The 115,343-nt window shown below is 57.6% G+C and carries 105 protein-coding genes (2 of these 105 cut by a window edge); 59 read left to right on the top strand and 46 right to left on the bottom strand.

What is annotated here, in order from left to right:
- From M0G74_RS01010 to M0G74_RS00995, 4 genes are all read left to right on the top strand, one after another.
- Positions 1-315, top strand: partial view of a pilin gene (locus M0G74_RS01010; RefSeq protein ID WP_282449886.1) — the 3' portion only. The gene continues 141 nt to the left of window position 1, outside the view; the window shows 315 of its 456 coding nt (coding positions 142-456); its start codon lies off the left edge, out of view; it ends in the stop codon at positions 313-315.
- A 158-nt stretch (positions 316-473) separates the two neighbouring features.
- A complete protein-coding gene (locus M0G74_RS01005) occupies positions 474-1,895 on the top strand; it encodes a hypothetical protein (RefSeq protein ID WP_248213544.1) in 1,422 nt (473 codons plus the stop codon).
- Between the two features lie 241 nt (positions 1,896-2,136).
- The gene (locus tag M0G74_RS01000; protein WP_248213542.1) at positions 2,137-2,808 is read left to right on the top strand and encodes a hypothetical protein; all 672 of its coding nucleotides are present in this window, start codon (positions 2,137-2,139) and stop codon (positions 2,806-2,808) included.
- Between the two features lie 181 nt (positions 2,809-2,989).
- A complete protein-coding gene (locus M0G74_RS00995; RefSeq protein WP_248213540.1) occupies positions 2,990-3,262 on the top strand; it encodes a YdcH family protein in 273 nt (90 codons plus the stop codon).
- A gap of 66 nt (positions 3,263-3,328) precedes the next feature.
- Here M0G74_RS00995 and M0G74_RS00990 read toward each other — a convergent pair whose 3' ends face one another.
- Positions 3,329-3,715 carry a DUF2750 domain-containing protein gene (locus tag M0G74_RS00990; protein WP_248213538.1) on the bottom strand — a complete coding sequence of 129 codons (387 nt, stop codon included), beginning with the start codon at positions 3,713-3,715 and terminating at the stop codon, positions 3,329-3,331.
- A 212-nt stretch (positions 3,716-3,927) separates the two neighbouring features.
- Between M0G74_RS00990 and M0G74_RS00985 the strand changes: the two genes are divergently transcribed.
- Both M0G74_RS00985 and M0G74_RS00980 read left to right on the top strand, forming a co-directional pair.
- Positions 3,928-5,754 carry a sodium:proton antiporter gene (locus M0G74_RS00985; protein ID WP_248213537.1) on the top strand — a complete coding sequence of 609 codons (1,827 nt, stop codon included), beginning with the start codon at positions 3,928-3,930 and terminating at the stop codon, positions 5,752-5,754.
- A gap of 200 nt (positions 5,755-5,954) precedes the next feature.
- Positions 5,955-7,139, top strand: a complete 1,185-nt coding sequence (locus M0G74_RS00980; protein ID WP_248213535.1) for a PilT/PilU family type 4a pilus ATPase — start codon at positions 5,955-5,957, stop codon at positions 7,137-7,139.
- A 38-nt stretch (positions 7,140-7,177) separates the two neighbouring features.
- On the opposite strand, the gene M0G74_RS00975 is transcribed toward M0G74_RS00980, so the two are convergent.
- Entirely contained in the window at positions 7,178-8,047 is an 870-nt protein-coding gene (locus tag M0G74_RS00975; protein WP_248213533.1) for a LysR family transcriptional regulator, read from the bottom strand.
- A 106-nt stretch (positions 8,048-8,153) separates the two neighbouring features.
- On the opposite strand from M0G74_RS00975, the gene glyA reads away from it, so the two are divergent.
- The 5 genes from glyA (at position 8,154) to gcvP (ending at position 15,382) form a co-directional block, all read left to right on the top strand.
- Positions 8,154-9,446 carry a serine hydroxymethyltransferase gene (gene glyA / locus M0G74_RS00970; RefSeq protein ID WP_248213531.1) on the top strand — a complete coding sequence of 431 codons (1,293 nt, stop codon included), beginning with the start codon at positions 8,154-8,156 and terminating at the stop codon, positions 9,444-9,446.
- 2 nt (positions 9,447-9,448) lie between these two features.
- A complete protein-coding gene (locus tag M0G74_RS00965; RefSeq protein WP_248213530.1) occupies positions 9,449-10,849 on the top strand; it encodes an L-serine ammonia-lyase in 1,401 nt (466 codons plus the stop codon).
- A gap of 45 nt (positions 10,850-10,894) precedes the next feature.
- Positions 10,895-12,010, top strand: coding sequence for a glycine cleavage system aminomethyltransferase GcvT (gene gcvT / locus M0G74_RS00960; protein ID WP_248213528.1), 1,116 nt, complete (start codon positions 10,895-10,897; stop codon positions 12,008-12,010).
- A gap of 62 nt (positions 12,011-12,072) precedes the next feature.
- Complete coding sequence (gcvH, locus tag M0G74_RS00955; RefSeq protein ID WP_160152903.1) at positions 12,073-12,447, top strand: glycine cleavage system protein GcvH; 375 nt, start codon at positions 12,073-12,075, stop codon at positions 12,445-12,447.
- 25 nt (positions 12,448-12,472) lie between these two features.
- Positions 12,473-15,382 carry an aminomethyl-transferring glycine dehydrogenase gene (gcvP, locus tag M0G74_RS00950; RefSeq protein WP_248213527.1) on the top strand — a complete coding sequence of 970 codons (2,910 nt, stop codon included), beginning with the start codon at positions 12,473-12,475 and terminating at the stop codon, positions 15,380-15,382.
- Positions 15,383-15,447: 65 nt separating this feature from the next.
- On the opposite strand, the gene ccoG is transcribed toward gcvP, so the two are convergent.
- Complete coding sequence (ccoG, locus tag M0G74_RS00945) at positions 15,448-16,857, bottom strand: cytochrome c oxidase accessory protein CcoG (protein WP_248213526.1); 1,410 nt, start codon at positions 16,855-16,857, stop codon at positions 15,448-15,450.
- A gap of 115 nt (positions 16,858-16,972) precedes the next feature.
- Here ccoG and M0G74_RS00940 point away from each other — a divergent pair, with 115 nt between their 5' ends.
- Positions 16,973-18,379, top strand: a complete 1,407-nt coding sequence (locus M0G74_RS00940) for a PLP-dependent aminotransferase family protein (RefSeq protein ID WP_248213525.1) — start codon at positions 16,973-16,975, stop codon at positions 18,377-18,379.
- A 69-nt stretch (positions 18,380-18,448) separates the two neighbouring features.
- On the opposite strand, the gene M0G74_RS00935 is transcribed toward M0G74_RS00940, so the two are convergent.
- Entirely contained in the window at positions 18,449-19,408 is a 960-nt protein-coding gene (locus tag M0G74_RS00935; RefSeq protein ID WP_248213524.1) for a glutathione S-transferase family protein, read from the bottom strand.
- A gap of 97 nt (positions 19,409-19,505) precedes the next feature.
- Entirely contained in the window at positions 19,506-19,997 is a 492-nt protein-coding gene (locus M0G74_RS00930; RefSeq protein WP_248213523.1) for a DoxX family protein, read from the bottom strand.
- Between the two features lie 146 nt (positions 19,998-20,143).
- Here M0G74_RS00930 and M0G74_RS00925 point away from each other — a divergent pair, with 146 nt between their 5' ends.
- The gene (locus M0G74_RS00925; RefSeq protein ID WP_248213522.1) at positions 20,144-21,052 is read left to right on the top strand and encodes a LysR family transcriptional regulator; all 909 of its coding nucleotides are present in this window, start codon (positions 20,144-20,146) and stop codon (positions 21,050-21,052) included.
- Positions 21,053-21,074: 22 nt separating this feature from the next.
- Here M0G74_RS00925 and M0G74_RS00920 read toward each other — a convergent pair whose 3' ends face one another.
- Positions 21,075-21,779, bottom strand: coding sequence for a tetratricopeptide repeat protein (locus tag M0G74_RS00920; RefSeq protein WP_248213521.1), 705 nt, complete (start codon positions 21,777-21,779; stop codon positions 21,075-21,077).
- A 219-nt stretch (positions 21,780-21,998) separates the two neighbouring features.
- On the opposite strand from M0G74_RS00920, the gene M0G74_RS00915 reads away from it, so the two are divergent.
- Positions 21,999-22,928: an SGNH/GDSL hydrolase family protein gene (locus M0G74_RS00915; protein WP_248213516.1), complete on the top strand. Its 930-nt coding sequence runs from the start codon at positions 21,999-22,001 to the stop codon at positions 22,926-22,928.
- Between the two features lie 72 nt (positions 22,929-23,000).
- Here M0G74_RS00915 and M0G74_RS00910 read toward each other — a convergent pair whose 3' ends face one another.
- Positions 23,001-24,641 carry a thioredoxin domain-containing protein gene (locus tag M0G74_RS00910; protein ID WP_248213515.1) on the bottom strand — a complete coding sequence of 547 codons (1,641 nt, stop codon included), beginning with the start codon at positions 24,639-24,641 and terminating at the stop codon, positions 23,001-23,003.
- Positions 24,642-25,266: 625 nt separating this feature from the next.
- Here M0G74_RS00910 and M0G74_RS00905 point away from each other — a divergent pair.
- Positions 25,267-27,540, top strand: a complete 2,274-nt coding sequence (locus tag M0G74_RS00905; RefSeq protein WP_248213512.1) for a hypothetical protein — start codon at positions 25,267-25,269, stop codon at positions 27,538-27,540.
- Between the two features lie 115 nt (positions 27,541-27,655).
- Here the strand turns inward: M0G74_RS00905 and M0G74_RS00900 are convergent, their stop codons facing one another.
- From M0G74_RS00900 to ftrA, 4 genes are all read right to left on the bottom strand, one after another.
- A complete protein-coding gene (locus M0G74_RS00900) occupies positions 27,656-28,129 on the bottom strand; it encodes a YcxB family protein (protein WP_248213511.1) in 474 nt (157 codons plus the stop codon).
- Positions 28,130-28,235: 106 nt separating this feature from the next.
- On the bottom strand, positions 28,236-28,676 hold the full coding sequence (locus M0G74_RS00895) for a GFA family protein (RefSeq protein WP_248213509.1): 441 nt from the start codon (positions 28,674-28,676) through the stop codon (positions 28,236-28,238).
- A gap of 72 nt (positions 28,677-28,748) precedes the next feature.
- A complete protein-coding gene (locus M0G74_RS00890; RefSeq protein WP_248213507.1) occupies positions 28,749-29,429 on the bottom strand; it encodes a zinc metallopeptidase in 681 nt (226 codons plus the stop codon).
- Between the two features lie 51 nt (positions 29,430-29,480).
- Positions 29,481-30,434 (bottom strand): transcriptional regulator FtrA, encoded by a 954-nt coding sequence (gene ftrA / locus M0G74_RS00885; RefSeq protein WP_248213505.1) that lies wholly within the window; start codon positions 30,432-30,434, stop codon positions 29,481-29,483.
- Between the two features lie 126 nt (positions 30,435-30,560).
- On the opposite strand from ftrA, the gene M0G74_RS00880 reads away from it, so the two are divergent.
- Positions 30,561-31,022 carry a rhodanese-like domain-containing protein gene (locus M0G74_RS00880; RefSeq protein ID WP_248213503.1) on the top strand — a complete coding sequence of 154 codons (462 nt, stop codon included), beginning with the start codon at positions 30,561-30,563 and terminating at the stop codon, positions 31,020-31,022.
- Here the strand turns inward: M0G74_RS00880 and M0G74_RS00875 are convergent.
- From M0G74_RS00875 to M0G74_RS00820, 12 genes are all read right to left on the bottom strand, one after another.
- Positions 30,974-31,537, bottom strand: a complete 564-nt coding sequence (locus tag M0G74_RS00875; RefSeq protein WP_248213500.1) for an NlpC/P60 family protein — start codon at positions 31,535-31,537, stop codon at positions 30,974-30,976. The two genes, M0G74_RS00880 and M0G74_RS00875, sit on opposite strands and share 49 nt — an antisense overlap.
- A 433-nt stretch (positions 31,538-31,970) precedes the next feature.
- Positions 31,971-32,774: an HNH endonuclease gene (locus tag M0G74_RS00870; protein ID WP_248213499.1), complete on the bottom strand. Its 804-nt coding sequence runs from the start codon at positions 32,772-32,774 to the stop codon at positions 31,971-31,973.
- A gap of 236 nt (positions 32,775-33,010) precedes the next feature.
- Positions 33,011-33,550 (bottom strand): isoprenylcysteine carboxylmethyltransferase family protein, encoded by a 540-nt coding sequence (locus M0G74_RS00865; RefSeq protein WP_248213498.1) that lies wholly within the window; start codon positions 33,548-33,550, stop codon positions 33,011-33,013.
- A 374-nt stretch (positions 33,551-33,924) separates the two neighbouring features.
- Positions 33,925-34,512 carry a class I SAM-dependent methyltransferase gene (locus tag M0G74_RS00860; RefSeq protein ID WP_248213497.1) on the bottom strand — a complete coding sequence of 196 codons (588 nt, stop codon included), beginning with the start codon at positions 34,510-34,512 and terminating at the stop codon, positions 33,925-33,927.
- A 151-nt stretch (positions 34,513-34,663) separates the two neighbouring features.
- Positions 34,664-35,704: a DUF3800 domain-containing protein gene (locus M0G74_RS00855; RefSeq protein ID WP_248213496.1), complete on the bottom strand. Its 1,041-nt coding sequence runs from the start codon at positions 35,702-35,704 to the stop codon at positions 34,664-34,666.
- 179 nt (positions 35,705-35,883) lie between these two features.
- A complete protein-coding gene (locus M0G74_RS00850; RefSeq protein WP_248213495.1) occupies positions 35,884-36,168 on the bottom strand; it encodes a hypothetical protein in 285 nt (94 codons plus the stop codon).
- Between the two features lie 75 nt (positions 36,169-36,243).
- Positions 36,244-36,537 carry a hypothetical protein gene (locus tag M0G74_RS00845; protein WP_248213494.1) on the bottom strand — a complete coding sequence of 98 codons (294 nt, stop codon included), beginning with the start codon at positions 36,535-36,537 and terminating at the stop codon, positions 36,244-36,246.
- Positions 36,534-36,905: a hypothetical protein gene (locus M0G74_RS00840; protein WP_248213493.1), complete on the bottom strand. Its 372-nt coding sequence runs from the start codon at positions 36,903-36,905 to the stop codon at positions 36,534-36,536. The genes M0G74_RS00845 and M0G74_RS00840 overlap by 4 nt, the downstream gene beginning before the upstream one ends.
- Before the next feature lie 257 nt (positions 36,906-37,162).
- A complete protein-coding gene (locus M0G74_RS00835) occupies positions 37,163-38,446 on the bottom strand; it encodes a ribonucleotide-diphosphate reductase subunit beta (RefSeq protein WP_248213492.1) in 1,284 nt (427 codons plus the stop codon).
- Positions 38,447-38,662: 216 nt separating this feature from the next.
- The gene (locus tag M0G74_RS00830) at positions 38,663-41,602 is read right to left on the bottom strand and encodes a ribonucleoside-diphosphate reductase subunit alpha (protein ID WP_248213483.1); all 2,940 of its coding nucleotides are present in this window, start codon (positions 41,600-41,602) and stop codon (positions 38,663-38,665) included.
- 982 nt (positions 41,603-42,584) lie between these two features.
- Complete coding sequence (gene argF / locus M0G74_RS00825; protein WP_160152926.1) at positions 42,585-43,499, bottom strand: ornithine carbamoyltransferase; 915 nt, start codon at positions 43,497-43,499, stop codon at positions 42,585-42,587.
- 16 nt (positions 43,500-43,515) lie between these two features.
- On the bottom strand, positions 43,516-44,703 hold the full coding sequence (locus M0G74_RS00820) for an aspartate aminotransferase family protein (RefSeq protein ID WP_248213471.1): 1,188 nt from the start codon (positions 44,701-44,703) through the stop codon (positions 43,516-43,518).
- Between the two features lie 236 nt (positions 44,704-44,939).
- Between M0G74_RS00820 and grxD the strand changes: the two genes are divergently transcribed.
- A complete protein-coding gene (gene grxD, locus M0G74_RS00815; protein WP_160152927.1) occupies positions 44,940-45,272 on the top strand; it encodes a Grx4 family monothiol glutaredoxin in 333 nt (110 codons plus the stop codon).
- Positions 45,273-45,349: 77 nt separating this feature from the next.
- Here grxD and bfr read toward each other — a convergent pair whose 3' ends face one another.
- The 3 genes from bfr to M0G74_RS00800 all read right to left on the bottom strand — a co-directional run bounded on the left by bfr (position 45,350) and on the right by M0G74_RS00800 (position 47,917).
- A complete protein-coding gene (bfr, locus tag M0G74_RS00810) occupies positions 45,350-45,832 on the bottom strand; it encodes a bacterioferritin (protein ID WP_248213469.1) in 483 nt (160 codons plus the stop codon).
- Positions 45,833-46,198: 366 nt separating this feature from the next.
- Positions 46,199-47,518: a DUF2254 domain-containing protein gene (locus M0G74_RS00805; RefSeq protein WP_248213468.1), complete on the bottom strand. Its 1,320-nt coding sequence runs from the start codon at positions 47,516-47,518 to the stop codon at positions 46,199-46,201.
- Between the two features lie 186 nt (positions 47,519-47,704).
- A complete protein-coding gene (locus M0G74_RS00800) occupies positions 47,705-47,917 on the bottom strand; it encodes a bacterioferritin-associated ferredoxin (RefSeq protein ID WP_105101504.1) in 213 nt (70 codons plus the stop codon).
- Between the two features lie 439 nt (positions 47,918-48,356).
- Between M0G74_RS00800 and M0G74_RS00795 the strand changes: the two genes are divergently transcribed.
- The 8 genes from M0G74_RS00795 (at position 48,357) to M0G74_RS00760 (ending at position 56,580) form a co-directional block, all read left to right on the top strand.
- Positions 48,357-48,959: a peroxiredoxin C gene (locus M0G74_RS00795; protein WP_160152930.1), complete on the top strand. Its 603-nt coding sequence runs from the start codon at positions 48,357-48,359 to the stop codon at positions 48,957-48,959.
- Positions 48,960-49,273: 314 nt separating this feature from the next.
- Positions 49,274-50,554, top strand: a complete 1,281-nt coding sequence (locus M0G74_RS00790) for a serine hydrolase domain-containing protein (RefSeq protein ID WP_248213467.1) — start codon at positions 49,274-49,276, stop codon at positions 50,552-50,554.
- Between the two features lie 218 nt (positions 50,555-50,772).
- Positions 50,773-52,686 (top strand): molecular chaperone HtpG, encoded by a 1,914-nt coding sequence (gene htpG / locus M0G74_RS00785; protein WP_248213466.1) that lies wholly within the window; start codon positions 50,773-50,775, stop codon positions 52,684-52,686.
- A 323-nt stretch (positions 52,687-53,009) separates the two neighbouring features.
- Entirely contained in the window at positions 53,010-54,089 is a 1,080-nt protein-coding gene (locus M0G74_RS00780; protein WP_160152934.1) for an NAD(P)H-dependent glycerol-3-phosphate dehydrogenase, read from the top strand.
- An 11-nt stretch (positions 54,090-54,100) separates the two neighbouring features.
- On the top strand, positions 54,101-54,379 hold the full coding sequence (locus M0G74_RS00775; RefSeq protein WP_160152935.1) for a DUF4389 domain-containing protein: 279 nt from the start codon (positions 54,101-54,103) through the stop codon (positions 54,377-54,379).
- A 116-nt stretch (positions 54,380-54,495) separates the two neighbouring features.
- Positions 54,496-55,104 (top strand): DUF4389 domain-containing protein, encoded by a 609-nt coding sequence (locus M0G74_RS00770; RefSeq protein WP_248213464.1) that lies wholly within the window; start codon positions 54,496-54,498, stop codon positions 55,102-55,104.
- 29 nt (positions 55,105-55,133) lie between these two features.
- On the top strand, positions 55,134-55,592 hold the full coding sequence (gene sixA, locus M0G74_RS00765; protein WP_248213462.1) for a phosphohistidine phosphatase SixA: 459 nt from the start codon (positions 55,134-55,136) through the stop codon (positions 55,590-55,592).
- Positions 55,593-55,692: 100 nt separating this feature from the next.
- Positions 55,693-56,580: an alpha/beta hydrolase gene (locus M0G74_RS00760; protein ID WP_248213455.1), complete on the top strand. Its 888-nt coding sequence runs from the start codon at positions 55,693-55,695 to the stop codon at positions 56,578-56,580.
- Positions 56,581-56,639: 59 nt separating this feature from the next.
- Here the strand turns inward: M0G74_RS00760 and M0G74_RS00755 are convergent, their stop codons facing one another.
- Positions 56,640-56,996 carry a 5-carboxymethyl-2-hydroxymuconate Delta-isomerase gene (locus M0G74_RS00755; RefSeq protein ID WP_160152939.1) on the bottom strand — a complete coding sequence of 119 codons (357 nt, stop codon included), beginning with the start codon at positions 56,994-56,996 and terminating at the stop codon, positions 56,640-56,642.
- 39 nt (positions 56,997-57,035) lie between these two features.
- A complete protein-coding gene (gene folE / locus M0G74_RS00750; protein ID WP_160152940.1) occupies positions 57,036-57,575 on the bottom strand; it encodes a GTP cyclohydrolase I FolE in 540 nt (179 codons plus the stop codon).
- Between the two features lie 139 nt (positions 57,576-57,714).
- Here folE and prmB point away from each other — a divergent pair, with 139 nt between their 5' ends.
- On the top strand, positions 57,715-58,647 hold the full coding sequence (gene prmB, locus M0G74_RS00745) for a 50S ribosomal protein L3 N(5)-glutamine methyltransferase (protein WP_248213454.1): 933 nt from the start codon (positions 57,715-57,717) through the stop codon (positions 58,645-58,647).
- 97 nt (positions 58,648-58,744) lie between these two features.
- Positions 58,745-59,845 carry a chorismate synthase gene (gene aroC / locus M0G74_RS00740; RefSeq protein WP_248213452.1) on the top strand — a complete coding sequence of 367 codons (1,101 nt, stop codon included), beginning with the start codon at positions 58,745-58,747 and terminating at the stop codon, positions 59,843-59,845.
- Positions 59,846-59,921: 76 nt separating this feature from the next.
- Here aroC and M0G74_RS00735 read toward each other — a convergent pair whose 3' ends face one another.
- The gene (locus tag M0G74_RS00735) at positions 59,922-60,596 is read right to left on the bottom strand and encodes a TIGR04219 family outer membrane beta-barrel protein (RefSeq protein WP_248213450.1); all 675 of its coding nucleotides are present in this window, start codon (positions 60,594-60,596) and stop codon (positions 59,922-59,924) included.
- Positions 60,597-60,731: 135 nt separating this feature from the next.
- On the bottom strand, positions 60,732-61,610 hold the full coding sequence (locus M0G74_RS00730; protein WP_248213448.1) for a LysR family transcriptional regulator: 879 nt from the start codon (positions 61,608-61,610) through the stop codon (positions 60,732-60,734).
- 126 nt (positions 61,611-61,736) lie between these two features.
- Here M0G74_RS00730 and leuC point away from each other — a divergent pair, with 126 nt between their 5' ends.
- From leuC to M0G74_RS00620, 22 genes are all read left to right on the top strand, one after another.
- Positions 61,737-63,185, top strand: a complete 1,449-nt coding sequence (gene leuC / locus M0G74_RS00725; RefSeq protein WP_248213445.1) for a 3-isopropylmalate dehydratase large subunit — start codon at positions 61,737-61,739, stop codon at positions 63,183-63,185.
- Positions 63,185-63,832 (top strand): 3-isopropylmalate dehydratase small subunit, encoded by a 648-nt coding sequence (leuD, locus tag M0G74_RS00720; protein WP_248213444.1) that lies wholly within the window; start codon positions 63,185-63,187, stop codon positions 63,830-63,832. Before leuC ends, leuD begins: the two co-directional genes overlap by 1 nt.
- A gap of 45 nt (positions 63,833-63,877) precedes the next feature.
- Positions 63,878-64,951, top strand: coding sequence for a 3-isopropylmalate dehydrogenase (gene leuB, locus M0G74_RS00715; RefSeq protein WP_160152947.1), 1,074 nt, complete (start codon positions 63,878-63,880; stop codon positions 64,949-64,951).
- Between the two features lie 84 nt (positions 64,952-65,035).
- Complete coding sequence (gene asd, locus M0G74_RS00710; protein WP_248213443.1) at positions 65,036-66,151, top strand: aspartate-semialdehyde dehydrogenase; 1,116 nt, start codon at positions 65,036-65,038, stop codon at positions 66,149-66,151.
- 180 nt (positions 66,152-66,331) lie between these two features.
- Complete coding sequence (locus M0G74_RS00705) at positions 66,332-67,327, top strand: Asd/ArgC dimerization domain-containing protein (RefSeq protein WP_248213442.1); 996 nt, start codon at positions 66,332-66,334, stop codon at positions 67,325-67,327.
- 309 nt (positions 67,328-67,636) lie between these two features.
- The gene (locus M0G74_RS00700; protein WP_248213441.1) at positions 67,637-70,867 is read left to right on the top strand and encodes a FimV/HubP family polar landmark protein; all 3,231 of its coding nucleotides are present in this window, start codon (positions 67,637-67,639) and stop codon (positions 70,865-70,867) included.
- 123 nt (positions 70,868-70,990) lie between these two features.
- Positions 70,991-71,875: a tRNA pseudouridine(38-40) synthase TruA gene (gene truA / locus M0G74_RS00695; RefSeq protein ID WP_248213440.1), complete on the top strand. Its 885-nt coding sequence runs from the start codon at positions 70,991-70,993 to the stop codon at positions 71,873-71,875.
- A 194-nt stretch (positions 71,876-72,069) separates the two neighbouring features.
- Positions 72,070-72,717, top strand: coding sequence for a phosphoribosylanthranilate isomerase (locus M0G74_RS00690; protein WP_248213438.1), 648 nt, complete (start codon positions 72,070-72,072; stop codon positions 72,715-72,717).
- Positions 72,714-73,934 (top strand): tryptophan synthase subunit beta, encoded by a 1,221-nt coding sequence (gene trpB, locus M0G74_RS00685; RefSeq protein ID WP_160152953.1) that lies wholly within the window; start codon positions 72,714-72,716, stop codon positions 73,932-73,934. The genes M0G74_RS00690 and trpB overlap by 4 nt, the downstream gene beginning before the upstream one ends.
- Before the next feature lie 8 nt (positions 73,935-73,942).
- A complete protein-coding gene (gene trpA / locus M0G74_RS00680) occupies positions 73,943-74,758 on the top strand; it encodes a tryptophan synthase subunit alpha (RefSeq protein WP_248213436.1) in 816 nt (271 codons plus the stop codon).
- A gap of 220 nt (positions 74,759-74,978) precedes the next feature.
- Positions 74,979-75,833, top strand: a complete 855-nt coding sequence (gene accD, locus M0G74_RS00675; RefSeq protein ID WP_160152955.1) for an acetyl-CoA carboxylase, carboxyltransferase subunit beta — start codon at positions 74,979-74,981, stop codon at positions 75,831-75,833.
- Positions 75,834-75,934: 101 nt separating this feature from the next.
- A complete protein-coding gene (gene folC / locus M0G74_RS00670; protein WP_248213434.1) occupies positions 75,935-77,188 on the top strand; it encodes a bifunctional tetrahydrofolate synthase/dihydrofolate synthase in 1,254 nt (417 codons plus the stop codon).
- 23 nt (positions 77,189-77,211) lie between these two features.
- Entirely contained in the window at positions 77,212-78,066 is an 855-nt protein-coding gene (locus tag M0G74_RS00665; RefSeq protein ID WP_248213430.1) for an SPOR domain-containing protein, read from the top strand.
- A 236-nt stretch (positions 78,067-78,302) separates the two neighbouring features.
- Positions 78,303-78,800, top strand: coding sequence for a CvpA family protein (locus tag M0G74_RS00660; protein ID WP_160152958.1), 498 nt, complete (start codon positions 78,303-78,305; stop codon positions 78,798-78,800).
- 122 nt (positions 78,801-78,922) lie between these two features.
- On the top strand, positions 78,923-80,410 hold the full coding sequence (purF, locus tag M0G74_RS00655; protein ID WP_248213428.1) for an amidophosphoribosyltransferase: 1,488 nt from the start codon (positions 78,923-78,925) through the stop codon (positions 80,408-80,410).
- Between the two features lie 146 nt (positions 80,411-80,556).
- Positions 80,557-81,741 carry an O-succinylhomoserine sulfhydrylase gene (locus tag M0G74_RS00650; protein WP_248213426.1) on the top strand — a complete coding sequence of 395 codons (1,185 nt, stop codon included), beginning with the start codon at positions 80,557-80,559 and terminating at the stop codon, positions 81,739-81,741.
- 297 nt (positions 81,742-82,038) lie between these two features.
- Positions 82,039-82,950, top strand: a complete 912-nt coding sequence (locus tag M0G74_RS00645) for an AAA family ATPase (protein ID WP_248213420.1) — start codon at positions 82,039-82,041, stop codon at positions 82,948-82,950.
- Positions 82,951-82,963: 13 nt separating this feature from the next.
- Positions 82,964-83,977, top strand: coding sequence for a DUF58 domain-containing protein (locus M0G74_RS00640; RefSeq protein WP_248213418.1), 1,014 nt, complete (start codon positions 82,964-82,966; stop codon positions 83,975-83,977).
- Complete coding sequence (locus M0G74_RS00635) at positions 83,974-85,995, top strand: DUF3488 and transglutaminase-like domain-containing protein (RefSeq protein WP_248213411.1); 2,022 nt, start codon at positions 83,974-83,976, stop codon at positions 85,993-85,995. Before M0G74_RS00640 ends, M0G74_RS00635 begins: the two co-directional genes overlap by 4 nt.
- A gap of 194 nt (positions 85,996-86,189) precedes the next feature.
- Positions 86,190-87,449 carry an MFS transporter gene (locus M0G74_RS00630; RefSeq protein WP_248213409.1) on the top strand — a complete coding sequence of 420 codons (1,260 nt, stop codon included), beginning with the start codon at positions 86,190-86,192 and terminating at the stop codon, positions 87,447-87,449.
- Positions 87,450-87,501: 52 nt separating this feature from the next.
- Positions 87,502-88,719, top strand: coding sequence for an MFS transporter (locus M0G74_RS00625; protein WP_248213407.1), 1,218 nt, complete (start codon positions 87,502-87,504; stop codon positions 88,717-88,719).
- Positions 88,716-89,717 carry an HPP family protein gene (locus tag M0G74_RS00620; protein ID WP_248213399.1) on the top strand — a complete coding sequence of 334 codons (1,002 nt, stop codon included), beginning with the start codon at positions 88,716-88,718 and terminating at the stop codon, positions 89,715-89,717. The genes M0G74_RS00625 and M0G74_RS00620 overlap by 4 nt, the downstream gene beginning before the upstream one ends.
- 29 nt (positions 89,718-89,746) lie before the next feature.
- Here the strand turns inward: M0G74_RS00620 and M0G74_RS00615 are convergent, their stop codons facing one another.
- From M0G74_RS00615 to arsC, 7 genes are all read right to left on the bottom strand, one after another.
- Positions 89,747-91,501: an alpha-amylase family glycosyl hydrolase gene (locus M0G74_RS00615; protein ID WP_248213397.1), complete on the bottom strand. Its 1,755-nt coding sequence runs from the start codon at positions 91,499-91,501 to the stop codon at positions 89,747-89,749.
- A gap of 46 nt (positions 91,502-91,547) precedes the next feature.
- A complete protein-coding gene (locus tag M0G74_RS00610) occupies positions 91,548-92,771 on the bottom strand; it encodes a glycosyl transferase (RefSeq protein ID WP_248213395.1) in 1,224 nt (407 codons plus the stop codon).
- Positions 92,772-92,792: 21 nt separating this feature from the next.
- Positions 92,793-93,650: an HAD-IIB family hydrolase gene (locus M0G74_RS00605; RefSeq protein ID WP_248213392.1), complete on the bottom strand. Its 858-nt coding sequence runs from the start codon at positions 93,648-93,650 to the stop codon at positions 92,793-92,795.
- A 323-nt stretch (positions 93,651-93,973) separates the two neighbouring features.
- Positions 93,974-95,842, bottom strand: a complete 1,869-nt coding sequence (sppA, locus tag M0G74_RS00600) for a signal peptide peptidase SppA (protein WP_248213390.1) — start codon at positions 95,840-95,842, stop codon at positions 93,974-93,976.
- A 57-nt stretch (positions 95,843-95,899) separates the two neighbouring features.
- Positions 95,900-96,286 carry a DUF2069 domain-containing protein gene (locus M0G74_RS00595; RefSeq protein ID WP_160152971.1) on the bottom strand — a complete coding sequence of 129 codons (387 nt, stop codon included), beginning with the start codon at positions 96,284-96,286 and terminating at the stop codon, positions 95,900-95,902.
- Positions 96,287-96,288: 2 nt separating this feature from the next.
- A complete protein-coding gene (wrbA, locus tag M0G74_RS00590) occupies positions 96,289-96,897 on the bottom strand; it encodes an NAD(P)H:quinone oxidoreductase (RefSeq protein WP_248213388.1) in 609 nt (202 codons plus the stop codon).
- Entirely contained in the window at positions 96,897-97,241 is a 345-nt protein-coding gene (gene arsC / locus M0G74_RS00585; RefSeq protein ID WP_248213387.1) for an arsenate reductase (glutaredoxin), read from the bottom strand. Before arsC ends, wrbA begins: the two co-directional genes overlap by 1 nt.
- Before the next feature lie 183 nt (positions 97,242-97,424).
- Between arsC and M0G74_RS00580 the strand changes: the two genes are divergently transcribed.
- The 9 genes from M0G74_RS00580 (at position 97,425) to M0G74_RS00540 (ending at position 106,754) form a co-directional block, all read left to right on the top strand.
- Complete coding sequence (locus M0G74_RS00580) at positions 97,425-98,810, top strand: YihY family inner membrane protein (RefSeq protein WP_248213385.1); 1,386 nt, start codon at positions 97,425-97,427, stop codon at positions 98,808-98,810.
- Complete coding sequence (locus tag M0G74_RS00575) at positions 98,770-99,267, top strand: TlpA disulfide reductase family protein (RefSeq protein WP_248213384.1); 498 nt, start codon at positions 98,770-98,772, stop codon at positions 99,265-99,267. The genes M0G74_RS00580 and M0G74_RS00575 overlap by 41 nt, the downstream gene beginning before the upstream one ends.
- A gap of 120 nt (positions 99,268-99,387) precedes the next feature.
- Positions 99,388-100,776 carry a cation:dicarboxylase symporter family transporter gene (locus M0G74_RS00570; RefSeq protein ID WP_248213382.1) on the top strand — a complete coding sequence of 463 codons (1,389 nt, stop codon included), beginning with the start codon at positions 99,388-99,390 and terminating at the stop codon, positions 100,774-100,776.
- A gap of 219 nt (positions 100,777-100,995) precedes the next feature.
- Positions 100,996-101,580, top strand: coding sequence for a hypothetical protein (locus tag M0G74_RS00565; protein WP_248213381.1), 585 nt, complete (start codon positions 100,996-100,998; stop codon positions 101,578-101,580).
- 41 nt (positions 101,581-101,621) lie between these two features.
- Entirely contained in the window at positions 101,622-102,005 is a 384-nt protein-coding gene (locus tag M0G74_RS00560; protein WP_248213380.1) for a PepSY domain-containing protein, read from the top strand.
- A 35-nt stretch (positions 102,006-102,040) separates the two neighbouring features.
- Complete coding sequence (locus M0G74_RS00555; protein WP_160152979.1) at positions 102,041-102,718, top strand: response regulator transcription factor; 678 nt, start codon at positions 102,041-102,043, stop codon at positions 102,716-102,718.
- Positions 102,719-102,860: 142 nt separating this feature from the next.
- A complete protein-coding gene (locus M0G74_RS00550) occupies positions 102,861-104,210 on the top strand; it encodes an ATP-binding protein (RefSeq protein ID WP_248213378.1) in 1,350 nt (449 codons plus the stop codon).
- Between the two features lie 123 nt (positions 104,211-104,333).
- Entirely contained in the window at positions 104,334-105,146 is an 813-nt protein-coding gene (locus M0G74_RS00545) for a polysaccharide deacetylase family protein (protein WP_248213376.1), read from the top strand.
- 78 nt (positions 105,147-105,224) lie between these two features.
- Positions 105,225-106,754, top strand: a complete 1,530-nt coding sequence (locus M0G74_RS00540; protein ID WP_248213370.1) for a dipeptidase — start codon at positions 105,225-105,227, stop codon at positions 106,752-106,754.
- Positions 106,755-106,846: 92 nt separating this feature from the next.
- Here M0G74_RS00540 and M0G74_RS00535 read toward each other — a convergent pair whose 3' ends face one another.
- From M0G74_RS00535 to M0G74_RS00495, 9 genes are all read right to left on the bottom strand, one after another.
- Positions 106,847-108,679, bottom strand: a complete 1,833-nt coding sequence (locus M0G74_RS00535; protein WP_248213368.1) for an acyl-CoA dehydrogenase — start codon at positions 108,677-108,679, stop codon at positions 106,847-106,849.
- A 219-nt stretch (positions 108,680-108,898) separates the two neighbouring features.
- Positions 108,899-110,041 carry an MJ1255/VC2487 family glycosyltransferase gene (locus tag M0G74_RS00530; protein WP_248213367.1) on the bottom strand — a complete coding sequence of 381 codons (1,143 nt, stop codon included), beginning with the start codon at positions 110,039-110,041 and terminating at the stop codon, positions 108,899-108,901.
- Between the two features lie 54 nt (positions 110,042-110,095).
- Complete coding sequence (locus M0G74_RS00525; RefSeq protein WP_248213363.1) at positions 110,096-110,623, bottom strand: phosphatase PAP2 family protein; 528 nt, start codon at positions 110,621-110,623, stop codon at positions 110,096-110,098.
- A 106-nt stretch (positions 110,624-110,729) separates the two neighbouring features.
- A complete protein-coding gene (locus M0G74_RS00520; protein WP_248213358.1) occupies positions 110,730-111,797 on the bottom strand; it encodes a saccharopine dehydrogenase NADP-binding domain-containing protein in 1,068 nt (355 codons plus the stop codon).
- A gap of 75 nt (positions 111,798-111,872) precedes the next feature.
- Positions 111,873-112,094 (bottom strand): DUF1653 domain-containing protein, encoded by a 222-nt coding sequence (locus tag M0G74_RS00515; RefSeq protein WP_160152987.1) that lies wholly within the window; start codon positions 112,092-112,094, stop codon positions 111,873-111,875.
- Between the two features lie 11 nt (positions 112,095-112,105).
- A complete protein-coding gene (locus M0G74_RS00510) occupies positions 112,106-112,426 on the bottom strand; it encodes a DUF3301 domain-containing protein (protein ID WP_248213356.1) in 321 nt (106 codons plus the stop codon).
- A 157-nt stretch (positions 112,427-112,583) separates the two neighbouring features.
- Entirely contained in the window at positions 112,584-113,357 is a 774-nt protein-coding gene (locus M0G74_RS00505; protein WP_248213354.1) for a TSUP family transporter, read from the bottom strand.
- A 33-nt stretch (positions 113,358-113,390) separates the two neighbouring features.
- Positions 113,391-113,681 carry a GIY-YIG nuclease family protein gene (locus tag M0G74_RS00500; RefSeq protein WP_248213348.1) on the bottom strand — a complete coding sequence of 97 codons (291 nt, stop codon included), beginning with the start codon at positions 113,679-113,681 and terminating at the stop codon, positions 113,391-113,393.
- 14 nt (positions 113,682-113,695) lie between these two features.
- Positions 113,696-114,784, bottom strand: coding sequence for a PA0069 family radical SAM protein (locus M0G74_RS00495; RefSeq protein WP_248213346.1), 1,089 nt, complete (start codon positions 114,782-114,784; stop codon positions 113,696-113,698).
- A gap of 140 nt (positions 114,785-114,924) precedes the next feature.
- Between M0G74_RS00495 and M0G74_RS00490 the strand changes: the two genes are divergently transcribed.
- Positions 114,925-115,343: the 5' end (the start) of an FMN-binding glutamate synthase family protein gene (locus M0G74_RS00490; protein WP_248213344.1), read on the top strand. Its footprint extends 1,126 nt past the window's final position; the window shows 419 of its 1,545 coding nt (coding positions 1-419); its start codon is at positions 114,925-114,927; its stop codon lies beyond the right edge, outside the window.

The following is a 115,343-nucleotide window of genomic DNA, read 5'->3' as shown; positions in this document are numbered from 1 at the left end:
GGTCTGAAAACTCCGGTTACCGAAGCTCTTGGTGCTACCGGTGCTTGCCCGGCTAACACTGCTGCAGCAGTAGGTGAAATTGATGTGAGCACCAACATCAAGGGACAGTATGTTGTGTCTGTAGCAACTGCTGGTACTGCTCCTGATTGTACTATCACTGCAAAATTCGCAAGCGCTGGTGTTCACAAGGACCTGCAGGGCAAATCTATTCGTTTGACTGGTACTAAAACTGGTCTTAACGGTATTGCCTGGAAGTGCACCAACGTTGACGTTACCAATCTTTCCGTTCTGCCTAGCTCCTGTCGTGGGACCTAAGGTTTTAATACTAACGTAGCATGTAAGAATTTCATGACTTGTTAGTTTGAAAATCCCCGCTTATTCGCGGGGATTTTTATTTGGATGAAATGAAATAAGTTTAGTAAGGGGAATCTAATAGGTTTGAGAGCGTTTAGTTGTTTGGGGGAGGGGTACAGGTGAGCAAAATTATCTCAGGCGATCTCAAGTTATATCTAAGTGAAGGTAGCTTATCAGGTTGGTTTTTTCTGATTCTCTTGTGTATATGGTTTTTTATCTCTGTGGTGCCTGTAAATATTCCTAATACTGGAGACCTCTATAATTTTAAACGCCTACTTCAGGTTGCGCTTGTTTGTTTGATATGTGTCTATGCATACTGTTTGATGGTAGTCGCACCCCCTGTAATTGCACCCGCTGTAGATGCTTACTACTATTCCCTCGCACTCTTATTTTTAGCGTTTGTGTTTCTTCTATTCGCTGGGAGTTTTTTTTCTACTCATCCCATCCAGTCAGCGATGGAGGCCAGCCATTTTGTCCTTTTGTTTTCCGTTTTTTTATCTGGGGTGTATCTATCTCGCGCAAACCTATCTCAGAAGTTGCTGTTGTTTTTCATGTTTTGCTATCTCAGTTTGATACTGAGGGCGCTAATATACTTGTACCTAGAGATTGTTGAGTCTGGTGTTATCCGTCCAAGCGTTTTTTATCCGACAGTGACCTCCGTACGGTTTTTTAATCAAATTCAGGTTTTCTTTATTCCTTTACTTGCTGCTTTTCTTTGTCATCGGCGATTCTCATTGGGTGCGGCAGGGCTTTTATTTGTAAGTCTGTTTCTAGCTATATCTGGAGGGGCGCGGGGGCTGCTGGTTTCTATAGTTGCAGCCGGATTACTTTCTTTTATATTACTCCCAGCGATGCGCCAGACGTTGGCACGCTCCGCCATAGTTCTTGTTTTTGCCTTTCTGTGTTATGAGCTTGTGACATGGAATATTGTTGTCGGGGATGATCCAGGCGAAACATCTCCTTTTCGGATGCACACGTCGGGCCGAAGTGCGATTTGGTTGGAGCTGACCGCAGCCATAACTCCTATGCATTCGCTGTTAGGTGCTGGTACTGGGGCGTATGCATTTACGGAATTTTCGCGAGTCGAAGGTCACCCTCACAATAGCTTGCTGCAGTTTTTATTTGAGTGGGGGGGGCTCGCAACGGCGATTTTTATAGGTTTGCTTTGGTTTATTTTCTATAGAGGAGTGAAGTACATAAAATGCTCTCAGCTTCGAGGTCAAAATATCGAATATGAAGCAGCACTTCTAATTACTATACTATCTTCGGCGATATATTCGTTATTTAGCGGAATATTTGTTATGCCAATCCCGCAAACTCTGTTTTTTTTATACCTTGGTTTGTTGTGGGCTAAGATTTCTCCGATATCACAGCTGGATTACGGAAAATTCGCGCTATTTTTTAAGGGCTTAGTTGGCCTTTTCCTTTTGATTGTCTTAGTTTATTACGCGTGGGTGGTCGCGGATTTTTATCAGCAGCAAAGTACTATTACTGGGTTTCGTGGGCCAAGGTTTTGGGGGAATGGTGCTCCTCTAGAGTGAGCGAGAACTTAGAATTTTGGGGCAGTCTGGGATATAGCAGTAGCCTGGGCCGCTTTTGAACGTAAGATGGGGGGCAAAAGAGTTGACCACTACAGGCCTGCTACCGGGACGCGTACATGACGGTAACCTCCCTTTGTCGCCATTGAAAATGAAATACCCGCCTTTTAACTGAATCCTCACCGTCTTCACACAAAGTACACATATAATCCCCGGCATTTCTAACATAAAAGGAATTTGTGCTATGTCCGGCGGTGCCAACAAATCATTTTTAAGCAACCCTATCAGCTTTTTGAGAAATAACGTCCTGACCATCGACGTGCAGTCAATGGTGACCACCCCCTCGCAAAATGGAGGTTTGGCCAACTACTCCGCGAAGCACAATCAGGGTGGGCTGGTTACCGTCAATATCGCCAAAGACCCTGTTAATAAGGGGCTGAAGAGCACTGGTTCCGCTGCGGTTGCTTATAAAGTGTCCGAGGCCAGTGGGGCTCCTTCTAAGTATTCCCACCAGTTCTCTGCTTACTACCTGCCGTTTATGAACAACGATTTCCGGGTAATGAATCTCGGCAATGCAGCGGACTTCTTTTTTACCGATACGATGAACGGCTGCTCTTTTGCCTGCGGTGCGGGTAATCCGCCAAAGATTGGGCACTTTAATCGCGTATCCGGGCCGAACGACATGATCGACCAGAATGCGATCGATGGGGATATTTCCGGCCAGTTCCCGGGCGGCGTGCTGAAGTCCCTGAAAAAGACGGACTACAAAAATGATGTTGGCGAGGCGGCGTCTTTGGTGGGGGTCCGGACGAATGGTACTTGGGCGTTTTACTACCAAGTGTATTCCGTCGCCGGGGTGACCAAGACTGGCAAGGTTTATCAGATCGCCGATGGTATGCCTGCGACCGTTCGCTAGTGTCAGCCGGTTAAATTTCCAACTTTTTTCGTTGCTTACCCTCACTGTACTTGTGAGGGTGGCACTTTGTCGGCGCTATATGGCCTACCGATAGCGCTAACCTAGGGGTTCCGTGACCGACTGGACAGCTTGGCCTTGTCTACCGAGAATTCATTTCGCGCCAATCGAGACTAGACTTGAGGTGTTAACCAACGCTGACGAGGAGTCCCAGTCGATGGCCATGCGCACCCTGGAAACCGAATTTCCCGATCTCGCCGACAGTATCCGCCACCTGATTCAAGACAGTATTCAGTTCAAGACCGACAGAGACAATTACCACAAGCTGGATAAGGCCATCCGCGGTCTGGAAGAGCGTGGTGTGGCCACGGATGATAGCCACTTCAATGAGCTGAAGATCCAGCGGGCCCACCTCAAGGATCAGTTGTATCGACAGGCCAAAAACCACCAGCACTAAGAACCACCAGCACTAAGATTGGGTTTTGGGCTCGCCGCCTCGTTCCCTGTGGACCGGGGCGGTCGCTCAGAAGCGGGCTAGTTCGTCACGCAGGTCCTGTTCGAGATCCTTAGGCTCGGTAATCCAGACACTTTCATCCGATCCCGGAAAAACACCCACTTCGATTCCGTCCTTTTTCAGGCCCGGCAGCCAGCGGTTGAGGAACTGGGGCAGGGGAATACTTCTGGGGCTCAGGTCCGCGTCGCTACCGGCATGCGCCTCGGCAAACTCGATGCTGGGCCATACTGGCAAATAGTCAAAGCCGCCATCTTCGTCCGAGTGCAGCTTCAGGAAGTGCTCGTCGCTATTGATCAATATCCACACTTCCCGCTCTTCACCGACCAGATCCAGAAAGTACTCGTAGCGTTCTTCACAACTGAGGTCGAGAACGGCTTGGAGGTCATTGTTACTCATTTTGGGACCTGTGTTTTCAATTGGATTTGGGGGGAGCCTACAGGGGATTGATCGACGGGTGAAGCCGGATTGTCGAGGAGCCGTGCAGTTATAGTGTGGCTTTGGTACGAACCGTCGATGCCAATGCCGTCGACACCGATGGATTTTCCGCGATTACGTGCACAATGATACTCTCGCTCTCAAACATTCCCTGAATTCGGCAGGCAAATATTATGGAAGATATCCTCGCAAACCCCATGGCGCTGTTGGTGATGGTGGGGATTGTCTCGATTGCCTGTCAGTACCTTGCCTATATGCTCAAGTTGCCGGCGATTTTGCCACTGCTGCTTGCAGGGTTAGTGCTGGGGCCGGTGACGGGCATTCTCGATCCGGACGCTCTGTTTGGTGACCTGCTTTTCCCGATCGTATCGCTGGCGGTTGCCATCATCCTGTTCGAGGGGGCGCTTACCCTTAAGTTTTCTGACCTCGCCGGGCATGGCACCATGGTGCGCAATTTGTGTACTCTGGGTGCCCTTGTGACCTTTCTGGTTGCGACGCCTGCTGCGCACTATTTTCTCGGCATGCCGATGCAAATGGCCGCCTTGTTCGGCGCCATTGTCACGGTTACCGGGCCCACGGTGATTGTGCCCATGTTACGCACGGTGCGTCCGAATACCCGCATTTCAAATATTTTGCGCTGGGAGGGGATTGTTATTGATCCCATCGGCGCACTGCTTGCGGTGTTGGTCTACGAGTACATCGTTGCGTTGCACGGTGCGCTGGAACATACCCTGATCACCTTCCTCAAAGTCGTGGTCATCGGTTTTGGCGTTGGTTCCTTGATGGGGTATTTCGTGGGTTCTCTGCTGCGAAATAACTGGGTACCACACTATCTGCGCAATACGGCGGTACTGACACTGATGCTCGGCGCCTATGCTGCCTCCAACCTGATGACCCATGAATCCGGCCTCCTGACGGTGACGGTGATGGGCATCTGGATGGCGAATATGAAAAACCTGGATGTCGATGACATTCTGGAGTTCAAGGAAACCCTCAGCGTACTGCTGATTTCGGCACTGTTCATCCTGCTTGCCGCGCGCCTGGAATTTTTCACGCTGACACAGCTGGGTTGGGGCGCGCTGCTGGTACTGGTGGCGATCATGTTTGTTGCCCGCCCGCTTTCGGTATTTCTGTCCTCTCCCGGTTCCGGTTTGAGCTGGCGTGAGCTGGCGCTGCTCAGTTGGATAGCGCCACGGGGGATTGTGGCTGCGGCAGTCTCCGCACTCTTTGCCCTGAAGCTGGATAGTATTGGGCTGCCCAAGTCCGAATTGCTGGTGCCGATGGTGTTTCTGGTGATTATCGCCACCGTTGTGCTGCAGAGCCTCACATCCAAAACGGTTGCCAAGCTGCTGGGCGTGCGCGCGCCCTATCCCAATGGGTACCTGTTGTTTGGCGGTGGCAAGTTTGCGCGCTTGCTGGCGAAAGACCTGATGGAGAAGGGTGTTCCGGTGCGGATTGCGGATACCAACTGGGACGCAATCCGCGAAGCGCGCATGGAAAATATCCCCACCTATTACGGTAACCCAATCTCCGAGCACGCAAGCCTGACTATGGACTTATCCACAGTGGGCAAGGTGCTGGTATTGTCGGCCTACAAACAGCTCAATCCCTTGGTGACTTACCACTTCGAGCACATACTCGGTGATGGCTCGGTACTGGGATTAAGTAACGGTGCCCAGGAAGGGAGGGCCAGCCACAAGGTGTCGGAGGAGTACGCGAAAAAGCTGGAGCTCTTCTCTGACAGTGCAAGCTACAGCCGTCTTGCCAGCCTGGTGGCAAAAGGGGCAACGATCAAAACCACCCGCCTCACGGAAGCCTTTACCATTGAGGATTACCGGGAAACCTATGGCAACCGCGCCACGCAGCTGTATGCGGTAGACCCACAGGGGAAAATCCATATCAATACGATTTCCCACGAGTTTGAGCTAAAGCCGGACTGGCAGATTGTCAGTCTGATCGCGCCAGAGGAAGGCGGCGAGAAATTGGTAGAAAAAGAGTAGCGGCTCTGCCCCCCGAAAAAGGGAAAATGTTTATCGATGGTTTTTATCGGCTGCGCGCATAGTCCTGTCAGCTTTCGATAGTTGGTGTTCAATTATTGAACCGCAAAAACGAGACTCTTGTCTCGTTTTTTATTTGCGATGCATCACGGTTTTGGTAGTCTCTGCGCTCGACGATTTTCGCGCCAGCAGGAACTGAATCAATGGATTTCACCGGTTATCTCCGTGTACTTGCCAAAAACGATGGCTCTGACCTTTACCTCAGTACCGGAGCACCGCCCTGTGCCAAGTTCCAGGGCGTGCTGAAGCCTCTGGGCAAGGAGCCACTTGCACCCGGGGAGATCGAGAAGATCGCCACAGAGATCATGGACGAGGAGCAGCGCGAGGAGTTCAAGCGCGAGCTGGAAATGAACCTGGCGATGACCATCCCCCATGTGGGGCGTTTCCGGATCAATATCTTCTGGCAGCGCAACCAGGTTTCCATTGTTGCGCGAAATATCGTCACCGAAATTCCGAAATTTGATGATCTGAAGTTACCGCCTATCCTCAAGGATGTGGTGATGGCCAAGCGTGGCCTGGTGCTGTTTGTCGGTGGTACCGGTTCCGGAAAATCCACCTCTCTGGCAGCGCTGATCGACCATCGCAACACCAACAGTGGTGGACACATCATCACCATTGAGGATCCGGTAGAGTATGTGCACCGACACAAGAAGAGTGTGATCAACCAGCGGGAAGTCGGTGTCGATACCCGCAGCTTCCACGCCGCCCTGAAAAATACCCTGCGCCAGGCGCCGGATGTCATTCTGATTGGCGAGATCCGCGATCGCGAAACCATGGAGCACGCCATCGCCTTTGCCGAGACCGGACACCTGGCGATCTCCACGCTGCACGCCAACAACGCCAACCAGGCCCTCGATCGTATTGTTAACTTCTTCCCGGAAGAGCGCCGCCCACAGCTGCTGATGTCCCTGTCGCAGAATATCCGCGCTTTTGTTTCCCAGCGTCTGGTACCAACGGTCGATGGCAAGCGCTGTGCCGCGGTGGAAATCCTGCTGGGCACCCAGACGATTAACGAACTGATTCTCAAAGGTGAATTCCACAACATCAAGGAAATGATGGAGAAGTCGGAAAACCTTGGTATGCAGACGTTTGACGGCGCGCTGTTCAAACTCTACGTGGAAGGGCGGATCAGCCACGAGGAGGCGATCAAGAACGCGGACTCTGCCAATAACCTGCGTTTGCGTATCAAAATGTATGAAGAGGGGAAAAAACCTAAAGTCGTGCCCGAGGAAGGAGAGGAGAAAAGCGAAAACACCGGTGCTACTGGAGGCTTTTCATTATCACTCGAAACCCTGGAGGACGAAGAGGAAGAGGCGCTGTACTTTTGATGTTTCTTTCGTTTGTCGTGTAACGGCGGCGCGGGCGGTCACTGCGCATTCAATCCACTCTGCAAATGCTCCGCCAAACGCATCGCCGCTTCCGTCGGCCGGCGGTTTTTGAAGTGCAATCCGATGGAAATCTCCCCAAGTTTCGGCAGGCTGCGGGAGGGTCTGAGTACCCGTAGGGACTCCGGGACGGTACTGCGGCAGAGGGCGGTAATGCCAAGGCCCGCTTCCAGTGCGGACTGGATGCCATTGAGGTCGGGGATGGTGAAGACGTTGCGCGAGGCGATGCCCGCGGACTGCAATACGGATTCGGCGCGCTTGCGATAGATGCAGCCATCCGGTGCCAGTACCAGGGGTAGTGGCTTCAACAGGTGTGCGGAATGCTTGTGGCTGGCGACCCACACTAAATCATCGCGAATGACCAGCTGTCCTTCGGCGGTATCCGGTTTCTCCTGCAGCGCCAGAATCAGATCAAACCTGTCCCTGTTGCCTTTTGCCAGCAGGTTTCGGCTGAGGTCGCTGGTGACCTGCAGCGAGACCTCGGGGTAGCTCTGCGAGAATTGCCCGATAATCCGCGGTAGCAATACCGAGGCGAATTCGCTGGGAATCCCCAGGTGCAGTTTCCCGGTTACCGATGCGCCACTGAATTCGAATACCAGCTCGTCGTTGAGGGCGAGGATTCTCTTGGCCTGGTCGTAGACCCGCAGGCCACTCTCAGTCAGGTTCAGGGTGCGCCCCGACCGCAATAGCAATTGCCTTCCTAGCCGCTCTTCCAGCTCCTTTATCTGTCGACTGATCGCCGGCTGCGTGCGCGCCAGCAGCTCACCGGCCTGGCTGAATCCACCGTTGTCGACCACAGTAACCAGCGTCCGTAGCCACTCGGTGGGAAGATTCTTGTGGGTAAGTCGCATAAGAAAATCTTATAGAAGAATAAGAAGTATAAATTTAACAGATTCTATCGGCGGGGCTAGCATCGCTCAATACATAAGAATCCGAACAAGGAATCAGGAGCGAGATATGGTCCACCCAGATGCCCACCCAGATACCCACCTGCAGGTCGCCGATGGCGAAATATTTGCGGCCATCCAGGCCGAAGCCGAACGTCAGGAGGCGCATATCGAGCTGATTGCTTCCGAGAACTACACCAGTCAGGCGGTGATTGCGGCACAGGGCTCGGTACTCACCAATAAATACGCCGAGGGCTATCCGGCCAAGCGCTATTACGGTGGCTGTGAGCATGTGGACGTGGTGGAGCAGTTGGCGATTGACCGCGCCCGGAAACTGTTCGGTGCCGAATACGCCAATGTGCAGCCGCACTCCGGTTCCCAGGCCAATGCGGCCGTTTACATGGCGTTGTTGCAGCCAGGTGACACTTTCCTCGGACTTTCCCTGGATCACGGTGGTCACCTGACCCACGGTGCCAAACCGAACTTCTCCGGCCGCCTGTACAACGCGATCCAGTACGGACTTAACCCGGAAGCCGGCGAGGTGGACTACGATGAGGTCGAGCGGCTGGCGCTGGAGCACAAGCCGAAAATGATCGTGGCCGGTTTCTCCGCCTATTCCCAGGTGATGGACTGGACCCGCTTCCGCGCGATTGCCGACAAGGTTGGTGCCTACCTGTTTGTGGATATGGCGCATGTGGCGGGTTTGGTCGCCGCGGGGCTGTATCCCAACCCGGTGCCGGTCGCCGATGTGGTGACTACTACCACCCACAAGACCCTGCGTGGCCCACGTGGTGGTTTGATTCTGTCGCGCGATGCCGAGGGTCTCGGCAAGAAATTCAATTCGCTGATCTTTCCCGGTATCCAGGGCGGCCCGTTGATGCATGTGATTGCCGCCAAGGCGGTGGCGTTCAAGGAAGCGCTGGCTCCAGAGTTTGTCACTTACCAGCAGCGGGTGATCGACAATGCCAAAGCGATGGCCGCGGTATTTATGGGCCGTGGATTCGATATCGTTTCCGGCGGTACCGAGAACCACCTGTTGCTGATCGATCTCAGCAAGCGCGGTGTGACCGGCAAGGCGGCTGATGCCGCACTGGGCAGGGCACATATCACCGTCAACAAAAACACGGTACCCAATGATCCACAGTCGCCGTTCGTTACCAGCGGTGTGCGTATCGGTACGCCCGCGATCACTACCCGCGGTATGGGTACCGCTGAGGCGGAGCAACTGGCGAGCTGGATGTGTGACATCCTGGAACAGCTTGAGCAGCCAGAGGCTCTGGCAGACACGCAGCAGCGGGTGCGCAGTGAAGTGGCAGCACTGTGTGCGCGCTTCCCGGTATACCGGGCGCACGGAGCGGGCTGAAGATGTCACTGAGTGTTTTTGATCTGTTCAAGATCGGTATTGGTCCTTCCAGCTCCCATACCGTTGGACCGATGAAGGCCGCCGGCCTGTTTCTGCAATTGATGCGCGACAACGGCTGCTTTAACCAAGTGGTCAGGGTATCTGCACATATGTTCGGTTCCCTCGGTGCCACTGGTGTCGGCCACGGCACCACCAAGGCGGTGATGCTGGGGCTCGAAGGTGAGCAGCCGGAGCTGGTGGATACCGATACCGTCGACGAGCGTGTGGCCGCCGTCGAACAATGCCGCAGCCTGAACCTCGATGGCGAGCGGATGATTGCCTTTGACCCGGAGCAGGACCTGCTGTTGATCGGTGAAGAGGAATTGCCGCTGCACGCCAACGGCATGCGCTTTACTGCCCTCGATGACCGCGGACGGGTAATGGCGGAAGAGGTGTACTACTCCATCGGTGGCGGCTTTGTGGTGACAGAGGCCGAGGCCGAGTCGGACAACGCCCTGGAGCAGGCGCGTGCGGTGCGCTACGAATTCAACACGGCAGAAGAGCTGTTGGCAATCTGCACCCGTGAAAAGCTCAAGATCAGCGATGTGATGCTAGCCAACGAAGCGTCCTGGCGCAGCGAAGCGGAAACCCGCGCTGGCCTGATGAAAATCTGGCAGGTCATGCAGGACTGTGTGACCAATGGCATGCACAACGAAGGCATTCTGCCCGGCGGCCTCAAGGTGAAGCGCCGCGCGTCCAACCTCTACCAGCAACTGCGCAGCCGCCCCGAAGCCTGCCTGTCCGACCCGCTGTCGGCACTGGACTGGGTGACCCTGTATGCGCTGGCCGTGAATGAAGAAAACGCGGCCGGCGGTCGCATTGTTACCGCGCCCACCAACGGCGCCGCGGGCATTATCCCGGCAGTGCTGCACTACTTTATGCGCTTCTCCAGAAACCCCACGGAAGAAGACGTTATCCGTTTCCTGCTTACCGCGGCCGCGGTGGGCATCCTGTTCAAGAAAAATGCCTCCATCAGCGGTGCTGAAGTCGGGTGTCAGGGTGAAGTTGGTTCTGCCTGCTCCATGGCTGCTGCGGGCCTCGCGGAAGTACTCGATGGCACGCCGCAGCAGGTGGAAAACGCCGCGGAAATTGCCATGGAACACAACCTCGGGCTCACCTGCGATCCGGTGGGTGGCCTGGTGCAGGTGCCCTGTATCGAACGCAATGCCATGGCCTCGGTAAAAGCGATCAGTGCCGCACGCATGGCGTTGCGCGGCGATGGTGAGCACTTTATCTCCCTCGACAAAGTCATCCGCACCATGCGCGATACCGGTCGCGACATGCAGGACAAATACAAAGAAACCGCCCGCGGCGGACTGGCGGTAAACGCGATCGATCTGCCGGTCAGCGTTGTTGAATGCTAAGTACAAGCCAACCAAGAAGAACAAGCTAATAAAGAAGAACAGGCCATGAAAAACGAATCCCAAAAAACACCGCTGTACGACCTGCATGTAGAACTCGGGGGCAAGATGGTGCCATTTGCCGGCTACGCCATGCCGGTGCAGTACCGCGCCGGTATCGTGCAGGAGCACCTGCACACCCGCGAAGCGGTGGGTGTATTCGACGTTTCCCATATGGGGCAACTGGTGGTGCGCGGTGATAACGCGGCATCTGCGCTGGAAAAGCTGCTGCCGATCGATGTACAGGCGCTGCAAATCCATCAGCAGTGCTATGCGGTCATGACCTCGGAAGCGGGCGGTATTCTCGATGACCTGATCATCACCCGCTGGGCCGAAGACGAATTTTTCCTGGTGGTGAATGCGGCCACTGCGGCGGCCGATATTGCGCACCTGCAACAGCACCTGCGCGGTTGTGATATCCGGGTTCTCGGCCAGCAGGCGCTGCTGGCGGTTCAGGGCCCCATGGCCGGCGAATTGATCGGCGAACTGGCACCGGCGACGCGTGCGCTGACCTTTATGCATGGCACCCGCACCGAGATTTTCGGCGAGGACTGTTATGTAACGCGCTCCGGTTATACCGGTGAAGACGGATTTGAAATTTCCATCGCCGCCAGCGCAGTGGAGTCGTTTGCGCGCAAGCTGCTGGACGACGGCCGTGTACAGATGATTGGGCTCGGTGCCCGCGACACCCTGCGCCTAGAAGCGGGACTCTGCCTGTATGGCAATGACATGGACAGCAACACCACCCCGGTGGAAGCGAGTCTGCTGTGGAGCATCGCCAAACCGCGCCGCGCAGACGGCGCCAAGGCCGGTGGCTTCCTCGGTGCCGATATCGTACTGGGGCAAATCGCAGAAGGCGTCTCCCGCAAGCGCGTCGGTTTCTCCGTACAGGGCAAGATCCCGGTGCGCGCGGGTGCCGACATTATCGATGAAGCCGGCAATGTGGTCGGCAAGGTCACCAGTGGCGGTTACGGTCCCACCCTCGGTGCCGCCATCGCTATGGGCTATGTAGATCGCGGCTATGAACAAACCGGCACCGGCCTGCAGGCCCTGGTGCGCGGTAAGGCGATACCGATCGTCGTCGCCAAAACCCCGTTTGTACCCCAGCGCTACTACCGCGGTTGAGCCGTGCCTGACTCACATTCGAGTCACACCAGAATCACACATTTAAATTCAGGGAAAAACACATGAGCAACGTGAAATACAGCGAGAGCCACGAGTGGTTTGCCGTCGAGGGTGACGAGGTCATCGTGGGTATTACCGAATTTGCCCAATCCCAGCTGGGAGACGTGGTATTTGTCGAACTGCCGGAAGAGGGCGCCGAGCTGGCGGCCGGGGATGAGGTCGCGGTGATCGAATCCGTAAAAGCGGCTGGCGATATTTCGCTGCCGTTCGCTGCCACTGTGGTCGCGGTCAACGGCGCACTGCCGGATGAACCGGAACTGGTAAACAGCGACCCGATGGGCGATGGCTGGTTCATGCGCGTGCGCCCGGAAAATGCTGCGGATCTGGAAAACCTGCTGAGCGCCGATGCCTATGCGGCGCTGATTGATGGCGAGTAACACGTAACCGCGAAGGAGAATGTTCATGCTGCAAGCCAAGCAAACCCTGCGCGACCTCGAAGGGCGCGACGAATTTACCCGGCGTCATATCGGCCCGTCGAGCGAAGACCTGGCGCGTATGCTGGAGACCCTGGGGCACTCCAGTATCGACGACTTCATCGGTGAAGTGGTGCCGGGGGGAATCCGCATGCCGGCACCGCTGGCACTGCCGGAGAGTATGCCCGAGCACGAGGCCCTCGCGGAGCTGCGTACGCTGGCGAATCAGAACAAAACGTTCCGCACTTTTATCGGCCAGGGCTACTACGGCACCCGCACACCCAATGTGGTGCTGCGCAATATTCTCGAAAACCCCGCCTGGTACACCGCCTATACCCCCTACCAGCCGGAAATTTCCCAGGGCCGCCTGGAAGCGTTGTTCAACTTCCAGACCATGGTCAGTGACCTCACCGGGTTGGACCTGGCCAATGCGTCCATGCTGGACGAGGCCACCGCAGCGGCCGAGGCCATGACCCTGTGCCAGCGTATGGCCAAGTCCAAAGCGCAGGCATTTTTTGTGGATCGCGACTGCCTGCCGCAAACCATCGAGGTGTTGCAAACCCGCGCGGAGCCGCTGGGTATCGAAGTAATCATTGGTGATCCGCTGGCGGAGCTGGACGCGAGCAAGGTATTTGGCGTGCTGCTGCAATACCCCGGTGCCAGCGGTGCGGTGCGCGATTACCGCCAGGTGATCGAGGATGTGCATGGGCAACGCGGTCTGGTGGTGATGGCGGCGGATATTCTCAGTCTGGTGATGCTGACCTCGCCGGGCGAGCTGGGCGCGGATGTAGCCGTAGGTTCCACCCAGCGTTTTGGTGTGCCCATGGGTTTTGGCGGACCACACGCCGCTTATATGGCAACCCGTGAATCCTACAAACGCTCATTGCCGGGGCGCCTCGTCGGCCAGTCTGTCGACAGCAACGGCAAGCCCGCCTACCGTCTCGCGTTGCAAACCCGCGAGCAACATATCCGCCGGGAAAAGGCCACGTCCAACATCTGTACTGCACAGGTTCTGCTGGCGGTGATGGCTTCCATGTACGCGGTGTATCACGGCCCACAGGGATTGCGCACTATCGCCAACCGGGTACATCACCTGACCAGCGTCCTCGCGCTCGGTCTGCAGGAACTGGGTGCCGGGATTGAAAACGACTGCTGGTTTGACACCATCACCGTGCGTGCCAATGGTGATGCCGCAGAACTGCACCGGGCCGCGAATGCCAAGGGTTTGAACCTGCGAATGATCGACGGCGAGCGTGTAGGGATTTCCCTGGACGAAACCGCCACGCGCGCAGATGTTGAAGCGCTCTGGTCGCTCTTTATTAGTGCTGATAGTAGTGCTGACAATTTGTTGAGTTTTGAGGACATCGAATCCCGCGAGGCACCGGTTCTCCCCGGCAACCTGCTGCGCACCGGTGCGCTGCTCAGCCATGAGGTGTTCAACCGCTACCACTCCGAGACCGAAATACTGCGCTACCTGCGCGCGCTGGCAGACCGGGACATTGCCCTCGATCGCTCGATGATCCCGCTGGGTTCCTGCACCATGAAGCTGAACGCGACCGCGGAAATGCTGCCGGTGACCTGGCCGGAATTTGCCAATGTGCATCCGCTGGCACCGGCCGAGCAGGTAGCTGGTTACAGTGCCTTGATCGAAGGCCTGGAATCCATGCTGTGCGAGATCACCGGTTACGATGCGGTTTCCCTGCAGCCCAATGCCGGCTCCCAGGGCGAGTACGCGGGCCTGCTGGCCATTCGCGCCTATCACGCCAGCCGCGGTGAAGCGGGACGCGATATCTGCCTGATTCCGAGCTCCGCTCACGGCACCAACCCCGCGTCGGCACAGATGTGTGGTATGCGCGTGGTCGTCGTGAAGTGCGACGATAACGGCAATGTCAGCCTGGAAGACCTGCGCGCGAAAGCCAGTGAGCACGCCGAGCGACTGGCCGCCATTATGGTGACCTATCCCTCCACCCACGGCGTGTTCGAGGAAGGTATCCGCGAGATCGCCGATATCGTGCACCGCCATGGTGGCCAGGTATACATCGACGGTGCCAACCTCAATGCCATGGTGGGCCTGTGCCAGCCGGGCAAATTTGGCGGCGACGTGTCGCACCTGAACCTGCACAAAACCTTCTGTATTCCCCATGGGGGTGGTGGTCCTGGCGTTGGTCCCGTGGCCGTGGGTGCGCATCTGGCAGAGTTTCTGCCCGGGGCGGTGTCTGCCGGCAGCCAGGGTATGGCGCCGGGCAATCGCAGCGGTGCGCCGGTATCCGCGGCAACCGCGGGCAGCGCGAGTATTCTGCCGATTACCTGGATGTATATCCGCATGATGGGCCGCGACGGACTGCGCAAGGCGACCGAGCTGGCCATCGTCAATGCCAACTACATTGCCGCGCGTCTTCAAGCGCACTATCCGATCCTGTATCGCGGTGCCAATGGACGGGTGGCGCACGAGTGCATCGTCGACCTGCGGCCGATCAAGGAGAGCAGCGGAATTTCCGTCGACGACGTGGCCAAGCGCCTGATCGACTACGGTTTCCACGCGCCGACCATGTCCTTTCCGGTAGCCGGTACGCTGATGATCGAGCCCACGGAAAGTGAATCCCTGGCAGAGCTGGATCGCTTCTGCGATGCGATGATCCAGATCCGTGAAGAGATTGCGAAAGTGGAGCGCGGTGACTGGCCGTTGGACAGCAACCCGCTGGTCAATGCCCCGCATACCGCCGATGTGCTGGCGGTAGAACGCTGGGAACATGCCTACAGTCGCGCCGAAGCGGTATTCCCGCTGCAGTCCCTGCGCCAGGCAAAATACTGGCCGCCGGTGGGACGTGTGGATAATGTCTACGGAGACAAGAACTTAATATGCTCCTGTCCGCCGCTCGAGTCTTATCTGGATGACTAAGAAAAAAACGCAGCTTTCGGGCTGCGTTTTTTTTGCGTTACGTATTCACCGCGACATGCACCGGATCAAAATACTCTGGTTAAAAATGTTGTTTGCCTGGAAGCGGACAGCGCCTCTCCTTTGAAGTGGAAAATCAATTCTGCCTTCGACAATGCCAGGTCGCGTGCGCAGACGCGGTAGGGCAGCCAGTAGGCGTTCTCTTCCGACAGGTCGATTGTTCGTTGGCCAAACAGGCTGAATTCGCCTTCCCCGGTAATGGATACATCGACAAAGCGTTGGGTCTCGCTATATCCCTCCACTTTGATCTGATACACGTTACACACCGTCTGCGCATTCACCTGCCGGAACATTGCGCCGCGGTCGCGCCTGATTTCCACCAGTAACTGGGTAGTTTGGGTGAAACCGTAAAGTACCGCGGAAAAAGCGACGAGCATTACCGCGGCGTACCCGGCCAGCCGGGGGCGAAAGAAATGCGTTTTTTCGCCTTGCAACTGTGCTTCTGAGGTGAAGCGGATGAGCCCGGCGGGGCGCTCGAGTTTCGACATCACCCGGTCGCAGGCATCGATGCACGCAGCGCAGTCAATACACGCGGCTTGCAGGCCATCGCGAATATCGATTCCCGCAGGGCACACCTGCACACAGAGTCCGCAATCGACGCAATCACCACTGTTGCCACTCCCCTTGCGCCGGTTAGCGCGGGGTTCGCCGCGGCGCGCATCGTAACTGACCGTCCGCGTATGGTCGTCGAACATCACGCCCTGGAAGCGGGAATAAGGGCAGGCGTGCAGGCAGATTTGCTCGCGCACCAGCCCGGCGTTCAGGTAGGTGATGCCGGCCATGATCAGGATCCAGCCGGAAACCGTTGCCGATAACTCAAGCTGTATGGCGGCAGATAGAATCTCGCGCACCGGCACGAAATAGCCGGTGAAGGTAATTGCGGTCGCGAGTGCGAGCAGTATCCACAGCAGGTGTTTGATGAGGCGACGGATCAGGGTATGGAATGTCAGCGGCGCAGCGGCCTGCCGGGTCCGTTTGTCTGCCCGGCCCTCGGTGAAATCTTCAATACGAATGAACAGCCAGGTCCAGATACTCTGCGGACACGCGAAGCCACACCAGATACGGCCCCAGGCAACAGCGAGAAAAAACAGCAGGGCGGCGCTGGCGATCAGCAGCCCCGCCAGCAGCGACAGGTCGCGCCATGACAGCGCCTGGCCGAAGAGAATGATTTTGTGCTGCTCAAACGAAAACAGAAACCAGGGCTGGCCGTCGAACTGCACCCAAACCAGTCCGAAGTAGAGTGCGAGCAGCGGCCAGCTGACCAGGCGCCGCAGATTCTGGAAGCGGCCTTCCGTCAGCCGCACATGGAATTTGCCATCGCGGCCTGATGTTGGCGAGTGTGGTAGGGTGTGTGGTGGTAAGTGTGGTGGGGCAAGATCCTGGGCAACCGGTTCCTGAACAACGGGAATTTTTTCCATGGCAACTCATCCGCGCAGATATAGACGGCGGCAGACTACGTGGACCCACCTGATAGGTGCAGGCCTAAAAAAATTAAATACAATGGGTACAGATTGAGAGTCTGGAGTCGGGTCAGTGACGCAAGAGTTTCGCTACCAGCAGTTGGAAGCGTGGTTGTTACAGGGTATCGAGGAGCAGCGCTGGCGGCCGGGAGAGCGGCTGCCTTCAATTCGGACCCTGTGTCGGGAACTCACTTTGTCCAAGGCCACCGTACAGCACGCGCTGCAGCGGCTGGAGGCGCAGGGCCTGGTCGAGGCGCGGCCCAAGGCGGGCTATTTCGTCTCCCTGCAATCGCCTGCGGTAAACCGGCCCGTCGGCCGCGCCCGCATCGAGGCGCCGCGGCCGGTAACGGTCAGTGAACTGCTACAGGACATCATGCGCCGCAGTGCGGCTTTCGACTTGCTGCCACAAGAATCCCCCGGTGAACTGCCCCCCGCCATCGTCGCCCTCAACCGCGCTATCGGGCGCTCGCTACGGCGGCAAAGCGCCCAGGATTTTCAGTACTACGACGAACCTGCCGGCAACTTCGCGCTGCGTGAGCAACTCGCGCTTCACATGGCGCGGCGGGGATGGCGGTGCGAGGCGGATGCGCTGTGTATTACCTCGGGCTGTCAGCATGCGCTGTTCCTCGCTCTGATGGCCTGTTGCAATCGCGGCGATGTCGTCGCGGTAGAGTCGCCGGGGTTTTACGGCGTGATGCAGATCATTGAGCAGCTGGGGTTGCAACTGGTCGAAGTACCGACCTCGCTGGAAACCGGGATGGATATCGATGCGTTGGAAGATGTATTGCAGCGCTGGGAAGTGCGGGCGTGCATCGTGTCTCCCGCCTTCGCCACCCCCGGTGGCGCATTGATGCCGGAATCGTCCAAGCGTCGGCTGCTGGGACTGGCGGAGACCTATGACCTGGCCGTTATCGAGGACGATATCTATGCGGATACCGCATTGGGGGCCGTCCCCGATCCGCTGAAAGCGCTGGATACTGATCAGCGGGTGATCCTCTGCAGTTCCTTTTCGAAATGCCTCTCCCGGGATCTGCGGCTTGGATGGATTTCCGGCGCGCGCTGGCACGGGCGTATCCTGCACCTGAAACTGGTAACGCAGTTATCCAGCAGTCAGTTTGTGCAGCGCGGCCTGGCGGAGTTCATGGCCGATGGCAGCTTCACCGGACACTTGCGTCGGCTGCGGACAGAGCTGCGCACTCGGCGCGATCGCCTGCTGCAGCTGCTGAACGAGTGGCCGGGAAATATCCGGGTAAGTAAACCGGAAGGTGGCCTGGCGGTTTGGGTGGAACTGCCCGATGGAGAAGACACGCTCGCGCTCTATGGCAAAGCGTTACAGCAGCAGGTAATGATCACCCCCGGCCCGCTGTTTTCGGCATCGGGACAATTCCGGAATTGTTTGCGCATCAGTTTTGCGCACCCTTGGGATACCGCACGCGAGCGAGCGCTCGGTCTGCTGCCCGCGCTGTTGGCGGCTAAATAGTGAGCCATGAAATATCCGAGCGTTGGCGTTTCACTCGAAAAAACACTGAACTACCAGGCGAACTGCAGTTTAAATATTTTCTGGCCCCTCGGGCACAATTCCGGTGGGGTTGAGGGCTTTGATGGAGTAGTAACCCGCCTTGATATGCTGAAGGTTTACGGTTTCCTCAACGCCCTCCATTTTGAGAATCCGCCGCATATAGCGGTGCAGGTTCGGCATTTCCCTGAGCGCATTGCGATTGCATTTGAACAGGCCGTAATAGGCTGCATCAAACCGCACCAGGGTGACGAACAGGCGGATGTCCGATTCGGTGAGCCGATCCCCGAACAGGAAGGCCCGGCCATCGGCAAGTCGGGACTCCATTTCATCCAGCGCGGCAAACACTCGGTTATACGCCTCTTTGTAGGCGAATTGCGTGGTGGCAAAGCCGGCCTGATAGACGCCGTTGTTCAGGTTGTCGTAGAGGTAGCTGTTCAACGCATCGATGTCCGCCTGCAGCGCTCTGGGGTACAGGTCGAGCGCTTTGTTGGACTCACCGCGGCCGAGATGGGAGAAAGCGCTATTGAGCATACGCACAATATCCGCGGACTCGTTGTTGACGATGGTCCCGGTGTGTTTGTCCCACAGCACCGGCACCGTGGCGCGCCCGGTAAAGTTCGGGTCGGCGCGGGTGTACAGCTCGTGCATATAGCGAGCGCCATTCAATGAATCTTCGTCGCTGCCGGTAAAGCCGCCAAACGCCCAGCCCTGATCGGTGAGCACCGGGTTGGCCACCGACACGCTGATCACATCTGCAAGCCCCTTCAATTGGCGCGCCATCAGGGCGCGGCTCGCCCAGGGGCAGATATAGGCCACGTACAAGTGGTAGCGGCCGGCCTCTGCCTTGAAGCCTCCGCGTCCCGTCACACCGGCCGATCCGTCTTCCGTTACCCAGTTGCGGAAGGACGAGGTCTGCCGGATAAAACGGCCGTCCTCGTCTTCCTGTTGCACCGGTTGCCAATTTTCCTGCCAGACACCATTCACCAACATGCTTTCACCACTGTGTTAACGGAATTCGCCCCCGACAAGGGGGGCGAATGGAAAATGAAAAGGAAAAGGGAAAAAGAGAAGTCGCATATCGCTACGATCAGGCGGTGCGCCCTGTGGCTTGTGCCAGTTCGTTATCGCGGTCGTCTGCCAGAACCTGGCTCAGGCCGTTATCCACCGCCAGGGTGCCGCCACCCTGAATAGCCAGCGCCAAAGTCGCCCCGAACAGCGCGAGCGCGTATTCGTAGCCGTTGTTGGTCAGGAAGAAGCCGTTGCTGATATGGGCACTGAAGATGGCTACCAGCATGGTGACCGCACTCACGGCAGCGGCCGGGCGGGTCAGCAGGCCGAGCACCAATGCCAGCCCGCCAAAGAACTCCGCGCTGCCCGCCAGCATGGCCATCAAGTATCCCGGCTCCAGGCCAATACTTGCCATCCACTGGCCGGTGCCTTCCAGGCCGTAGCCGCCAAACCAGCCAAACAGCTTCTGTGCGCCGTGGGCGGCGAGGATGATGCCCACCGGTACCCGCAGGGCGAGGGCGCCCAGTCCGGCGTTAGAGTTCAAAACCTTGTTGATCATTTGCTTGTTCATAACCGTTCTCCGAGTTGTTGGGTTTGGGCTTGGTGTACAAACCTCACCAGCTTGGAAATCAGTCTAATTACAATGAATTGAACTATAAACGTGCATTATGTTGTTCTACTATCAACAAATTGTTGGTAATCGGGAAGGGGTTCCCCATGGACCGGATTAGCGCCTTGACCGCCTTTGTGGCGGTCGCCGACGAAGGCGGCTTCAAAAAGGCCGCGGACAAGCTGAATCTGTCGAACCAGCTGGTCAGCAAGTATGTGTCACAGCTGGAAGAGCACCTCAAGGTGCGTCTGTTTAACCGCACCACAAGGCGCGTGCACCTGACGGAGGAGGGCGAGCAGTGCTACCAGTTTGCGCAGCAGATACTGGAAAGCCTGACGGATATGGAGAGCCAGCTGGGTGAAATGCAAAGCGAAGCCCAGGGGCTGCTGCGCATCAGCGCTCCGGTCACCTTTGCCACCCGGCATCTGGCGCCGCTGATCAGCAAATTCAAAAAAGCGCACCCGGCTGTGGGCATTGAACTGCAATTGAACGACCGCAAGGTGGATGTGGTGGAAGAGGGCTTTGACCTGGCGCTGCGCATCGGCAAGCTGAAAAGCTCCTCGCTGATCGCCAAGCGACTGGTACCTGTGCGACTGGTGGTGTGTGCCTCCCCCGATTACCTGAAGCGCGAGGGTGTGCCGGAAACCCCGGAAGACCTGAAGCCCGAACACTACCTGCGTTACAGCTATCTTGAGTCCAACCCGGGGGAGTCCCGGTTGATGACAGCCCTGAAAAGAAGTCAGTCCGCGGCCGCGGGCATTGCATGCAACAACGGGGAAATCCTGATGCAGGCCGCTATCGCCGGAGAAGGGTATGTATTGCAGCCCACCTTTATCGCCGGGGAAGCAATCAAGGCCGGCCAGCTGAAAATCATTTTGCAGGAATTTGAGCCGGAACCACTGGCGCTCTACGCGGTGTATCCCCACCGGAAATTACTGGCCACCAAGCTCCGGGTGTTTATCGATTTTATCAGCAGCTATTTTGGTGATCCGCCGTACTGGGATGCGTTTGACTGATCACCGTTTGTAAAACGGGTAGTTAATGGAGCAGGGTGCCGCTGCGCATTTGTTCAACAAACACCGGGGCCAGATCCTTTAGCCACTCCGTTTCCGCAGCGCGCTCGGCGAGCTGTATTGCCCGAGTAACATTCTTTACAACTCCGTCGCCTTTATAGAGCAGGAAGGCCAGGTCCAGCAGGCAGTGACCATGATTGGCTTTTGCTCCAGCTTCAAACCAGGACGCGGCCACTTCGGGGTTTCTGCTAACGCCAATGCCGCGATTGTAAATTTTGCCGAGCCTGTAGCAGGCATGATCCGCAAAAGAAGAGCCGTATGTTAGCGATTGCAAATACGCGATGGCATCGTGAATTTTCTCCGGCATGTGCTCGCAGTAAAGGTCCGCGAGCTTGTGCATTCCGGTTTCATCGCCGGCGCTGGCGGCAATCTGCCAGTAGTGCTCCACTTTACCGAAGTCCTGCTTCACACCATTCCCGAAATAATACAAATCACCCAGCTCCACAGCGGCCTCCATGGAACCGTACTGCAAGGCTTCCAGCCAGTACTTTCGTGCCCTGGAGTAACTTTGGCGCCCGCCGCCCGCACTACTGTCTGCACAGTTATAAATGTCGCCGAGGAGAAAGAGCGCTTCCGCCGAGGTGGCCAGCTCGGCAACGTCAAGGGTATCGATCGCTTTGCGATCTTCGCCCAGTCTCCAGTATTTCCTGGCTTTCTCGATAGGGGACATCTTTTATTTCCCTGTTTACAGCGCTTGCTCGGCAGAGGCTACAGGCGCCATTCGTTGCGTCAGTGAGAAACACTTTGCGCGACAGGACTGAGAGTTGTATCGCAGACTGGATATGTCGGCATTTAACCCGTCCGCGCATAAGAGCGTGACCAACTAACCTGTCTTCGTTCACCGCATTAAAAAAATAACGTCATAAATTCGATGATCGGAGATAACACAATGCATAAAGCCAGTCTTTTTGTTTCCCTCGCCATTACCTCTGCGCTGTGGTCCATCAATACCCTGGGCGCGCCTGCCAAAGGCACGGCAGCTGGTGACAGTATCACCATGGGGTTCGCGGCCGATTGTACCGGCAATACCTTCTTTACTGGCGGGTTTTTCTGCCTGTTGGGCGGGGATCAGCCGGAACACAGTTGGTTCGATGGCTGGGACAGTAGCGTCAACAGTGTCCACGACAAGTACAAAGCCATAGACCCGAATGTTGCCGCCAATAAGAATGCCGCCCGTTCCGGTTCCGAGATGCGCGGCGGCAGCGATAATTTCAGTGTGCAGGCGGACCGGATTCTTTCCCAGACACTGGTTGCGGATCACGTGGAGGTGGTGCTCGGCGGCAATGATATCTGCAATCGCGACTGCGTCGACCCGGCCAATTGCTCAGACCCGCTATTGACCGAAAGCGAATGGCGCGGTGCGGTGAAAGCCGGGCTCGACAAACTGGTGGGTGGCTTGCCCAGCGGCTCCACGGTGGTACTGGGGTCGGTGCCCCGGGTACAGGATCTGCGCGCGGCGGGCGTGGCCAAACAGAGCGGCAACTGGCGGGTAAACTGCGAAAGTGTCTGGTCCACCTTTGGTATCTGCCGGATAGCCACCAACGGGGGCACCATGAACGGTGAATCCTTTGCCACACGCTACGCCGGAATCAATACCGCACAGCGTGTCTACAACGAAGTCCTGCAGCAGGAGGCCGCGACTTACAACGGTACCAATGGTGTGGAGGTGGTTGCGGAATATTCCGGGGCGAGCCAGACCAATGTGGGCACCTTTACCTTCGGCAAAGACGATATTGATGGTGGGGACTGCTTCCATCCCAGCGTTCGCGGCCAGAACACGGTGGCGAACCTGATGTGGAACGGTAATACGGACAAATAAATCACGAGCGGTGAACAGGGCTCCTTGCGGAGCCCTTATCTCGCATTCGCGTAACTACAGTTCAACCGTCGTTCACTCGTCGTCACCAGTATCGCTCTTGCTGCTTTTTTCACTGCTCTCTTCGCTGCTCTCTTCGCTGCTCTCTTCGCTGCTCTGCTTGCCGCTGCCCTGCTGCTCGAAATAGCTTTCCTCTTCCACCACGTATTGCACCCGCTCGGGCAGCCCGTTGCGCATATAGGTCACATCCACCACCTCGCCGCTGGTCAGTGCATCCCACAGCTGGTTCTGGCCACTGTGCACCCAGCTATCGTTTACCCGCACCACCACATCGCCCTCCTCGAAGCCCAGGGCGGTGAAGAACTCGCTGTCTGCGATGCCCTCGAGGCGCAGTAAATTGTGCCCGTCGACCACATGCTCGGCGGGGACGAATTTCTTTTCCAGCTCGGCGCGATTCTGCAGTTGTTGTTCCAGCCACGCCTGACCCAGGGTCAGAACGCCGGAAGGCGGGATCAGTTTGCGGGATTCGCCGTCCGGCTGCTCGATGCGCCGCATGGTGGCCTCATCCCGCTGGGTGGTGGTGGTCATTGGCACCCGCACGTAATCGCCGTCCTCCCCGCGCAGGGTCAAGCGCTCCAGATGATCATTGACCTGCAGGGTGACATGGCGCTCGTGTACCCGCTTGAGGGTGACACCGTCCATTATTTTATCCCCAGGGGAGAATTGCTCTGCCGCGGCCTTGCGGACGCGAAGGAGCGCGGTGGACTGTTCCGGCTGCGAGGAGACACTGGTACCGCTCAGTTGCAGGGGCAGATCGGTCTCGAAGATCTGGTCGCCGGACTGCCGCCAGCGGGCGGCATCCACATGGGCACTCGCCGGATCGTGTCCCAGGCGCTGCAACTCCTGGTCAATCCACAGCGCGTAGTGTTCGAGGGTGCGGGGGCCTTTCACATAGAGCCCGTTCACAAACACCACTGGCACGCTCTGCAGGCCGAGAGATAGGCCCAGGGCGGTATCCGCGGCAACCTGATCGCTACGGCCGGATTCTTCCAGGCATTGGTTGAACAAGTCCTGTGCCAGCCCCTGCTGTATGGCGAGTTGGCTGAATGCCTTTTCATCCATTGATTTTGCCTGGGTGTAGAGACCATCCGCGTAGGCCCAGGGTGTGCCCTGCTCACTGGCGCAGTGCACCGCCGCTGCGGCCTGTACCCCCTGCCGGTGGTAGTGCATGGGAAAATCGAACGGTACCACCGCAATCCAGCCGGCATAGCGGTCGAGTAATTCACGCAACACCAGATTGGTGGTCGCACAGTGCACGGACTGGTAGGAGCAGAACACCGCGAGGGTCACCGGAGCCTCGGGGTTGCCGCGCAGGGGGCGATCGCCGGTGTCGATGTTCAGTCTGGGTGGTTGGGGGTGGGGCAGTAGCCAGTCCACGTAGGACGCGTCGCCGCCGGAGGCCGTCGACGGGTGCTGTGCTTCCACCATGGATTTGAGCGTATTGAAGCGCAGCTGGTATTCGGCCAGTGCCAGGTCGTGGCGTTCGAGGCGGATTTTTTCATCCACCTGTTGCAGGGTGATAGTGCTGCTACCGATGCGCGCGACTATTTGTTGTCGATCCTCCTGTTGCCGACCTTGCGGATCTCTACCGTTTTCCGTGTCGGAGGTTTGCTGCGTATCGCCGCTACAGGCGCTGAGCATTGCTGCCACGAACATTGGCAACAGCCGGAGGGTAGGGCGGTGAGGTCGGTTATACAGTTCGTCCATGGTGTTAGATCCACTCGTTATTATTCTGTAAGTAGTTCTAGCACATGGCCAACACAGACTCTACCAACCCCATAGCGCGCCGCGCATTGTGGCGGCAAAGATAACATTGCCGCGTTACTGGTACCTTTACTCGCACCTTTGCTGGCTTCTTTGATAAGGCACTGGGCAGCATGTTAAATAGATCCGTTCACCGCAACTAAATGCCCATTTCATCTTGCTTACCAGGGTCCCTTTTTTTACGTCGGGTCAAAAAACTATCTCGACGGTCTTGTCTCACCACTATGGTGATTGGTACTGAAATACCAGTTCGTCATTTTATCGTGAACTCTGTTGCAATAATTTACCGACAAAATTCAATATTTTTTTAAAACAAAAAATATTTTTCTGATCGCTAATTTATAGCGCCGCATTTACTGCCAATATTTTCTCTGGTCGATAGAGGATGTAACCCACGTGGTCTATAAAAAGGGCTCGCATTTGCATTTTTCGACTTTTCAAATTTCCAACTTTTCACCTACGGAATCAAAACCAAAACTGACTTCTGCTGTAAGGCCGAGTCACCGGAGGGACGACAATGAATAAACACCTGGAAAATGTCACACCACACATTCGTAATACATCCGTAATTTTTCTTTTCTTTTTTATCGCAATCGCTTTGTTCTCGCCCAACACGAAGGCACTGGACATCAATCTGATATTCGACCCCAATGGCTCTGGCGCGGTTGATCCCTGTGATGATGACCTGGCCGGATGCGGGCATACGGAAGAGCTTACTCAAATCATGGAGTCGGTAGCGGATCATTTTGAGAGCATTATTCAAGACGATCACGAGATGACAATCAGCTTCTGGTGGCTGGACCCCGCCCTGGGTGCGCCGGATGCGTTGATTATTGAAAGAGATGAAGACGGCAAGCCGATCGAAGCGAGAATCCGGATTTCGGCGAACCTCAATTACTATTACGACACTTTTCCAGACTTCGACTCTGAATTCGTAATGCGCCCCAAGCTCGCCAGGACGGTACCGGACTTCGAGGCGGCGGAAGCCTTTTCCGGCACGGCGCCGGAAATTTATGAAGTTGCCTATAACGGTAAGGAGATAGATCCGATAGGTGGTCTGGATCTGGTGACCGTGGTATTGCACGAAATGGCACATGCCCTCGGCATCAGTGCGGACGTCAGTACCGCCTGCAACGAGGCCGACAATCCCCCGTCTTATTTCGTCGATCCGGAGTTTGATGGCAGCGCCTCACTGGGCGTCAAAGCCTATGAGTTTGTTAACGAGGGAGCAGCAGATTTCGACTGTGCACACCTGGCACTCGGCGGCCTGAACATGTGCAAGCCGGAAGACCAGCAGGATCAATCAGTCGGTGAATTATTCGACGAACCCAGCACTATTGAGGGCCTGACGGTGGGACAGTGCGCTTCCCACCAGGCGTTGAACTGGTTTGCGTTCTACCCGAAATCGCGCGCCCGGCCTTCCATCAATGGCATTCTCGTGATGCAACAGGGGGGAAATTGGGAGCAGATCAATCTACCGCGGCTATACAGTCTCACCGGGGGCGACTGGTCAAACGCGTCTAATTGGCTGGGCAACCAAGTGCCCAACGAAACGGACGAAGTGTTTATCGTCAATCAACTGCCCCTGTTCTTCGTCACCGAGATCGAAGTCACGGACAGCCGCAATGCCAAGAGCCTGTATATCTCCGATGAAAACAAACTGACCATTCAAGGCAGTTCGCAATTGGCCGTCGCCGGTCCCGTTACCGCTGCCGGCCCCAACTCCACCACAGGCCCGCTGAGGCCCATTATCCCGCCGATGGATGGCGAGCCACCCATTGGCACCGAGGGTCCATTCACCACGGTAGAGGTGGAAGCTACGGGGGTGCTGAACGCATTCGACCTGAAGATAGAGCCCGAGGCCAGGTTCCTGGTAAATACCAGCAGCGAAACCAACCTCGGCAACCTGGAAAATTTCGGCCTGATACGCGGAGCCGGGATCATCAACGTCTATGTCCTCGATAGTGCCAGAAGGATTTCTGCGGATGCCGGTACGCTGGTCTTCGCCATCCCGGAAGGCGATCCCGACGACACCGTCGTTGTCGGGCCTCCGCGGCTGGACCTTGATGGCCCCAGTATTGTTGGCGATGCCGATGCTGCTCTGTCAGCCATAGACGGCGACCTGATTTTCGATGGCGCCATTGCCGACAGCGTACAGGCGGCAATTACCGTTGGCGCGGGGCACTTTATCGACTTTGTGGAAGGCTGGGATCAGGGCTTTTCCGGAAATGGGTTTCCCAAGCATGCTCTGGTGCTGGATGGCGGCCCCAGCGGCGCCGAGATACGCGGTGAAACCACGCTCAGTGGGCGTGTAGAGGTTAACGGCCTGGGGTCGTTCACCGATGATGCGTCATTCGAGTTTCTTTCAGAAACCGATCTGGATATCGGCGGGTTGGTGCCGGGGCTCGAGCACGACCAGCTCAATATGCAGAATGTGCAGTTTAACGGCACGCTCAACGTCGCGTTTAGCGATGGCTTCGCGCCCAGCTTTCAGGACAGCTTTGCGCTGATCACCTATGCGAGCCACCTGGGCGAGTTCAGCAGCATTGAGGGGATCGATCTGGATATGCCGCTGGAAGGCGGGCTCAAGTTGTTCCTGGAATACGGCAATACCGAGCTGACGTTGTTTGTCGGTCTCGATGGTGGAACACCCGGCGCACCCAACTGCTCCGGCCAGAGCATTTCCACCCAGGCGGGCATACACGGCGGCATAGCCGCGGCAGCCGCTTTCCATGGCTTCGACAGCGTCAAGGCATTTAAAGACGCGATCAAGGACTTTTGCGAAATGTAGGTGACCCAGCCGATGTTCGTCGGCCTGGCAGATAGCCAATGCGCAGATCGATCTTTCGCGGTGATCTGCGCAGGTTTTCTGCCAGGGACCGCCGGTGCGTTAATGGAGTGAGGATCTATTGCGCTCTTGCAGCAATCTCGCGCACCAGCTCGGCAGTGAACAGGGATTTCGACAAGTACTGCTGGCCCCCAGATTTTGTGACCAGAATCAGCCCCAACTCGGTTTCAATAACCCGCTCGATATCGGACCACGAGAGCGTTGTTTTTGAGTGGTCGCTCTCGGTTGTTATCCCACCTTCATCAACCGTCAAGGTCACTTCGGAATTGGCACTTTTGCTCATCGTCTGCCGTGCCAGCCACCACGCCCGCCGGAATCGAATATGCAGTAGCTCCAGAATACCCAGGGCCACCAGCAGGTAGCCCAGGACTTTGGGTTGCTCGGTAAACATCAGTGTCCCGGAACCCGCCGCAAGTAATAACACCGGAAACAGGTAATTGGGCTTGGCACCTTTGCCATAAGGCTGAGACTGATCAAAACACTCGGCAAGGTAATCCCGAGATAGGGTGAATTGTGTCTTGAAAGGTTGCATAGACGTCGCTTGTTGAGGGTGTAGTTATATGTCTGGGGGCTCCGTTGCCCTTTTCGGATCACTTTATCCAATACGAATTTACTGCAAGGCTACCCTAGCCCGGGTGTTACTCCCCGTGACTGGTTTCCCTTACTTTCTCGTGAGAGCCCGGGAATTCGTCGTACTGGGGCAGGTCATCGGGTATCTCGTACCAGGGGGATTTCGAGCCGACAAAGAAATGCCCTTCCACCTTGTTGCTCGGCGCTTGATCCAGGCCCCCCAGTGGGATGCCGATCTTGTCCGGGCTTTCGTCATAGGTGCTGATCAGGCTGGAGCCGCAAATCGAGCAGAAGGTTTTCACCGTATTCTCGGATGAGTGGTAGCCGGATAAATGCTCCTCTCCCTTGAGCCATTTGAACTGACTGGATTTGATGGTTGCCCTGGTCCTGAACGCAGCACCGTGCCAGCGGCGGCATTTTGAGCAGTGGCAATTGAATATGGGGCCAAGTTCACCGGTGATCTCATATTCGATCGCCTCGCACAGGCAGCGGCCCGTTAATTTCTGCATGGATTCTTCCTTGATGATCAATGGGGAGACAGATTTCGTACTCTCTCACCGGAACATGTCTTCTGATACTGCCTATCGAATAAATCGTATCCAGCGCCACAGCCTCAGTACATCCAGCAGGGCGCCTGCCACGTAGGTGAGGGCGCAGGCCTTCAGCACACTGTGTGCCTTGCTCAACAGGTGCTCGGGCAGGTAGCCCTCCCTGAGTATCGGCAGGGCCTTGTTGAAGCTTGCATCGTACTCTTCCGGCAGTATCGCCACGTACATGAGCGCGGAAGCGAGCATGGTGATCACCGCAATAACGCCAATCCACAGGAAGATCACCGGCGACTTGATCAGCAGGGTGAGAATGGGGGCTGCGAGCAGGATGAAACCACCGATTTTCTGGATCTGGCCGGCCCTGCCCAGGTACTTGTCCCGCAGCCTTGAGATCGGCTCCTCGCGGCAGAACTGGATCGCGTGGCCCACTTCATGGGCGGCTACCGCCACCGCGGTCACCGACTTGCCATGGTAGACCTCCGGGCTCAGTGCCACGATTTTCTCCGCCGGCGAATAGTAGTTTTCATCCTTGCCCGCCTTCACCACCTTTACCCCTTCGAGCTCATAGCGCTCGATCAGGTGCTCGGCCAGCTCGGCGCCCGATCCCGGCATATCACTGATTTCTTTGGAGTGCCGCCACAGCACAAAGCGGACCCACAGCTGGGGGCCGATGATCAGCGCGGCGATAAGCAGGGTAACAAGTGCGTAAATCATATTCTCGGCACAGGCAGTGGTTGTTCGGAATCTTGTGGATTATTGCGCGGATCAGTCAGATTCCGCAAAGCGGCGCCGGTAAGCCGCGGGCGAGGTTTGCAGCTGCTCGCGAAAATGGTGGCGCAGATTTTCTGCCGAGCGGAAGCCGGATTCGGTTGCGATCCGGTCGATGGACTGACTGCCGGATTCCAGCAAGTTGCGCGCGCGGTTGATGCGCTCACGCAGAATCCACTGCTTGGGTGCACAGCCGACAGTATCGTGAAAGCGACGGATCAGCGTGCGCGTGCTCATGTTTGCGCGCTCGGCAATGGTTTCGATGGTGAGTTCCCGATGGAGGTTGCGGCGAATCCAGTCGAATAGCGCGGAGATCTCGGCGCGCTTCTGCGGTAGAGGCGCTTCGACAAACTGCGCCTGGCCGCCGTCGCGGTGCGGCGGTATCACCAGCCGGCGCGCTACCTGATTGGCAATCCGCGCACCAAAATCCCGCCGTACGATATGCAGGCAGAGATCCAGGCCGGCCGCGCTGCCGGCGGAGGTCAGTAGATCCCCCTCATCCACATAGAGCACATCCGGCTGCACGCGGATGTCCGGGTAGGTCTCGGCCAGTTGCTGTGCATAGCGCCAGTGGGTGGTGGCGCTGCGTCCGTTCAGCAGCCCGGTGGCTGCGAGCACGAACACGCCGGAGCAGATGGAGACCAGTCGCGCGCCCGCAGCGTGGGCATCGAGCAACGCCTGCCGTAATTCCCCGGGCACCGGTACACCGGCACCTTTCCAGCCGGGCACCACGATGGTGCTCGCGCGCTTCAGATCGTCCAGACCGCCATCCGCCAGTACCTGAATCGCACCGGTGGCCCTGAGCGGGCCCGGTTCTATGGCACAGACCTGAAAGTCGTACCACGCACGCATTTCCGGACGCGGCAGCCCGAAGACTTCCACGGCAACGCCGAATTCAAAGGTGCACAGGCCATCGTAGGCGAGCAGGGCGACAGTGTGGTTGGCAGGCATCGGCAGCTTCGTTCGGCAGTTCGACAGATTGGCAGAAAGTATACGAACCCTGTCAAAAATGCCACTTACCGGCTTTGGCAGTGCCGCCGACAATAGCGGCACACCCATCGATACAAGGACTTTGCCATGACTGAATCCGTTATCCGCCTGCCGGCAACTGCCGTCAGTAAAACCCCGGCGGCCAAGGCCAACGAGGCCGCCGTACACTTCGCAGGAAAGCTGACCTTTGAGACCGACTGCGCCGATGTCTGGTATGCGATGAATCAGCAGCAGCCAGACTTTGTACTGGTGGACGTGCGCACGGAGACCTTATTCGCCGCCGGCCACCTTCCTGGCGCCGTCAATATCCCCACACGCAGGCTCACCCGGGCGCGCCTCGCAGAATTCCCCGAGGACACGCTGTTTGTCGTCTACTGCGCGGGGCCGCACTGCAACGGTTCCACCAAGGCGGCGTTGAAGCTGGCACAGCTGGGGCGTCCGGTGAAGGAGATGATCGGTGGGGTTAACGGCTGGCTGGATGAAGGCTTTGAACTGGTGAATCAGGACTTACCGCCGGATTCGAGTTCCAGCCTGCGCGCCCGCCAGTAGCGGCTTTTCCAGTAGTAATCCGCCATGTGCGAGATGGTGACGCCCTTGGACACCGAGGCGTGCAGAAACTTGCCATCCTCGATGTAGATCCCCACGTGCCGGCCGCGGCGGCCGGTCCTGAAAAACACCAGATCCCCCGGGCGCAGCTGGCCCCGCTTGATCGCCTTGCCAGCCACCGCCTGGTACTGGGTGGTGCGGGGCAGCTGAATCCCCATCTCGTCGCGATAGATCAGGTACACCAGTGCCGAGCAGTCGATGCCGCGCCTGCTCATACCCCCCAGCCGATAGGGGATACCCTTCCACTCCTGATGCTGCTGGTACAGGCTCGCCTTGAGCAATTCAGAGGGGGAGGGGGTCGGCTTGGGTTTGGGTGGTTTCGCCGCCTGCGGGCGTTCTTTGGCGGGGCTGTCTGCGGCTTTGGTCGTGTCTTCCGGCGATTGCTGATACGGGGCCATGCTGCAACCAGCCGTGGTGAGCATCGCGAAGCAATAGGGCAGCAGCAGTCTTCTTTTCATGGGGGTACATCGGTGCCATCACAGCAAACCGCGTCCGCGAGGCGACGGCCGGGTTTGGTTTTGAGGATGGCACTATGGTACCGGTGCTAGCTGAATATGGGCTGAACCGTATAGCCTGATGGATATCTGAGGGTGCGTAGTTCCACCTTGGCACTTGACCTTTTTGCTCGTTTTTTGAACTTATGGTCCGGTGGTGTGGTGTCAAAGCACAATGCCCCCCGAAGTTGTGAGCCGACGATAACTGGATCATGCATTTGCATTTATCGAGTTCAGAAGGTGGTCGGTTTAGGTCTCAAGACTTTGCTCTGACCTCAATTATTAAAAAGGGAAATTTTCTGCTTGATTTCGTTCATTTTTCATTCATAGCCGTATGGGCTAGGGTGAAAATTCGCGTTAAGTTTTTATTTTGATCCCAATATTTTTCGATCTGAACCTAATTGTTTTGTACCAACTTATTTTCTCTGTGCCAAGCTAAGTATTTTTTCTGTTCTGGAGCTAGCTTTATTTTTTCTGACCCAGTCAGTGCATAGGCTTTTTTTTCTGCTTCTGATAAGCGCGATATTATGATAGTGCCGTCATCTTTAAAGCTTATGATGCCATCTTCAAAAAGGCCATCATAATTGGGAGATAAACATAGCCCGTTATCGATATCGACTTTTTCATTGGTGATGGCTTCTGACCAAGGCTTGATATGTGAGGCTATTAGATTTCTTTTGATTTCAGGGTTGATTAGGCATGCATTACCAGCTCGCTCTTTTACTTTTTTGGCAAAGGAGCTATGTCCTATTCTCTGTTTGGTTAATTCTTGCTTTTCATAATTGAGTAGATTTTTATCGTTTGATATGGAATCTATCGCACTAATTAATTCAAGATCTGAATCATAAGATTGCACGCCATCTATCATGAGTTTGACAGTGGAATAGAATTCATCGCTATCTATACGCCACTTGAGGTATTCTTTTTTTATTTTCTTGTCGAAATATCGGTAATACGGCTTTCCCCAATGAAACACTGCATTGTCAAAGTGTGTTTTGATCGCATTACCTTCAATGTTTACAATGACGGTGTTATTTTTAGATGGGCAGAAATATATCGAATTTCTTGGGGTTATCGAAATTCTTATCCACTGTTTGCCTGCGCTCACTTCATAGTAGTCCTCGCCAATGGATTTAATTGCCTTGAGTGCGGGTGTATTAAATCTGTTTGGCATTTGGGGGGTAAGAGTGAGCTTGGTCATATTTTCTTTCTGCTGATAATTATGGCTATTAATGCGAGTCAGTGGTGTCTCTGGAGTGGGTTGCAGCGGAGCGCGATGTGGGCCTTTTCGGCTATACTTTTTTTAGTTTTCTCGGTTCCCGGTATGGTCTATTGAGTATCGCTCTTATTGAGTCTTTGTTGTTCTTCAAAGAGTCTGAATTTCTAGCGTAAAAGTCACAAAACTATGATCTGCCCCCTTTTATTTTCTCAGATCTCTCAGTATATCCAGGGGATTAACCGATAGGGCACGCGCCGTGCATAGTCCCGGTAGCCGGGCAATTCTTCCTGTAGCGTCTGGTCTTCAAGTGCGGTTCTAATCACCGTGATGATTGTTGCCAGCGCTGCAGGAATCAGTGCCCACACCGAGCCCAGCGCAAGAACAATACCGAGCAGCGGAAAAATATTTCCAGCATAACCCGGGTGCCTCACAAACCGGTACGGGCCACTGTCACACACCACGTGCCCTCGATCCGCCCGAATGCACACCACGCTGAAGAAAAAGCGGTTCTCTGCCAGAGCCCATACCGCGAACGCGTATCCGAGCAAGATCAAGGTGAAGCCGATCACACTGAGCCATAGCGGGAATTCGGGGGACCAGTGATAGCGGTGGTCCAGCCCCGCCACTATAACCATAGGGAACACGAGGCTCACCGCCATCAGCGGAGCAAGTACTTTGTCCCAGATTTTTGCGTTGTGGAAATTTTCAATATTTTGCCGTTCGGCTATCAATCCGGGGTGTCGCTGTTCCGCCCACATGCGCCCACCTATACCGGCGGCAAAGATCAGTAGGGAATAGAGCCACGCCTGCCAACAGCCGAGATCCCCACCGCATATCAGTAAAACCAGCGGGATAAGGAGGTACACCACAACCAATCTGATCCACTGGCGAGGGGATACTGTTTGCGCTGGCTCTTCATTCACTGTCTTCTGTGACATGTCATTCCCCAAAACTAAACGTGGGTAAGTCTTTCACCTAACGCCCATAGTAGGAGCAGCCGAGGCACAGTGCAGGCTGTCTCGCGGAGGTCGCGCTATTTTGCGGTCTGAGCGCCATAAATGGGGAGCAATCTTTGCGGGATGTTTGTTCTGGTTAGTTCACCGGAAAATTCCTGCTCAGAGCCTACACAGTCTTATTGATAGGTCCCCGTGCCCATTACAACGTCCATCCGGTTTTCACCTGTTCCCATGGAGAAGGGTAGGGTTACCTGGATGTCGGACAGGCCTGCCTCCCTGAAAGCGGCTGCGATGTCCTCGCGGGTAAATCCGGTATCTTCGTTACCATCCTCCCTCAGCCAATCCCACTGAACCAGGCGGCCATTGCTATTCAGTAGCTCAGCCAGCAGTCGTACTGTGTCCGTGTAGTTCGGGACAAAAGCGAGTGCGGAGGAAGCGACGATCAGGTCGAACCTGTCCTGCAGTTGCCTGTTCTTGTCGATCAGCTCCCGGGTCAGGCTGGATTGTATGGTAGTAACATTGCCCAGTTGCTTGGCCTCCAGTACGGCAAGCATTTTCCCCGATGGATCGAGGGCGACGACGCTGCTTGCCAGTGGAGCGAGACGTTCAGTCAGCAGGCCCGTGCCGCAGCCGAAATCCAGGATTCGGGCGCCTTCGCAGTTCAGGGTATCGGTAAGGGACCGGAAGGCGCGCTCCGAATAGCTGATGACGTCGCTATTACTGTCCCATCCTTCGGCATAACTATCCCAGCTGTTGTCGGTCATTGCGGGTTACTTCTCCAGTGATCAGTGCGAGCTCAGGGTCGTCGGTAGTCGGCCAAGTGTGGTTAGGTGAAGCTATTGGTACATCTTTGTATTGGGTGGTTCGATGCCAAAAGGTTGATCTGACCCCATTTATTGCGACAACATGTGTTTGTTAGCTGAAATGACGTGAAAAGTAGTCAATCACTTCGCTCCCTTGGGTTCCTTTTCTAAACCTCTTTTGCTCCTCAAAGTCCATGCTAGGCAATAGATGGATTAATTGATTATCTTTGTAAAGATCTACAATACACTTATTGTAGTCGTTTACTTTTTTTCCAGTGATAGCCTTCGAAGAATCAATGATGCCGCCAACAAGAACATCTGCGAGTTGAACCCCAGGAGAATCCTTTGAATCTATTTGAGAAACACCTTTAAGCTTCAAGGGAAATTTGATAGTGGTTATTTCTGTTTCTTTGAAAGACACCTTTTCACTATGATTGATCATCTTGTCTAATGTGATGTCATATTGTTCCAAATTCTTTGAACGATCATGAATTATCTCATAATTTTTACTAAGCACGGCTTCCAGTCTACTTATTAGAGAAAGCAAAACCACATATGCTCCATCTGTGGATACGTCTTTATGCATGATGGCCTCTATACATGATGGGCTTTCATGAGCTAACGGGCCAAGCGCTTCTGGCAGCTCATGCCAAGGTGAGGCTTTGACCTTTTCTATGAGAGCCACCACGGAAACTTCTGATTTTGACTTCATCGCGTGCTGGAAAAGAAGTAAAATCTCTCGGAAATTATCGCCTTTCAGTAAGGTGTCACCCGTATAGTAAAGCAATGAAGCTAAAGAATAGTTTCCACCATCCTCGTAAAGATTTATGCCTTTATCGTAGTAAAAAGGCTCTATTGCATAATCTATAAATTGCAGTATAAGCAAAAACCTTTTATCACATATATAACTAACACATTCGTAGTTGTTCAATAAATCTGATTGGAGAGCAAGAAGCGCATTCCAGTTTTTTTGTCTTCTAGAAAGGTCTCGATACTTCAACTCTTCTGACTTTATTTTAGGGAAGTGCTTTGCAATTAGGCTCTTAGCATCGGAATCTGAAAGATATAGTGCTGAGGCGGCTTGAAAGGGCTGATCTTGATTTAATAGATCAGCGCCCGTATATCCACTTTCATCAATAAAAACAGATTTCATTTTAAATGCTCGATGGCTCCATCAACAATGCATAACGCCGTCGGCAGGGGCGGTTTACCTTGTGCGCGTTTTGCGTAAAAATGGGAGCGAAGCGACCTACACAAAGTGTGCACAGGATAAGCTGTCCCGCGGAGGGCCGCAGGCCCGGAGTAAATTGCCCAGCCATGTTAGGTCTGAGGTTAACTTGGAGGATTATTCTCAAGCCACTTGTTTGTCCCACCTTTAGCATTGGAATACCAATTTTCATTGCGGTGAACGACTGAAACCCATAACCGATCGTCTTTGTCTACGAAACTCTTAAGGTGATCAACTACTTCCTTTGGTGAATTGTCAAGGTTTACCAACCAAAGTGAATCCTGAGTTCGGTGTGCATTAAGACGCTCAAGCTCGTCCCATAATTCTTGGTAATCGGCTGAACTTCCGTTCTCGTTAACTAAGTCATATCCCAGTATAAAAATGGCCATGCTATCGTCCTATCTATTGTTTCCAACTTGTAGCGGCCTAACGCCCAGCGTTGGCTGTCGCTCCGCCGCTGCTTGTTATTTTTTTTGGGGTTTGTGGGACTTGTGTGTAAGTAAATACCATGTGTCAGACAACATCAATCCTTGCCTATTACTACTCGCCTCAACAAACATGAACTTACCTTTCTTGCCGTTAAACTCGATAAACTCTTCATATAGCTCTTCAGCCGAGTATTCTGAGATAACATAAAACATGTTAGGCATATCAAATCGCCAAGTTCGAACACGCTGCATTTTATTGAAAATTTCTTTAAGCTCATCTCTTGAGCCAACTTTACTATCGTAAATAAATAGGTAGGCTCGCCTCATCACTTGCCCTCCTCATCGTGAGGAATGGCTTTAGCATCGGGATTTTCTACAGCAATGCTATCCCTGATTTCCATTGGCAATGGATCACCCTTCGACTGTGCATATTCAATAGTGCGTTTTCTTAACTGATAGTCCTCTGATTGCAGCTTGTCGCGATCAAAAAACAACAAAAACAGGAAACCAAAAAGCGCAGCTATAACGGGCGCACATCCTACAGCGACCACCCAAGATGACAATTCTGGATTGATACTCCCCGCTATAAGAGTGGGAATAGTAATAATCCCGCATAGCCACAAAATGGGGTTTAACGCACTTTTTACGGTTAGGCGACCACCAGCCTCCACCGCTTTATTCAGTATCTGTTCCTTCATAAGTTACTCTTGGTGAATTTGGTCGAAACATAACAGTTTGTTCAAAAGCGTGTGCAGATATGGATTTCCAGATATAGACACCTGTGTGCAGATATTCACACGTCGCTAATCGAGACGTAGGGTGTCTACGAAGGTCAGCATTTCCAAAGATAAAAAAAGCGGATGCATCTCGCGATACATCCGCCTCAATACCTCTCTTCCTGTGAGCGACTCTTCGTTGTAGTAAATCCTTTTCTACAGTCGATGCATTTAGTGGCTTACCACTGCAGCGCACCGCCGGTCTGGTATTCGATAACCCGTGTTTCGAAGAAGTTCTTCTCCTTGCGCAGGTCCATGATCTCGGACATCCAGGGGAAGGGGTTCTGGGCGCCCGGGAACTGTTCTTTCAGGCCCAGCTGGCTGAGGCGACGGTTGGCGATGAAGTGGAGGTATTCCTCCATCATGGCCGCGTTCATGCCGAGTACGCCGCGGGGCATGGTGTCGCGGGCGTAGGCTACTTCCAGTTCCATACCTTCCAGGATCATCTGGGTCACTTCCTGCTGGAACTTTTCGGTCCACAGGTGCGGGTTCTCCAGTTTGATCTGGTTGATGACGTCGATGCCGAAGTTCAGGTGCATGGACTCGTCGCGCAGGATGTACTGGAACTGCTCGGCAACGCCGGTCATCTTGTTGCGGCGGCCCATGGACAGGATCTGGGTGAAGCCACAGTAGAAGAAGATGCCTTCGGTGACGGCGTAGAAGGCGATCAGGTTGCGCAGCAGTTCCTGGTCGGTTTCCACGGTGCCGGTCTTGAAGTTGGGGTCGCTGATGGAGCCGGTATGCGCGAGGCTCCAGGCGGCTTTCTTGGCGACGCTGGGTACTTCGCGGTACATGTTGAAGACTTCGCCTTCGTCCATGCCCAGGGACTCTACACAGTACTGGTAGGCGTGGGTGTGGATGGCTTCTTCAAACGACTGACGCAGGATGTACTGGCGGCATTCCGGGTTGGTGATGTGGCGGTAGATGGCCAGCACCAGGTTGTTGGCTACCAGGGAGTCGGCGGTGGAGAAGTAACCCAGGGAGTATTCCACGATGCGACGCTCGTCCTCGGTCAGACCGTTGGGGTCTTTCCACATGGACACGTCTTTGTTCATGTTTACTTCCTGCGGCATCCAGTGGTTGGCACAGCCGTCGAGGTATTTTTGCCAGGCCCAGTCGTACTTGAACGGTACCAGCTGGTTCAGGTCGGCGCGGCAGTTGATGATGCGCTTTTCGTCTACCTGGATACGGGCGGCGCCCATTTCCAGTTCTTCGAGGCCCGGGGCCGGGTCCAGATCGTTTACAGCGGCGCGCGCGGCTTCCACGGCGGAAGAGGACGCGGCTTTTGATGTGGAGTCGGCTTGGGCCGCGGTCGATGCCGGGGCACTGCTGGCGCTCTCTACCTGGTAGTTAGCGCTGGGTTCGGTGACTGCCTGCTGCTCGGATTGCAGTGCACCCGGCACCGGTTGCGGTTCGGCTTTCTTGGGTTCGGGTTTGGAATCGATATCGTCCCAGCTCAGCATGACTTCCCCTTATCTTTTTCCGTGCGATACCCCATCGGCGATGGGATATCCAAAGTGTGTTTCGTGTGCGACCGGCGCCCGGCCCGGGTTTTACTCTTTTACTGAGTTTTGGCCCGGAGCCGGGGCGGCGCTTATGGTCTTGGTTGCGCATTGCCGCGATGGTTCGCGGCGCTGCGCGGTTGCTCTCCCCCGAGAGTCTTTAAAACAGCGTGACGCTTACTGGCAGGCTTCGCAGTCCGGATCGTCCAGGGAGCAGGCCTGGGGCACTGCCGCCGGGACTGGCTCGGCTTGCGGCGCGGCCGGGGCTGCGCTGGCAGCCGCGGCGCCACCGGCGCTTACCGCGTTCAGGGTGCCACTGGTCACGGTGGATTTTTCCGTGGTGGTGGCGGCCAGTGCGCGCAGGTAGTAGGTGGTCTTCAAGCCGCGGTACCAGGCCATGCGGTAGGTCAGGTCCAGCTTCTTGCCGTTGGCGCCGGCGATGTAGAGGTTCAGGGACTGGGCCTGATCGATCCACTTCTGGCGGCGGCTGGCGGCGTCCACGATCCAGCGCGGCTCCACTTCAAACGCGGTGGCGTACTTGGCTTTCAGGTCGGCCGGGATGCGGTCGATCTTCTGCACCGAGCCCTCGTAGTACTTGAGGTCGTTGACCATGACCTTGTCCCAAAGGCCGCGGGCTTTCAGGTCGTGTACCAGGTAAGGGTTCACTACGGTGAATTCGCCAGACAGGTTCGATTTCACGTACAGGTTTTGGTACGTGGGCTCGATGGACTGGGACACACCGGTAATGTTGGCGATGGTCGCGGTCGGGGCGATGGCCATCACGTTGGAGTTACGCATGCCCTGGCTGGCAACTTTGTTGCGTACGACATCCCACTCCATGGTGGAGCTGGTGTCCTGGTCGATGAACTGCTCGCCGCGGTTCTTGGCCAGGATTTCAATGGAGTCGATCGGCAGGATGCCCTGGCTCCACAGAGAACCTTCGTAGCTGGAGTAGCTGCCGCGTTCGGCCGCCAGGTCGCTGGAGGCTTCGATGGCGTAGTAGCTGATCGCTTCCATGGTGGTGTCGGCGAAGGCTACGGCTTCATCGCTGGAGTAGGAGATGCCCGCCTTGTACAGCGCGTCCTGGAAGCCCATCAGGCCCAAGCCCACCGGACGGTGACGCATGTTGGACTGACGCGCGGACTCCACGGCGTAGTAGTTGATGTCGATCACGTTATCGAGCATGCGCACCGCGGTTTTCACGGTGTTTTCCAGCTTGCCGGTATCCAGCTTGCCGTCTTCGCCGATGTGCTGGGACAGGTTTACGGAGCCCAGGTTACAGACCGCGATCTCGTCGTTCGCCTTGGTATTCAGGGTGATCTCGGTGCACAGGTTGGAGCTGTGTACCACACCGGCGTGCTGCTGCGGGCTGCGCAGGTTGCACGCGTCCTTGAAGGTGATCCAGGGGTGGCCGGTTTCAAACAGCATGCCCAGCATCTTGCGCCACAGGTCCAGCGCGCGCACTTTTTTGTGCAGCTTGAGCTTGCCTTCAGCGGCCATTTTTTCGTAGTGGGTGAAACGCTCTTCAAACGCATCGCCGAACAGGTCGTGCAGGTCCGGGCAGTCTGCCGGGGAGAAGAGGGTCCACTCTTTGTCTTCGAACACACGCTTCATGAACAGGTCCGGCACCCAGTTGGCGGTGTTCATGTCGTGGGTACGGCGACGGTCGTCACCGGTGTTCTTGCGCAGCTCGAGGAATTCCTCGATGTCCAGGTGCCAGGTTTCCAGGTAGGCACAGACAGCGCCCTTGCGCTTGCCGCCCTGGTTCACTGCCACCGCGGTGTCGTTGGCTACTTTCAGGAAAGGAACCACACCCTGGGACTTGCCGTTGGTGCCCTTGATGTAGGAACCCAGGGAGCGCACCGGCGTCCAGTCGTTACCCAGGCCGCCAGCCCACTTGGACAGCATGGCGTTGTCCTGAATAGCACCGTAGATGCCGTGCAGGTCGTCCGGCACGGTGGTCAGGTAGCAGGAGGACAGCTGCGGGCGCAGGGTACCGGCGTTGAACAGGGTCGGGGTGGAGCTCATGTAGTCGAAGGAGCTCAACAGGTTGTAGAACTCGACCGCGCGCTCGTTCGGGTTTTCTTCATTGATGGCGAGGCCCATGGCAACGCGCATGAAGAACAGCTGCGGCAGTTCGAAACGGATTTCGTCGGAGTGCAGGAAGTAACGGTCGTACAGGGTCTGCAGGCCGAGGTAGGTGAACTGGTGATCGCACTCGGGCTTGATCGCATCGCCCAGCATGTCCAGGTCGAAGCTGGCCAGGGCCGGGTCGAGCAGTTCCAGTTCGATACCGCGCTTGACGTAAGCGGCCAGTGCCGGCTTGTACAGGCCTTCCATTTCTTTCTGGGTGGCGGACTCGGCCACGTCCAGGAAGCGCAGGGCTTCGGAGCGCAGTTTGTCCAGCAGCAGGAAAGCGGTGGCGTAGGTGTAGTTGGGCTCTTGCTCAACCAGGGTACGCGCGGTGATCACCAGTGCGGTGTTGATGTCGTTTTCGGAAACGCCGTCGTACAGGTTTTTCAGCGCTTCAGACAGGATCAGGCTGCCGTCCACATCGGAGAGACCTTCACAGGCTTCGCTGACGATGGTGCGCAGGCGCTCCATGTCCAGCGCCACCAGCTCACCGTCCGCCATTTTTACGCGGATGCTCGGGTGGGTGTCTGCGGCCTGCTCGGCTACGACTTTCTGTTGTTCTTTCTCTTTGCGCAGGCGGGCGTGCTCTTCACGGTAGAGTACGTAGTCGCGGGCAATTTTGTGTTCGCCGGCGCGCATCAGTTCCAGTTCGACCTGGTCCTGGATCTCTTCAATATGAATGGTGCCGCCGGAAGGCATACGGCGCTTGAAGGTGGCGCTGATGTGGGACACCAGATCGGCCACGCGCTCGTGAATGCGGCTGGAAGCGGCAGCGGTGCCGCCTTCAACCGCGAGGAAGGCTTTGGTTACGGCTACGGAGATTTTGCCGTCATCGTAAGGCACAACGGTGCCGTTGCGTTTGATGACGCGGACCTGACCGGGGGCGGTGGCAGCCAGTGAAGTGTTGCTGCTGGCCTGGTCTGTTACCGAATCCTTGGTAGTGCCATTTGGCACAGACTGAGAGCGCCCTGTCTCTGTGTGCATGAAATTCTCCGTAGTTTTGTGTGCGTGTCGAGTTCGACGTGCCTTGGTTTTTGCTTTGGTCTTTTTGTTGGGCTTGTGGCCCTGGTTCGTTTGATCGCACCGGCGTTTGCCGGGTCGCTTCCCGCGACGCACGCATTCACCGGACAGATACGCCAAACAGTCACGCCAATAGGTACCGGGCACAACAGTAACGACGAAGCCTGGGCTTCGTGCGGGTAACTCTTGCGGGGTACTGCGTTGAACTGCCGTGTTTGAACTGCGTTCTAAACCGCGCCTGTCTTGTTGTCTTCAGTGATGGCTCTGGTAAAAACCTTCGTAAAAAAAGACATCGCGTCGGTTCCGATGCCAGGTCATCGATCCGGCGCAATGGCGGCGATGGTTACTGGTCAAGCGTTGTTGGTGCGATCGGGGTCAGGCACAACATATTGTGGTCGGGCTTTGGCGCTTCGCGCCGGTTTCCCGGGAGCTGGCAAGGCTTTCAACAGGTCCTTCAACAGGGAATCCTATGGGTGCCTTTTACTCCAAAACCCAATATATGGGGGTCTGACCTCGGATGAGCAACAAGATAATGCGATTGGGGGGGTAATTCAAGGCGGATAACTTAGGGGTTACTTGTGGATAATTTGTGGGTAGACGGTGCGACGTGGATATTTTCCTGTCGGCAGTGCCCGTCACTACTGGGCGGGTATAAAAAATGATCAGGTGTTTCCGCGGGCCGGGGATTTTAAGAATATTTTTTAATAGTAACCAGGTCTCAAATTAAACCCGGCAATAACGGGAAAGGGCTGATTATTCACTGATCAAACGAGCACTGTCAGGTCAGTGCGATGTGGGTTTTGCTGTTCGAAAAATATGCAGGCTGATCGCTGCTGGCTGCGCCCGGATTTGGTGCAGGCCTGTGGACAAGTCACCCGGTTTGCTCCGGGCTGGGGATAAAAAAACGGGTGCAACCTGGCGTTGCACCCGTTTTTCTTGCTGAGGATCAGTTGCTGCTGTCGTGCAGGAACTCCATCAGGGCTTTCTGGGCGTGCAGGCGGTTTTCCGCTTCGTCCCACACCACAGAAATCTTGTCGTCTTCCAGCAGTTCGCCACTCACTTCCTCGCCCCGGTGGGCGGGCAGGCAGTGCATGAAGATGGCATCGCTGTTGGCGTGGCTCATCAGCTCGTGATCCACCAGGAAGCCGTCGAAGGCTTTGATGCGGATCTGCTGCTCGGTTTCCTGGCCCATGGAGGCCCACACATCGGTGGCTACCCAGTCGGCACCGCGCACGGCATCTGCCGGATTACGTACCACGGTGACCCGGTCACCGGCGGCGGCCAGAATGCTCGCGTCGGGGTCGTAGCCCTCGGGGCAGGCGATGCGCAGCTCGAAGTCGCACTGGCGGGCGGCGTTGATATAGGAGTGGCACATGTTGTTGCCGTCACCTACCCAGGCCACCACTTTGCCTTCCGGGCTGCCGCGGTGCTCCACATAGGTCTGCAGGTCCGCCAGCAGCTGGCAGGGGTGGTAGCTGTCGGAAAGGGCGTTGATCACCGGCACCTTGCTGTACTCGGCAAAGCGCTCCAGCACGTTGTGGCCGAAGGTACGGATCATCACCATATCGACCATGCGTGAAATCACGCGCGCGCTGTCTTCGATAGGCTCGCCGCGACCCAGCTGGGTATCGCGGGGAGACAGGAAGAGTGCGCTGCCCCCCATCTGCGCCATACCGGCCTCGAAAGAGACGCGGGTACGGGTGGAGGACTTCTCGAAAATCATCCCCAGCACTTTATTGCGGAAAGGCTCGGTGGCCACGCCCTGGTTGCGCAGGGCCTTGAGTTCGATGGCGCGTTCGATCACGCCGTGCAGTTCTTCCTTGCTCAGGTCGAGGAGGGTAAGAAAATGTCTGACTGCCATAGTTGTATCCTCCGAATCAGGCGGCCTGTTGGGCGAAGTCGCGCACCAGGGCGGCGACGGTAGTGGCGATCTGGTTGCGCTCGGCATCGCTGAGGGTCAGCGGCGGCAACAGGCGCACCACATTGCCAGCTGTGACGTTGATCAGCAATCCCTGGGTGCGGGCCAGGTCCACCAGCTCCGCACAGGGGCGGTCCAGTTCGATGCCGATCAGCAAGCCGAGGCCACGCACTTCGCTTACATGGGGGCAGCCCGCCAGCTCGCTTTTGAGTTGATCCACCAGCTGGGTGCCGAGCTTTTCGGCCCGTTCAATCAGCCATTCGCTCTCCAGCGTGTTCAGTACCGCTAGCCCGGCACGGCACGCCAGCGGGTTACCGCCAAAGGTGGAGCCGTGGCTACCGGCGGTAAACAGTTCTGCGGCCTTGCCGCGGGCCAGGCAGGCGCCAATGGGTACGCCGTTGCCGAGGCCTTTTGCGGTGGTGACCACATCTGGCAACAGACCGTCGCAGTGCTGGTAGGCAAACAGCTTGCCGCTGCGGCCATTGGCGGTCTGGATTTCGTCCAGCATCAGCAGCCAGTCCTGCTGGTCGCAGAGTGCGCGCAGGCGCGGCAGGTAGTCGGCGTCCGGTACACGGATACCGCCTTCGCCCTGCACCGGCTCGACCAGAATGGCGACGATCTCGTCGTGCTCGGCGAGCTTTTGCTCGATCGCGGCGACATCATTAAAGGGTACCCGCAGGAAACCTTCCGGCAGCGGGGCAAAACCCTGCTGTACCTTGGCATTGCCGGTGGCCGTGAGGGTGGCCAGGGTGCGGCCGTGGAACGCGCCCTCGGTCACGATAATTTTGGGGCAGGCGTAACCGCGCTCGTTGCCGAGCTTGCGCGCCAGCTTGATCGCCGCCTCATTGGCTTCTGCACCGGAGTTGGAAAAAAACACATTGTCCATGCCGGACAGTCCCACCAGCTTGTCCGCCAGCTGCTCCTGGGCCGGAATGTTGTACAGGTTGGACACGTGCAGCAGGGTATTGGCCTGATCCTGCAGCGCTTCGGTGACCGCCGGGTGGCAGTGGCCAAGACCGCACACGGCAATGCCGGAGATGGCATCGAGATATCGTCGTCCAGCGTCGTCCCACACGTAGTTGCCTTCACCCCGGACCAGGGTAAGGGTTCTATTGCCGTAGTTTTGCATCAGTGCGGGAGTGGCCACTATGATATCTCCTGTATAGGTAGGCCAAAGAAAGGGGAAGCCGCAGAAAGTGCGCCTGAAATGGCGCACAACCGCAATTTCCCCGGGAAGCCGGCAATACTAGCACAGGAATAGGGCAGAACCAGCGGGGCGTGCGTGTGCAGCGGAATCGGGTACAATGCGCGCTTTCCCTTGACTGATCGGCGCAGGGCGAGGCCCTGGAACCGGAAATTTCTCAACCCGAGGTTAGCTTGCAAATGGATACTCTGGCGAATATTAAGCAGCAGATCGCAGATAACGACATTCTGCTCTATATGAAAGGCAGCCCCAATGCGCCCCAGTGTGGTTTTTCCATGCGTGCATCCCAGGCGATCATGGCCTGCGGCCAGCGTTTTGCCTATGTAGACATTCTGGCCAACCCGGACATCCGCGCCGAGCTGCCGAAGTACGCCAACTGGCCGACTTTCCCGCAGCTGTGGGTAAAGCAGGAGCTGGTCGGTGGCTGTGACATCATCATGGAGATGCATGAAAACGGCGAGCTGAAGACACTGCTGGAAGAAACGGCCAAGGGCGCAGAGCAGGGCGAATAATCGCAGCTGCTTTTCCAGGCATAAAAAAACCGCGGCAATGTCCGCGGTTTTTTTATGCCTGAATTTTATGGCAAGGCTTACTCTTCGGAAGCACTGACCATTTGCTTTTGCAGGTAATTCTGGATGCCGACTTTGTCGATCAGGCTCAATTGGGTTTCCAGCCAGTCGACGTGCTCTTCTTCGGAGTCGAGAATTTTTTCCAGCAGTTCGCGGCTGCCGTAATCGCGCACGGATTCACAGTACTCGATACCGTCGCGCAGATCCGGGATGGCCTTCTGCTCCAGCTTGAGGTCGCACTTCAGCATTTCCTCGGTGTTTTCACCGATCAGTAGTTTGCCCAGGTGCTGCAGGTTGGGAATACCTTCGAGAAACAGAATCCGCTCGATCAGCCAGTCGGCGTGTTTCATTTCGTCGATGGACTCGTGGTATTCCTTGTCGGCCAGTTCCTTCAGGCCCCAGTCTTTGAACATCCGCGAGTGCAGGAAGTACTGGTTGATGGCAATAAGCTCGTTACCCAGTGCTTTGTTCAGGTGTTCGATGACTTTGGGATCGCCTTTCATTGCTAACTCCTTTCGCCCTGAAGGGACATTTTATTAAGCGTTTGTTAATTGTGAGTGGATTCCGAATTCTGCGCCGGGCGTCTCGGATAAATCCTCTCGAATTTCAGACGTCCCTCTACTCCCACTTATTGTAGGGTCGCTACGGGTATGCGGAGTGAGTTTGCGTCGGAGAAAATCGCAAGTCAAGCGCGGATTGTCGGGAAACGTGTAGGCAAAAAGCACGAAAATTAACGGGAAAAAGGCAGAAAAATGCAATGAGAACAATTGCTGTTTAGATTGTTTGGGTGTGCCCGGGCATATTTGTTGGCCGCGCCTGTCGGGAAATAGGAACCGCAATTGTTTGTACGTATTTGTTTGTGCGCATGGTTAAGCCAGGCGGTTGCGCACCCGGTTGATTTTCCCCTGTACGGCGGCGGTGTCGAACTTGTCGTCGATCAGGTTTTCGCAATCCTCTACAAGGCGGTCGAGCACCTGGTTCAGCGCGCGTTTGTCTTCCCGGCGATTACAGATCTCCGCCAGTTCGTGCAGCGCGTCGAGTAGGCGCCGCATCACCACGGCACTTTGACTGCCGTATTCGCGGATTTCATCCAGTGCTGCCGCCAGGACATCGGCGAAATCCAGTTCGCGGGTTACCAGTCGCAGCTGGTTATTGGTGTCGTGAAAACAGTTGGGCAGCGGTGGGCGTTGCAGGATGACGCCGATGCCATCGATCAGTCGGTCGATGCAGGAGTAGGCGGTAAAGGGGTCGTTGACGCCTGGTGACAGTGCACGCACGGCAATCTGTGCCAGTTGGCGAATGGAAAAAACGATGTCCTGTTCCGCCGTAGGTTGCGCGCCAATGGTGATGGCGCCCTGGATGGCCCGGGCAATTTCCCCGCTGTCTATTTGTCGCGGCGGGTCGAACACCCGCGCCATGCAACTCCAGTGATTCAGGAAGGTGCCCGGGTGGCACTCGAGCCGGATACTGCAGTCATTGTCGGTGGCCCAGCGCATCAGCTTTTGCCGGTCGATTAATTGCACGTAGCCACTGCTACTTGTTGGCACGCACAGGCAGTTGCCGTCGACAGGGAGGTCGCGGTTTTCGACGCGGGCGTTGCGGGGGTCGCGGCTTTCTTCGGTGGGGTATATCTGTTCCAGGGCCTGGCGGAATTCCCGGTTGATATGGAAGGTGATGTTATCCACCTGAATGGACTGGGCCACGTTGTGGATAAAGTAGATGAGATAAGCAATACACAGGAGCGCCAGCAGAATCGCCATGCTGACTGCCAAACTCTGATTTTCCCCACTTTGGTGCCCCGCCTGTATCCCGCGCATGACCATCAATGCGTAAACAAAGGTGGAGAGAAAGATACCGAGGGAGGCCTGAGTACTGCGGTCGCGAATGAAGTTTTGTACCAGATGCGGGCCGAACTGGTTGGCGGCCAGGGTCAGGGCAACGGTGGTGATGGAAAACACGGTGCCGGCGACGGTAATGGTACTGCCGGCAATCGTAGAGAGCAGGGCGCGCGCGCTTTCCCGGTCGCGCAGTTCCAGCCAGCGGAAACCGGGGTAGTGGTCGACGTCCAGAATCTGGTCGAGCGCCAGCAGGGTGTGAGCGAGCAATATGGCGGCGGCCATCATGATGGCCGGAATCAACCAGAAACTGGCGCGCAGTCGCTCTGACAGGTGCAGCAATCGCTGTTTCATGGGGCTCCGGGTACAGGAGAGGCGGACAGGCTATTGGCTGCTTATAAAGATAGGTCAGCGTACTGGGTTGGTCGAAGCTGTGCGGATTTGCAGTAGGTCGGGTCGAGAGAGTGCGAGAGAAAACGAGGACTAATAGTGCGGGGGATTTGGGGCGCCAGAGGGAAGCGGCGCCCGGACTTAGGTCAATCAGCTGGCTGAGTAAAAGAGGGCGCTGTTGGCAGTGGCCATAACACCACCGGCCATGGTCTCGTCGATGATTTCCTGAGTCAGCTCGGCACAGCGGCCACATTGAGAAGAAACACCCAGATGGCGACGCAGGGCCTTAACAGACGTAGAGCCGTCGTATACGGCCTCTTTGATCTGGCTGTCGGTAATGCCTTTACAGATACATACGTACATCGCGGAAACCCTGGCGCAAAAACAATCAATCTCAAGTTGGAAGTGGATCTTATTGGTAATGAGAATAAGTGTCAATAAGATTGTTTGATCGTTCAATAATTATTCTAGTTGGCTGCCTGATATTCAGTAGTTGTGTTTGTGACTAGTTGGTTTGGTTCGCGCCGGCCGGCGATATGCGGCGTATTGCCCGGGACTGGGTGGGTTCAAACTGGCAATGGGGGGAGGGGACGCCGGCACTTCTTATTGGCCTGTTTAAAGGCTTGTGCATAGGGGAATATCTGGCGGCGCCTGCTATCGCGTTTATATAAAAATTTAATGGGACTGCCATAGGGCCCTGTGTATCATAGCGGCCCCCTATCGATCTTTTGCCGATTTATAGTCAATGGTTATAAATTGGCCAATTCAATAGCAAACTATCAATCTCATTGAGGAGGTTCTCATGGCTGTATTAGTAGGCAAGCCCGCTCCGGATTTCACTGCAGCAGCAGTACTGGGTAACGGCGAAATCGTTGATTCTTACAACCTGGCTGAAACCATCAAGGGTAAGAAAGCGGTTATCTTCTTCTACCCGCTGGACTTCACCTTTGTATGTCCTTCCGAGCTGATCGCCTTCGACCACCGCTTTGAAGAGTTCCAGAAGCGTGGCGTTGAGGTTATCGGTGTTTCCATCGATTCCCAGTTCTCCCACAACGCTTGGCGTAACACCCCGGTGAACGACGGCGGCATCGGCGCTGTTAAGTACGCCCTGGTTGCCGACACCAAGCACGAAATCTGCCAGGCCTACGACGTTGAGTCCGAAGGCGGCGTTGCTTTCCGTGGTTCTTTCCTGATCGACGAAGAAGGCGTTGTGCGTCACCAGGTTGTTAACGATCTGCCGCTGGGCCGTAACGTTGACGAAATGCTGCGCATGGTTGACGCGCTGGCATTCCACCAGGAGCACGGCGAAGTTTGCCCGGCTGGCTGGCAGGAAGGTGACAAAGGCATGAACGCTTCTCCGGAAGGCGTTGCTGCTTACCTGAGCGAGAACTCTGACAAGCTGTAAGGCTTGTCTGAGAGAAGGGGGCTCCGGCCCTCTGTCGCTTGAAAAACCGCCGTGAGGCGGTTTTTTTGTGCCTCAAATTTGCGCAAAATCTCGTTAAAAGTGCGTGTTTGTTCCACTTTTATTACAATGCCTCCCAAAATTCCTCCGGGGCGCCCATTGAGACTGGCAATCCAGTAAAAATTGCCCGGTGGCAAAGAATTTTTGTGCGGGCTGCTAGTCTTAATAGAGCTTCTCCACATTCCTTACAGATACTTGGCACGACGAAATTTGGGCAAAAATGGCGGTCACCGTCGCGGCAGTGTGAAGTGCGGTACATGGTGTTTCTCAAAGTGATTCAGGGTTTTTCAAACAGTATCCTCAGCAGTTCCCGAGGCCGTGTGCTCGGTTTGCTGTTGCCTGTGCTGGCGTTACTGGCGGCTGGAAGCGCGACGGCGGCCGACGCCGAGCGATCGCAGCGCGCGGACAAATCCACCCGCGAAGCCGGCAAGGCTATCAGCAAGGGCGTGGAAGCCAGTGCCAAAGAGTTTGATCGCTACTTCCGCCAGCTGCTGAAGCAACAGGGGATTCCCGGTGCCGCCTATGTGATCGTGGATCACGATCAGATTGTGGCCATGAACACCTATGGCGTCCGGGTCAAAGGCAAGCACGAAGCGGTCACTACCCACACGGTGTTCCGCCTGGCATCCGTGTCCAAAACCTTTGCGGCCAGTATGGCGGCGGTGCTGGAGCACGAGCACAAGTTCAACTGGGGCGACAAGGTGGTGCGCTATGTGCCCCAGCTCAGCTTCAAAACCCCGGCACTGTCCATGCAGCTACAGGTGCAGCACCTGTTGAGCCATTCCTCCGGGTTAACCCCCAACGCCTACGACAACTATCTGGAAGACAACCGGCCCCTGTCCAAGATACTGCCGATGTTCTCCACCATTGATCCCCACTGCGCGCCAGGCAAATGCTACGGCTACCAGAATGTGCTGTTCAGCCTGATCGAGGATGTGATCCAGAAGGCGACCGGTGTGCCCTATAGCCGCCAGTTGAAAGAGCGTTTCTTTACCCCGCTGAAGATGGAAGACGCCTCCCTGGGCTGGGAAAGCTTTATGGCGGCGAGCAACCGCGCCGCACCCCACGTGCAGACCGGCAGCGGCTGGCGTCCGGTGAAGGTGGAAAAAGAGTATTACCTGGCGGCCCCGGCCGCGGGTGTGAACGCCAGCATCAGCGACATGGCCCAGTGGCTGAAGGCGCAGATGGGTTACTATCCAGAGGTGCTGTCGCAGGCGGTGATTGACGACCTGACCACCGAGCGCGTGGAAACCCGCCGCCATATGCGCCACCGGATCTGGCGTGACTATATTGACCATGCGGGTTACGGCCTTGGCTGGCGCCTCTACACGGTGGGTGACGACCGCATCATTTTCCACGGCGGCTGGGTGGCGGGCTTCCGCGCCGCAGTGGCCTACTCGGAAAAGCGCAAGGTGGGTATCGCCATTCTGATGAACGCCGAGTCGCGTGTGATCTCCGATCTAACTGGCAACTTTATTGCCGACATCACCGGCCGCGGCAAACTGGTACAGGCCATCGCCGCCTCTGCCAAAAAGTGACCCAGAGCGGGGGCTATGTCCCCGCTAGTCCGCTCTCTCAATCCCTCCGATCTCCCGTATATTTCCTGAAACCCTCCAATTGCCTTCTTGTTACTCCTCTTATTGCCATTGCAGCGCTTGAATTGATCACACCCGGCCCAATATTGGCTGACTGATTGAGTTTTAAGTTGCCGGCTGCAACCGGCAACGGTCGAATAGATTTAGGGGAGATCCGATCCATGACTGTTGAGGCACATAAAGAGAATCACGGCTTCCAGACCGAAGCCAAGCAGCTGCTGCACCTGATGATTCACTCGCTCTACTCCAACAAGGAGATTTTCCTGCGCGAGCTGGTATCCAATGCCTCCGATGCCGCCGACAAGCTGCGCTTTGAATCCCTCTCCAAGCCGGAATTACTGGCGGAAGATCCGGATTTGCGCATTCGTATCGAATTCGACAAAGACGCGGGTACCCTGACCATTGCCGATAACGGTATCGGCATGAGCCGCGATGAGGTGATCGAAAACCTGGGCACCATCGCCCGCTCCGGCACCGCCAACTTCATGCAGAACCTCTCTGGTGACCAGAAGAAGGATGCACACCTGATCGGCCAGTTCGGGGTCGGTTTTTACTCCGCGTTTATCGTCGCCGACAAGGTGGATGTATTCACCCGTCGTGCCGGCTCTGATGCCAGCCAGGGCGTGCACTGGGAGTGTAGTGGTGAAGCGGAATACTCGGTCGAGAACGTCGAGTGGCCGGATCGCGGCACCCGTGTGGTGCTGCACCTGAAAGACGACGCCAAAGAGTTTGCCGACGACTGGCGCCTGCGCTCCATTATCAAGAAATACTCCGATCACATCGCCATCCCGGTAGAGATGCTGAAACAGGAAGCCCCGGCGGCCGAAGGTGAAGAGCAACAAGACAGCGCGCCGGTATTTGAAGCGGTCAACGCCGCCCAGGCGCTGTGGACCCGCCCGCGCTCCGAGGTGAAATCCGAGGAGTACAAAGAGTTCTACAAGCATGTGTCCCACGACTTCGAAGATCCGCTGACCTGGAGTCACAACCGTGTGGAAGGCAAGCTGGACTACACCAGCCTGCTGTATATCCCCGCGCGCCCTCCTTTTGACCTGTACCAGCGCGACGCCGCCCGCGGCCTCAAACTGTACGTGCAGCGCACTTTCATCATGGATGACGCCGAGCAGTTCCTGCCGCTGTACCTGCGCTTTGTCAAAGGGGTGCTGGACTCCAACGATCTGCCGCTGAACGTCTCCCGCGAGATCCTGCAGAAAGACCAGAACACCGACGCCATCAAGAGTGCGCTGACCAAGCGTGTGCTGGATATGCTCGACAAGCTGGCGAAGAAAGACGCCGACCAGTACCAGAAATTCTGGGACCTGTTCGGTTCCGTGATGAAAGAGGGGCCGGCGGAAGATTTTGCCAACAAGGAAAAGGTAGCCAAATTGCTGCGCTTCTCCACCACCCAGACTGACACTCCCAAGCAGGACCAGTCTCTCGAGGACTACATCGGCCGTATGAAAGACGGCCAGAAGCACATTTACTACGTGTGCGCGGACAACTTCGCCACCGCCAAGTCTTCCCCTTACCTGGAAGTCTTCCGCAAAAAGGCTATCGAAGTACTGCTGCTCACCGACCAGGTGGATGAGTGGTTCGTCGGCCATATGCAGGAGTTTGACGGCAAGCAGTTCCAGGATGTGGCCAAAGGCGCACTGGACCTGGGCGAAGCGGAAAACGACGACGACAAGGCCGAGCGCGAGAAGGTTGAGAAAGAAGCCGGTGCTCTGGTGGAGCGCGTCAAGGAAGTGCTGGAAAGCCGCGTGGAAGATGTGCGCGCGACCACGCGCCTGGTGGATTCCCCGGCGTGCCTGGTGGCGAGCGACAACGATATGGGCATGCAGATGCGCCGTATTCTGGAGCAGGCCGGCCAGAGCCTGCCGGAAGCCAAGCCTATCTTTGAGTTGAACCCCAGCCACCCGCTGGTGCAGCGTCTGGATCAGGAGCAGGACGAAGACCGCTTTGCGGACCTCACCAATATCCTGATGGACCAGGCCAACCTGGCTGCCGGTAACCAGCTGGCGGATCCTGCGGATTATGTGCGCCGTCTGAACGCGCTGTTGCTGGAACTCAATCGCTGATTGTTGAGACGACAGCTTCCGGCCGGGCCCTGGGCCCGGCCGGATTCCCTCTGCGAATGGGCCAGCCTGAGCACTGTTTTATTTTTGCCGGTCGGCAACTCAATGGCCTGGTTCCGTGCAGGCCCCCTGTACAGGGCGCCAATTACCGCCTGTTAATGTCTCCCCTATATTTCTTCTTGTCGGTTTTTTGCACGAATTGACCGTAAAAAGACGGCAATTGTTGGCGAACTTGGCAAAAGTGATCAAATACTTGTGCGGCCGTTGGGCGCCGGGTCTCGGCTCCGTATAATCTCCCGCTGCACAGCAAACAATTACAGAGCCTTATGACTCAAACAGACGTTTCCACTAACGCCACTGAATCCCGTTACTCCATCGCCATTCTTGGTGGTGGCAGCTTTGGTACCGCCGTTGCCAATATCATCGCCGGCAATGGCCACGATACCCGCCAGTGGATGCGGGACCCGGAGCGCGCTGCTGCCTGTATGGCCGAGCGCGAGAACCAGTACTATCTGCCCGGTGTTGCCCTGCACCCGGATCTCAACATCACCAGCGACCTGGAAAAAGCCGTGTGCGGCTGCCAGGTGGTGTTCGTGGCGATCCCCAGTAAATCCTTTCGCGAGGTAGTGCACCGCGCGGCGCCGATCCTGGCCCCGGGTACCATGCTGATTTCCCTCACCAAGGGCGTGGAGCACGACAGCTTCCACCTGATGAGCGATATCCTGCGCGAGGAAACCGAAGGAATGCGCGTGGGGGTACTGAGTGGTCCCAATTTTGCCAAGGAGATCGTCGCTGGCCACTACACCGCGACGGTGATCGCTAGTGAGGACGAGTCCCTGTGCGAGACCATTCAGAAGGTGCTGCACTCGGAGACTTTCCGGGTTTATTCCAGTAATGATGTGTTCGGCGTAGAGTTGGCCGGTGCGCTGAAGAATATCTACGCCATAGTGACGGGCATGGCCGTGGCCCTCGGTCGTGGCCAGAACACCACCAGTCTGCTGATTACCCGCGCCCTGGCGGAGATGATGCGATTTGCGGAGGCTGTCGGTGCCGACCCCATGACCTTTATCGGCCTCGCCGGTGTGGGTGACCTGATATTGACCTGCTCCTCGGATCTCAGCCGTAACTACCGGGTGGGCTACCTGGTGGGCAAAGGCAAGAAGCTGGATGAGGCGGTTTCGGAAATCGGCCAGGTGGCGGAAGGGGTGAATACCGTTCGCCTGATCAAGGCGAAGGCCGATGAGCTGGATGTCTACATGCCCTTGGTTTCCGCGATTCACGCCATATTATTTGAAGGTACCCCGATACCGACGGTTATCCGCGAGCTGATGTCCGGGGCCCAGACGTTTGATGTGGCCTATTCGGCAAAGCCTGATAGCCAAACAGAAACGCTTCAAAACCAATAAATGGATGCGCCATGAATAACGAACAGATCAAACAGAACCTGACTTCCTCGGATCACTGGGTGCGCCTGCTATTTATGGTGCTGTTCGTGATCCTGCTGGAGATAGCGGGGGTGGTGATGCTTGCCACCATAGTGCTGCAATTCCTCTTTGCCATCGTTTCTGGCGGGCCGAACGACAACCTTCGCCAACTCGGCAACCAGATTGCATCCTATATTTATCAGACCCTGCAATTCCTGATTTACAACACCGAAGAGAAGCCTTTCCCGTTCGCGGAGTGGCCGGAGTCCTGACGCCTTTGGGCGTCAAAAGGCTCCCTGTGTCGTCAATGCTATAGTGTGTATTCATGCGCCGGCTTTGTGGCCGGCCAAATTTTTGTGGTGCCCAACAACGGACTGGTGATCGCCTCATGAGTAACGAAGAACTGAAACAAAACCTGACTTCCACCAACCAGTGGGTGCGCCTGATTTACATGGTGCTCTTCGCGGTACTGCTGGAAATCGCCGGCTTTGTCATGCTGGCGGTGGTTATCGCCCAATTCCTGTTTGCCATTTTTACCGGCAACGCCAACGACAACCTGCGTCGCCTTGGCGACCAGATTGCCTCCTACATTTATCAGACCCTGCAATTCCTGATCTACAACTCGGAAGAGAAACCTTTTCCGTTTTCCGAGTGGCCCGAGTCCGAGGAGGAAGACCTGTCTTCCTATGCGAGCGCGGAAGAAATTGATGGCGAGGTAATCGGTGCGGACGCCGATGCAGATGAAGCGGTGACTGAAGCAGAGGTAGTCGAAGAGGCTGAGAAGACCGGCCAGAAATCCGCATCCAAGCCATCGGAGGATGCCGAGTCCTCGTCGGCGGCGACCGAAGAGCCCCCGCGGAAAGCGAAGTCGTCCAAAAAAGTTGAGGCCTCGGGCGACGCCGAAACGGTGATTGAGCTTGGCAGTGATGCATCCGCAGAGCCAAGTGATGACTCTGCAACGGAATCTACCGCAGAAAAGAGTTCTGGCGATAAATAGTCCCCAGCGGTTTTTGACGGGAGTTTGTAGTGCTGTTGTTTGTATTGCGCCATGGCCACGCAGAGCCGTTCAGTAAAAGTGACGAAACCCGCGCCCTGACCGAAGGCGGACGTGCCGAAGTTGCCGCCGTCTGCAAGGAGCGGGCATCGGAGCTGGCTCAGGTAAAAACCATCTGGGCAAGTCCCTTCGTCCGCACTCGCCAGACTGCCAAGATAGTGGCAGAGGCCTTTGGTCTTGAGGTGGAGATCCAGGAGGTACTGACGAGCGATACGCCGCTGGCGGAGTTGCTGGATGCCCTGGGCGAAGTGGAAGAGAAGTCTTTCCCGTTGTTGCTGGTCAGTCATCAGCCGCTAGTAGGCGAACTGGTGAATGGCCTCTGCGGCACTGGCAATGAACACCCTATGGGCACGGCGAGTCTCGCCTGTCTTTCATCCGATGTGTGGGCACTGGATTGCGCGGAACTGGAATGGCTACAGCATAAGCCCTGATGCGCGAAAATAGGCCATCAAGTCTGGCGCCTGTGGCCATTGAGGTCGGTTCGAGCCGCTGTAACTATGGTGGCTTGAATCATAAAAACTGTTGTTCCTCATGAGTCTTTCTTCACATCCTTCCTCTCTTGTTCCCCGCGAAATTTCCCTCGACCTCGATGGCAATGTGATCGCTGCCCGCCAGTGGGGCAACCCCGACGGCGTGCCGGTTTTGGCGCTGCATGGCTGGCTCGATAATTGCGCCAGTTTCGACGCCATGGCGCCCTTTCTGCAGTGCTTCAATCTGGTAGCAGTCGACCTCGCCGGCCACGGTCAGAGCTACCATCGCCACCGGGATGCCAGCTACACGGTCTGGAGCGAGATCGAGGATGTTTTCGGTATGGCCGATGCGCTTGGGTGGGAGCAGTTTTCCATTCTCGCGCACTCTCGTGGCGCGGTAATTGGTACCATCGCCGCCGCCACTTTTCCCGAGCGGGTATCCAAGCTGGCACTGATCGATGGCCTGGTACCGCCACCGGCGCTGGACAGTGAGGCGCCGGAAACCCTGCGCAAAGCCATAGAGCAGCGCGCGCGCTACCGCGACCGTGAGGCCAAGGTGTTTGCTTCACTGGAGGTGGCGACGGCAGCGCGCAAGAACGGTCTGTTTAAGCTGAGTGACGACGCAGCGCGTCGGCTGGTGGAGCGGGGTGTGCGCAGTTGTGAGGGGGGCTATACGTGGAGCAATGACCCGCAACTGATGACCAGTTCCCTGGCAAAACTCAATGAGGCGCAGGTGGAAGCATTTCTGGCAAGGGCCACCATGCCCATTCGCCTGGCGCTGGGGCAATCCGGAATTCAGGGCATGATTGAGCGTATCCGCCCGGTGGCGGAGCAGTGTCCGAACATTGAGATCCGGGAGTTTCCGGGCGGCCACCACCTGCACATGGAAGGGAGTGCCGAGGTGATTGCCAGCTGGTTTGTACCGTTTCTCGCCGGAGAGGGCGAGTAGGCCGTTTGGCTGGGAATAAGGGAGTAAGGGGGTAAGGCAGTAGGATGGGGTGGGGCGCCTTAAAAGGGCACCCGCTTGGAATAACTGGCCTTGTGCATATCCCGCACTTCCACTGAAATCTCCGGCACTTCCGGTGCGGATTCACACAGATAATTGAATATGGCTGCGCTCAAGGCCTCTTTCTGTTCGGTCGTGCGACCTTCCAGAATCCGAACCTCCGCGTGAATAAACAAGTTGCTGGAGCCTTCATGGCTTTTGCCCAGGACAAAATCCCGGTAGGGCAACGCCCTGGTTTTGATGGCACTGGCATTGAAGAGCCCGGTTTCGCTCATGGCCTGCTGGCCGTTGCTGACCAGTGCCGCAATGGAAATGCTGTCTTCCAGTTTTTGCGAATACTCGATCACCAGGTGTGGCATCTTCGGGCTCTCCGTTTGCGCGGGTTCAGTGGTTCGGGGTTATCGAATCAGTGACAGGAACTCGTTGCGGGTTGCCTGCTGGCTGCGGAAAGAGCCGAGCATGGCGGAGGTTTTCATCACCGAGTTCTGCTTTTCAACACCGCGCATCATCATGCACATGTGTTTCGCTTCAACGATCACGCCGACACCGGCAGCACCGGTTACGCGCTGAATCGTCTCGGCAACTTCTACCGTTAACTGCTCCTGGATCTGCAAACGGCGGGCAAACATGTCTACAATGCGCGCCACTTTCGACAGGCCCAGTACCTTGCCGTCGGGAATGTAGGCCACGTGCGCTTTGCCGATAAACGGCAGCAGGTGGTGCTCGCACAGGGAGTAGAGTTCGATATCTTTTACCAGCACCATCTCACTGCAGTCAGACGGGAAAAGTGCGTCATTGACCACTTCTTCCACGGTCTGCTGATAGCCGCGGGTCAGGTACTGCATGGCCTTGGCGGCGCGCAGAGGGGTGTCTTTGAGGCCCGGGCGCTCAAGGTCTTCGCCAATGGCTTCAATGATGTGTGCGTAATGTTCTTTCATCAGTATGCTTCCGAGGTCTCGCCTGCGCCTGTGATCTTTGCGTTACGGCGTGGCAGCTATCCCGAGGGATCCAGAGGGTGCGCTACCCTAAGCCTTTGTGAATCGCTAGTAAAGCGCCAAAAATAGAGGAATATCGGCAATGATAGAGAAACGGGAGTCCAGTTTGCACGAATTGTGTACCATCCTGGATTATATCCGCTGGGGCGCCAGCCGCTTCAGTGAGGGGGAGCTCTGGTTTGGCCACGGCACGGACAATGCCTGGGACGAAGCTGTCCTGCTGGTCACCCACGCCCTGCACCTGCCCGTAGATAGCAAGCCAGAAATCCTTTCCGCGCGCCTGACCATGGACGAGCGTCGGGAAGTCATGGGGGTGCTGGAGAAGCGCCTCAACGAGCGCCTGCCGGCGCCCTATATCACGAACGAAGCCTGGTTCTGCGACCTGCCGTTTTATGTGGATGAGCGGGTACTGGTGCCGCGCTCTCCCATTGGCGAATTGATTCGCCAGCGCTTCGAACCCTGGCTGCAGGAAGAGCCCCTGGCGATTCTCGACCTCTGCTGTGGCAGCGGTTGTATCGGTATCGCCTGCGCCGATACTTTCCCCGGTGCCCGCGTCGATGTCAGTGACATCTCCGCGGACGCCATTGAAGTGGCGCAAATCAATATCAACCGCCACCAGCTGAATGACGAAGTGCGCGCGGTGCAGTCGGATCTGTTTGCCGGCCTCAAGGGTTGCAGTTACGACCTGATCGTCAGCAACCCGCCCTATGTTGACGCGCGTGACCTCGCGGAAATGCCACGGGAATACCATGCGGAACCGGGTCTGGCGCTGGGCTCCGGCGACGACGGCCTCGATTTTACCCGGCGTTTACTGCTGGAGGCTCCCGACTATTTGCAGCCGGAGGGCATTCTGGTTTGCGAGGTGGGCAACAGCTGGGAAGCGCTGGAGGCGGCCTATCCACGGGTACCGTTTGTATGGCCGGAGCTGGAAGACGGCGGGCACGGGATCTTCATGCTGACGCGGGAAGACCTTTTGGCCTGCCAAAGCTTTTTTGAAGAGGGTGCCAAGCCCTAGGCGGTGGAATCCTTTATAATGCACCGCTTTCATTGAGCTTTTATCGCGCTTTTATTGAAAGACATCGAATAATTCACTGGGGTAGGGAATACCGGGTATGTCGGGTAACACTTTTGGCAAGCTGTTCTGTGTCACCACTTTTGGCGAGAGTCACGGCCCAGCGCTGGGCTGCATTATTGATGGCTGCCCTCCCGGGCTGGAAATTTCTGCCGAGGAAATCCAGCTGGAGCTGGACCGCCGCAAGCCGGGTACTTCCCGCTATACCACCCAGCGTCGCGAAGCCGACGAGGTCAAAATCCTCTCCGGCGTGTTCGAAGGCAAAACCACCGGAACCCCCATTGGCCTGCTGATCGAGAACACCGACCAGCGCTCCAAAGACTACGCCAACATCGCCGAGCAAATTCGCCCGGCGCACGCCGATTACACCTACTGGGCAAAGTATGGGCTGCGGGATTATCGCGGTGGCGGCCGCTCCTCTGCCCGCGAGACGGCCATGCGCGTGGCCGCGGGTGCCATCGCCAAGAAGTGGCTGAAACAGCAGTTCGGTATCGAGGTGCGGGGCTACCTTTCCCAGTTGGGGCCGATCAAGGTGGAAAAGCTGGACTGGTCACAGGTCGGTGAAAACCCCTTCTTCTGCCCGGATGCCGACAAGGTGCCGGAGATGGAGGAGTACATGCAGGCCCTGATCAAGGAAGGCAACTCCATCGGTGCGCGTATTTCCGTGCATGCCAGCGGCGTGCCTGCCGGCCTGGGTGAGCCGATTTTCGACCGCCTGGATGCGGATCTGGCGCACGCGCTGATGAGCATCAACGCGGTGAAGGGCGTGGAGATCGGCGCAGGCTTTGCGTCGGTTGAGCAAAAGGGCACCGAGCACCGCGATGAAATCACCGAAGCCGGCTTCCAGTCCAATAACGCTGGCGGCGTGCTGGGCGGTATCTCCAGCGGTCAGGAGCTGATCGCCCATATCGCACTCAAGCCGACTTCCAGTCTGCGTATCCCGGGTAAAAGCCTGGATACCAATGGCAATCCCATCGAGGTGGTGACCAAGGGGCGTCACGACCCCTGTGTGGGTATCCGCGCGACGCCGATTGCCGAGGCGATGATGGCGCTGGTATTGATTGACCATGTGCTGCGCCAGCGGGCCCAGAACGGCGATGTGGAATTCGGGCTGAAAATCCCCGCCGGTGAATCGGTCTGATTCAACGAAAATTCAGGGCACAAAAAAGGCGGAGCGCCAAAAACGCTCCGCCTTTTTTGTGTCTGCCCTGCGGTGATTACAGGTGCAGGCTCAGGCCCAGGTAGGGGCCCTTGATTTCCAGGTTTGGTTCAAGCTCGTCCAGTTCCGGTGCGTCGATGGACATAGCGCGATAGCCGGCTTCCACAGCGAAATCGAGCGCAGGAACGAAGTCCCAGCGGACTTTTGCGGTCAGGTCGGTGATTTTGTCGCCGTCATATTCAATGCCATTGCCCTGGGCAATGATGGACCAGCCGGTGAAGGGCAGGTCGAATCGCGCCATACCGTAAATCATAGGCAGGGTGCCGGCGAAATCTAGTTTGGCGGTTTCGTCGGCTATGTCTAAGTCCAGGGAGCCATCGAAGTGTCGCGCGGTCAGGCCGAGATCCAGGTTTACCCAGTTATCCAGAATTTCATAGTAAAGGGTGGCATCGGTGTGGCTCAGGTCCAGATTGCTACTTACTCCGCCAAAACCGGATTCAATCTGGGTGTGTGCTACCAGGATATTCGGCACCAGCGGGATCGGGTGTTCTAGCGCAGCTTGCAGGAAAGTGTTGTTGTCTTCCTTCAGGTAGTCGCCGTTCAGTACATTGTTCAGGTCGCCGCTGTAGCTCGGCTTCCATACGCCAGCGGTGGCGTCGAAGCCAAGGATAGTGTCAGCAGAGGCGCCAGCGGAAGCCAGGGCCGCACAGAGTGCCAAGGTGTATTTTTTCATTGGAGTTGCTCCCGTTTTTATTTCTGCGGCGCAGTTTACCGGTTTTTTGTGAAGATTCCCTGAACAGTTAGCGTTTTTGGAACTTATTCGTGACCCTGTACTACTTTCCCGCCTCCGGCTCTTTTTTGGAATTTCTCAAAAGCCCTTGGCTTCCTTCACCAGCAGCTGTTGCAGGGCGTTGGCGGCATTGCTGAGGGTGCGATTGCGGTGATAGATGATCCCCAGATTCCGCAGAATATTCAGTTGCGGCATGGGCAATTCCGCCAGGGTGTCGTCCACCAGCGTTTTCGGAAGCACGCTCCAGCCGAGGCCGACACCGGCCATCATTTTGATGGTTTCCAGGAAGTTGGTGGCCAGTTTGGCGGTAAGTTTGAGGCCGTGGGCATCGAATTCCCGTTTGATCAGCCGCCCGGTGTAGGTGTTGAGATCCGGCAGGATAGCCGGGTACCGGGCCAGGGCGGGCAGGTCCAGCTCCGGCATCTGCGCCAGGGGGTGGTCCGGCGCGGCGACCACGACGCAGGGGTCGGGCCAGATGATCTGGGCATTGAGGCTGGGATAGTCCTTGAGGGCCAGGGTGACGACGGCGAGTTCGTATTCGCCGGCCATCAGGGCTTCATAGGCCTGCTCTGAGTCGAGAAAGTCGATGTCGAGGGAGACGTCGGGATAGAGGTTGCTGAATTCCCGCAGTACCGGCGGCAGGTGGTGCAGGCCCACGTGGTGGCTGGTGGCAATCCGCAGGCTGCCGCCGATGGTTTCTCCGAGACTGCGGAGCTCCCGCTCGGCATCGCTGACTTCGTTCAGGATGTGGCGGGCGCGGGGCAGCAGGGCGCGACCGGCATTGGTCAGCTGGAGTTTTCTGCCGATACGGTCAAACAGTGGGGCGCCAAGCTGCTGTTCCAGGGAAGCCAGGCGCTTGCTCACTGCGGGCTGGGTCAGGTGCAGCTGTTCGGCAGCTTCCGACACAGAGTTTTGCTCGGCGATGGCGAGAAAGGCTCTAAGCCACTGGATTTCCATGGGGGTGTTTCTCGATGGTTGCTTCCAGGTATTCCAAAAGCGAATGCGCCATATAATAAATATAAATTGATGTTATTCAATGCCCCCCCTAGACTTCCGCATGTTATCCATAGAGGAGATGGGGCAATGGGCCAAGAAGAGCATAAAAAACAGACGCTTTACGACAAACTCTGGCAAGACCACCTGGTAAAAAGCCGCGATGACGGCACCGCACTGATTTATATCGACCGCCACCTGATTCACGAAGTGACCTCGCCCCAGGCCTTCGAAGGGCTACGTCTGGCTGGTCGCAAGCCCTGGCGTACCGATTCCGTGGTGGCAACGCCGGACCACAATGTGCCGTCGGATGCCGCAGAGCGCGCGGGTGGTATTGAAGGTATCCAGGATGAGGTTTCCCGTATCCAGGTGAAGACCCTGGATGAGAACTGTAAGGACTTCGGTATCGTTGAATTTGGTATCAACGACCCCGGTCAGGGCATTGTGCATGTGATCGGGCCGGAGACCGGTGTGACCCTGCCGGGTATGACGGTTGTGTGTGGCGATTCCCACACGTCTACCCACGGCGCTCTGGGTGCGCTGGCCCACGGCATCGGCACATCCGAGGTGGAGCACGTGATGGCCACCCAGTGCCTGATTCAGAAGAAAATGAAAAATATGCTGGTGCGCGTGGACGGTGAACTCGGTCCAGGCGTGACCGCGAAAGACGTCGTGCTGGCGATTATCGGCAAAATCGGAACCGCGGGTGGCACCGGTTACGCCATCGAGTTTGGCGGTTCTGCGATCCGCAGTCTGTCCATGGAAGGCCGCATGACCATCTGCAATATGGCCATCGAAGCTGGTGCCCGCGCGGGCATGGTAGCGGTGGATCAGGTCACTCTGGACTATGTGAAAGGCAAACCCTATGCACCCAAGGGGGAGCAGTGGGACATGGCGGTGGCAAGCTGGAGCCGTTTGCATTCCGACGACGGCGCGCACTTCGACGCGGTCGTTGAGCTGAAGGCGGAAGAAATCGAGCCGCAGGTGAGCTGGGGTACCTCTCCGGAAATGGTTGTGCCGGTGAGCGCAGTGGTGCCGAGCCCGGCGGACGAGAGCGATGCCACCAAAAAGGCCGGTATCGAGCGCGCACTGGAATACATGGGGCTGACCGCTGGCCAGAAGATCACCGATATCAATCTGGACCGGGTCTTTATTGGTTCCTGCACCAATTCCCGTATTGAAGACCTGCGCGCGGCGGCCGCGGTGGCCAAGGGCCACAAGAAAGCTGATAGCGTAAAGCAGGTGCTGGTCGTTCCCGGTTCGCAGTCGGTGAAGGCGCAGGCCGAGAAAGAAGGGCTGGATAAAGTGTTCGTCGAAGCGGGCTTCGAATGGCGCGAGCCTTCCTGCTCCATGTGTCTGGCGATGAATGCGGACAAGCTGGGTGCCGGAGAGCATTGTGCCTCCACTTCCAACCGCAACTTTGAAGGTCGTCAGGGCTATGGCGGTCGCACCCACCTGGTGAGCCCGAGTATGGCGGCGGCGGCGGCCATTGCCGGCCATTTTGTGGATGTACGTGAATTTCAAAAGGAGGCGAGCTGATGAAAGCTTTTACCCAGCATAAAGGCGTTGCCGCCCCGATGGACCGCGCCAATGTGGATACGGATCTGATTATTCCCAAGCAGTTCCTGAAGTCCATCAAGCGGTCCGGATTTGGTCCGAACCTGTTTGATGAGTTGCGCTATCTGGATGAGGGCCAGCCTGGACAGGATCACAGCAAGCGCCCACTGAATCCGGAGTTTCCGCTGAACCACCCCCGTTACCAGGGGGCCTCAGTACTACTTGCACGCAAGAACTTCGGCTGTGGTTCCAGCCGCGAACACGCGCCCTGGGCACTGGATGATCACGGCTTCCGCGTCGTCATTGCGCCGAGCTTTGCGGATATTTTCTTTAACAACTGCTTCAAGAACGGCCTTTTACCGATCGTTCTGGAAGAAGAAATTGTCGAGCAGTTGTTCCAGGAAATGTACGCGGAAGAGGGGTACGAGCTGACCGTAGACCTGGAAGCGCAGGTGGTGATCAAGCCCAATGGCGAAACCCATGCGTTTGAAGTGGATACCTTCCGCAAGCACTGTCTGTTAAACGGCCTTGATGACATCGGCCTGACGCTGGAAGACGCAGATGATATCCGTGCCTATGAAGCCAAGCGTCGCGAGCAGGCGCCCTGGTTGTTTGATGCCGTAAAGTAATTGCTGAGCAAGCAGTACTAGGCCAACAGAATAATTGGAAAAACAATGAGCAAGAAAATCATGATTCTGCCGGGCGATGGTATTGGCCCGGAAATTGTCGAGCAGGCGGTTGCGGTACTGAAAACCGTTGATGAAAAATTTGGCTTGGGCCTTGCGTTCACTGAAGGCCTGATCGGCGGTGCCTCTATCGATGCCCACGGCGAGCCGCTGACCGATGCCGAGCTGGCCAAGGCCGGTGAGTGCGATGCCGTACTGCTGGGCGCGGTGGGTGGTCCCAAGTGGGATACCCTGGATCGCGCCATCCGCCCGGAAAAAGGCCTGTTGAAAATTCGCAGCGGTCTCGGCCTCTACGCCAACCTGCGTCCGGCTATCCTCTATCCGCAGCTGGCAGATGCCTCTTCGCTGAAACCGGAAGTGGTATCCGGCCTGGATATCCTGATCGTGCGTGAGCTTACTGGTGGTATTTACTTCGGTGAGCCCCGCGGCATCAAAACACTCGAGAATGGCGAGAAGCAGGGCTATAACACCTACGTCTATAAAGAATCAGAGATCGAGCGTATTGCCCGCACCGCATTTGAAGCGGCGCAAAAGCGCGGCGGCAAGCTGTGCTCTGTAGACAAGGCCAACGTACTGGAAGTGACTGTGCTGTGGCGCGAAGTGCTGGATCGTCTGGCGCCGGAATACCCGGACGTGGAGCTGTCCCATATGTATGTGGATAACGCAGCCATGCAGCTGGTGCGTGCACCCAAGCAGTTTGACGTGATGGTAACCGGCAATATGTTCGGCGATATCCTGTCCGACGCCGCCGCCATGCTGACCGGTTCCATCGGCATGCTGCCGTCGGCCTCCATGAATGAAACTGGCTTTGGCCTGTATGAGCCGTGCCACGGCAGTGCACCGGATATCGCCGGGCAGGGCATTGCCAACCCGCTGGCGACGATTTTGTCTGCCGCCATGATGCTGCGTTACTCGCTGGATATGGGTGAAGCGGCCGATGCCATCGAGGCGGCAGTGAGCAAGGTTCTGGATCAGGGACTGCGCACCGCGGACATTTACACCGATGGCTGTAAAAAAGTCTCCACCGCGGAAATGGGCGCAGCTGTGGTGGCCGCTTTCTAATTTCGCAAGCCGCTCCGCCGTCATCCCCGCGCGACAAGCGCGCGGGGGTCCAGAAACAACTGATTGATTCAACAGGGTAATGCAATGAACAAGGTAGGATTCGTAGGCTGGCGCGGTATGGTCGGCTCCGTTTTGATGGGCCGCATGCTGGAAGAAAACGACTTCGCGCATATCGCTGAGCCGGTATTTTTCTCCACATCCAATGCTGGTGGTAAGGCGCCGGAGATTGGTAAAGAAGTGGCGCCCCTCAAAGACGCCTACGACCTGGACGCGCTGGCAGAGCTGGACGCGATCGTCAGCTGCCAGGGCGGTGATTACACCAAAGAGGTATTCGGCAAGCTGCGCGAAAAAGGCTGGAACGGCTACTGGATTGATGCGGCTTCCAGCCTGCGTATGCAGGACGACGCTATCATCGTGCTGGATCCGGTGAACCGCGATGTGATTGATCAGGGCATCGAATCTGGCGTGAAAAATTACATCGGCGGTAACTGCACCGTGAGCCTGATGCTGATGGGCCTCGGCGGCCTGTTCAAGGCCGGTCTGGTGGAGTGGGTAACCGCCATGACCTATCAGGCCGCCAGTGGTGCCGGCGCCAAGAATATGCGCGAGCTGATTTCCCAGATGGGCAGCATTCGTGACGGCGTCGCTCCTGAACTGGCAGATCCCGCCAGTGCGATTCTGGATATCGACCGCAAAGTGGTTGAGAACATGCGCAGTGGCGACTTCCCGACCTCCGAGTTTGGTGCGCCTTTGGCCGGTAGCCTGCTGCCCTGGATCGACACTCAGCTGGAGTCCGGCCAGAGCCGCGAAGAGTGGAAGGCACAGGTGGAAGCCAACAAGATCCTCGGTACCAGTGCTACCGTACCGGTCGATGGCACCTGTGTACGTATTGGCGCCATGCGCTGCCACAGCCAGGCGTTTACCGTGAAGCTGAAGAAAGATCTGCCGCTGGCGGAAATCGAACAGCTGATTGGCACTGCCAACGACTGGGTGAAGGTTGTGCCCAACGACCGCGAAGTGACCCTGAAAGAGCTGACCCCGACCGCAGTCACCGGCAAACTGGATATTCCGGTAGGTCGCCTGCGCAAGTTGAGCATGGGTGGCGAGTACCTGAACGCCTTCACCGTGGGCGATCAGCTGCTGTGGGGTGCTGCGGAGCCGCTGCGTCGTGTGCTGCTGATCCTGTTGGGCAAGCTGTAAGGTCTTGCAGATCGCAAAATAGATCGCAAAATTGCCCATTTCGCCGCCCCATCCCCCGGGGCGGCTTCCCCCCGCCTTCCGCGCGAGTATAATCGCCCCGCATTTTTTACTGTTGCATTAATGGTCGAAGTGACCGGCAAGTGCGCAAATTCGCTCAGACGTACAGACAAGAGTTCAGATATGACAGAGTCCACCCGGGAACTGGTGATCGTTGGTGTTGGCAGTGCGGCGTTTAATGCACTGTTGGAAATTCTGGAAGAGCGCGAAACGATTACCGCCGGGCAGCTGAAACTGTTGTCGGCCGATGAGGCGGATGTGGATCCGCAGGTATTTGCCAACCGCAGTATTGCGGTGCAGTCGCTCAAGGATTTCGTGTTTGCTGACAACCAGGTGCTGCTGGTGCTGGAAACCGGGGAAACCGCTGAGGCGGCCATGGCCCGGGCAGAGCAGGCCGGCGCCTGGGTGGTCGATGCGGCGGGCATCAGCCGCGGCGATGAGAGTGTTGAACTGATTCACCCGCTGTTGAATCCGGCTGTACTGCAGAGTCTGGATCGCAAAGTGATCGCAGTGCCGGGTGCTGGTGCGGCGATGGTCGCCGAAGCGCTGTTTCCGCTGGCATCACAGCTGCAGTCGGTGGAGGTGATTCTGAATCAGCCGGTATCCGCGCTGGGCAAAAGCAGTGTGGATGCGGCCGCTGCGCAGACCGCGCGCCTGTTCAATGGCCAGGAGCCGGAGGTGGATGAAGCGACCGGGCAACGACTGGCGTTCAATCACCTGAGCTCCGCCGAGGCGCTGCTGGAAAGTGGCCACAATCTCAGTGAGCTGGCGCTGGTGCTTGAACTGCGTCGCTTGCTGGGCGATGACGTTGCCCTGGATGCAACGGTAAATACCGCTTCGGTATTTCACGGTCAGCTGGCCAATTTGTGCGTGCAGCTGAAAGAGCCTGCGAGCCTGGAGGTGGTGCGCGGATTGTTGAAAAATGGCGCGCGCCTGGAAATGCGCGACCGCCCCTCGGCGCAGGATGCGGTGGGCAGTGAGAATACATTGATAGGTCGCCTGCGCTCGGGCTTGATCAGCCCCAGGCAGGTCAATTTTTGTGCGGCATCCGACAATCTGCGCAAAGACGTCGCAATTAACTGTGTACAGATTGTCCACTTGTTGCTAAAAACCCATTGATATTTAATACTTAGCGGCCTTTCTGAAGGTTTCTCATTAACTTTGCCCGCACGCGGGCACGGCACTGTCTGGGGGCACGGACAGTGAAAAGTGTGAGAAATCGGGATTGGTTTCGCTTTTTTCGGGGGGTGACTCTTTCGTTAGCTTTTTTGCTGGAAAGTTTCGCCGGAGAGTAGAGCCTGGTGTCTAGCACCGGTTCTTTTGAATAATTATCGTGCAGAAAGCTGCACGAGCTGGTTTCTGTTGTTTGGCTGTTGGCTGATTTTTGTACAGATTCTGGCGTGATTCTAACAATAAAGGGAATCGGATATGCGTGTGCAAAAGCTGGCACTTGCGGTTGGTCTGGTCAGCGCACTGGGTGGCAACGGGGCTCTGGCACTCGGCCTGGGTGAGATCAAACTGAACTCCACCCTCAATCAGCCTCTCAATGCGGAAATCAAACTGCTGCAGACCCGTGGTCTGGGCGAGAGCGAAATCAAGGTCCGCTTGGCCAATGCCGAAGACTTTGAGCGCGCGGGTGTAGAGCGTACCTATTCGCTGGACGATCTGAGCTTTGACGTCGATTACTCCAGTGGCCAGCCGGTTGTCCGCATTTCCAGCCGCACGCCGATGCGCGAACCCTTTCTGAATTTCCTGGTAGAGACCCGCTGGCCCAGTGGCCGTTTGCTGCGGGAATACACCCTGCTGATGGATCTGCCGGCCTTCTCCACCAATACCGCATCCCAGCCGGTGCAGGCTGCCGAGCGCGAGCGTCAGCAAGTACGCCGCGAAGCGCCGGTGCAGAAACCGCTTCAGCCCACGATTCAGCGCACGCCAGAGCCGGTACAGGCGCCGGCTGAGCTGCCAGCGGAACCTGTTGAGCCCCTGGACACGACTGCCGCCGAGCCTCAGGCGCCGGTCTACGAAGAACCGGCAACCCAGTATGCCGAGCCGCAGGTCGAAACTGCAGCGGATTCCGGCAGTCGGGTGTACGGCCCGGTTGAGGCGAACAAGACCCTGTGGGAAATCGCGCGCGATAGCCGCGAGACTCGCGAGCTGTCTGTGCAGCAGACCATGCTGGCGATCCAGCGCCTCAACCCTGAGGCCTTTATCAACAACAATATCAATCTGCTGAAGAAAGGCTCGGTATTGCGCCTGCCGACCGCAGAAGAAGTGCGCAATCTGACCCTGACCGAAGCGGTTTCTCAGGTGGCGACCCAGAACGACGCCTGGCGCGAGCGGGTAGGCACTGTCGATAGTGAAGTTACCGGTGCGCCACTGGATGGTCGCGCGGCGGTGGAAGAAACCGTTGAGAGCGATGTGCTCGAAGGGCGGGTTTCCCTGGCAGCGCCGGGTGACAACGAGTCCGTGCTGTCCGGCTCCGGCAGCGGCAGCAGCGAAAGTGATGCCCTGGAAGGTGAGCTTGCCGTTTCTGAAGAGGAGCTCGACAAGTCCCGTCTGGAAAATACCGAATTGCAGGAGCGTATCGGTGAGCTCAATGAGCAGATCGATACCATGGAGCGCCTGGTAGAAGTTTCCAATGAGGAAATGCAGGCGGTGCAGGCGGCCGCTGAGCAGTCTACCGAGACTGCAGAGAGCGAGTTTGAACCTGTTGAAGAGGGCGCCTTTGCCTCCGAGCAGAACGGCGACAATCTGGACTCCGCCGCGGATGAGCTGAACAGCGACGAGCTGACGCAGTCCGACGCTGAAACCGTGGGCGGTGAGCCGGTCGTTGCGGCAGAGCCGGAAGCTGCTGATACCGCTTCAGAAGACGACGATGCGCGCAACCGCGTGGTCGTTCAGACCGTTTCCGAGCCGACACTGGTTGAGCGCCTGATGGACAACATTCAGTTGATCGCCATTGGTGCCGGTGCGCTGCTGGTGGGTCTGTTTGGCTTCTTTACCTGGCGTCGTCGCAAGGAAGAAGAGGAAGCCATTCGCCAGGTGGAAGCGGAGATGGCCGCGGAGCGTGCGCTGGCGGAAGCGCCTGAGCCGGCCATTGAGGATGACAATCTGGCTGCCGTCGAAGAGCTGGAAGCCAGTGATGGTTTCGATCTCGATCAGCTGGGTGAGGTGGAAACCGATGATCCGGTGGCCGAGGCAGAAATTCACCTGTCGCTGGGACAGTATCAGGAAGCCGAAGCCAAGCTTCAGGCTGGCCTGGCCGCCGCGCCCGCCAATGTCGACGCGCGCCTGATGTTGCTGGAAGTCTATGCGCACCAGCAGAGCGCAGATCGCTTCGACGATCAGTATCGTCAATTGCTGGGTTACAGTGATGGCCCGGCCGCGGACCGCGCGGCACGTCTGCGGGAAACCATTGCCGGCATTGGTCCGTTTGAAGCGCCGGAAACCGATTTTTCCAGCGAATCCCTGGAAGCGGCCCAGCTCGACGACATGGGCGCTGATTTTGATATCGAAGCGAGCTTCGACGATCTGGATGAATTCTCTGGCAGTAAAGCCGAGGCTGGCACCGCTGCGGAAACAGATGCCGACGACGATTTTGGTCTGCTGGACGACTTGTCTCTCGATCTGGACGACGACACCACACAACTGCCTGCGCAAGAGTCCCTGGCCGAAGCGTCGTCCGAGAATGATGACTTCTCCCTGGATCTGGATCTCGCGGATGACCTCGATGGTGACTTCAATGGTGACCTCAATGGTGGTCTTGACAGTGAGCTGAGCGGCGAGCTGGAAAACGTGGCGGAATTGCCTTCGGACGATGGATTCACCTTCGAGTCTCTCGACGATTCGTTTACTGAATCCCCGGAAGAAGCCAGCGGCGATTCGGAGCTTACTCTGGATCTGGAGCTGGATACCCAGTGGGATGCAGACCCGGCGGCCGATGCGGCGCAGAGTGACGTGACTGCGGAAGATTCTGAAAGCGACAGCTTTGATCTCGATGACATGGTCGCCGACGGCGAGCTGGACCTGGATAGCCTGGGCGACCTGGATCTGGAGTCCAGCTTCGAGGTGGCTGCTGAGGCAGCGGAAGCGCAGCCGGCGGCATCTGCCAGTGCGGAAGTTGCAGAAGGTGGGCTTGAGTTCGACCTGGATTTGACGCCGATGGATGATGCGGCGGAGCTGGATGATGCATCCGCTAGCGCGCAAGCTGGTGATGCCAGTGATCTCGATGATCTGGACAGTTTCGGTGATGACCTGGATGGCCTGGATTTCGACAGCATCGATCTTGGCGATCTGGACCTCGGTGGCGACGATTTGGTTGCTTCTGGCGAGTCCGCCTCTGGTGCGTTTGAGTTGGAAGGGGATCTGGCGGTTGCTGAAGAGCAGTCGGTTGTGAAAGCTCCTGCACAGGCTCCCGCCAAACCGGCTGCGGATGATGCAGAGCTGAGCGACCTCGGCTTCAATCTGGAAAGCGACCTGGACTCTGAGCTGAACCTGCTGGAAGGCAGTGATGAGGTTAGCACCAAGCTGGAGCTGGCTCAGGCCTACCTGGATATGGGCGACAAAGAAGGTGCCCGTGAAATTTTGGGTGAGGTGGTCGAAGAGGCTGCCGGTGAACACCAGCAGCGCGCCAAGGACATGTTGGCGCGCATGAGCTGATCATTCAGTTCGCTGGCCCAGAGCAACAACACTTTGACCCCGCTTCCAGCGGGGTCTTTCTTTTCTGGATGACCGTCTTTCTGGGCGAGTATCGCTGTTGAAGGCGGTGTAAAATTCCGCGGAATGATGAACAAAATTTACCACTACAAACCCAATGGCGAAGTGCCTCCGGGAGAGTCCTTACCGGAGGGGCTGCGGCGTATTGCTCTGGGCGTGGAGTACTGCGGTACCCGCTTGCGGGGGTTCCAGAAGCAGAAACACGATGCGCAGACGGTGCAGGAAATCCTGGAAAAGGCGCTGTCCAAAGTCGCGGCGGAAGACATCACCCTGGTGTGTGCCGGGCGCACAGACGCCGGGGTGCACGCCACCGGCCAGGTTATTCATTTTGATACCCGCGCGGTGCGTCCCACCAAGGCCTGGATCCAGGGGGTGAATACCCAGATGCCGTTTGATGTGCGGGTGCACTGGGCGCAAGAGATGCCGCCCCAGTTTCACGCGCGCTTTTCTGCCCGTAACCGCACTTATCGTTACCTGATTCACAGTGCGCCTACACGTTCGGCACAGGCGTCGAGCGAGGTGACCTGGACAGAGCGCAAGCTGGATATGGCGGCAATGCGCGAAGGTGCTCGGCATCTTATTGGCGAGCACGACTTCAGCAGCTTTCGCGCGGCCCAGTGTCAGGCGAAATCTCCGGTGCGCCGTCTTACCCGGCTGGATATTGGCCTGGTTGGCCAGCTGATTGTGCTGGAGGTCAGCGCTACGGCGTTTCTGCACCATATGGTGCGCAATATCACCGGTGTGCTGATGGCGGTGGGGCGCGGCGATCGCGACCCGGACTGGGTTCGGGAAGTATTGGAAGCGCGGGATCGCACCGCAGCCGGGGTAACCGCCCCGCCTTTCGGGCTCTATCTGGTGGATGTGCAATATCCCGATGAGTTTGTATTGCCTGCGGTGCTGCCCGGGCCACTACTGGTACCGAAACCCCTGGGCTCTATCGGTCATTCGTGAGGGCTTCTTTGAGGGGCTCTTGTGAGGGGCACTTGTGAATGCCCTGCGGCATGACTCTCGCGTTTCGCCAGATTCCCCAATCTGCTAGTATCGCGGGCTCTCCAAATTTCTCTGCTGCCGGCGCCCCGGGATTGATGGCGGTTCCTCTGTGATTGGGGGCTGGCCCGCCTGGCAGCTTCAGCGGTGTATGGATTATGCGCGTAAAAATCTGCGGGATTACCTGTGTCGAAGACGCTCTGTTGGCGGTAGATGCTGGCGCAGATGCGCTGGGCCTGGTGTTTTACCCATCGAGCCCCCGCAATGTTTCCCTCGATCAAGCGGCAGAAATCGCCCGCGCCGTGTCGCCCTTTGTGGTGTTGACCGGGCTTTTCGTGGATGCCCACCCGCAGCAACTGGAGCAGGTGCTGGAGCAGGTGCCACTGAATCTGCTGCAGTTCCACGGTGATGAAACGGCACCATACTGTCGCCAGTTTCGCCGCCCCTATATCAAGGCGTTGAGGATGAAACCGGAACTGGATCCGGTGGAGGCCATGGCCGCCTACCCGGATGCCCGGGGTATTTTGCTGGATGCCTACCGCAAGGGGGTGCCCGGTGGTACCGGAGATACCTTCGACTGGCAACGGGTGCCGCAAAACAGCGGTCGCCCGATCATTCTCGCGGGTGGTCTGAATCCGGATAACGTGGCACAGGCGATTCTCAGTGCCGGCCCGGATGCCGTCGATGTCAGTGGTGGTGTCGAAGCGGCACCAGGAAAAAAAGATGCCCGCAAGGTGCGCGCGTTTATCCGCGCGGCCAGGTCTGCGGCCGCTACACAGAATTTACACAAGGAGTTTGAGCAGTGACTAAATCCACATCGCCCATCGATTACGGGGCCTACCCGGATGCCCGTGGTCATTTCGGGGAGTTTGGTGGACGCTTTGTGTCCGAGACGTTGATCAGTGCCCTCGATGAGCTTCAGGAAATGTATCAGCGCCTGAAAGGCGACCCCGATTTCCAGGCGGCATTTGATTACGATCTGGCCCACTATGTGGGGCGCCCATCGCCACTGTATCTCGCGGAGCGCCTGACCGCTGCCGCAGGTGGCGCGCGCATCTGGCTCAAGCGGGAAGATCTGAATCACACCGGCGCCCACAAGGTGAATAACACCGTAGGTCAGGCTTTGCTGGCCAAGCACAGCGGCAAGAGCCGGGTAATTGCGGAGACCGGTGCCGGTCAGCACGGCGTAGCGACCGCCACTGTGGCGGCTCGGCTGGGGCTCAAGTGTGCCGTTTACATGGGTGCCGAAGACGTCAAGCGTCAGTCTCCCAATGTGTACCGCATGAAACTGCTGGGGGCGGAAGTCATCCCGGTAGAGTCCGGCTCCAAAACCCTGAAAGACGCCATGAATGAAGCCATGCGCGACTGGGTGACCAATGTCGATGATACCTTCTACATCATCGGCACCGTGGCCGGCCCACACCCATACCCGCAACTGGTGCGGGATTTCAACTCCGTAATTGGCCGCGAAGCGCGCCGCCAGAGCCTGGAGCAGTTCGGGCAGTTGCCGGACGCGCTGGTTGCCTGTGTGGGTGGTGGCTCCAATGCCATCGGCCTGTTCCACCCGTTCCTCGACGATGCGTCGGTAAAAATGTACGGCGTGGAAGCCGGCGGTGATGGCCTGGAAACCGGCCGCCACGCGGCACCGCTGAACGACGGTGTGCCGGGAATCCTGCACGGTAACCGCACCTACCTGATGGAAGATGAGGACGGCCAGATCATTGAGACCCACTCGGTTTCCGCTGGCCTGGATTATCCGGGCGTTGGTCCCGAGCATTCCTGGTTGAAAGATATTGGCCGGGTGGAGTATGTCACCGCCAACGACGATGAAGCGCTGAATGCCTTCCGCACACTGACCCGCGCAGAAGGCATTATTCCGGCACTGGAATCCAGCCACGCGGTGGCCTATGGCATGAAGTTGGCGGCCACCATGTCGCCGGAACAGAACATCGTTGTGAATCTGTCCGGTCGTGGCGATAAGGATATCTTCACCGTTGCCGCGATCGACGGCATTGAAGTGTAAGGAGCGGGATGGTGACTGCATTGAATAACAGAATCGACAAACGCTTCGCCAAACTGCGCGATGAAGGCCGCAAGGCGCTGGTGACCTACATTGTGGCTGGCGATGGCGGTCTGGAAAATACCGTGGATCTGATGCACCAGCTGGTGGCCAGCGGCTCGGACCTGATCGAGCTGGGTGTTCCTTTTTCCGACCCGATGGCGGAAGGGCCGGTTATCCAGAAAGGCCATGAACGCGCACTGGAGCAGAAAGCGTCGTTGCGCAAATGTCTGGCGCTGGTGAAAGAGTTCCGCGCGAAAGATGCGGAAACCCCGGTGATCCTGATGGGCTACGCCAACCCCATTGAAAAAATGGGTGCGGAAGCGTTTGCGGATGGGCTTAAAGAGGCTGGTGCCGATGGCGCCCTGACGGTAGACCTGCCGGCGGAAGAGGCGGGTCCCCTGAACGATTTGCTGAAGGCGCGCAAGCTGTGCAATATCTTTTTGCTCACGCCCACCACCAGTGATGAGCGCATCGCGCAAATCACGCGTCTGGCCAGTGGCTTTGTCTACTATGTATCCTTGAAAGGGGTCACCGGTGCCGGACACCTGGACCTGGATTCGGTGCGCGATAACCTGGCCCGAATTCGCCGCCACACGGATCTGCCGCTGTGCGTTGGCTTCGGGATCAAAGACGGTGCCTCTGCCAAGGCGGTAAGTGCTGATGGCGACGGCGCGGTTGTGGGCAGTGTGCTGGTCTCTGCCGTGGGCGCGTCCGCCGACGGTGCGGAAGCCAAGGATCGTATCGGCGTCTTGGTCGGCGAAATGCGCAGTGCCCTGGACGCCTGATTTCGCTGGTAGATTCAGGTGCCAGGGGCGTTTGGCCAGAAAGCCCAGATGCGCGGCTTAACTGGCCAAGAGCAATACTTTTGAAAGTGGTTTAATTCGCGGTTTCAGAATTAGTGGTCACTTAAACTTTGTCGGGCCGCAAGGTGTACTTGCCGGGGTGCCTGCCATGTCGGCAGTACGCAATTCGTAAGACGGTCAAACAACGAATTTTGGAAGCAGAATGAGCTGGTTAGAAAAAATTGTTCCCGCGGTCATTCGCACCGAGCGCCGTACCGGTGCTAGCAAGGTGCCGGAAGGTGTCTGGAAAAAGTGCGTCAAGTGCGATGCCACCTTGTACCTGCCGGAGCTGGAGCGGAATCTGGATGTTTGCCCCAAGTGCGACCATCATTTTCGCATCGGTGCGCGCCGTCGCCTGGATATGTTCCTGGATACCGAGCACCGCGAAGAGCTGGCCACCGATGTTGAGCCGGTGGATCGCCTGAAGTTCAAGGACGTCAAGAAGTACAAAGATCGTCTCACCCAGGCCCAGAAGGCCACCGGTGAAAAAGACGCGCTGATCGCCATGCAGGGGTTGCTGGAAGGCAAACCGCTGGTTGCGGTAGCGTTTGAGTTTGCCTTCCATGGCGGCTCCATGGGATATGTAGTGGGGGAGAAATTCACCCGTGCAGCCCAGCGTGCACTGGAAGAAAATATCCCTCTGGTTTGCTTCTCCGCCACCGGTGGCGCACGTATGCAGGAGGCGTTGATCTCCCTGATGCAGATGGCGAAGACTTCGGCGGTGCTGGAAAAATTGCGTATGGCGGGTGTGCCTTACATTTCCATCATGACCGACCCGGTGTACGGCGGCGTTTCCGCGTCTCTGGCACTGCTGGGGGATATCAATGCGGCGGAGCCGGGCGCGCGTGCGGGCTTCGCAGGCCCCAACATTATCGAGCAGACCATTCGCCAGAAGCTGCCCAAGGGCTTCCAGCGTGCGGAATTCCTGCTGGAGCACGGCGCCATCGACATGATCATTCCGCGCCACGATATGCGTAATACGGTGAGCCGCCTGTTGGGCAAACTCAGCAACAACTGATCCGGCCTCGCTGATCCGAGCCCTGCCGTTCTGGCAGGGCTCGTTCTCTCCTTCTTTCCCGACTAGAATTCCTCCCTCTTTTCAGCAAATTCTGGCATCTCATGCACGATCTCCAATCCTGGCTGGCTCGCCTGGAACAATTGCACCCCACCGAAATTGAACTGGGCCTGGCGCGGGTTTCCGCTGTCGCCCATGCACTGGATGTGCAGGTGCCTGCGCGCAGAGTGATTACCGTTGCCGGCACCAATGGTAAAGGCAGTTGCGTGCGGTCCATGGAAGCGCTGTTGCTGGCGGGTAACCATAGTGTTGGCGCCTACAGTTCTCCCCACTTGTTGCGCTTCAACGAGCGGGTGCGGATCGGTGGTGAAGAGGTTTCCGACGCCGCGCTGATTGAGGCGTTTGAGGCGGTGGAGCAGGCGCGCGGTGAAACCAGCCTCACCTATTTTGAGTTCACAACGCTGGCGGCATTCTGGCTGTTCAAGCGGGCGGATGTGGAGTTTGCGCTGCTGGAAGTGGGGCTCGGCGGGCGCCTGGATGCGGTCAATCTGGTGGATGCCGATATCACCATCATCACCAGTGTGGCAGTGGATCATGAAGCCTGGCTGGGTAGTGACCGGGAGGTGATTGGCCGCGAGAAGGCGGGGATCCTGCGAGCGGGCAAAACGTTTGTCTGTGCCGATCCGCAACCGCCGGCTTCCGTGGTGGATATTGCCAGTAAGCTTGGCTGTGACAGTTACTACGTCGGCCACGAGTTCAGCCTGCAGGGCAATCATTATCGATTCGATGCCAAACCGGAACTGGTGCTGGGGCTGCCGGCATTGCAACTGCCGCCACCCAGCGTTGCGGCGGCGATTACCGCTCTGGCACTGGCCGGTGAATTACCGGGGGCCGATCAGGTCTGTGAGGTACTTGAGAATCTGCGCATGCCGGGGCGCTGTCAGGCGCTCCAATGGCAGGGGCAAAACCTGGTGCTGGATGTAGGCCATAACCCGGCGGCGGCGGAGTATCTGGCATCCTGGCTTGCGCGCAATCCGGTCACTGGCCGTACCCTGGCGCTGGTGGCCGCGATGGCGGACAAGGATCTGGCCGGGCTGATCGCGCCCTTAAAAGAAGCGGTGGATCACTGGTATCCGGCACTTCTGCCAGACAATCCGCGGGCGGCGGGAGAGGACCAGTTACTGGCGGGCCTGGCTGCGGGGGGTGTTCCTGTCCAACAGGTCAATACGCCCTGCATGGCCGTGTCCAGCCAGCTGCAGCGCGCCGCGGCAGCGCTGGCGGCGGGAGACAGGTTGCTTGTATTCGGTTCTTTCTTTACCGTTGCAGAAGTACTGCAGCTCACCCAAGAGCCGACATAGCAAACGGACAAGAGAACAACCGCATGGCCAGCCGGGATCGTGATTCTGACGCTTTTATGCCATCTGCCTCCAGTAGAGGGGGGCGGGGAGGTAGCGAGGGCGCAAACCGTGGTGGAAACAATGGTGCAAACCATGGTGCAAACCGCAGTGCAAGCCGTCGTCGCCTGAACGATGGGGTCAAGCAGCGTATTGTGGGTGCTTTGGTGCTGGCAGCGCTGGCGGTGATCTTTCTGCCAACGCTGTTTGACCGCGAAGGGGCGCGCTATATCGATGTGACCAGCCAGATCCCGGCGCCCCCGGATATCAAGCCCATTGTGATCGCCGAGCCGCAGCCGGTGGACGGCATTGATACGGCGCCGCCGGTCAATGAGGTGTTCCAGCCGGATTTTGTTGAACAGAAAGCCCCGGCACCCGATCCTGAAACGGTCACTTTGCCGCCGGAACCTGAGCCCGCTGAGGCTATTGCGTCCAAATCGGCGTCCAAAGCGGCACCGAAGGTAGCGCCAGAAGAGACCGTGGCTGCTGCTGCGCCGGTCCGTAAGGCCGAGCCTGTGACTGACGAGCCTGTGACTGAAAAGCAACCCGAACCCGAACCGCAGTTGCCCGCCGAGGAAACCCAGCTGGACGATCAGGGGTTGCCCGAGGGCTGGGTGGTGCAGGTGGCGGCCTATAAAGAGTCAGCCAGCGCCGAGCGCATGCGCGGCAAATTGATGGATGCGGGCTTCCGCGCCTACACCCGCGCCGTAGATACCCCCAAGGGGCGCTTTGTGCGGGTATTCGTCGGGCCCAAGCTCAGTCGCGTGGACGCTCAGTCAGACAAGCGGAAGCTGGATAAACTGCTGAAAACCGAGACCCTGATCCTGCGCTATCGCGCCTGATGCGGCTTTTTCTCCGGTGACCTTTTCTGTGGTGACCCTACCATTCAGGCCCTTTCCGGCTGGAAAAGGGGCGAATATCCCTGTGAATCGGTGGGAAATGGCGGTCATCCTGTGGCCCGGCACCGGGCGGCTTTCCACTCGATTTCACTGGATTTCGTGAACGGCTTCACTGGCCCGGGTCGGTACGTTAGAATGCGCGCTCTTCGCGGCAGCCGCCGCGTAGCAGGTAGGGTTGAATGAACTGGGCTGACTGGACCATTCTGGCAATTGTCGCCATCTCCACGCTGATCGGCTTGAGCCGAGGCTTCGTGCGCGAAGTCCTGTCGCTGCTCACCTGGGTGGCTGCATTCGTGGTGGCGATGATGTTCCGCGACCAGCTGGCGCCGCTGCTCTCCAACCTCGTCGATACGCCCTCATTACAGGCCATAGCCGCCTTTGCCATCCTGTTCATCTTTACCCTGCTGGCCGGAGCCGGCCTGAATATGACCCTGTCTGCGTTTGTGGAGGCCACCGGCCTTTCCGGCACGGATCGGGTGCTGGGTATGGTGTTTGGATTGTTCCGCGGCTGCATCATTGTGATGGCACTGCTGATCTTTGCGCCGGCACTGGCGCCGGTGAACGAAGATGGTTGGTGGCAGGAATCGACGTTGATACCGCATTTTCTCGAATTTGAGGATCGCGCGCGCGAAGCGGCAGGCGCGATCAAGGACTTCTTCGCAGGGCAGCTGGATTGATCTCTGGGCAGCGGGATGCAGCGCCGGGTTTTACCGTTCTCGTTTTGAACTAGTTTCACAATGGTTTTGTTCATTGTTGAAACCATTTGCAAATGTCTTAAATGACTGGGGTTATCTGAAGTATGTGTGGCATTGTTGGAATCGTCGGTAAGAGTGACGTCAATCTGCAGTTGTATGACGCCCTCACCCTGTTGCAGCACCGGGGCCAGGATGCCGCGGGTATCTTTACCTGTGATGGAGATCGCCTGAATCAGCAAAAAGCCAATGGCCTGGTGCGCGACGTTTTCCGCGCCCGCCATATGCAGCGCCTGACGGGCAACTACGGCATTGGCCATGTGCGCTATCCCACCGCAGGTGGTTCCGGCCCAGCCCTGGCGCAACCGTTCTACGTAAACTCCCCCTACGGCATCGCCATGGCCCACAATGGCAACCTCACCAACAAAGAGCAGGCGATGGCCGAGATCTATCAGCAGGATCTCCGTCACATCAGCACCGACTCCGATTCCGAAGTGCTGCTCAACGTGTTTGCCCACGAGTTGCTGGCGCAGCACAAACTGCAGCCCAAAGCAGAAGACATCTTCACTGCCATGCGCGCGGTGCACAAACGCATTCGCGGTGGTTACGCCTGCGTGGCGCTGATTGTCGGTTACGGCGTGGTCGCTTTCCGCGATCCTAACGGTATTCGCCCGCTGGTCTACGGCAAGCGTGAAACCGAGCAGGGCACCGAGTACATGGTGGCCTCTGAATCGGTGGCGCTGGATGTGCTGGGTTACACCCTGGTGCGCGACGTGGCGCCGGGTGAGTGCATCTACATCGAAGTGGATGGCACTGTGCACTCCGAACAGTGCGCGGAAAACCCGCAGCTGAACCCGTGTATTTTCGAACACGTTTACTTCGCCCGTCCGGACTCCATCATGGACGGTATTTCCGTACACAAGGCGCGTCTGCGCCAGGGCGAGCACCTGGCTGAAAAAATCCTGCGCGAGCGTCCGGATCACGATATCGATGTGGTCATCCCGATCCCGGACTCCTCCCGCTCCGCCGGCCAGATGGTTGCCCATCGCCTGGGTGTGAAGTTCCGCGAAGGTATGGTGAAAAACCGCTATATCGGCCGTACCTTTATCATGCCGGGTCAGAAGCAGCGCAAGAAATCTGTGCGTCAGAAGCTGAACCCGATCGAGCTGGAATTCCGCGGCAAGAATGTATTGTTGGTGGATGATTCCATCGTGCGCGGTACTACCTGTAAGCAGATTATCCAGATGGCGCGCGATGCCGGTGCCAACAAGGTGTACTTCGCTTCTGCGGCGCCCGCGGTGAAGTACCCGAATGTGTACGGTATCGATATGCCTTCGGCGACCGAGCTGGTTGCCCATGAGCGCACTACCGAAGAAGTGTGTGAGGAGATTGGTGCGGATTGGCTGGTTTACCAGGACCTGGAAGACCTGATTATTTCTTCTGCCGACGGCAACAATGAGATCAGGGAATTTGATTGCGCGGTCTTCGATGGCAAGTACATCACCGGTGATGTGACCGAGGAATACCTCAACAGTTTGCACGCGGCGCGCAATGACAATGCGAAAGCAAGTAAGGGTAGCGATAGCGCTCTCTGACGCTTTATTTTTGCATTGCTCTCCAAGCTTCGGCCCACCACTCGGTGGGCCGATTTGTTTCTGCCACACTGTGACTTTCTGTGCTTTCGTCATTCTTGGGTTAAGATAACCGGTTCCAATCATTTGTAACCCGGGACGGTTAATCCATGTTTGAAGACGACGGCTACGCACTGGAAACGCTGGCGGTACGTGCAGGCCAGAGCCGGTCGGCGGAAGGCGAGCACGCAGAGCCTATCTACACCACCTCCAGTTACGTCTTTCCCTCCGCGGCAGAAGCCGCCGCGCGTTTCTCCGGGGACTCTCCCGGCAACGTCTACTCGCGCTATACCAACCCCACCGTGCGCATGTTCGAAGAACGCATCGCCGCGATGGAAGGCGGGGAGGCCGCGGTGGCCACCTCCAGCGGCATGGCTGCCATTCTCAGCCTGTGCATGGCGTTGCTGAAAAGCGGCGACAAAGTGATTTGTTCCCGCAGCGTCTTCGGCACCACCACTGCGCTGTTTACCCGCTACATGGTCAAGTTCGGCGTCAAAGTGACCTTTGTCGAACTGACCGATTTCCAGGCATGGAAAGATGCGCTGGATGGCGAGACCAAACTCCTGTTTATGGAAACGCCCTCCAATCCCCTGTGCGAAGTTGCCGATATCCGCGCTATGGCTGATCTCGCCCACAGTGCCGGTGCCCAGCTCGTGGTCGACAACTGCTTCTGTACTCCCGCACTGCAGCGACCGCTGGCACTGGGCGCCGACATCGTCGTCCACTCCGCCACCAAATTCCTCGACGGCCAGGGCCGCTGTCTCGGCGGCGTGGTAGTGGGCAAAAAGGAAGTGATGGACGAAGTTGTCATCTTCCTGCGCACCTGCGGCCCCAGCCTGAGCCCCTTCAACGCCTGGGTATTCCTCAAGGGACTGGAAACGCTCAGCCTGCGCATGCGGGCCCACTGCACCAGCGCCCTGGATATCGCCTGGTGGCTCAAAGAGCAGCCACAGGTGGAAAAGGTCAACTACGTCGGCCTTCCCAGCCACCCTAACCACCAGCTGGCCGCGGCACAGCAATCCGGCTTTGGCGCCGTGTTCAGTTTTAGCGTCAAGGGCGGGCGAGAAGGCGCGTGGAAAGTCATCGACGGCTGCAACATCTTCTCAGTCACCGCCAACCTCGGCGATGCCAAAAGCACCATCGTTCACCCTGCCACCACTACCCACGGCCGCTTGAGCGAAGAAGACAAAGCCAAAGCGGGCATTACGGAAAACCTGATCCGTATCTCCGTTGGGCTTGAAAATGTCGAAGACCTGAAAGCGGATCTCGCCCGCGGCTTGTCGGCGCTCACATAAAACAGCCACAATGGCGCGGAATGTGACATGATGAATGGCTCCCGGTCATCCGGGGCCTATCATTAATTACTAAATTTCAGTTCGGTAAAAACTGCTGGGCTGCGATTTGCAGGAGATGACGGCGGGGGGAAGTTTGCGGAACCGTCTGCGGCCAGGACGGCCGCAGCCGAGCCCCCATGGATGGGTTTACGGCGTGTTCCGCAAACTTCCCCCCGCTGGCAGCTCCGCCACTGTGCTTTCTGGAGTTGACCCCACTAAGCAACAGGGGAAGAAAAACCGAGCAGTAATGGATTTGCCGTGCAAAAAATCATCTCCGCCATTGTCGCCGATATCGGCAAAGTGCTTCTGGGTAAAGAGCATCAGGTAAAGCTGGCATTGGCCTGCCTGCTGGCCCGGGGCCACCTGCTGATCGAAGACCTGCCCGGCATGGGCAAAACCACACTGGCCCACGCCCTCGCACAAGTTCTCGGTCTCTCCTACAACCGGGTCCAGTTCACCAGTGACATGCTCCCCGCCGACATCCTCGGCGTCAGCATCTTTGAACGCGAAAGCGGACAATTCCGTTTCCACCAGGGGCCCGTGTTCAGCCAGCTGCTGCTCGCCGACGAAATCAACCGCGCCTCCCCGAAAACCCAGAGTGCCCTGCTGGAAGCCATGGAAGAGCGCCAGGTCAGCCTCGACGGCGAAACCCGCCCGCTGCCCGAGCCCTTCTTCGTCATCGCCACCCAGAACCCATTGCAACAATCCGGTACCTTCGTACTGCCGGAATCCCAGCTCGACCGCTTCCTGATGCGTATCAGCCTCGGCTACCCGACCCGCGAAGCCGAGCGCGCCCTGTTCCAGGGCGTCGACCCCAGAGCCCAGCTGGCGCAGATCAAACCGCGCATCAACACCGAAGGCCTGAAAAAGCTGCAGTCGCTTGTCAGTCAGGTCAAAGCCTCCGACTCCCTGTTGGACTACCTCGAACGCCTGGTACTGCACAGCCGCCAGAGCCCGGAGTGCCCCGTCGGACTATCCCCCCGCGGCGCCCTCGCGTTGCTCCACGCCGCCCGCGCCTGGGCACTGATCCACAACCGGGGGCACCTGTTGCCGGAAGATTTGCAGGCGGTACTCCCCGCCGTAGCCGGACACCGCCTGCAAAGTGACGGCACCGATGGCGCGCAACTGGTTGAGCGCATGATGCACCAGGTGGATATCATCGCCGCCTGAATTGGGTGACAGAATGTCTGTAAGCCGTGCCAGCAAGTCCCGCCGTGGATCCAGTCCGTCCTGGCAGCCCCTGTTCCAAAAACGCTGGCACCGTTGGCTCGATCGCCGCCTGCCCGCGGCGCAGAGTGTGACCCTCGATCACCGCAAACTTTTTGTCATTCCCTCCCTGGCGGGCTCTGCCTTCCTGCTGGTAATTGTGCTGCTGTGGTTGCTCGGTACCAACTACGAAAACAATCTCGTCTTTGCGCTCGCTTTCTTGTTGTTAGGGCTGTTTATCATTTTGCCGGTGCACACCTTTGCCAACCTGTCCGGCCTGCGCCTGCAGTTGCGTGAAGTACCGGCGGCTTTTGCCGGAGACTACGGGCAGGCAAAAATCGCACTGGAGCGAAGCGGTAAACGCAGTCACGAGCGCTTACAGCTGAATTGGCCACCGGAAGAGGGCATCGTCGCCGACGTCACCGACAGTGAGCCAAAAGAGGTGAGCATTGCGTTGCCGTTGGTACAGCGGGGGCGGGTACAGGCCCCCCGTATCCGAATCGAAAGCCGCTTTCCCCTCGGGCTGTTCAAATGCTGGAGTTGGGTGGACCTGGATGTCGAGTTTCTGGTGTACCCGCAGCCAAAAAACGCCGGTCCTCTGCCGTTTGGCGCCAGTGTTGGGGAAGGAGAGCAATTGAAAAGCTTCTCTGCCAGCGGCGATGATTTTGCCGGCCTCAAGAACTATCAACCCGGCGACTCTCTGCGACATGTGGCCTGGAAGCAGTACGCCGGTGGTCGCGATCTCTACCGCAAGGAGTACGCTTCCGGTAGCGATGCTCGCTTGTGGCTGGATTGGGACCTGCTGGCCGGGCGCGACGTGGAAACCCGTCTCAGCAATCTTTGCGCTTGGGTGCTGGAAGCCGAGCGCGCGCAGATTGCCTATGGCCTGCGCTTGCCAGGGAAGGAAATTGCGCCGGCCATGGGGCCTGCGCACAAGCAGCGGTTGCTGTCGGCGCTGGCGCTTTTCCCGGTGCAGGGGGTGAGCCAGTGAGCGCTGCACCGAGCCAATTGCAATCGCTGTTACCGCGGGAAAGTCTGCTGTGGATATTCGCTGCGCAGTGCGCGGTGCTGCTGCCGCATATGATGCACCTGCCCCTGTGGCTGGTGGCGGCCTGGTGTGTGGCGGTTTACTGGCGGCTGGAAGTTTACCGCGGACGCCGGGAGATTCCCGGCAAGCTGGTCAAGCTGCTGGCGGTCTCCCTCGCCGTTGCCGGGTTGGCACTCACTTACCGGCGCTGGTTTGCACTAGAGCCCATGGTGGCGCTGCTGGCAGTCTCGTTTACGCTAAAAAACATCGAGCTGGTCAGTCGCCGTGATGCGCTATTGAGCCTGATGCTGGCGTACTTTCTTGCCGCTACTCTATTTGTATTCGAGCAGACGATCCCCTACGCGCTTTACGGCATTCTGTGTGTACTGGTGATTACCGCCGCACTGGCCGCGCAACAGGGCAGAGGCAGTGCCCGGCCCAAACGGGCGCTGGGGCTTTCGGCAAAACTGTTGGCGCAGGCGACGCCTATCATGCTGCTGCTGTTTGTGGTGATTCCGCGCCTGGGGCCCCTGTGGGCGGTACCCCAGAATGCCCAATCCGCGTCCACCGGTATCAGTGATTCCATGAGCCCGGGGGATTTCAGCGAGCTGTCGAAATCCGACAAACCCGCACTGCGCATTGCCTTCGATGGCCCGGTGCCGCCGCCGGAGCAGCGCTACTGGCGTGGGTTGGTGTACACCCACTTCGATGGCCGCCGCTGGAGTGAACCTGGTGACGCTACCCTGAGCTGGGGGCGCGGCCGCAGTCAGGGCCACCAACCGCCGGAGGAAGGTGAGCGCCCACTGCCGGCGGTGGGCCCACGCTATCGCTATCAGGTGATTCAGGAAGCCAGTCATAACCCCTGGCTGTTTGCCCTTGCCCGACCCCATTCGGAAACCCCGGGGGTGCGGGAAACCGGCGACGATACCCTGGCCTATAAAATGCCCGTCGCCAGCCGCCTGGCGTATCAGGTGCGATCCTGGCCGCGGGACAGCGTCGCCCAGGACACTGTATTGGCTGCGGACGAACGTCTTCGCCATCTGCAGTTACCCGTTGCCGGTAACCCGCGCGCGCGGTCGTGGGCGCGGCAGCGAGTGAGAGAAGGCTTGGGCGCTGAGGAAATCTCTGCGGCCTTGTTGCAGCACTATCACCAGAGCTTCAGCTATACCCTGCGTCCTCCGCCGCTTGGGCAGAATACGGTGGACGAATTCCTGTTCTCCTCCCAGCAGGGATTTTGTGAGCACTTTGCCAGCAGCTACGTGTTCACCATGCGCGCCGCCGGAGTTCCCGCCCGGGTAGTGGCCGGCTACCAGGGGGGCGAGTGGGTGGAGCAGCGGGAATATCTGCTGGTGCGCCAGTACGATGCCCACGCCTGGGCAGAAATCTGGCTGCCGGAGCGCGGATGGGTCCGGGTCGATCCTACCGCAGCCGTTGCACCAGAGCGGATCCGCGATGGATTGCAGAGTGCCGCCGCGGATGAATTTATGCAGGACGCCTTGCTGCCGCTGCACAGAATCGCGTTTGTTACCAAGCTGCGGCTGCAGTGGGACATGATCAATTACCGCTGGTACCGGACGGTGGTCAGCTTTGACCGGGAGCGGCAGCAGGGGATATTGCAACGCCTGCTGGGAGAGGTGTCTCCTTTGCGCATGGCACTGTTTCTCGGGGTGCCAGCGGTGGCGGCGTTGATGATTCTGCTGTTGTGGCTGAAATTCACGAGCCGTGGCCCCAGACTGCCGCCGGCGGGTCGACTCTATCTGCGTTTTTGCCGTCGTATGGCTCGCGCTGGCCTGGCGCGCAATCCGGGGGAAACGCCGGGAGATTATGCGCGAAGGGTGGAGCGGGAATTGCCAAAGCTTGGCCCAATGGTTGGCAAGATAACCACGGCTTATGAAAAGGCGGCCTACGGCGACAGTGCCGAGGCGGAAAAACAGTTACGGCGTCTGGTTCGCACATTCTGGCCAATCCGACTCGTCCGCTAGCGGCGTCACTTCGCCGGGAGGCACACCCCGTTAGGGGGTAATTTGTGGGACAATGCCGCCCCGGTGCTGGCACCTTTCCTGGAATTGGCCCCTTTATCGATACTCTTTCGGGATTCTATCGGTGCTCTCGTCGGTACTGTCCCGGCAAGTGGCGCTAGTCGCCGCCACGACGTTTTGTATTTCCGGATTCTGTAATGGCATTTCCCGCACTGGCGGCACGACTGCGAACATTCCTGCTCGGTTATAGCGGCACCTCCCTGGCGACAGGCCTGCAGGTGGTGTTGTTGCCGTGGATTGCGGTTTCCATGGTGGAGTTGCCCGCACTGCAACTGGGCTGGGTGCAGGCGTCGGTACTCTTGCCAAATCTCATCCTACTGTTGTTCGGCGGCGCGCTTGCGGATCGCTTTGACTCCGCACGTGTTGCCGCCTTGTCCTGCATTGGACTGGGGCTGTGTCATTCCGCACTGGCGTTTTACCTGTTGTATCAGGTACCGAGCCTGTCACTGCTACTGGTATACGGTATTAGCCTGGGAATTTGCATGGCCTTCCTGCAACCGGCGCGCGATAACCTGGTGCAGCGCTGTGCACGTAAACCAGAGGACGGCAGCGGGCGTTTGAGCGAAAGCCGGGTGCAGCATACGGTGACCTGGATGATGCTCGCCCAGTATGGCGGCCAGGCCATCGGAATGCTGTTGGCGAGCCGCTTTGACCACTGGGGGGCGGAGCCGCTATTGCTGATTCAGGTTTTCGCACTGATGCTGGCCGCGCTGTTTTTCTTTTTTATGCGGCACCTGGGACCGGCGCCGAAAGCCCCGAAACTGAAACTGCCCTCTGCGCTACTGGAAGGTTTTGCCGAGGTGAAAAAGAGCCGGGCCATATCCGAACTGGTATTGCTGGTGGGGTTTAACGGTCTGGTGCACATCGGCGTGTTTCTGGTGGTGTTGCCTCTGATGGCCGACAGCTATGACCGCGGTGCCAGCTACTACGCCACGCTGCAGATTGCGTTTATCGCCGGCACTGTGGTTGCCACTGTCGCCATGCTGCGGCGGGGGCAGGGCAATCAGCCCGGACGCGGGGTGCTGATGTGCCTGCTGTACAGTGCTGCGCTGTTGATCGCCATCAGTTTTGGTCCCACACCATTCGGGTTGATGCTGCTGTGTGCCTGCTGGGGCGCGGTGGCGGCGGCCTCTGCCGCTCTGGGTAAGTCCATCGTACAGTTGCTGGCGCCGGAGCAGGTACGCAGCCGGATTATTTCCATTTACCAGCTTTCACTGTTTGGTTCAGCTGCCATCGGCGCCCTGGCCGCCGGTGTGATCAGCGAGTTTTCTGCACCGCTGACCACCCTTTGGTGGGCGGGGATATTCAGCCTCGTCGCCTTTGTGCTGGCATGGTTCAGCGGCGCCCTGCGGGAGTTGAGTGTTCGCGACAGCGATGCCGAGAATCCGCAAGCCTGAACTTCCGCATTCTTGTTCTGAAAAACGCAAGCAATTCGAGCCCTAGACCACTATGTTGCAATCCTTCCACTGGCGCCGGCCAGAAATTCTGCTGCTGTTGCTGGCCCTGGCCATGCCACTTTCTTTTGGCGTTTGGCAGGCGCTGCTGAATAACTTTGTCATCGAGCGGGCGCAATTTACCGGTGCGGAAATTGGCCTGTTGCAGAGCGTGCGGGAGATTCCCGGCTTTCTCGCATTTACCGTGGTATTTGTGCTTTTTCTGGTGCGCGAGCAGCGGTTGGCATTTATCTCGCTGATTGCCACCGGGGTGGGGGTGGCGATTACCGGCTATTTCCCCTCGACGGTCGGACTGCTCTGCACCACATTGCTGATGTCCGTGGGATTCCATTATTACGAAGCCCTCAAGACCTCACTCGCTCTGCAGTGGTTGCCCAAGGAGACTTCTGCGATCTGGCTGGGGCGGATTATGGCGGTCGGCTCCCTCGCATCACTGGTGGCCTATGGCATGGTCTGGTTTACCTCACAGCAGCTGCAGCTGGATTACACCTGGATTTACCTGCTGGGCGGCGGCGTGACGGTGGCTATTGTGGCGACCCTGTGGCTGTTGTTCCCTAGTTTTGACCAGCCGCATGTGCAGCACAAAAAAATTATCCTGCGCAAACGCTACTGGCTGTATTACGCACTGACGTTTATGAGTGGCGCGCGGCGGCAGATATTCGTGGTTTTCGCTGGCTTTCTGATGGTGGAAAAGTTCGGCTACAGCGTTGCGGAAGTGGCGCAGCTGTTTATCGTCAACCACCTGCTGAATCTGTACCTGGCTCCGAAAATAGGCCGCTTCATCGTGCGCTTTGGCGAGCGCCGTGCCCTGACTGTGGAATATATCGGCTTGATACTGGTGTTTGGTGGCTACGCGCTGGTAGAGACCGCGACCGCGGCTGCGGTGCTGTACATCATTGATCACCTCTTCTTCTCCATGGCCATTGCCATCAAGACGTACTTCCAGAAAATTGTGGACGAGCGGGACATCGCCTCGTCGGCCGCCGTCAGCTTTACCATCAACCACATTGCCGCGGTCGTTATTCCGGTGGCCTTTGGTCTCATGTGGCTGGTATCGCCGGCGGCGGTTTTCTGGTGTGGTGCGGCCATGGCCGCGGGCTCTCTGTTACTGGCTCAGAATATTCCCGGTCTACCTTCGGCCGGCAATGAGGTGCGCTGGGGTAAGGTGCCGGCGGTAACACCAAAACCGGTGGTTGAGGCGGCTAGTGAATGAAGGGGAATACGTTGGTCGTGTATCGCGCATTGCGGGCCTATTTGGGCATTGAGAAAAACAGCACCAGTCACCGGGAAAAACTGATTTCGGCCCTGGGGGCTGCGCTGGCGATTCTCGCAGTGTTCTCGGCGACCCAGCAGGCACTGGCCGCGGAGCTGATCGATATCTCCACCAGCTACTTCATCATCGCCTCAATGGGCGCCAGCGCGGTATTGCTGTTTGCGGTGCCTCACGGCGCGCTGTCGCAACCCTGGGCGCTCGCCGGCGGTCACCTGGTCTCGGCATTTGTCGGTGTTTTGTGTCATCAGTGGATAGGTCCGCAATTGCTGGCCGCGGGTGTTGCCGTGGGCCTTGCAGTAGCCGCCATGTATTACCTGCGCTGTATACACCCGCCGGGCGGTGCCACAGCCCTGACGGCGGTAACCGGTGGTGATGCCGTCTATCAACTGGGGTTCGACTTTTTGCTGGTCCCGATTCTTACCAATGTACTGCTGATATTACTCGTGGCTGTTGCCTTCAACAGCCTGTTCCACTGGCGGCGCTATCCGGTTCACCTGGGGCGCCGGTCCAAGCGGTTACCGGTTGCAGAGCCTTCCGGGCGCGAAGTCGAAATTACCCAGGAAGACTTTGCGGCGGCGATCCAGGAGCAGGATTCTTTCGTGGATATTACCGCGGAGGGCTTGACCGAATTGCTGGAACTGGCGAAACAGCATGCAGAGCGCAATGTGGTGCACCCGCGGGAAATCGTCGCCGGGCACTGCTATAGCAACGGCAAACTCGGTAAGTTGTGGAGCGTGCGGCAGGTGGTAGACGAGTCGCGCGAGCCGCCGCCGGTGCAAGACCGGATTATCTACAAAGTGCTGGCCGGTGACGGTTCCTACGATACCGGGATTTGCCTGCGGGACGACTTTCGCCAGTGGGCGCGATTTGAAGTGGCACTGAAAAATGGCCACTGGGTAAAAACCGGGGACAGTGTCGATGAGGAGCATCCGGCGTAAACGCTGCTCCTCATCTTGGATTGCCCGACCTACCAGCGGTTGCTGATCCACAGTGTCTGGTAGGGATCGAGGGTCACCGTAGCCAGCATATCGTCAAAGGTGGCATCACTCACCAGGTCTTTCCATTGGTCGGTGCCGATCAGGTTGATCGCATTCAGGGAAATGGTCTGCGGCTGGTCGGAGATGTTGTTCAGGCAGAAAATGCTCTGCCGGCGGTCCAGGCTCTGTCGCCAGAAAGCAAACACCTGATCTCCCAGGTGCAGGGTGAACTGGGTGGCATTGGGATGAAAGGCCGGTTGCTCCCGCCGCAGCTGGATCAGGCGCCGCAACTGGGAGAACACCCGGTGGTGGTGGCTTTCCGGATCTGCCAGTTTCTCGTTCAGTTCCTGCTCCTGCCACTGGCGGCGGTTGATCGCACGGTTGTGGCCGTGCTCCTTCATCCGCTCGTAGTCGTTGGTGGTGCCTACCAGGCTGTGCAGGTAGAACGCCGGAATTCCCTCCAGCGCCAGCATGATGGCGTGGGCGCAGATAAAGCGTCGCAGCTGCCAATTATCCTCCCCGGCCGTGGTGCCTTTGAGGGCATCGAACAGGGAAATATTGATTTCGTAGGGCTTGTTGCTGCCGTCGTCCAGTGCGCGCCAGGAAATCTGCCCGCCGAAATTTTCCATGGTCTGGATCAGCGCCTCCTGCTCACTTTCATTCAGCAGTCCTTCCACCGGTCGCAGGCCGATACCATCGTGGGAGGCGATAAAGTTGAAATAAGTGGTGCCGTTCTGGGCCGGTGGCATGCTCATCAGCCAGTTTTTCAGGTGCCGGCAGTTACCGGAGACGAGCGTATTCACCAGCAGTGGTGGCAGGGAAAAGTTGTAAATACAGTGGGCTTCGTTGGCGTTGCCAAAATAGGAAAGGTTTTCCTGGTTGGGAATGTTGGTCTCGGTAATGATCACTGCATTGGGATCGGCGTGCTCGATCAGGGTACGCAACAGACGGACTATTTCGTGGGTTTCCTCCAGGTTCAGGCAGTTGGTGCCCAGCTGCTTCCAGATAAAGGCCACCGCATCCAGGCGGAAGATGCGTACACCCATATCCAGGTACAGCCGGATGATATCGACAATTTTGGCCAGCACTTTGGGGTTGGCAAAGTTCAGGTCGACCTGGTCGTGGCCAAAGGTACACCAGACATGACGGGTTCCGGTGGGAGTGCTGGTGGCCCGCAACAGGGGCGTCACCCGGGGGCGGACCACCTGGCTTAAATCCTCCTTGGGATCGGCTTCGACAAAAAAGTCACTGCCGGGGTCATCGCCTTTCTGGTAATTCTGGAACCATTCGTGCTGCGCGGAACAGTGATTGATCACCAGGTCCGCCATCAAGTGAAAATCCGTGCTGATACGGAGGATGTCACTCCAGTCTCCCAGCGGTGGATCCACCTGTTTGTAGGCGGACACGGCAAAGCCATCGTCGCTGGTATAAGGGAAAAACGGCAGTATGTGCACCGTGTTGATCAGCATCGGGAAATGCGCCTGCAGAAAGTGGTGCAGGGTTTTCAGGGGCGGCTGGTTGTCGCTGAGGATACTGTTGCCATAGGTGATTACGGCAATGTCGGTCTGGTCCCAGAGGTTTTTGTGAGCAAGGGGGCTTTGGCAATCGTCATCCAGCCGCATGGTATGGATGAGATCCAGCGCAATACTCTCAATTTCCAGCTGTGGATAGATGAACGCCAGGTGGTCAATGACTTTCTGGTGCAGCACTTCCTTGATTGGCAAATGCGTATTTGGTTGACTCACAATCTCCCCCCGGAATTGACGGAACAATTATTTTTTTAGGCCGTAATCAGGCGTTGTACTCTTCGTAGTCTGCTTCTACCGCGTGTTTCAACTGCTTAAGAAAACCCGGTTCCGCACTGGTAATCCGGTTCCAGCTCGGAATAAAAGGGGTTTCCATCGGGTTCTGTAAAAACGCCTGCCCCGCTTTCACCAGGTTGCTGGCAAAAAGTTCTACGGTCTGTTCTTCCTTGTGGATGTCAAAGTTCAGACCATTGATGATGGCGTCATTGCGGTAGGTTTCGACAAAATCCAGCGCCACGCGGAAATAGGTGGCCTTGATACTGCGGAAGGTTTCGGACGAGAACACCGTCCCCTGGGTGGCCAGCTTGCGAAAAAACGATTTGGCAATATCGATCGACATCTTCGACAGGCCGCAATGCTCATCGTCGAAGGATACATTCTGGTGTTTGTGGTCGTAGGCGTGGGCGATATCCACCTGACAAAGACGGTTGGTGGAATAGTTGCGGTGCATTTCGGAGAGCACGCCAATCTCCAGTCCCCAGTCACTGGGGATGCGCAGGTCGTTGATGACATCGCGCCGGAAAGAGAATTCACCGGCCAGGGAGTAGCGGAAACTGTCCATGTACTCCAGATAAGGGGTGTGGCCGTAGATTTTTTTCAGGGTGCGGATCAGTGGGGTGACCAGCAGGCGGCATACGCGGCCGTTGATCTTGCCGTTGGCGACGCGGGAATAATAGCCCTTACAGAATTCGTAATTGAAGTTGGGGTTGGCCACCGGGTAGAAGAGACGGGCCAGCATCATGCGGTCGTAAGTAACGATGTCGCAATCGTGCAGGGCAATGGCTTCACCGCGGCGGGAGGCGAGAATATAGCCGAGGCAATACCACACGTTGCGCCCCTTGCCCGCGTCTTTGGGAGCCAGGCCGTCGCGCTGTAACTGCGCGTCCAGCTCGCGCAACCTTGGGCCATCGTTCCAGAGCACGCGCACATGTTGCGGCAGTATGCTGAATTGTTTGAGGGCGTCGCGGTATTGGGATTCATTCGCGCGATCAAGGCCGATCACGATTTCGGAAATATAAGGAACTTCCGCCAGAATTTTCAGGATTTTGGGAAGGGCCTCACCTTCGAGTTCGGAGTAGAGGGACGGGAGCAGCAGAGACATGGGGCGATGTTTGGAAAAGCGGATCAGGTCCGCTTCCATATCTTCCAGGCTGCGGTTGGACAGGTTGTGCAGGGTCGTGATGTCGCCATTCTGAAAAAAGTCGGTCACGGTGTGCTTCCTTGTTTTCTGTCAGTGAAAAGGGGTGGAAAAGATTTCCCGAATTGCTTCTGCCCAGCCCTGGGGGCCGGTTTCCCGGGTGGTGATCAGTTTTGGGTGGTGCGGCAGGCTCGGCGGTGCGTGGGTCGGTGAGCGCACAACAATGGCAATGTCGGCCACCTTGAGCATGTCGAGATCATTGGGGCCGTCGCCACTGGCAATAAGTTTGCAGTCGCGGTCGCTGTAGTGTTGATAGGTTTTCTTGAGCAGCCTGGTGGCCAGCCCTTTATCGGTCTGGCCGAGAATATGCAGGAAGCGCCCGCCCTGCAGGGTGCTGAATCCCGCGGCATTGGCGCGGGCAATAAACGCGAGTTTCTGTTGCTCGTCACCTCGCCATTGCAGTGGTTCGGAATAATCCCGCTGGCAGGCCTTTTCGGCTTCTGCGCTGCTTAAACCGGTCGCGGCAACAATTTCCTGATTCGTCGCCGCGGAGAAACTCAGGTAGGGCGTGCCATGTTGTTCACTGTCTTTGCGCAGGAATTTGAGAATGCATTGGCGCGGCGCCCCTGGTTCCAGTATCCAGTAGCCATCGTCGTCCCGGGCCATTTCCGGCTTGCAAGGGAAATAATCCCGGGGAATAAAAATGGCGGAGCCGTTTTCGACGATAAACGGGTGGTGGTTGTGCAGTGCCTCACGCAGCTCGAGTATTTCGTGCCGGGTTTTGCTGCTGTTGAGTATCACCGGAACCCCCTGGGATTCCAGCTGCTGCAAGGTGGCATCGGCGGGCTGGTGGGAATAACTGAAGTGATCCAGCAGGGTGCCGTCGAGGTCACTGGCGATGAGCCACTGGGTATCGGATTGATCGATCGCTAGGTCCGGTACATTTTTCATTATTGATTGCTTGGCCATTTTGCGGTGGCTTGGGCGCTAAACCGGGCATTTGTTCCGGTTTTTTTGCATGCGTTATTTATTAGTGCGGGAATTTCGGGGGCGCGCACTTTGTTGGTGCGTTTTTGGCGCATCTGGCAACACTCGAGTGTTGCTTGTTGCATTCTGGCCGCGATATTCCCCGGGCTTCACTATAGCAGTGCAAGTTAAGGGCCGATTTTTTCGCTAGCGTCGCAAACAGTGTCTTGCGGGAATAAAAAAGGCGACCTGAAGAGGTCGCCTTTTGAGGGTCTGTTAGAAGATCCGTGCGTTGATTGCGCGATACGTCAGGGGGCAACGCAGCTCACACAGCGCACGTAAAGCGCGCGGGGGTCCTTAAAGCTTTTCAGCTCCTGTAGTGGCTGCAGTGCCGGCTGCAGGCTGCTGAACCAGGCGCCGAGCGGCAGGTTCTGCTCGACGCTGGCGGCGATTCGGGCGTCGACATTGTCGGCCAGGGCGCGCATCAGCTTTTCACTGGGTGACAACTCGCGCTGGATTTCCAGCACCTCGAAATTGTCCAGCTGGGCGATCTGGGCGGCATCGGCAATGGCATCCTTGAGATTGCCCAGGTCGTCCACCAGCCCCAGGTCCAGCGCCGCGCGCCCGGTCCAAACCTGGCCCTGGGCAATCTTGTGGACTTCTTCCGGGGTGCTGCTGCGGGCTTCTGCTACCAAGCGCAAGAATTTGCTGTAGGTGTTTTCTACCCCCTGTTGCAGTATATCGGCGGCGGCTTCCGGCAGGGCGCGATCCAGGCGCATGGTGCCGGCCAGCTCGGTTGTGCCCACACCATCGTTGTAGACGCCCAGGTGTTCAAGGGAATCCTCGAAAGTCGGGAAAGCGCCGAACACGCCGATAGAGCCGGTGATGGTGGAGGGAGAGGCCCAGATTTTGTCGCCACCGGCGGCAATCCAGTAGCCGCCGGAAGCGGCCACGCTACCCATGGAGATGATCACCGGGATACCGGCCTCGCGGGTGGCGAGCAGTTCCTGGCGGATGGCTTCAGAGGCAAACGCCGAGCCGCCGGGGCTATCAACACGCAATACCAGTGCCTTGATGTTCTTTTCCCGGGCCTTGGCGATCAGCTGCGAAAGAGTTGTGCTGCCGATCTGTCCAGCGGGCGCTTCGCCATCAACAATGGCTCCGGCGGCACTGATCAGGCCGATTTTATCCCGCTGCAAGCGCGGGTCGGGCAAGTTGGTCAGCTTCATGTGCCGCAGGTAGTCCAGGGCGTTGATGGCGTTGTACAGGGACTTGTCGGCATCGCTGGCGCCCACCAGTTCCTGCAGTTCGGCCACGGCGGCGCGGCGGGTCAGCAGTTTGTCGACAAACTTGTTGGCCAATGCCGCTTCGGCCCAGCTGCCACCCTCTGCCCGCAGTTTTTGCGGTAATTCGGCAATATAGCTGTCCACCGCGTTGGGGGGCAGGTTGCGCAGCCCAGTAACCTGCTCGGTATATTCGGTCCATAGCTGGTGCAACCAGCGCGCATTATTTTCCCGTGAAGCCGGGGACATATCGTCGCGGGTATACGGCTCGATAAAGTCCTTGTAATCACCGACGCGGAATACGTGGAAGTTGACCTTGAGCTTTTCCAGTGCGCTTTTGTAGTAATTGCGATAACTGCCAAAGCCCGTCAGCAGCAGCGACCCCATGGGGTTCAGATACACCTTGTCGGCGTAGCTGGCGAGGAAGTACTGCCCCTGGGTGAAGTTGTCGCCGATGGCGTAGACCGGCTTGTCACTGGCCTTGAAGCGCTGTACCGCTTCACCCACTTCTTCCAGTTTGCTGAGGCTGGCGCCACCCAGGTGATCCAGCTCCATTACCAGCGCGGTGATACGGTTGTCGTCTGCGGCGCGATCGATGGCGTCTACCAGATCCTTGACCCGGGTTTCCGGCGGTGTGGCGCGGCCGCCGAGAAACACCGGGATACCGGTGGGTTGGCTCAGTTCGTCAACCAGTGCGCCGCCGGGGGCCACTTTGAGGGCGGCGCCCTGGGGCACGGTAATACGCTCTTCACCACCGAATATGACGATGCCGATAAACAGCAGCAGCAACAAAAACAGCAGGTTGGTAAACACCCGGCGCAGCCAGGTAATGGCGCCGCCGATGGCGCCAAAAAATCGGCGCACAGGGCCGCGGTGACGGGTTGCTTCGGTCAAACCTGAAACTCCTTGTGTCGGTCTGTTTCGTCTCAAACGGGTTATGTGGCGGTATCGCTACCGGGATTGCGCATTTTGCAACTGAACTTGCCAGCGGCTGGCCATCATTGCGGAAACAAACAGGATAAGGCTCAGGGCTGTCAGTACGCCATGTTGCCAGCCGCGTGTAGGCATCATTACATCGACGATACCGGCGGTTATATACAGCAATAGAATGAAACATAGCCACAGATAACTGCGCTGTTGCTGTTTCAGCATGCCGGGCAGCACCAGCAGCAGAGGAATTGTCTGCAGCAGCCACCACTTCAGGGAGCCGTCGAGAAACAGGTTCCACACGGCGAACAGTAGCAAAAGTCCACCGTAGCAGACCCAGTTCAGCTTCCTGGCAATTTCCAGCTTGCGCGCGACCTGAGCGGTATCGATGACCTTGGGTTGTTTCGCCATATTCAGTCCTCCAACTGCTGAGCCAGTTTGCCGATTCGGGCGCCAAGGGCGCGGCACAGGCTGCTTTCATCATCGCTCAGCTGGCCGTTATTGCCGCCGGCCCAGTGGGAGGCACCGTAGGGCGTGCCGCCGGTGGTGGTGTGCATCAGGGCCGCTTCGGAATAAGGGATGCCCGCGATCACCATGCCGTGGTGCAGCAGTGGCAACATCATGGAGATCAGGGTGCTTTCCTGTCCGCCGTGCAGGCTGCCGGTGGACGTGAATACCGCGGCGGGTTTGCCGGTGAGGCTGCCGTCCAGCCACATGTCGCTGGTCTGGTCGAGAAAATAGCGCAGTGGCGCGGCCATGTTGCCAAAGCGGGTGGGACTACCTAGCAGCAGGCCGTGGCAGTGGCGTAAATCGTCGGCGGTGCAGTAGGGCGCGCCACTGTCCGGCACCGGGGCGACACTGGCCTGGGTATCCGGGGAAACCGGGGGCACGGTGCGCAGGCGTGCACAGAGCCCCGCCTGTTCCACGCCGCGGGCCAGCTCGGCGGCCATTTTCGCGGTGGCGCCGTTGCGGCTGTAATAGAGAATCAATACGTAGGGCTCCGCCTTCGGAGAAGAGGCCATCACAGAAGCTCCAGCACGTTTTCTGGCGGACGGCCGAGCACGGCCTGATTGCCCTTGACGACGATGGGGCGCTCAATCAGCTTGGGGTGTGTGGCCATCGCCTGAACCAGCGCCTCGTCACTGAGGGCGGGGTCTTTCAGGTTCAGTTCCTTGTAGGCGTCTTCACCTTTGCGCAGCAGGTCGCGAGCGCCAATACCGAGCTTTTGCAGCAGGGATTGCAGGGTGGCGGCGTCAGGCGGTGTCTCCAGATAGAGCACGACTTGGGGCTCTACATTATTGTCCTGCAGCACTTGCAGGGTCTGGCGGGATTTTGAGCAGCGGGGGTTATGGTAGATCGTCCACATCGAAGGGGTATCCTGTTAAGGTTTGGCGTATTCTAACAGGTGACTGTTGGCCGTCCATGAAGCTGTCTGAATCGTGAACTACGCTGGGGTATGGCGTATTTTTTAGACAGAGTGCACGGCGTTATTCACCGGGTTCTGGGGAGAATCCGGCAAACATGGCTATATAACAAACTGAGAAGACCCATGACTGAAATGGTGCACCGCTGGCGTCGCTTCTTTACTTCATTGTGGACGGTATTCAACGAAAAGAATTGCCGCCAGAATGCCGCCGCGCTGACATATATGACACTCTTCGCCATAGTACCGCTGGTAACAGTGAGCTATGCCATGCTGTCGCTGTTCCCGGATTTCGCGGGGCTGGAAAGCAAAATCCAGCAGCAGATATTTTCCCACTTCGTGCCGGAGAGCGGTCGCGAGGTACAGGAGTACATCAATAATTTTTCGGTGCAGGCCCAGCGCTTGACCGGCGCCGGTATTGCCATATTGCTGCTGACCGCCGGCTTTATGCTGAAAAATATCGAGTCCACCTTCAATGCCATCTGGGATATTCCCAAGGGGCGCAAAGGGGTCTCCAGCTTTCTTCTCTACTGGGCCATCCTGAGCCTGGGGCCGATATTGCTGGGCGCGGGCATGGCCGCCACCACTTATCTTTTCTCGCAAAAGGTCATTGCCCAGAACGACAGCCTCGGTTTGCTGCCGGTGGTGCTGCGGGTTCTGCCATTCATCTTTACCGCCATTGCCTTCACCTTGCTGTTTGTGGCGGTACCCAATTGCCGCGTGCCCCTGAGGCACGGTTTTGCCGGAGGTGTGATCACTGCCATTGCGTTTGAGGCAGCCAAATACCTGTTCGGTGCCATCGTATCGCGCAGCTCGGTACAGGCGATTTACGGCGCCTTTGCGTTTGTGCCGCTGTTCCTGATCTGGATCTACACCCTGTGGATGATCGTGCTGGCGGGTTGCGTGCTGGTGCGGACACTGTCTGCCTACCACGCGGCGGCTCAGGGGCGCAATTACTCGGATCTGGTGGCGACCCTGGTATTGATGTCGAAGTTCTTCGGCAATTATCAGAAGGGGCTACCGGTGAGCGAGCAGGATATTTCCCGCGCCGGAATTCGCCCGGCGCAGTGGCGGCGCATCCGCGAAATCCTGCAGATCAACAAGGTGATTGCGCAAACCGAGCGCAATGATCATGTGCTGGTGCGGGACCTGGATTCCATTACCCTGAGGCAGATGCTGGACTGGCTGCATCCGGCGCCGGTGCCGGAAGGGGGGCACCGTGAACTGCAGGCGCGCCCCTGGTTCCGCGAAGTGGATGCGCGCTTTCGCGAGGCGCAGGACTTCTCTCACGCGCATCTTTCCCAGAGCCTCGGGGATCTGTTCCGGGACTCTATGGCGAAGGAAATTCTGGAAAAGTCGGTGGACACTTCGGCTGAAGCCGAAGCCGGCGCGAGTGCAAAAGAATTACCTGCACCGGACAAGGGCAGCAGTGGAGCCAATAATAAATCCTCCAGTAAAGGAAGCAGCCGCAATGCCCGCGCCAAATCGTCAAGTCGTACCGCGAACTCCTGAGCGACGTTTACTCGCCTGCTTGCTGTCGTTCAGCGCACTGCTGTTTCTTGGTTGCGAGGGCTCCAGTGGCGGCCTGCGCTCCCTCGATGGCGAGCGGCTGGATACCGAAGGCAAGATACTGCTGGTGAACTACTGGGCCGAGTGGTGTGCCCCCTGCCGGGAAGAGATCCCGGAACTGAACGCCTTTTACCAGGCGCACAAAGACGATGTGCTGGTTCTGGGGATCAATTTTGATCAGTTGCCCGCGGAGCAGGTCGCGGAGCAGGCGCGAAAATTCGGTATCGCGTTTCCGCTGTTGGCGTCAGCCCCGGAAGGGCGCTGGGGGCAGACGGTGCCGCAGGTGCTGCCTTCCACCTTTATCATCGATGCCAGCGGCCAGTGGCAGCGGACTCTGGTTGGCCCGCAGACATCCGCTTCTCTCGCCGATGCCGTGGCGTCGGTTGTCAAGCATCCCTAGTGGCGCTGTGATCTGCTTCTAGGGGTATAACCAAACTGTCTTTAAGGGAAATGTGCGCCAACTGTTAGGATGCGTGCAAATTTTTACCGGCAAAATTTGTAAATCGGGACTTAAAAACCCATGCAATTGAGTGCAGTGATTCTCCTGGCAGTGTATCTCCTTCTGATCTGGCCACTGGCGCGCTGGCACCGCAGCCGCAACTCCCTCGCGCCGGCAGTGTTCGCCGGCCTGTTGTTGGGGGTGTTGCTGGGTGGCTTTATGCACCTGGCGGAAGGCTGGGGTGTGAATGTGCCCTGGGTGCTGGACTGGGTGGGATTGATTGGTGAGGGCTACGTCAACCTGCTGCACCTGCTGGTCATGCCATTGGTGCTTATCTCGATTCTCGCTGCGGTAGTGAAGGTCAGCAATACCCGCTCGCTGGGCAAGATCAGTGTTTCTGTACTGGCAGTATTGCTCGGCACCACGGCCATCGCGGCATTGATCGGCGTGTTGATCGCACACCTGTTCGGGTTGTCTGCAGAGGGCCTGGTGGAGGGCGCCCGGGAGGCTGCGCGGGTAGAAGTGCTCAACGAGCGCATTGGCCGGGTCAGCGGCCTCAGTATTCCGGAAATTCTCACCTCATTTATTCCGCGCAATATCTTTGCAGACCTCGCCGGCCAGCGCGATACCTCGGTGATTGCGGTGGTGATTTTTGCCGTGTTGCTGGGGTTGGCTGCGTTGGCGGTACGCCGGGAAAATCCGGAGCAGGGTGCCGCCATCGAGCAGTTTGTCTCCGTGGCCCAGGCCTGGGTGATGAAGTTGGTGCGCCTGATTATGGCGTTTACCCCCTACGGGGTAATGGCTCTGGTGACCGCGCTGATTGCCAAGTCCAGCTGGGCGGATATCTTCAACCTGTTCAACTTTGTCGCCGCTTCGTTTGTGGCCATCGCGCTGATGTTTGTGGTGCATGCGCTGCTGTTGCTGGTCAATGGCATCAGCCCGCTGCATTATTTTGCCAAGGTGTGGCCGGTGCTGGTGTTTGCCTTCAGCTCGCGCTCCAGTGCCGCGACGATTCCGCTGAATGTGGAAACCCAGATCGACGAGCTGAAGAACTCCCCGGCGATTGCCAACTTCTCTGCCTCCTTCGGTGCCACCATCGGCCAGAACGGCTGCGCCGGTATTTACCCGGCGATGCTGGCGGTGATGGTCGCGGTGCCCCTGGGGATCAATGTCTTCGATCCGGTGTGGTTGACCTCCCTGATCGCAGTGATCGTGATCAGCTCCTTTGGTATCGCCGGTGTCGGTGGCGGTGCCACCTTTGCTGCGCTGGTGGTATTGCCGGCCATGGGGCTTCCGGTACAGATTGCCGCACTGCTGATCTCGGTGGAGCCGCTCATTGATATGGCGCGCACCGCGCTGAATGTGAATGGCGCTATGACCGCGGGTACCCTGACCCAGCGCTGGCTGGGCGGCAGCCGGGGGGAAGGTGGCGATACCGGTGATAATAACGAGTCTGCGGAGGCCGCCTGACGGCTCTGAATGAGCGTGACCGCATTGATCAATGCGGTCTGCCTGTATCGGGCTTCGTATCTCATACCCTGAGTCTCATAACCTGCATTTCATAACCTGCATTTCATAAAAAGTTCCACAGAGTTCAGGAACTATTCAGCCAGCCCTGCTTAAAGTGCTCCCATCGGCCGCCATGGCCAGTAAAACATGCCGCAGGCAGGGTCTAAGGGAGCACGGAACATGGTCAACTTTCACAAACTCATCAAGCCGCTGGCCTTCGCCGGCCTTACTACCACACTGGTGGGCGTCAGCGCCGGCACTGCTGCCGGTGAGAGCGGCTATTACGAGGGCCAGGATGGCTACGACTACGCCATAGTCACCGGCGTCACACCTGTCTACAACGATATCCAGGTCGTTGAGCCCCGCACCCAGTGTTGGGATCAGACCGTTACTTACCAGCAACCTTCTCCTGCAGGCGCTATTATCGGCGGCCTGATCGGCGCTGCCGTGGGGCGCGATGCCGCGCGCGGTTACCGCCACGGCTGGGGTCGCCGTGGCCACTACCACCGTGGCAACAAAGGTGCCGGTATGGTGGCCGGAGCCGCGGTGGGTGCAGTGGTGGGCAGTGCCATCAGCCGTGGTACGGCACCGGTGCAATACGGCACCCAGCAGCGCTGCCAGGTAGTGGAAGAAGTCAGTAGTCGTCGGGAATTGGTCGGATATGACGTAAACTACCGCTACAACGGTCAGGAATATCTGATTCGCACTGACCGCCATCCGGGGGATAGAATCCGGGTTCGAGTCGACGTCACGCCGGTCCTTTGAGGTAGCCCGACCAGCGCTTTGGAAATATCAGGAGCAGTATTGTGAAATTCCCAGCTACCCCAAGGTTCGCAAAGGCAGCGATGGTATTGGTGATCGCCTTGGTGGCCACACTGATTGCCGGGCCTCTTTATGCGGGGCAGCAGTCCGGTGTTCTTCCACTGTCGGCACCCGAGTCGGTGTTGCGGGTAAGCCTGGGGGGCGAGCGCAGCAAGCCGCAGCTGTTTTCCAGTATTCGTACACAGAACAAAAGCATCTCCCGGGATCAGGCCGCGGCGCTGGTCAAGCGCCGTTACGGGGGCAAGATCCTGGCCATCAGTGAAGTGCAGCGCAACGGTCGCAGCATGTACCGGGTCAAGGGACTTTCCGATAAAAGCCAGGTCTATGTAGTGTTTGTGGACAAGCAGAGCGGGCAGATTTCCCGCTAGGTCCAGGCTGGAAACCGATTAGTAGAGGAAAATTTATGCGCGCATTGCTGGTGGAAGACGAGCATGTCCTGCGGGAACAGTTGGCGGTGTCCCTGCGCAAGGCGGGTTACACCGTCGACGAGGCGCCGGATGGTGAAGAGGCGTTGTATCTGGGCCGCGAATATCCCTACGATATCGCGGTAATGGACCTGGGGCTCCCCAAGGTTGATGGCATTGCGGTCATTGAGACCCTGCGCAAAGAGGCGCGGCATTTCCCGATCCTGATTCTCACTGCCCGCGGCCACTGGCAGGAACGGGTGCGCGGCCTGGAAGCGGGTGGCGACGACTACCTGACCAAACCTTTTCATACCGAGGAACTGCTCGCGCGGCTGAATGCCCTGGTGCGGCGCTCTGCCGGTTTTTCCTCCCCCACCATCAGCGCCGGCCCCATCGAGCTGGATACCAGTTCCCAGCGGGTGAATGTGTCCGGCAGCGAGCTGGAGCTTACCTCTTTTGAGTACAAGGTACTGGAATACCTGATGCTGCACCCGGACGAAGTGGTTTCCAAAACCACCTTGACCGAACACATTTACGAGCAGGACTGTGACCGCGACAGTAATGTGATCGAAGTGTTTATCGGTCGCTTGCGTAAGAAGCTGGATGCGGCGGGCGGGGTAAAACCCATTGAAACCCTGCGGGGGCGCGGTTACCGGTTTACCGCTGTTGAAGGCTGACCCCTTGTTTTCTCGCCTTTCGCGCCGATGGCGGGCTATAGGCCGCGCATGGTTGCCTCAGCTCCGCTCATGGCTGTCTATCGTCCGCTCATGGCTGCCTAAATTCCGCTTGTGGCACTCCCTTTCCGGCCGTCTCTCGCTGATGGCCACGTTGATCCTGCTGGTATTTCTCGCCGTCCTCTCCGGTGTCCTGGAGCGGGCGTACCGCACCTCCCTGGACGAGGCCAAGGTGCGGGAACTGCAGTTGCACATTTACACCCTGCTGGCCGTGGCCGAGCCCGATGGCAACACATTGCAACTGCCATTCAACCTGCCGGAGCAGCGATTCAACCAGCCGGACTCCGGCCTGATCGGTGCGGTTATGGATGCCCGCGGGCGGGTTATCTGGCGCTCCCAGTCGGCCCTGAGCCTGCCGAATTTTTCTGCATTACCGCTGCCCCTGCCGCTGCGCCAGGGGCAGGAAGTGTTTGCGGAAATCCAATTACCCGACCTCAGCACACCGTACAGCAGTTTCCGCCAGGGCATCGCCTGGGGGCTGGACAATGAACTGCAGTTTACCTTTGTGGTGCTCGAAGATGCCGGGCCGCTACATGCCCAGGTACGACAGTTCAGTAGCACCCTGTGGCGCTGGCTGGCGATCGGCGCCCTGGCCCTGATTGCGGTGCAGTTACTGGTATTGCGCTGGGGGCTGGCGCCTCTGCGCAGTGTGGCGCACGCGCTGAAACGGATGCAGCAGGGTGGCACGGATACCTTGCAGGGGCATTTCCCCCGCGAGCTGGTCCCGCTGACCGACAACCTCAATCTGCTGATCGAAAACGAGCGCCGCCAGCGGGAAAAGACCCGCCACACCCTGGGGGATCTCGCCCACAGTCTGAAAACGCCCCTCGCGGTATTGAAGGGGATGGACATCGCCGCCGACCCGCAGGGGGCCCAGGCCGCCCTGGCCGAGCAGGTGCAGCGTATGGATGGCATCATCAGTTACCAGCTGAAGCGCGCGGTGGCCACTTCTCCCAAATCCATTCTGCGCGGCGTTGCCGTTCAGCCCCAGGCCGAGAAAATCCTCACCGCGCTGGACAAGGTCTACCGCAAAAAATCCGTAAACGCAGAGTTAATCTGTGACGATTCGGTGTTGTTTTACGGGGATGAAGGTGACCTGATGGAAATGCTCGGCAACCTGCTGGACAATGGTTACAAATACGGCGGCGGTAAGCTGCTGGCGGAAATCTGCAATACCGCTGACCAGCGCGGACTAGAAATCGTGGTCTCCGACAATGGCCCCGGTTTGAGCCAGGCCCAGTGGCAGCAGGTAATACAGCGTGGCGTGCGCGCCGACCAGCAGCAACAGGGGCAGGGTATTGGCCTTGCCGTGGTGGTGGATATTGTGGAGAGTTACCACGGCCGTATTGATATCCTTCCGCCGGGGGAAGCCCGCGATCCGCACCTGGCCCGCGATCCGCACCTGGACGGCCTCGCGGTGCGAATAATTATTTAAGCGGGTTTTGAAGCTCAGTAAACGAATAATAAAAAGGAATTGCCAATGTTCGTTTCTCTCACCTTAGCAAAAATGTTTTCACCAAGATGTCCGCGCAAATCGCGGGCTCTGCCTCGCGCATTGATGGGGTTGCTGGTCTCACTTGGCTCCGCGGTGTGCTTGTCGGCAGCCGCTGGCGTCGAAACCAGTGGGCAGAAATCTCCCTGGCCCGGTGGTGCCGAGGTGGCGGTGGTGCTGACCTACGATGACGCCCTCGATTCCCACCTGGACATCGCCATTCCCCAGCTGAATGAGCACAAACTGCCGGCTACCTTCTATATCTCCGGTGCGCGACCTTCCATTCGCATGCGTCTGCACGAGTGGCGCCGGGCTGCCCAGCGTGGGCACGAGCTTGGTAACCATATGCTTTACCACCCCTGCCGAAAATCTCTTTCCAACCGCAGCTGGGTCAAACCCTGGCAGGATCTGGATAATTACACCCTGGATCAGTTCGTAGATGAAGTGCAGGCGACTAACAGCATGCTCGAAGCCATCGACGGCAAAAAGCAGCGCACCTTTGCCTACCCCTGTGGTGACATGACGGCCGGGGGCGAAGATGTGATTCCCGAACTGAAAAAACTGGTGCCCGCGGCACGCTTGTTTTCCGGCGATGGGCAGCACCAGATTGACGACCGCGATTTTTACCGTGTGGCATCCTTCGATGGTGCCGAAAAGAGTGCGCAAGAACTGATTCAGGTAGTAGAAGCGGCGCGGGAAAATCACAGTCTGGTAGGCTTTATGTTTCACGGTGTGGGTGGTGACTATATTACCGTTTCGTCAGAGGCCCATCAGGCATTGCTGGAGCACCTGGCGGCCCACCCAAACCGCTACTGGGTGGCCACCATGCGCGAAGCAATTGCGCACCTGAAGCGGGAGCAGGCGCGGCAGTCGCTGTAGTTGACGAATAACCCCATTTCCCCGAATTCTATTTATTGATCTGTTTGTTTATCTATTTATATATCTATGGAGTACCCAGTGAATTTCCGGTCCAAAATTTCGCGGCTTGCGGCGTCGCTGTTGTTCTGTCCTCTGGCTGCGGTGGCGGGTGTCTCGCCGGTAGCGCAGAGCACCGCGGACTATGCGGTAGATCAGTACGAGGCGGCGATGACCGATACCCTTGCCGATCTGGTTCAGTTCAAGACGGTGGCGCGGGAAGACCTGCCGTTGGAAAAGAACCCCGAGTTCACCGGTTTCAAACGCACCCTGTGCGACAAGGCCATTGCGCTGGGTCTGGAATGTGAAGATCACGGCTATGTGGTGATCGTCGCGTTGGGGCAGGGTGAAGAGAAGATCGGCATTGTCACCCACGGCGATGTGCAGCCGGCCAATCCGGCCAAGTGGAAGAAGAGTCCGTTTGAGCTGGATCGCACCAGTGAGCCGGGCAAACTGATTGCCCGCGGCAGCGAGGACGACAAGGGGCCCATTGCCACCGCGCTCTATGCGATGAAGGCGATCAAAGACAAGGGCGTGCCGATGCAGCGGCGGGTGGAGTTGATTGTTTACATGGCCGAGGAATCTGACTGGGCGCCGCTGGAAGCCTTCCTGAAAGATTACGACATGCCCGCCTACACCATTACCATCGATGCCGATTACCCGGTGGTGACTGCGGAAAAGGGTTGGAGTGAAGTGCGCACTACCTTCTCTGATGTCGCCGTTGCGGACAAGAGCAAGCCCTTCCTGAGCGAATTCCGCGGTGGCTATTTCCGCAGCCAGGTGCCGGACGAGGCCTACGCCACCGTGGTGCATCCGACTGCCGCGCTGGAAAAAGCGATTCGTGCCCGCGCAGCGAAACATCCGCAGGTGAAATTCGCTTTCGCACACAAGGACGGTGTGTTGGAGATCAGCGCCCGCGGTGTGGCTACCCACAGCTCCGAGCCGGAGCACGGGGTCAACGCCATTGCTTTCCTGGCAGACGCACTGAGTGGCCACGTGTGGCCAGCCAACGCGGCGGGCGCCACAGTGCGTTACATCAATGACCTGATTGGCACCGGCATTGTCGCGGAACAATTTGGCGATATCGCCTACCGCGATGATTTCATGGGGCCGATGACTGCAGCCCTGACCATGGTGAAGGCAGAGGAAAATAAAGAGGAAAATAAACCGGGCCTGACCAGCTATCTGAACCTGCGCCGCCCCACCGGCAAGACCGCCAAAGTACTGGATGCACAAATTCACACTGCCATCGACACCTGGCAGAAAGAGACCGGTATCCAAATGGCCGACGTGAGTGTGCATCTTGGGGAGCCCTACCGTGCAGATAAGGCGCCGCAGGTGGAGCCACTGCTGCAGGTGTTCCGGCACTTTACCGGAATCAAGGATGCGGGACCGGTGTCCGTTGGTGGTTCCACCAATGCCAAGCTGTTTCCCAATGCGGTCAGCTTCGGGCCATCGATGCCGGACAAGGCCTACACCGGGCACTCGGAGCACGAATTCATCACCGCAGATCAGTTGCAGCTGAACCTGAAAATGTACACGGCAATGATGATCGAGATCGCGAACCTCTAACTTGATCCGATGAAATTATTCCGACGTTAAAGACCGTAAATTAAAAAGGGACTGAATAATCAGTCCCTTTTTCGTTGCTCGCGTTTCCGGCTTCAGAACCAGTCTCGCTGCATCTCAAACGGCACCCGGTTACCGGTGTCGAGTAGTGCCAGTTGCGGCTCGATTTCCGGCAGTTCCCACTCAATATAAAAACGCGCGGCCTGTAGTTTGCCGCGGTAGAAATTCACTTCCTCGTCGCTGAGTGCGCTATCTGATTTCAGCTTCTGTGATGCGATGTGTGCCTGGCGCAACCAGATCCAGCTCACGACCACACGGCCAAGGGTATCGAGGTAGAGGGTGGCATTGGCGAGGCCCAGGTCGGCGTCGGCAGCCATTTGTCCCAGCAGGTTTTCGGTCGTGCTGTTGATGTGGTTAAGGCTGTCCCCAACGCATTTGGCCAGCACCTGCAGCTCGGAATCGCTGCCGCAGTCGGTAACGGTTTTGGCGATTTCTGTGGCGAGGTGCTTGTAAGCGGCGAGACCCTTGGCAGGAACTTTGCGCCCGAGCAGGTCCAGTGCCTGGATGCCTTCGGTGCCCTCGTGGATCGGGTTGAGACGGTTGTCGCGGTAGAGCTGCTCCAGGGGGTATTCACGGATATAGCCGGAGCCGCCAAGCACCTGAATCGCCAGATCGTTGGCTTTTAAACAGTACTTGGATGGCCAGGATTTGACGATGGGGGTGAGCAGGTCCAGCAGCTCTGCCGCTTGCTGTCGTTCGCCTTCGGTTTCCGCGCTATGCGTATCTTCGAACAGGGAGGAGGCGTAGAGGCAGAGCGCGAGGCCACCTTCCACATAACTTTTCTGCGTCAGCAGCAACCGCCGGACATCCGCGTGCTGGATGATGGGCAGTTGTTTCGACTGCGGGTCGCGGTTGGACGGCAGGCGGCCCTGTGGCCGCTCTTTGGCATACTGCAACGCGTGCTGGTAACCGCGGTAGCCCAGCACGGCAGCGCCAGTGGCAACACCGATGCGCGCCTCGTTCATCAGCTGGAACATGTAACTGAGGCCCTTGTGGGGCTCACCCACCAGATAGCCTACCGCACCGCCTTCTTCGCCAAAGCTCAGCACCGTCGAGGTGGTGTTGCGATAGCCCATTTTGTGTAGCAGGCCCGCCAGCTGTACGTCATTACGGACAGCCTCTGCACCATTCTCTATCCCGTCCACGGCCCCATCCTCTGCAGGAATTACCTTCGGGACCAGGAACAGGGAAATGCCCTTGACGCCCGCCGGAGCACCTTTGATGCGTGCCAGTACCATATGCACGATATTTTCGGTAATGGACTGGTCGCCACCGGAAATAAACATCTTCTGCCCGTGAATGCGGTAGCTGCCGTCTTCCGCCGGGGTGGCCGTGGTACGGATATCTGCGAGGGCCGAGCCCTGGTCCGGTTCGGTGAGCGCCATGGTGCCCGCGTAGCGGCCATCCATCATCGGTGGCAGATAGCGGCTTTTTAGTTCATCGCTGGCGAAGCTGCGCACCAGGTTGGCGGCCCCCAGGGTAAGAAACGGATAGGCCGCGGTGCCGACGTTGGCGGCGTTGATATAGGCCATGGCCGTGCGCAGGACCACTTCCGGCAATTGCATGCCGCCCTCTTCAAAGTCGTAGTGGGCAGCGAGAAAACCGGCGTCTGCGAACGCCTTCCAGGCCTCGGCGGTTTCGGGTATCAGGGTAACTTTTTCGCCGTCGAAGGTGGGTTCCTGGGCGTCGCCCTTGCTGTAGTGATTGGCGAAGTATTTCTCTGCGATGGCTTTCGCGGTGTCCAGGGTCGCGCTGAAGACTTCCCGGGAGTGTTCGCGGTAGCGGGGGCGTTGTAGCAGTGCCTCGGTGTCGAGAAATTCGTATAGCAGGAACTCGATATCCCGGTCGTTCAGGTACTGCGCGCTCATAACCACTCCAATTCTTGTTATCTAAGAGGCTCGTCTAGTCGACGGTCTAGGGGAATCGGATCAGGGTAGGGAGTGGACCGGAACTCGGCAATGACATATCAGGTAATGGCCCCGGATATATATCTCCAATCAGTTTCCGGGGCCTTATAGATGGGCTATTGGGTAGAAGGGCTATCGGGCAAGGTTATTAAAGGCGGTCGTACAAGAGACGCTCAGTGCTCAGGTGCTCTCGCTGCCTTTGATTTCCTCGGCAGTGTCGACCTCGTCCAGTGGAGCCGCAGTGCTCTCCGTTTCCCGGCGGGACTTTACCGCCTGGCGCCCGGGTATCACTGCTTGCCACAGGCTGTCCGCCAGTTCCTGCGGGCTGTTACGGCGGCCTTTGGCAATCCAGTACACGATCGCGCCAGCGACATCTGGCCAGGTGATTTGCACGCCCTTGGGGTGCTCCTCCAGCCAGCGTCCGATGGTGATGGCATCCATATGCTCCACCACCTTGGCCAGTTGCAGTTCTCTCAGGGCCAGGGCATTGGCCTCCTGCTCAAATTGCCCTTTGAGCGGGCGGGTGAGGATCGGTTTGCCGAGGGTCAGGGTCTCTGCAATCAGCTCGAAACCGCTATTACAGATGACGGCCTTGGCGCTGGCAACATCCGCGCGGAAACCGTCAACAGACGGAGCCTTCAGGGTGATGTTGTCCGCTTTGGGCTGGTCCGTGGGCAGGCCGTAGACGGTGAACTGGTGTGGCAGCTGGGCCAGTTGTCGCAGTAACGGGGCTGCGTGCTCGAACGGCAGGTAAACCAGTACATGACCGTCATTCGCCCCAGGCACTTCGTCTTGAGACGGATCACTGTGGGCCTGTGCTATAGGTGGCAGAATCGGATGGCCAAAGTGATACCAGTGCATTCCCAGGCTCACCTTTACCGGCGCGAACATTTTCATGATGGCGCGGGCGATCCAGCCAAAGGCTGGCGTGGGTATGGAAAAATTGAACGCGTACTGGTGGCCGAGTCCGAGACTGGGGCGCTTGCGCTTTTTGGCCGCCCAGGCGCTGACCGGCTCGAAGTCGCTGATGACCAGGTCGAAATCCTGTACCGGCAGCTCGCGGATGTCCTTCAGCAGGCGGCTGAGGTTCAGTTGTCTGGCTGTGGCAATCTGGTCGATTTTGCCTTCCTTGTGCACGAAGGTCAGGCCTTCGCGCCACCAGTAGTCCCCGAAGGCTTCCATCGCGAAAAGTTTTTCTGGCGGTCGGCCGGTAAACAGCCATTGAACTTCCAGCTCCGGAAATTGGGCGAAGGCCTCGGCCATGGCTCTGGCGCGGGAGATATGGCCGTTGCCGGTGCCCTGAACGCCGTACAGAATTTTCAAATTGCTTCTCCGGTTGATGAGCAGTATCTGACTGAAAGGAGGGATCACGTTGAGCTAGAGCAAGGCTCCACTGACTGCGAATCCCACACAGATGCCCAACAGTGCTCCGGCACAGACGTCGGTGGGATAGTGCACGCCGAGACCTACGCGGGATGTCCCAACGCCGGCAGCCCAGAAGTAGCCCAGGGCCCAAAGCGGGTTGAGACTCTGGCTCAGTATGGTGACAAACAGGAAAGCACCGGAGGTGTGGCCGGACGGTAAGCTGAAGCGGTCATTGGCCACCACAATGGAGCGCAGGCCGGGGATGGATTCCGGCGGGCGGTTGCGCTTGGTGGTGTTTTTGATGGTCCAGTAGAGGGATCGCTCGATCGCGAAAGCAGCACCGCAGAGATACAGGAACGGCAATGCGGCCGCGGTGTTGAGGATGGCAATCAACAGTGGCGATAGCAGGTAGAGCCAGCCGTCGGCAGAGCGGGACAGCAGCAGGTAGTTCCTGCGGGATGTCGGCCGTGTCGCCCGCTCTGCCATTCGCAGTACCAGAGAGACATCTACCGTTTTCAGAGTGATAGGTAAGCTTCGCATGCACTAAAAGTACGAAGCCTATGTTGCGCGGACTTGAACGAAATATGTCAGAACCGTGAAATCTGACGATTGGCGGACAGCCCGGTGTCTGTCCGCCAGCGCTGGATCAGTCGATCCCGATTTTGATGGCACCGGAACCGGGCAGTTTCTCCACAAGCTCGTGACCGCAGAGTTTTGACGGTGTGAAGTAGCCGCCATCGCCGTTGTATCCCAGCAGGTGCTCCATGACCGCCAGAGAACCGTGCACGGTCACATCGTAGCCGTTGGCGGTCACCACGCGGCCCACCCGGCGCTCGCCGCGGCGGTCGTTGCGCACTTCGCCCCACACCCAGGTCTGCTGTTCTGCGCGCTGGTTTTCGCTGGGACCACGGACTTTTTGGTCCACTTTGCCCTTGAGCCAGTTCTGCATCCAGTTCATACGCAGCAGCCAGCGGAATTTGTTCAGCTGCTGCATTTTTTTTGCCCGCCGCGGGCTCATGGGAATGTACACCTCGATATTGGGGATTTCGGTGGTGTAGTAAGCGGTGGCAATGTCACCCCAGGGAATGGCGACGGCGAATTTTTCGCCGCGGCCGAAATTGATCTTGCGGGTAATTTCGCCGTGGGGGGTGATTTCAATCTTGCCGTTGCGGCGCACGGCACTGCCCACGCCCAGGCTTTCAATCGAGGTCTTGGCGGTACCGGGGCTGAGGCCGGAATCGGAATCGAAACCCAGGGTGAGGTGGGTGGCGCTGGTCATGGTTTTATGCAGTGCGGCCGCCAGGCAATCGGTGGGAATCACATCGAAACCGGTGCCGGGGCAGAGCACGACACCTGCGGCCTTCGCCTCTGCGTCCATCCCGTGGGCCAGCTGGTAGACCGACATTTCGCCGGTAATGTCCTGATAGTGGGTGCCGCTGGCAATACAGGCGCGCATCATCGGCTCTGCAGTGGCAGAGAAGGGGCCGGCGCAGTGAATCACCACGGCAACGTCTTTGAGGGTCCGGACCAGGGCCTCTTCATCGTCCAGGCTGACGGCAATAGCCGGCAGTCCCAGCTCGTTGGCCAGCGGTTGCAGCTTGGCAGCACTGCGGCCAGAGAGAATGGGCTTCAGCCCCTTGGCGACTGCGTTGCGGGCAATCAGCTCACCGGTATAGCCATAGGCGCCGTAAATCAGGATCTGTTTATTGTTCACCGAGTGTCCTTATTGTTCTCGATCTTCTTATTCAATCGGGTAACTGTTGTTACAGGCGTTTGTTACTGGCGCTTGTTACAGGCGTTTTTCCAGAGCGAAGCGCGGAACCTGCTGCCCGTCTTTTTCCACGGTCTCCGCAAACATCGCCAGAGGGCGGGCCCAAACGCCAAACTCATCATACAGAGCCCGGTATATGGCCAGTTGTTCCCCGGTTTCACTGTGGGTGGCAATTTCCATCAAATGGTATTGCTTGCCGTTTTTATAGTGGCGATAAATGCCCTTGCTGATCGGATCCATGTGTATCCTCCTCAGGAGAGGTGGTAAGGGGAGAGTTGGATCTGGTTGACGCGTTGCCCGTGCAGCACAGCGATACCGCTGTAACGGCGCTCTCCGGTAGAGGTAAATTCGAATTCGTACTGGCGCAGCAGGCGCACCTGGCCGCTCTTGTCGCGCTTCAGGCGAGTGCGCTTTAGCATCACCGTATCATCCAGCAATTGCACGCCGGTTTCTTTACAGTGCGTCTTTACGATCCTGCGCACCCGGTCCTTGGCGGCCATACCGGCCCAGAAATACCAGGCTGCCAGTATCAGCAGGAAGATCCAGAAAAGGTCGCCCAGTGAGTAATACATAGGAGGTACGTTTTGCTATCTTTCGTGGGCGCAAGAATACCACCAGCGGAGGGACTATGCCCGGCACGATTCTCATCACCGGCTGTTTCCCCAAAAGTCTTGTGCCACGGGGGGCGAGATTCCCTGGTTGCGTGATTTTCAAGTAAGAAAGTAACGATCAGGGGAGAGGCAGCAGATCCAGGTGCTGGGCGATCTGGCCCAGTGACATCAGCATACACATGGTGATCACCAGCGGACGTATGATGCGGGTACCGCCTGCCAGCATGGTGTGGCTTCCGATAAACGCGCCCAGCATTTGTCCGGCCATCATGGCTCCGCCGATAACCCACACCACTTTGCCGCCAGTGGCAAACAGGGCCAGGGAGACCACGTTGGTGGTGAGGTTGAACAGTTTTGCCCGGATGGTTGCGGTGAGCAGGGTTTGCCCGCGAAAGGCAACCCCGGACGCGGCAAAAAAGGTCCCGGTACCGGGGCCAAAAGCGCCGTCATAAAAGCCCACCGCAGGCACGCACGTCAGTGCCCACTGTTTTTCACTCAGTTTTCCCTGGCGTTCGCTGTTGCCCAAATTGGGGGTGAGCCAAACATAGAGTGCGACGCACAACAACAGCACTGGAATCACCCAGTTGAGCCAGCTTGTGTCCACCCGCTGAATCAGCCAGGCGCCTACACCAGCGCCAATGCCTGCAGTAACCACCGGAAGAATCAGCGCGCGCTCGCGCAAGTGCCCCTTGGAATACAGCGTGGCCGTCGAGGTAAACGTACCGAGTATCGCCTGACTTTTGTTGGTCGCCAGTGCGGCAACCGGCGGTAGGCCGGCGAGCAGTAACGCGGGCACCGTCAGTAACCCGCCGCCACCGGCCAGGGTGTCCACCCAGCCCGCCAGCATGGCAACAGCAAACAGAATCAATAGCAGGGTAATGGTGATATCCATCGGGTACTTCTTGTGTGAGTCGGACTTGGGGTGTCAGGGGGCAGTGGTGGGTGTCTGGATGGGCAGGCTGAGCTTGCCGGCAATCAATGCCTCCTTGCGTGCCTTGGGCCACTTCTTGATCTGCATTTCCAGTTTTAATGCATCGGAATGGCTGTCGACGCCCTGTTGGAATTCCAGTGTCAGGGGGCCGCGACCGCGCAGCGCCTTGGCGGCTTTGGGGCTGCCACTGCTGTGCTCTTCAAAGCGCCGCTCTACATCTCGGGTAATACCCGTATACAGCGAGCCGCTGTTGGTGCGAATCAGATAAACAAACCAGCCAGACAAAACATAACCGCCGATTAAAAAAGACTTTGCTGGTCACCGGATTGTGGCGGCAGAAAAAAGCGACTGCAATCCAGGTCCAGCTTGCGTTCATTCAGTCCCAGTTTGCGACAGGTTACCCGAAACCGCTGCTGCAGTAACTGTGCAAAGACACCGGTGCCTCGTTGGCGCTGGCCGAATTCGGTCTGGTTATCCTTACCGCCGCGGCTCTGTTGCACCAGGCTCATCACGTGCTGTGCCCGCTGCGGGTAGTGTTCTGCTAGCCATTGGCGAAAGAGCGGTGCCACCTCAAACGGTAATCGCAGCAGTATGTAAGCGGCGTGAATCGCGCCCGCCTGCTGCGCCTGGGTAAGAATGGCTTCCAGTTCTGAATCGTTCAGTGCCGGAATCATGGGCGCGGCCATCACCGCGGTGGGTATACCGGCACTTGCCAGTGCTTCGATGGTGCGCAGCCGTGCTGCCGGCCCTGCGGTGCGCGGTTCCAGTTTGCGTTTTAATGCATTGTCCAGCGTGGTTACGCTGATCCCCACATGTACCAGGTTGTCTTGCGCCATTTCCGCCAGTATCGGCAGGTCACGCAGTATCAGCTGGCTCTTGGTGACTATGGTCACCGGGTGCTGGTAGCGCTGCAGTGTTTCCAGTAACTGGCGGGTGATCTGCTTTTCTTTTTCCAGGGGCTGGTAGGGATCAGTATTGGTGCCCATGGCAATGGGGCTGCACTGGTAACTTTTTTGGCGCAGTGTCTTTTCAAGCAGCTCCGCGGCATTGGGTTTGTAAAACAGCCGGGTTTCGAAATCGAGCCCTGGCGACAGGTCCATATAGGCATGGGCGGGGCGGGCGTAGCAGTAGACGCATCCGTGTTCGCAGCCCCGATAGGCGTTGATCGACTGGGTAAACGGAATATCCGGGGAGTTATTGGTGGTAATGATGGACTTGGCCTTCTCCTCGATCGCCACGGTGTCAATCCGTTGCTGCTGTTCCAGGGCCTGCTCCCAGCCGTCGCTCTCGCGGGTGCTGACCTGATCCACAAAGCGCCCCGCCAGGTTACTGATGGCGCCGCGCCCCTTGAGGGATTGGGTAGGGTTGTCAGGGGAGTCGTTGGCCACGGAATTTAGGGCTGTATGTTTGTCCAGTTGTTTGGGGAGTTTATGACTGGATCCTAGCCAGTGCAAGGAAACTGCGAAGCACATACAATGACTGCTTGGTTTTCGTCGGTTTTCGATGATTCTAGGGCAGGGAGCAGGGGATGGATCTTCATGCGGTCGCCGCGATCAAGGCATTCGCGGTCAATGTATTACAGGTGTTTGCGATGCTGTTCGCCTTCGGGCTGGTGTTGCTGGTGCTCTATGTGGTGTACCTGTATCTCTCGGATGTGAGTCAGACCAAGCAGGCCATCCGCCGCAACTTCCCTGTGCTGGGGCGTTTCCGCTATCAGTTTGAGCACCTCGGGGAGTTTTTCCGGCAGTACTTCTTTTCCCTGGACCGGGAAGAGATGCCCTTCAATCGCGCCCAGCGCAGCTGGGTATACCGCGCGGCAAAAAACGTGGATTCCACCCTGGCTTTCGGTTCCACAAGACCCCTCAATCAGCCAGGGGATATCGTGTTCCTGAACCATCCCTTTCCCACCCTGGCCAAGGACGCGGTACCACCGCGAGAGGTTACGGT

The sequence above is a fragment of the Microbulbifer sp. CAU 1566 genome (genome assembly GCF_023156515.1).
In the GTDB taxonomy this organism is placed as follows: domain Bacteria; phylum Pseudomonadota; class Gammaproteobacteria; order Pseudomonadales; family Cellvibrionaceae; genus Microbulbifer.
Note: the sequence above shows the minus strand (reverse complement) of the source record. Positions and strands in the feature narration are given on the sequence as shown.

Coding starts and splice junctions, on each gene's coding strand:
- M0G74_RS01000 (WP_248213542.1), top strand. CDS start 2,137: ATGTCCGGCGGTGCCAACAAATCATTTTTAAGCAACCCTATCAGCTTT.
- M0G74_RS00990 (WP_248213538.1), bottom strand. CDS start 3,715: ATGAGTAACAATGACCTCCAAGCCGTTCTCGACCTCAGTTGTGAAGAA.
- M0G74_RS00985 (WP_248213537.1), top strand. CDS start 3,928: ATGGAAGATATCCTCGCAAACCCCATGGCGCTGTTGGTGATGGTGGGG.
- M0G74_RS00980 (WP_248213535.1), top strand. CDS start 5,955: ATGGATTTCACCGGTTATCTCCGTGTACTTGCCAAAAACGATGGCTCT.
- M0G74_RS00975 (WP_248213533.1), bottom strand. CDS start 8,047: ATGCGACTTACCCACAAGAATCTTCCCACCGAGTGGCTACGGACGCTG.
- glyA (WP_248213531.1), top strand. CDS start 8,154: ATGGTCCACCCAGATGCCCACCCAGATACCCACCTGCAGGTCGCCGAT.
- M0G74_RS00965 (WP_248213530.1), top strand. CDS start 9,449: ATGTCACTGAGTGTTTTTGATCTGTTCAAGATCGGTATTGGTCCTTCC.
- gcvT (WP_248213528.1), top strand. CDS start 10,895: ATGAAAAACGAATCCCAAAAAACACCGCTGTACGACCTGCATGTAGAA.
- gcvH (WP_160152903.1), top strand. CDS start 12,073: ATGAGCAACGTGAAATACAGCGAGAGCCACGAGTGGTTTGCCGTCGAG.
- gcvP (WP_248213527.1), top strand. CDS start 12,473: ATGCTGCAAGCCAAGCAAACCCTGCGCGACCTCGAAGGGCGCGACGAA.
- ccoG (WP_248213526.1), bottom strand. CDS start 16,857: ATGGAAAAAATTCCCGTTGTTCAGGAACCGGTTGCCCAGGATCTTGCC.
- M0G74_RS00935 (WP_248213524.1), bottom strand. CDS start 19,408: ATGTTGGTGAATGGTGTCTGGCAGGAAAATTGGCAACCGGTGCAACAG.
- M0G74_RS00930 (WP_248213523.1), bottom strand. CDS start 19,997: ATGAACAAGCAAATGATCAACAAGGTTTTGAACTCTAACGCCGGACTG.
- M0G74_RS00925 (WP_248213522.1), top strand. CDS start 20,144: ATGGACCGGATTAGCGCCTTGACCGCCTTTGTGGCGGTCGCCGACGAA.
- M0G74_RS00920 (WP_248213521.1), bottom strand. CDS start 21,779: ATGTCCCCTATCGAGAAAGCCAGGAAATACTGGAGACTGGGCGAAGAT.
- M0G74_RS00915 (WP_248213516.1), top strand. CDS start 21,999: ATGCATAAAGCCAGTCTTTTTGTTTCCCTCGCCATTACCTCTGCGCTG.
- M0G74_RS00910 (WP_248213515.1), bottom strand. CDS start 24,641: ATGTTCGTGGCAGCAATGCTCAGCGCCTGTAGCGGCGATACGCAGCAA.
- M0G74_RS00905 (WP_248213512.1), top strand. CDS start 25,267: ATGAATAAACACCTGGAAAATGTCACACCACACATTCGTAATACATCC.
- M0G74_RS00900 (WP_248213511.1), bottom strand. CDS start 28,129: ATGCAACCTTTCAAGACACAATTCACCCTATCTCGGGATTACCTTGCC.
- M0G74_RS00895 (WP_248213509.1), bottom strand. CDS start 28,676: ATGCAGAAATTAACGGGCCGCTGCCTGTGCGAGGCGATCGAATATGAG.
- M0G74_RS00890 (WP_248213507.1), bottom strand. CDS start 29,429: ATGATTTACGCACTTGTTACCCTGCTTATCGCCGCGCTGATCATCGGC.
- ftrA (WP_248213505.1), bottom strand. CDS start 30,434: ATGCCTGCCAACCACACTGTCGCCCTGCTCGCCTACGATGGCCTGTGC.
- M0G74_RS00880 (WP_248213503.1), top strand. CDS start 30,561: ATGACTGAATCCGTTATCCGCCTGCCGGCAACTGCCGTCAGTAAAACC.
- M0G74_RS00875 (WP_248213500.1), bottom strand. CDS start 31,537: ATGAAAAGAAGACTGCTGCTGCCCTATTGCTTCGCGATGCTCACCACG.
- M0G74_RS00870 (WP_248213499.1), bottom strand. CDS start 32,774: ATGACCAAGCTCACTCTTACCCCCCAAATGCCAAACAGATTTAATACA.
- M0G74_RS00865 (WP_248213498.1), bottom strand. CDS start 33,550: ATGTGGGCGGAACAGCGACACCCCGGATTGATAGCCGAACGGCAAAAT.
- M0G74_RS00860 (WP_248213497.1), bottom strand. CDS start 34,512: ATGACCGACAACAGCTGGGATAGTTATGCCGAAGGATGGGACAGTAAT.
- M0G74_RS00855 (WP_248213496.1), bottom strand. CDS start 35,704: ATGAAATCTGTTTTTATTGATGAAAGTGGATATACGGGCGCTGATCTA.
- M0G74_RS00850 (WP_248213495.1), bottom strand. CDS start 36,168: ATGGCCATTTTTATACTGGGATATGACTTAGTTAACGAGAACGGAAGT.
- M0G74_RS00840 (WP_248213493.1), bottom strand. CDS start 36,905: ATGAAGGAACAGATACTGAATAAAGCGGTGGAGGCTGGTGGTCGCCTA.
- M0G74_RS00835 (WP_248213492.1), bottom strand. CDS start 38,446: ATGCTGAGCTGGGACGATATCGATTCCAAACCCGAACCCAAGAAAGCC.
- M0G74_RS00830 (WP_248213483.1), bottom strand. CDS start 41,602: ATGCACACAGAGACAGGGCGCTCTCAGTCTGTGCCAAATGGCACTACC.
- argF (WP_160152926.1), bottom strand. CDS start 43,499: ATGGCAGTCAGACATTTTCTTACCCTCCTCGACCTGAGCAAGGAAGAA.
- grxD (WP_160152927.1), top strand. CDS start 44,940: ATGGATACTCTGGCGAATATTAAGCAGCAGATCGCAGATAACGACATT.
- bfr (WP_248213469.1), bottom strand. CDS start 45,832: ATGAAAGGCGATCCCAAAGTCATCGAACACCTGAACAAAGCACTGGGT.
- M0G74_RS00805 (WP_248213468.1), bottom strand. CDS start 47,518: ATGAAACAGCGATTGCTGCACCTGTCAGAGCGACTGCGCGCCAGTTTC.
- M0G74_RS00800 (WP_105101504.1), bottom strand. CDS start 47,917: ATGTACGTATGTATCTGTAAAGGCATTACCGACAGCCAGATCAAAGAG.
- M0G74_RS00795 (WP_160152930.1), top strand. CDS start 48,357: ATGGCTGTATTAGTAGGCAAGCCCGCTCCGGATTTCACTGCAGCAGCA.
- M0G74_RS00790 (WP_248213467.1), top strand. CDS start 49,274: ATGGTGTTTCTCAAAGTGATTCAGGGTTTTTCAAACAGTATCCTCAGC.
- htpG (WP_248213466.1), top strand. CDS start 50,773: ATGACTGTTGAGGCACATAAAGAGAATCACGGCTTCCAGACCGAAGCC.
- M0G74_RS00780 (WP_160152934.1), top strand. CDS start 53,010: ATGACTCAAACAGACGTTTCCACTAACGCCACTGAATCCCGTTACTCC.
- M0G74_RS00775 (WP_160152935.1), top strand. CDS start 54,101: ATGAATAACGAACAGATCAAACAGAACCTGACTTCCTCGGATCACTGG.
- M0G74_RS00770 (WP_248213464.1), top strand. CDS start 54,496: ATGAGTAACGAAGAACTGAAACAAAACCTGACTTCCACCAACCAGTGG.
- M0G74_RS00760 (WP_248213455.1), top strand. CDS start 55,693: ATGAGTCTTTCTTCACATCCTTCCTCTCTTGTTCCCCGCGAAATTTCC.
- M0G74_RS00755 (WP_160152939.1), bottom strand. CDS start 56,996: ATGCCACACCTGGTGATCGAGTATTCGCAAAAACTGGAAGACAGCATT.
- folE (WP_160152940.1), bottom strand. CDS start 57,575: ATGAAAGAACATTACGCACACATCATTGAAGCCATTGGCGAAGACCTT.
- prmB (WP_248213454.1), top strand. CDS start 57,715: ATGATAGAGAAACGGGAGTCCAGTTTGCACGAATTGTGTACCATCCTG.
- aroC (WP_248213452.1), top strand. CDS start 58,745: ATGTCGGGTAACACTTTTGGCAAGCTGTTCTGTGTCACCACTTTTGGC.
- M0G74_RS00735 (WP_248213450.1), bottom strand. CDS start 60,596: ATGAAAAAATACACCTTGGCACTCTGTGCGGCCCTGGCTTCCGCTGGC.
- M0G74_RS00730 (WP_248213448.1), bottom strand. CDS start 61,610: ATGGAAATCCAGTGGCTTAGAGCCTTTCTCGCCATCGCCGAGCAAAAC.
- leuC (WP_248213445.1), top strand. CDS start 61,737: ATGGGCCAAGAAGAGCATAAAAAACAGACGCTTTACGACAAACTCTGG.
- leuD (WP_248213444.1), top strand. CDS start 63,185: ATGAAAGCTTTTACCCAGCATAAAGGCGTTGCCGCCCCGATGGACCGC.
- leuB (WP_160152947.1), top strand. CDS start 63,878: ATGAGCAAGAAAATCATGATTCTGCCGGGCGATGGTATTGGCCCGGAA.
- asd (WP_248213443.1), top strand. CDS start 65,036: ATGAACAAGGTAGGATTCGTAGGCTGGCGCGGTATGGTCGGCTCCGTT.
- M0G74_RS00705 (WP_248213442.1), top strand. CDS start 66,332: ATGACAGAGTCCACCCGGGAACTGGTGATCGTTGGTGTTGGCAGTGCG.
- M0G74_RS00700 (WP_248213441.1), top strand. CDS start 67,637: ATGCGTGTGCAAAAGCTGGCACTTGCGGTTGGTCTGGTCAGCGCACTG.
- truA (WP_248213440.1), top strand. CDS start 70,991: ATGATGAACAAAATTTACCACTACAAACCCAATGGCGAAGTGCCTCCG.
- M0G74_RS00690 (WP_248213438.1), top strand. CDS start 72,070: ATGCGCGTAAAAATCTGCGGGATTACCTGTGTCGAAGACGCTCTGTTG.
- trpA (WP_248213436.1), top strand. CDS start 73,943: ATGGTGACTGCATTGAATAACAGAATCGACAAACGCTTCGCCAAACTG.
- accD (WP_160152955.1), top strand. CDS start 74,979: ATGAGCTGGTTAGAAAAAATTGTTCCCGCGGTCATTCGCACCGAGCGC.
- folC (WP_248213434.1), top strand. CDS start 75,935: ATGCACGATCTCCAATCCTGGCTGGCTCGCCTGGAACAATTGCACCCC.
- M0G74_RS00665 (WP_248213430.1), top strand. CDS start 77,212: ATGGCCAGCCGGGATCGTGATTCTGACGCTTTTATGCCATCTGCCTCC.
- M0G74_RS00660 (WP_160152958.1), top strand. CDS start 78,303: ATGAACTGGGCTGACTGGACCATTCTGGCAATTGTCGCCATCTCCACG.
- purF (WP_248213428.1), top strand. CDS start 78,923: ATGTGTGGCATTGTTGGAATCGTCGGTAAGAGTGACGTCAATCTGCAG.
- M0G74_RS00650 (WP_248213426.1), top strand. CDS start 80,557: ATGTTTGAAGACGACGGCTACGCACTGGAAACGCTGGCGGTACGTGCA.
- M0G74_RS00640 (WP_248213418.1), top strand. CDS start 82,964: ATGTCTGTAAGCCGTGCCAGCAAGTCCCGCCGTGGATCCAGTCCGTCC.
- M0G74_RS00630 (WP_248213409.1), top strand. CDS start 86,190: ATGGCATTTCCCGCACTGGCGGCACGACTGCGAACATTCCTGCTCGGT.
- M0G74_RS00625 (WP_248213407.1), top strand. CDS start 87,502: ATGTTGCAATCCTTCCACTGGCGCCGGCCAGAAATTCTGCTGCTGTTG.
- M0G74_RS00620 (WP_248213399.1), top strand. CDS start 88,716: ATGAAGGGGAATACGTTGGTCGTGTATCGCGCATTGCGGGCCTATTTG.
- M0G74_RS00605 (WP_248213392.1), bottom strand. CDS start 93,650: ATGAAAAATGTACCGGACCTAGCGATCGATCAATCCGATACCCAGTGG.
- M0G74_RS00595 (WP_160152971.1), bottom strand. CDS start 96,286: ATGGCGAAACAACCCAAGGTCATCGATACCGCTCAGGTCGCGCGCAAG.
- wrbA (WP_248213388.1), bottom strand. CDS start 96,897: ATGGCCTCTTCTCCGAAGGCGGAGCCCTACGTATTGATTCTCTATTAC.
- arsC (WP_248213387.1), bottom strand. CDS start 97,241: ATGTGGACGATCTACCATAACCCCCGCTGCTCAAAATCCCGCCAGACC.
- M0G74_RS00580 (WP_248213385.1), top strand. CDS start 97,425: ATGACTGAAATGGTGCACCGCTGGCGTCGCTTCTTTACTTCATTGTGG.
- M0G74_RS00575 (WP_248213384.1), top strand. CDS start 98,770: ATGCCCGCGCCAAATCGTCAAGTCGTACCGCGAACTCCTGAGCGACGT.
- M0G74_RS00570 (WP_248213382.1), top strand. CDS start 99,388: ATGCAATTGAGTGCAGTGATTCTCCTGGCAGTGTATCTCCTTCTGATC.
- M0G74_RS00565 (WP_248213381.1), top strand. CDS start 100,996: ATGGTCAACTTTCACAAACTCATCAAGCCGCTGGCCTTCGCCGGCCTT.
- M0G74_RS00555 (WP_160152979.1), top strand. CDS start 102,041: ATGCGCGCATTGCTGGTGGAAGACGAGCATGTCCTGCGGGAACAGTTG.
- M0G74_RS00550 (WP_248213378.1), top strand. CDS start 102,861: ATGGCCACGTTGATCCTGCTGGTATTTCTCGCCGTCCTCTCCGGTGTC.
- M0G74_RS00545 (WP_248213376.1), top strand. CDS start 104,334: ATGGGGTTGCTGGTCTCACTTGGCTCCGCGGTGTGCTTGTCGGCAGCC.
- M0G74_RS00535 (WP_248213368.1), bottom strand. CDS start 108,679: ATGAGCGCGCAGTACCTGAACGACCGGGATATCGAGTTCCTGCTATAC.
- M0G74_RS00525 (WP_248213363.1), bottom strand. CDS start 110,623: ATGCGAAGCTTACCTATCACTCTGAAAACGGTAGATGTCTCTCTGGTA.
- M0G74_RS00515 (WP_160152987.1), bottom strand. CDS start 112,094: ATGGATCCGATCAGCAAGGGCATTTATCGCCACTATAAAAACGGCAAG.
- M0G74_RS00510 (WP_248213356.1), bottom strand. CDS start 112,426: ATGTATTACTCACTGGGCGACCTTTTCTGGATCTTCCTGCTGATACTG.
- M0G74_RS00505 (WP_248213354.1), bottom strand. CDS start 113,357: ATGGATATCACCATTACCCTGCTATTGATTCTGTTTGCTGTTGCCATG.